The sequence below is a fragment of the Modestobacter sp. VKM Ac-2982 genome (genome assembly GCF_026967935.1).
Lineage (GTDB): Bacteria > Actinomycetota > Actinomycetes > Mycobacteriales > Geodermatophilaceae > Modestobacter.
This window is the reverse complement of sequence record NZ_JAPVBL010000006.1, coordinates 280,071-394,368: the sequence shown is the minus strand read 5'-3', so window position 1 is coordinate 394,368 and position 114,298 is coordinate 280,071. Positions and strand designations below refer to the sequence as shown.

At 74.2% G+C, this 114,298-nt stretch carries 100 protein-coding genes and 1 pseudogene (2 of these 101 only partly in view); 61 read left to right on the top strand and 40 right to left on the bottom strand.

Going from position 1 to position 114,298, the window contains the following annotated elements; all coding sequences use genetic code 11:
* From O2W20_RS21445 to O2W20_RS21385, 13 genes are all read left to right on the top strand, one after another.
* A protein-coding gene (locus O2W20_RS21445) for an FtsK/SpoIIIE family DNA translocase (protein WP_269173656.1) crosses the window boundary here: on the top strand, positions 1-384 show its 3' end. The gene continues 2,136 nt to the left of window position 1, outside the view; only the last 384 of its 2,520 coding nucleotides appear in the window; its start codon lies beyond the left edge, outside the window; it ends in the stop codon at positions 382-384.
* Between the two features lie 80 nt (positions 385-464).
* Positions 465-1,934, top strand: coding sequence for a 30S ribosomal protein S12 methylthiotransferase RimO (rimO, locus tag O2W20_RS21440; protein ID WP_269173655.1), 1,470 nt, complete (start codon positions 465-467; stop codon positions 1,932-1,934).
* Positions 1,935-1,938: 4 nt separating this feature from the next.
* On the top strand, positions 1,939-2,616 hold the full coding sequence (pgsA, locus tag O2W20_RS21435) for a CDP-diacylglycerol--glycerol-3-phosphate 3-phosphatidyltransferase (protein WP_269173654.1): 678 nt from the start codon (positions 1,939-1,941) through the stop codon (positions 2,614-2,616).
* A complete protein-coding gene (locus O2W20_RS21430) occupies positions 2,613-3,143 on the top strand; it encodes a CinA family protein (RefSeq protein ID WP_269173653.1) in 531 nt (176 codons plus the stop codon). Before pgsA ends, O2W20_RS21430 begins: the two co-directional genes overlap by 4 nt.
* 130 nt (positions 3,144-3,273) lie before the next feature.
* A complete protein-coding gene (locus O2W20_RS22840) occupies positions 3,274-3,714 on the top strand; it encodes a helix-turn-helix domain-containing protein (protein WP_269173652.1) in 441 nt (146 codons plus the stop codon).
* 131 nt (positions 3,715-3,845) lie between these two features.
* On the top strand, positions 3,846-4,637 hold the full coding sequence (locus tag O2W20_RS21420; protein WP_269173651.1) for a TetR/AcrR family transcriptional regulator: 792 nt from the start codon (positions 3,846-3,848) through the stop codon (positions 4,635-4,637).
* Between the two features lie 157 nt (positions 4,638-4,794).
* On the top strand, positions 4,795-6,033 hold the full coding sequence (locus O2W20_RS21415) for a DUF4032 domain-containing protein (RefSeq protein ID WP_269173650.1): 1,239 nt from the start codon (positions 4,795-4,797) through the stop codon (positions 6,031-6,033).
* 288 nt (positions 6,034-6,321) lie between these two features.
* Positions 6,322-7,527: an extracellular solute-binding protein gene (locus O2W20_RS21410; protein ID WP_269173649.1), complete on the top strand. Its 1,206-nt coding sequence runs from the start codon at positions 6,322-6,324 to the stop codon at positions 7,525-7,527.
* Between the two features lie 55 nt (positions 7,528-7,582).
* Positions 7,583-8,545, top strand: a complete 963-nt coding sequence (locus O2W20_RS21405) for a carbohydrate ABC transporter permease (RefSeq protein WP_269173648.1) — start codon at positions 7,583-7,585, stop codon at positions 8,543-8,545.
* Positions 8,545-9,378 carry a carbohydrate ABC transporter permease gene (locus O2W20_RS21400; protein WP_269173647.1) on the top strand — a complete coding sequence of 278 codons (834 nt, stop codon included), beginning with the start codon at positions 8,545-8,547 and terminating at the stop codon, positions 9,376-9,378. The genes O2W20_RS21405 and O2W20_RS21400 overlap by 1 nt, the downstream gene beginning before the upstream one ends.
* Positions 9,379-9,421: 43 nt before the next feature.
* Positions 9,422-10,672 (top strand): ABC transporter ATP-binding protein, encoded by a 1,251-nt coding sequence (locus O2W20_RS21395; protein WP_269173646.1) that lies wholly within the window; start codon positions 9,422-9,424, stop codon positions 10,670-10,672.
* Between the two features lie 169 nt (positions 10,673-10,841).
* Complete coding sequence (pgi, locus tag O2W20_RS21390; RefSeq protein WP_269173645.1) at positions 10,842-12,485, top strand: glucose-6-phosphate isomerase; 1,644 nt, start codon at positions 10,842-10,844, stop codon at positions 12,483-12,485.
* A gap of 210 nt (positions 12,486-12,695) precedes the next feature.
* Entirely contained in the window at positions 12,696-13,535 is an 840-nt protein-coding gene (locus O2W20_RS21385) for a PspA/IM30 family protein (protein WP_269173644.1), read from the top strand.
* 74 nt (positions 13,536-13,609) lie between these two features.
* Here O2W20_RS21385 and O2W20_RS21380 read toward each other — a convergent pair whose 3' ends face one another.
* On the bottom strand, positions 13,610-14,461 hold the full coding sequence (locus tag O2W20_RS21380; protein WP_269173643.1) for a DNA-formamidopyrimidine glycosylase family protein: 852 nt from the start codon (positions 14,459-14,461) through the stop codon (positions 13,610-13,612).
* Positions 14,462-14,542: 81 nt separating this feature from the next.
* Positions 14,543-15,394 carry a DNA-formamidopyrimidine glycosylase family protein gene (locus O2W20_RS21375; RefSeq protein WP_269173642.1) on the bottom strand — a complete coding sequence of 284 codons (852 nt, stop codon included), beginning with the start codon at positions 15,392-15,394 and terminating at the stop codon, positions 14,543-14,545.
* 157 nt (positions 15,395-15,551) lie between these two features.
* Between O2W20_RS21375 and O2W20_RS21370 the strand changes: the two genes are divergently transcribed.
* Entirely contained in the window at positions 15,552-16,151 is a 600-nt protein-coding gene (locus O2W20_RS21370) for an antibiotic biosynthesis monooxygenase (protein ID WP_269173641.1), read from the top strand.
* A 77-nt stretch (positions 16,152-16,228) separates the two neighbouring features.
* Here the strand turns inward: O2W20_RS21370 and O2W20_RS21365 are convergent, their stop codons facing one another.
* Positions 16,229-20,836 carry an ATP-dependent helicase gene (locus tag O2W20_RS21365; protein WP_269173640.1) on the bottom strand — a complete coding sequence of 1,536 codons (4,608 nt, stop codon included), beginning with the start codon at positions 20,834-20,836 and terminating at the stop codon, positions 16,229-16,231.
* Positions 20,837-20,904: 68 nt separating this feature from the next.
* The gene (locus O2W20_RS21360; protein ID WP_269173639.1) at positions 20,905-21,669 is read right to left on the bottom strand and encodes a class I SAM-dependent methyltransferase; all 765 of its coding nucleotides are present in this window, start codon (positions 21,667-21,669) and stop codon (positions 20,905-20,907) included.
* Positions 21,670-21,779: 110 nt separating this feature from the next.
* On the opposite strand from O2W20_RS21360, the gene O2W20_RS21355 reads away from it, so the two are divergent.
* From O2W20_RS21355 to O2W20_RS21335, 5 genes are all read left to right on the top strand, one after another.
* On the top strand, positions 21,780-22,004 hold the full coding sequence (locus tag O2W20_RS21355; protein ID WP_269173638.1) for a KTSC domain-containing protein: 225 nt from the start codon (positions 21,780-21,782) through the stop codon (positions 22,002-22,004).
* Positions 22,005-22,019: 15 nt separating this feature from the next.
* The gene (locus O2W20_RS21350; protein ID WP_269173637.1) at positions 22,020-23,165 is read left to right on the top strand and encodes an acyl-CoA dehydrogenase family protein; all 1,146 of its coding nucleotides are present in this window, start codon (positions 22,020-22,022) and stop codon (positions 23,163-23,165) included.
* Positions 23,166-23,278: 113 nt separating this feature from the next.
* The gene (locus O2W20_RS21345) at positions 23,279-25,837 is read left to right on the top strand and encodes a beta-glucosidase family protein (RefSeq protein ID WP_269185530.1); all 2,559 of its coding nucleotides are present in this window, start codon (positions 23,279-23,281) and stop codon (positions 25,835-25,837) included.
* Positions 25,838-25,919: 82 nt separating this feature from the next.
* Positions 25,920-27,200, top strand: a complete 1,281-nt coding sequence (locus tag O2W20_RS21340; protein ID WP_269173635.1) for an MFS transporter — start codon at positions 25,920-25,922, stop codon at positions 27,198-27,200.
* Between the two features lie 166 nt (positions 27,201-27,366).
* Positions 27,367-27,561: a DUF3046 domain-containing protein gene (locus O2W20_RS21335; protein ID WP_269173634.1), complete on the top strand. Its 195-nt coding sequence runs from the start codon at positions 27,367-27,369 to the stop codon at positions 27,559-27,561.
* Positions 27,562-27,585: 24 nt separating this feature from the next.
* Here the strand turns inward: O2W20_RS21335 and O2W20_RS21330 are convergent, their stop codons facing one another.
* Positions 27,586-28,443, bottom strand: a complete 858-nt coding sequence (locus tag O2W20_RS21330) for an NAD(P)H-binding protein (RefSeq protein ID WP_269173633.1) — start codon at positions 28,441-28,443, stop codon at positions 27,586-27,588.
* An 80-nt stretch (positions 28,444-28,523) separates the two neighbouring features.
* Here O2W20_RS21330 and O2W20_RS21325 point away from each other — a divergent pair, with 80 nt between their 5' ends.
* The 3 genes from O2W20_RS21325 to O2W20_RS21315 all read left to right on the top strand — a co-directional run bounded on the left by O2W20_RS21325 (position 28,524) and on the right by O2W20_RS21315 (position 31,240).
* Positions 28,524-28,934, top strand: a complete 411-nt coding sequence (locus O2W20_RS21325; RefSeq protein WP_269173632.1) for a winged helix-turn-helix transcriptional regulator — start codon at positions 28,524-28,526, stop codon at positions 28,932-28,934.
* Between the two features lie 228 nt (positions 28,935-29,162).
* Positions 29,163-30,197, top strand: a complete 1,035-nt coding sequence (gene recA / locus O2W20_RS21320; protein WP_269173631.1) for a recombinase RecA — start codon at positions 29,163-29,165, stop codon at positions 30,195-30,197.
* A gap of 266 nt (positions 30,198-30,463) precedes the next feature.
* Positions 30,464-31,240 (top strand): regulatory protein RecX, encoded by a 777-nt coding sequence (locus tag O2W20_RS21315; protein ID WP_269173630.1) that lies wholly within the window; start codon positions 30,464-30,466, stop codon positions 31,238-31,240.
* Between the two features lie 68 nt (positions 31,241-31,308).
* On the opposite strand, the pseudogene O2W20_RS21310 reads toward O2W20_RS21315, so the two are convergent.
* The 6 genes and pseudogenes from O2W20_RS21310 to O2W20_RS21285 all read right to left on the bottom strand — a co-directional run.
* Positions 31,309-31,797, bottom strand: a pseudogene (locus O2W20_RS21310) (formylglycine-generating enzyme family protein); the annotation flags it as partial.
* Positions 31,798-32,095: 298 nt separating this feature from the next.
* Positions 32,096-32,509, bottom strand: coding sequence for a hypothetical protein (locus O2W20_RS21305; protein ID WP_269173629.1), 414 nt, complete (start codon positions 32,507-32,509; stop codon positions 32,096-32,098).
* 260 nt (positions 32,510-32,769) lie between these two features.
* A complete protein-coding gene (locus O2W20_RS21300; RefSeq protein ID WP_269173628.1) occupies positions 32,770-33,651 on the bottom strand; it encodes an amino acid ABC transporter permease in 882 nt (293 codons plus the stop codon).
* Entirely contained in the window at positions 33,648-34,295 is a 648-nt protein-coding gene (locus O2W20_RS21295) for an amino acid ABC transporter permease (RefSeq protein ID WP_269173627.1), read from the bottom strand. The genes O2W20_RS21300 and O2W20_RS21295 overlap by 4 nt, the downstream gene beginning before the upstream one ends.
* Positions 34,296-34,379: 84 nt before the next feature.
* Complete coding sequence (locus O2W20_RS21290; protein ID WP_269173626.1) at positions 34,380-35,270, bottom strand: glutamate ABC transporter substrate-binding protein; 891 nt, start codon at positions 35,268-35,270, stop codon at positions 34,380-34,382.
* A 29-nt stretch (positions 35,271-35,299) separates the two neighbouring features.
* Entirely contained in the window at positions 35,300-36,019 is a 720-nt protein-coding gene (locus tag O2W20_RS21285; protein WP_269173625.1) for an amino acid ABC transporter ATP-binding protein, read from the bottom strand.
* Between the two features lie 222 nt (positions 36,020-36,241).
* Here O2W20_RS21285 and miaB point away from each other — a divergent pair, with 222 nt between their 5' ends.
* Positions 36,242-37,705, top strand: coding sequence for a tRNA (N6-isopentenyl adenosine(37)-C2)-methylthiotransferase MiaB (miaB, locus tag O2W20_RS21280; protein WP_442928954.1), 1,464 nt, complete (start codon positions 36,242-36,244; stop codon positions 37,703-37,705).
* A gap of 101 nt (positions 37,706-37,806) precedes the next feature.
* Here miaB and O2W20_RS21275 read toward each other — a convergent pair whose 3' ends face one another.
* Positions 37,807-38,949, bottom strand: a complete 1,143-nt coding sequence (locus O2W20_RS21275; protein WP_269173624.1) for a glutathione-independent formaldehyde dehydrogenase — start codon at positions 38,947-38,949, stop codon at positions 37,807-37,809.
* 229 nt (positions 38,950-39,178) lie between these two features.
* Positions 39,179-40,954, bottom strand: coding sequence for a DUF349 domain-containing protein (locus O2W20_RS21270; protein WP_269173623.1), 1,776 nt, complete (start codon positions 40,952-40,954; stop codon positions 39,179-39,181).
* A 40-nt stretch (positions 40,955-40,994) separates the two neighbouring features.
* Here O2W20_RS21270 and O2W20_RS21265 point away from each other — a divergent pair, with 40 nt between their 5' ends.
* Genes O2W20_RS21265 through dapF form a run of 3 tightly spaced genes read left to right on the top strand, consistent with a single transcriptional unit; the run spans position 40,995 to position 43,521 of the window.
* Positions 40,995-41,687 (top strand): hypothetical protein, encoded by a 693-nt coding sequence (locus O2W20_RS21265; RefSeq protein ID WP_269173622.1) that lies wholly within the window; start codon positions 40,995-40,997, stop codon positions 41,685-41,687.
* Positions 41,684-42,637 carry a tRNA (adenosine(37)-N6)-dimethylallyltransferase MiaA gene (gene miaA / locus O2W20_RS21260; protein WP_269173621.1) on the top strand — a complete coding sequence of 318 codons (954 nt, stop codon included), beginning with the start codon at positions 41,684-41,686 and terminating at the stop codon, positions 42,635-42,637. Before O2W20_RS21265 ends, miaA begins: the two co-directional genes overlap by 4 nt.
* Entirely contained in the window at positions 42,634-43,521 is an 888-nt protein-coding gene (dapF, locus tag O2W20_RS21255) for a diaminopimelate epimerase (RefSeq protein WP_269173620.1), read from the top strand. Before miaA ends, dapF begins: the two co-directional genes overlap by 4 nt.
* Positions 43,522-43,545: 24 nt before the next feature.
* Here dapF and O2W20_RS21250 read toward each other — a convergent pair whose 3' ends face one another.
* Both O2W20_RS21250 and O2W20_RS21245 read right to left on the bottom strand, forming a co-directional pair.
* The gene (locus O2W20_RS21250; protein WP_036334088.1) at positions 43,546-43,746 is read right to left on the bottom strand and encodes a hypothetical protein; all 201 of its coding nucleotides are present in this window, start codon (positions 43,744-43,746) and stop codon (positions 43,546-43,548) included.
* A 72-nt stretch (positions 43,747-43,818) separates the two neighbouring features.
* Complete coding sequence (locus tag O2W20_RS21245) at positions 43,819-45,132, bottom strand: MFS transporter (protein WP_269173619.1); 1,314 nt, start codon at positions 45,130-45,132, stop codon at positions 43,819-43,821.
* A gap of 70 nt (positions 45,133-45,202) precedes the next feature.
* On the opposite strand from O2W20_RS21245, the gene O2W20_RS21240 reads away from it, so the two are divergent.
* From O2W20_RS21240 to O2W20_RS21225, 4 genes are all read left to right on the top strand, one after another.
* A complete protein-coding gene (locus O2W20_RS21240; RefSeq protein WP_269173618.1) occupies positions 45,203-45,772 on the top strand; it encodes an ArsR/SmtB family transcription factor in 570 nt (189 codons plus the stop codon).
* Between the two features lie 49 nt (positions 45,773-45,821).
* The gene (gene hflX, locus O2W20_RS21235) at positions 45,822-47,318 is read left to right on the top strand and encodes a GTPase HflX (protein ID WP_269173617.1); all 1,497 of its coding nucleotides are present in this window, start codon (positions 45,822-45,824) and stop codon (positions 47,316-47,318) included.
* A gap of 101 nt (positions 47,319-47,419) precedes the next feature.
* Entirely contained in the window at positions 47,420-48,148 is a 729-nt protein-coding gene (locus O2W20_RS21230) for a phosphatase PAP2 family protein (RefSeq protein WP_269173616.1), read from the top strand.
* A complete protein-coding gene (locus O2W20_RS21225; protein ID WP_269173615.1) occupies positions 48,120-49,187 on the top strand; it encodes a hypothetical protein in 1,068 nt (355 codons plus the stop codon). Before O2W20_RS21230 ends, O2W20_RS21225 begins: the two co-directional genes overlap by 29 nt.
* 110 nt (positions 49,188-49,297) lie before the next feature.
* On the opposite strand, the gene lexA is transcribed toward O2W20_RS21225, so the two are convergent.
* A complete protein-coding gene (gene lexA, locus O2W20_RS21220) occupies positions 49,298-50,119 on the bottom strand; it encodes a transcriptional repressor LexA (RefSeq protein WP_269173614.1) in 822 nt (273 codons plus the stop codon).
* 266 nt (positions 50,120-50,385) lie between these two features.
* Between lexA and O2W20_RS21215 the strand changes: the two genes are divergently transcribed.
* The 8 genes from O2W20_RS21215 to O2W20_RS21180 all read left to right on the top strand — a co-directional run bounded on the left by O2W20_RS21215 (position 50,386) and on the right by O2W20_RS21180 (position 57,945).
* The gene (locus tag O2W20_RS21215; RefSeq protein ID WP_269173613.1) at positions 50,386-50,970 is read left to right on the top strand and encodes a LysM peptidoglycan-binding domain-containing protein; all 585 of its coding nucleotides are present in this window, start codon (positions 50,386-50,388) and stop codon (positions 50,968-50,970) included.
* Between the two features lie 415 nt (positions 50,971-51,385).
* Positions 51,386-51,979, top strand: coding sequence for a transcriptional regulator NrdR (gene nrdR / locus O2W20_RS21210; protein WP_269173612.1), 594 nt, complete (start codon positions 51,386-51,388; stop codon positions 51,977-51,979).
* Positions 51,980-52,109: 130 nt separating this feature from the next.
* Positions 52,110-54,995, top strand: a complete 2,886-nt coding sequence (locus O2W20_RS21205) for a vitamin B12-dependent ribonucleotide reductase (protein WP_269173611.1) — start codon at positions 52,110-52,112, stop codon at positions 54,993-54,995.
* Positions 54,996-55,299: 304 nt separating this feature from the next.
* A complete protein-coding gene (locus O2W20_RS21200; RefSeq protein ID WP_269173610.1) occupies positions 55,300-55,542 on the top strand; it encodes a hypothetical protein in 243 nt (80 codons plus the stop codon).
* Positions 55,543-55,646: 104 nt separating this feature from the next.
* Positions 55,647-55,856, top strand: coding sequence for a hypothetical protein (locus O2W20_RS21195; protein WP_269173609.1), 210 nt, complete (start codon positions 55,647-55,649; stop codon positions 55,854-55,856).
* 131 nt (positions 55,857-55,987) lie between these two features.
* Positions 55,988-56,824 (top strand): TIGR02587 family membrane protein, encoded by an 837-nt coding sequence (locus O2W20_RS21190; protein ID WP_269173608.1) that lies wholly within the window; start codon positions 55,988-55,990, stop codon positions 56,822-56,824.
* A 7-nt stretch (positions 56,825-56,831) separates the two neighbouring features.
* A complete protein-coding gene (locus O2W20_RS21185; protein ID WP_269173607.1) occupies positions 56,832-57,248 on the top strand; it encodes a hypothetical protein in 417 nt (138 codons plus the stop codon).
* Positions 57,249-57,324: 76 nt separating this feature from the next.
* Positions 57,325-57,945, top strand: a complete 621-nt coding sequence (locus O2W20_RS21180) for a hypothetical protein (protein WP_269173606.1) — start codon at positions 57,325-57,327, stop codon at positions 57,943-57,945.
* Positions 57,946-57,964: 19 nt separating this feature from the next.
* Here the strand turns inward: O2W20_RS21180 and O2W20_RS21175 are convergent, their stop codons facing one another.
* The 4 genes from O2W20_RS21175 to O2W20_RS21160 all read right to left on the bottom strand — a co-directional run bounded on the left by O2W20_RS21175 (position 57,965) and on the right by O2W20_RS21160 (position 63,197).
* Positions 57,965-59,089 (bottom strand): AI-2E family transporter, encoded by a 1,125-nt coding sequence (locus O2W20_RS21175; protein ID WP_269173605.1) that lies wholly within the window; start codon positions 59,087-59,089, stop codon positions 57,965-57,967.
* A 490-nt stretch (positions 59,090-59,579) separates the two neighbouring features.
* A complete protein-coding gene (locus tag O2W20_RS21170; RefSeq protein ID WP_269173604.1) occupies positions 59,580-60,203 on the bottom strand; it encodes a CAP domain-containing protein in 624 nt (207 codons plus the stop codon).
* 79 nt (positions 60,204-60,282) lie between these two features.
* Positions 60,283-61,794, bottom strand: coding sequence for an amidohydrolase family protein (locus O2W20_RS21165; protein WP_269173603.1), 1,512 nt, complete (start codon positions 61,792-61,794; stop codon positions 60,283-60,285).
* Complete coding sequence (locus tag O2W20_RS21160; protein ID WP_269173602.1) at positions 61,794-63,197, bottom strand: serine hydrolase domain-containing protein; 1,404 nt, start codon at positions 63,195-63,197, stop codon at positions 61,794-61,796. The genes O2W20_RS21165 and O2W20_RS21160 overlap by 1 nt, the downstream gene beginning before the upstream one ends.
* A 163-nt stretch (positions 63,198-63,360) precedes the next feature.
* Between O2W20_RS21160 and O2W20_RS21155 the strand changes: the two genes are divergently transcribed.
* The 5 genes from O2W20_RS21155 to O2W20_RS21135 all read left to right on the top strand — a co-directional run bounded on the left by O2W20_RS21155 (position 63,361) and on the right by O2W20_RS21135 (position 70,526).
* Positions 63,361-64,749 (top strand): serine hydrolase domain-containing protein, encoded by a 1,389-nt coding sequence (locus O2W20_RS21155; RefSeq protein WP_269173601.1) that lies wholly within the window; start codon positions 63,361-63,363, stop codon positions 64,747-64,749.
* 124 nt (positions 64,750-64,873) lie between these two features.
* On the top strand, positions 64,874-66,457 hold the full coding sequence (locus O2W20_RS21150) for an ABC transporter substrate-binding protein (RefSeq protein WP_269173600.1): 1,584 nt from the start codon (positions 64,874-64,876) through the stop codon (positions 66,455-66,457).
* Between the two features lie 40 nt (positions 66,458-66,497).
* The gene (locus O2W20_RS21145) at positions 66,498-67,526 is read left to right on the top strand and encodes an ABC transporter permease (RefSeq protein ID WP_269173599.1); all 1,029 of its coding nucleotides are present in this window, start codon (positions 66,498-66,500) and stop codon (positions 67,524-67,526) included.
* Positions 67,527-67,530: 4 nt separating this feature from the next.
* Positions 67,531-69,552 (top strand): dipeptide/oligopeptide/nickel ABC transporter permease/ATP-binding protein, encoded by a 2,022-nt coding sequence (locus tag O2W20_RS21140; protein WP_269173598.1) that lies wholly within the window; start codon positions 67,531-67,533, stop codon positions 69,550-69,552.
* Positions 69,549-70,526 carry an ABC transporter ATP-binding protein gene (locus tag O2W20_RS21135; RefSeq protein ID WP_269173597.1) on the top strand — a complete coding sequence of 326 codons (978 nt, stop codon included), beginning with the start codon at positions 69,549-69,551 and terminating at the stop codon, positions 70,524-70,526. Before O2W20_RS21140 ends, O2W20_RS21135 begins: the two co-directional genes overlap by 4 nt.
* Before the next feature lie 20 nt (positions 70,527-70,546).
* On the opposite strand, the gene O2W20_RS21130 is transcribed toward O2W20_RS21135, so the two are convergent.
* The gene (locus tag O2W20_RS21130) at positions 70,547-71,074 is read right to left on the bottom strand and encodes a DinB family protein (RefSeq protein WP_269173596.1); all 528 of its coding nucleotides are present in this window, start codon (positions 71,072-71,074) and stop codon (positions 70,547-70,549) included.
* A 92-nt stretch (positions 71,075-71,166) separates the two neighbouring features.
* Between O2W20_RS21130 and O2W20_RS21125 the strand changes: the two genes are divergently transcribed.
* Complete coding sequence (locus tag O2W20_RS21125; protein ID WP_269173595.1) at positions 71,167-72,129, top strand: helix-turn-helix transcriptional regulator; 963 nt, start codon at positions 71,167-71,169, stop codon at positions 72,127-72,129.
* Between the two features lie 21 nt (positions 72,130-72,150).
* Here O2W20_RS21125 and O2W20_RS21120 read toward each other — a convergent pair whose 3' ends face one another.
* The 7 genes from O2W20_RS21120 to O2W20_RS21090 form a co-directional block, all read right to left on the bottom strand.
* Positions 72,151-73,845, bottom strand: a complete 1,695-nt coding sequence (locus O2W20_RS21120; RefSeq protein ID WP_269173594.1) for a PucR family transcriptional regulator — start codon at positions 73,843-73,845, stop codon at positions 72,151-72,153.
* A 93-nt stretch (positions 73,846-73,938) separates the two neighbouring features.
* Positions 73,939-75,045 (bottom strand): o-succinylbenzoate synthase, encoded by a 1,107-nt coding sequence (gene menC / locus O2W20_RS21115; RefSeq protein ID WP_269173593.1) that lies wholly within the window; start codon positions 75,043-75,045, stop codon positions 73,939-73,941.
* The gene (locus O2W20_RS21110) at positions 75,042-76,007 is read right to left on the bottom strand and encodes a GNAT family N-acetyltransferase (RefSeq protein WP_269173592.1); all 966 of its coding nucleotides are present in this window, start codon (positions 76,005-76,007) and stop codon (positions 75,042-75,044) included. The genes menC and O2W20_RS21110 overlap by 4 nt, the downstream gene beginning before the upstream one ends.
* 40 nt (positions 76,008-76,047) lie before the next feature.
* Positions 76,048-77,247, bottom strand: coding sequence for a M20 family metallopeptidase (locus O2W20_RS21105; protein WP_269173591.1), 1,200 nt, complete (start codon positions 77,245-77,247; stop codon positions 76,048-76,050).
* Between the two features lie 6 nt (positions 77,248-77,253).
* The gene (locus O2W20_RS21100; protein WP_269173590.1) at positions 77,254-80,595 is read right to left on the bottom strand and encodes a serine hydrolase; all 3,342 of its coding nucleotides are present in this window, start codon (positions 80,593-80,595) and stop codon (positions 77,254-77,256) included.
* A gap of 88 nt (positions 80,596-80,683) precedes the next feature.
* Positions 80,684-81,700 (bottom strand): DUF1648 domain-containing protein, encoded by a 1,017-nt coding sequence (locus tag O2W20_RS21095; RefSeq protein ID WP_269173589.1) that lies wholly within the window; start codon positions 81,698-81,700, stop codon positions 80,684-80,686.
* Positions 81,697-82,050 (bottom strand): GntR family transcriptional regulator, encoded by a 354-nt coding sequence (locus O2W20_RS21090; protein ID WP_269173588.1) that lies wholly within the window; start codon positions 82,048-82,050, stop codon positions 81,697-81,699. The genes O2W20_RS21095 and O2W20_RS21090 overlap by 4 nt, the downstream gene beginning before the upstream one ends.
* Before the next feature lie 79 nt (positions 82,051-82,129).
* Between O2W20_RS21090 and O2W20_RS21085 the strand changes: the two genes are divergently transcribed.
* The 3 genes from O2W20_RS21085 to O2W20_RS21075 all read left to right on the top strand — a co-directional run bounded on the left by O2W20_RS21085 (position 82,130) and on the right by O2W20_RS21075 (position 84,595).
* Positions 82,130-82,942: an SDR family oxidoreductase gene (locus O2W20_RS21085; RefSeq protein ID WP_269173587.1), complete on the top strand. Its 813-nt coding sequence runs from the start codon at positions 82,130-82,132 to the stop codon at positions 82,940-82,942.
* A 159-nt stretch (positions 82,943-83,101) separates the two neighbouring features.
* Positions 83,102-83,932, top strand: coding sequence for a hypothetical protein (locus O2W20_RS21080; RefSeq protein ID WP_269173586.1), 831 nt, complete (start codon positions 83,102-83,104; stop codon positions 83,930-83,932).
* A gap of 33 nt (positions 83,933-83,965) precedes the next feature.
* Positions 83,966-84,595 carry a LysE family translocator gene (locus O2W20_RS21075; protein WP_269173585.1) on the top strand — a complete coding sequence of 210 codons (630 nt, stop codon included), beginning with the start codon at positions 83,966-83,968 and terminating at the stop codon, positions 84,593-84,595.
* Between the two features lie 61 nt (positions 84,596-84,656).
* Here O2W20_RS21075 and O2W20_RS21070 read toward each other — a convergent pair whose 3' ends face one another.
* Complete coding sequence (locus O2W20_RS21070; protein WP_269173584.1) at positions 84,657-85,610, bottom strand: GGDEF domain-containing protein; 954 nt, start codon at positions 85,608-85,610, stop codon at positions 84,657-84,659.
* A gap of 152 nt (positions 85,611-85,762) precedes the next feature.
* On the opposite strand from O2W20_RS21070, the gene O2W20_RS21065 reads away from it, so the two are divergent.
* Positions 85,763-86,479 carry a mycothiol-dependent nitroreductase Rv2466c family protein gene (locus O2W20_RS21065; protein WP_269173583.1) on the top strand — a complete coding sequence of 239 codons (717 nt, stop codon included), beginning with the start codon at positions 85,763-85,765 and terminating at the stop codon, positions 86,477-86,479.
* A 149-nt stretch (positions 86,480-86,628) separates the two neighbouring features.
* Positions 86,629-88,089, top strand: coding sequence for a benzaldehyde dehydrogenase (locus tag O2W20_RS21060; RefSeq protein ID WP_269173582.1), 1,461 nt, complete (start codon positions 86,629-86,631; stop codon positions 88,087-88,089).
* A 69-nt stretch (positions 88,090-88,158) separates the two neighbouring features.
* Here the strand turns inward: O2W20_RS21060 and O2W20_RS21055 are convergent, their stop codons facing one another.
* Positions 88,159-89,562: an NAD(P)/FAD-dependent oxidoreductase gene (locus O2W20_RS21055; protein ID WP_269173581.1), complete on the bottom strand. Its 1,404-nt coding sequence runs from the start codon at positions 89,560-89,562 to the stop codon at positions 88,159-88,161.
* Between the two features lie 108 nt (positions 89,563-89,670).
* On the opposite strand from O2W20_RS21055, the gene O2W20_RS21050 reads away from it, so the two are divergent.
* Entirely contained in the window at positions 89,671-90,351 is a 681-nt protein-coding gene (locus O2W20_RS21050; RefSeq protein WP_269173580.1) for an alpha/beta fold hydrolase, read from the top strand.
* A gap of 22 nt (positions 90,352-90,373) precedes the next feature.
* Here the strand turns inward: O2W20_RS21050 and O2W20_RS21045 are convergent, their stop codons facing one another.
* The 3 genes from O2W20_RS21045 to O2W20_RS21035 form a co-directional block, all read right to left on the bottom strand.
* Complete coding sequence (locus O2W20_RS21045; protein ID WP_269173579.1) at positions 90,374-90,823, bottom strand: hypothetical protein; 450 nt, start codon at positions 90,821-90,823, stop codon at positions 90,374-90,376.
* 154 nt (positions 90,824-90,977) lie between these two features.
* Entirely contained in the window at positions 90,978-92,693 is a 1,716-nt protein-coding gene (locus O2W20_RS21040; protein ID WP_269173578.1) for a DEAD/DEAH box helicase, read from the bottom strand.
* A gap of 259 nt (positions 92,694-92,952) precedes the next feature.
* A complete protein-coding gene (locus O2W20_RS21035) occupies positions 92,953-94,473 on the bottom strand; it encodes an aldehyde dehydrogenase family protein (RefSeq protein ID WP_269173577.1) in 1,521 nt (506 codons plus the stop codon).
* 250 nt (positions 94,474-94,723) lie between these two features.
* Here O2W20_RS21035 and O2W20_RS21030 point away from each other — a divergent pair, with 250 nt between their 5' ends.
* On the top strand, positions 94,724-95,026 hold the full coding sequence (locus tag O2W20_RS21030; protein ID WP_269173576.1) for a GlsB/YeaQ/YmgE family stress response membrane protein: 303 nt from the start codon (positions 94,724-94,726) through the stop codon (positions 95,024-95,026).
* A gap of 103 nt (positions 95,027-95,129) precedes the next feature.
* Positions 95,130-98,078 (top strand): sacsin N-terminal ATP-binding-like domain-containing protein, encoded by a 2,949-nt coding sequence (locus O2W20_RS21025; RefSeq protein ID WP_269173575.1) that lies wholly within the window; start codon positions 95,130-95,132, stop codon positions 98,076-98,078.
* An 86-nt stretch (positions 98,079-98,164) separates the two neighbouring features.
* Here the strand turns inward: O2W20_RS21025 and O2W20_RS21020 are convergent, their stop codons facing one another.
* Both O2W20_RS21020 and O2W20_RS21015 read right to left on the bottom strand, forming a co-directional pair.
* Positions 98,165-98,545: a hypothetical protein gene (locus tag O2W20_RS21020; RefSeq protein ID WP_269173574.1), complete on the bottom strand. Its 381-nt coding sequence runs from the start codon at positions 98,543-98,545 to the stop codon at positions 98,165-98,167.
* 243 nt (positions 98,546-98,788) lie between these two features.
* Positions 98,789-99,121 (bottom strand): hypothetical protein, encoded by a 333-nt coding sequence (locus O2W20_RS21015; RefSeq protein WP_269173573.1) that lies wholly within the window; start codon positions 99,119-99,121, stop codon positions 98,789-98,791.
* Positions 99,122-99,244: 123 nt separating this feature from the next.
* On the opposite strand from O2W20_RS21015, the gene O2W20_RS21010 reads away from it, so the two are divergent.
* The gene (locus O2W20_RS21010; protein WP_269173572.1) at positions 99,245-100,366 is read left to right on the top strand and encodes a 5-methyltetrahydropteroyltriglutamate--homocysteine S-methyltransferase; all 1,122 of its coding nucleotides are present in this window, start codon (positions 99,245-99,247) and stop codon (positions 100,364-100,366) included.
* A 192-nt stretch (positions 100,367-100,558) separates the two neighbouring features.
* Positions 100,559-100,906 carry an STAS domain-containing protein gene (locus O2W20_RS21005; RefSeq protein WP_269173571.1) on the top strand — a complete coding sequence of 116 codons (348 nt, stop codon included), beginning with the start codon at positions 100,559-100,561 and terminating at the stop codon, positions 100,904-100,906.
* 114 nt (positions 100,907-101,020) lie between these two features.
* Here the strand turns inward: O2W20_RS21005 and O2W20_RS21000 are convergent, their stop codons facing one another.
* Positions 101,021-101,884, bottom strand: coding sequence for a DUF1206 domain-containing protein (locus O2W20_RS21000; protein WP_269173570.1), 864 nt, complete (start codon positions 101,882-101,884; stop codon positions 101,021-101,023).
* A 37-nt stretch (positions 101,885-101,921) separates the two neighbouring features.
* The gene (locus O2W20_RS20995; RefSeq protein WP_269173569.1) at positions 101,922-102,761 is read right to left on the bottom strand and encodes a DUF1206 domain-containing protein; all 840 of its coding nucleotides are present in this window, start codon (positions 102,759-102,761) and stop codon (positions 101,922-101,924) included.
* Positions 102,762-102,921: 160 nt separating this feature from the next.
* On the opposite strand from O2W20_RS20995, the gene O2W20_RS20990 reads away from it, so the two are divergent.
* The 6 genes from O2W20_RS20990 (at position 102,922) to O2W20_RS20965 (ending at position 110,194) form a co-directional block, all read left to right on the top strand.
* On the top strand, positions 102,922-103,563 hold the full coding sequence (locus O2W20_RS20990; protein WP_269173568.1) for a hypothetical protein: 642 nt from the start codon (positions 102,922-102,924) through the stop codon (positions 103,561-103,563).
* 357 nt (positions 103,564-103,920) lie between these two features.
* Positions 103,921-104,643, top strand: a complete 723-nt coding sequence (locus O2W20_RS20985; protein ID WP_269173567.1) for a phosphodiesterase — start codon at positions 103,921-103,923, stop codon at positions 104,641-104,643.
* 103 nt (positions 104,644-104,746) lie between these two features.
* Entirely contained in the window at positions 104,747-105,997 is a 1,251-nt protein-coding gene (locus tag O2W20_RS20980; RefSeq protein WP_269173566.1) for a cytochrome P450, read from the top strand.
* Between the two features lie 52 nt (positions 105,998-106,049).
* Entirely contained in the window at positions 106,050-106,841 is a 792-nt protein-coding gene (locus O2W20_RS20975; RefSeq protein ID WP_269173565.1) for an alpha/beta fold hydrolase, read from the top strand.
* Positions 106,842-106,852: 11 nt separating this feature from the next.
* Positions 106,853-109,126, top strand: coding sequence for a SpoIIE family protein phosphatase (locus tag O2W20_RS20970; RefSeq protein ID WP_269173564.1), 2,274 nt, complete (start codon positions 106,853-106,855; stop codon positions 109,124-109,126).
* Positions 109,127-109,207: 81 nt separating this feature from the next.
* The gene (locus O2W20_RS20965; RefSeq protein WP_269173563.1) at positions 109,208-110,194 is read left to right on the top strand and encodes an Acg family FMN-binding oxidoreductase; all 987 of its coding nucleotides are present in this window, start codon (positions 109,208-109,210) and stop codon (positions 110,192-110,194) included.
* 67 nt (positions 110,195-110,261) lie between these two features.
* On the opposite strand, the gene O2W20_RS20960 is transcribed toward O2W20_RS20965, so the two are convergent.
* Positions 110,262-112,589 (bottom strand): HelD family protein, encoded by a 2,328-nt coding sequence (locus O2W20_RS20960; protein ID WP_269173562.1) that lies wholly within the window; start codon positions 112,587-112,589, stop codon positions 110,262-110,264.
* 151 nt (positions 112,590-112,740) lie between these two features.
* Between O2W20_RS20960 and O2W20_RS20955 the strand changes: the two genes are divergently transcribed.
* Positions 112,741-113,475 (top strand): alanyl-tRNA editing protein, encoded by a 735-nt coding sequence (locus O2W20_RS20955; RefSeq protein ID WP_269173561.1) that lies wholly within the window; start codon positions 112,741-112,743, stop codon positions 113,473-113,475.
* A 50-nt stretch (positions 113,476-113,525) separates the two neighbouring features.
* On the opposite strand, the gene O2W20_RS20950 is transcribed toward O2W20_RS20955, so the two are convergent.
* Positions 113,526-114,098, bottom strand: coding sequence for a TetR/AcrR family transcriptional regulator (locus O2W20_RS20950; protein ID WP_269173560.1), 573 nt, complete (start codon positions 114,096-114,098; stop codon positions 113,526-113,528).
* Positions 114,091-114,298, bottom strand: the 3' end of a protein-coding gene (locus O2W20_RS20945) for an alpha/beta fold hydrolase (RefSeq protein ID WP_269173559.1). It continues 623 nt past the right edge of the window; only the last 208 of its 831 coding nucleotides appear in the window; its start codon lies off the right edge, out of view; the stop codon is at positions 114,091-114,093. The genes O2W20_RS20950 and O2W20_RS20945 overlap by 8 nt, the downstream gene beginning before the upstream one ends.

The following is a 114,298-nucleotide window of genomic DNA, read 5'->3' as shown; positions in this document are numbered from 1 at the left end:
CCGATCCGCGTGCAGGGCGCCTACGTCTCCGACGCCGAGATCGAGGCGGTCGTCGAGTTCGTCAAGCGCCAGGGCGAGCCGGAGTACCGCGAGGAGGTCTTCACCGCCGCGGCGGGGGAGAAGAAGGAGATCGACGAGGACATCGGCAACGACCTGGAGCTGCTGGTCCAGGCCGTCGAGCTCGTCGTCACCAGCCAGTTCGGCTCCACCTCGATGCTGCAGCGCAAGCTGCGCGTGGGCTTCGCCAAGGCGGGGCGGCTGATGGACCTGATGGAGAGCCGCGGCATCGTCGGGCCGTCGGAGGGCTCCAAGGCCCGGGACGTGCTCATCAAGCCCGACGAGCTGGAATCGGTCATGTTCACCCTGCGCGGGGGAGAGGGCTGAGCGCGGACCCTGCACCGGTGTCGCCGGTCGGGGGTCCGGGCGACGCCTACGATGGTGCGGTGCCAGCCCTGCCCAGACCCATGACATCCCCCGAAGGGCAGCCCGCCGGTCCCGCTCCGCGGCGCGTTGCCGTCGTCACCCTCGGCTGTGCCCGCAACGAGGTGGACTCCGAGGAGCTCGCCGGACGCCTGGCCGGTGACGGGTACGAACTGGTCGCCGACGGCGAGGCCGCCGACGCCGTCCTGGTGAACACCTGCGGGTTCATCGAGAGCGCCAAGAAGGACTCGGTCGACGCGATCCTCGCCGCCACCGACTCCGGCGCCGAGGTGATCGCCGTCGGCTGCATGGCCGAGCGGTACGGCGCCGAGCTGGCCGGGGCGCTGCCCGAGGCCACCGTGCTGGGCTTCGACGACTACGGCGCCATCGGCGACCGGCTGGACGACGTGCTCACCGGCCGGCCGCTGGTCCCGCACACCCCGAAGGACCGGCGCACGCTGCTGCCGATCAGCCCGGTGCAGCGGACGGCGGCGACCCAGGCCCCGGACGCGCCGGCCATCCCCGGCCACGACTGGCTCCGTCGCAAGCGACTGGCCAGCGGCCCGTCCGCGGCGTTGAAGATCGCCTCCGGTTGCGACCGGCGCTGCGCCTTCTGCGCCATCCCCACCTTCCGTGGCTCCTTCGTCTCCCGCCCGGCCGGGGAGGTGCTCGGCGAGGCCCAGTGGCTGGCCTCGCAGGGGGTCACCGAGATCGTCCTGGTGAGCGAGAACTCCACCTCCTACGGCAAGGACACCGGCGACCTCCGCTCGCTGGAGAAGCTGCTGCCCCAGCTGGCCGCCGTCGACGGCATCGCCCGCGTGCGGGTGGCCTACCTGCAGCCGGCCGAGCTGCGGCCCGGACTGCTCGAGGTGATCGCCGCGACCCCGGGCATCGCCCCCTACTTCGACCTGTCCTTCCAGCACTCCTCGCCGACGCTGCTGCGCCGGATGCGGCGCTTCGGCGGCACCGAGGACTTCCTCGGCATCATCGAGCGGGCCCGGGCCCTGGCGCCCGGTGCGGGCTTCCGCACCAACGTCATCCTCGGGTTCCCCGGCGAGACCGAGGACGACGTCGCCGAGCTCGAGCGCTTCCTCACCGAGGGGCGGCTGGACGCCGTCGGGGTGTTCGGCTACTCCGACGAGGACGGCACCGAGGCGCTCGGACTGCCCGGCAAGCACGACCAGGTGGAGATCGACGCCCGCGTGCGGCGGATCACCGACCTGGTCGAGGAGCTGACCGCCCAGCGCGCCGAGGAGCGGATCGGCAGCACCGTGGAGGTGCTCCTCACCGAGGACCTGTCCGACGACGAGGAGCCCGGCACCTGGGCCGGTCACGCCGCGCACCAGGACCCCGACGCCGACGGCACGACGACCGTCTCCGGCGTGCCCGCCGACGCGGTCGCCGGCCAGCTGGTCCAGGCCGAGGTGGTCGACACCGAGGGCGTCGACCTGGTCGCCCGGGCGCTGCTGCCCGCGCACGGGGTGCCGGCGCTCGTCGCACCAGCCGGGGTCTGACCCGATGGGCGCGGTGGCACCAGGGGGGCCGGTCGACCCGGCGGCGACGCCGCCGCAGAGCGCCCGGCTGCTCAACCTGCCCAACGCGCTCACCATGCTCCGGCTGGCGGTCGTCCCGCTGTTCGCGCTCCTCCTGCTGTCCGAGGGTGGAGCGGACGACGCGCGCCGCGGCTGGGCCACCCTCTTCTTCGTCCTCGCGATCGTCACCGACCAGTTGGACGGCATGATCGCCCGCCGCACCAACCAGGTGACCGAGTTCGGCAAGCTCGCCGACCCGATCGCCGACAAGGCGCTCACCGGCACCGCGCTGATCGGCCTGTCCGTGCTGGGCCTGCTCCCGTGGTGGGTGACGGTGACCATCGTGGTCCGCGAGATCGGGGTCACCCTGCTGCGGTTCTGGGTCATCCGGCACGGCGTGATCGCCGCCAGCCGCGGTGGCAAGGCCAAGACCGTGCTCCAGTCGCTGGCCATCGGGATGTACATACTGCCCATCGACGGGCTGTTCGGGACGGCCCGGTGGTGGGTGATGGCCGCGGCGTTCGTGCTGACCGTCGCCACCGGCGTCGACTACGTCTACCGGGCCGTGAAGCTGCGCCGGACCAGCGCACGGGCCATGCGGGCGGCGGCGGCCCGGCGGACAGGCGCGGGTGACGAACCCGGTGCCGGTGGGGGCCGCCGATGAGCTCGCCGGGCACCGCCGAGGCGGCACAGCAGCTGCACGAGGCGCTGCTGGCCCGGGGTGAGACGGTCGCGGCCGCCGAGTCGCTGACCGCCGGCCTGTTCTGCGCCACCCTCGCCGCGGTGCCCGGCGCCAGCGCCACGCTGCGCGGTGGGGTCGTCGCGTACGCCACCGACCTGAAGACGACGCTGGCCGGGGTCGCCCCGGAGCTGCTGGCCACCTCGGGGCCGGTGAGCGAACCCGCCGCGGCTGCGCTCGCCGAGGGGATCCGCAGCCGCTGCGCCGCCACCTGGGGCGTCGGTCTCACCGGGGTGGCCGGCCCCGACCCGGTCGACGGGCACGCCCCCGGCCGGGTGTACCTGGGCCTCAGCGACGGGCTGGTCACCGTCGTCCACGAGCTGGACCACCCCGGCGACCGCGCTGCGGTGCGCGCCGGGGCGGTGCAGGAGGCGATGGTGCGGCTGCTGGGTCGGCTGGCCGAGCACCCGCTCCCCGGGAAGCCGGGGGACGGCGGGGGTGTTACGCCATGAGCGGACGGACCTCCACCGGCACGGTGACCCGGGTCATGGCCGCGTACGGTGAGCACACGGCGTCTCCCGACCGATCTGGTCAGCGGCGCTGCTCGTTCGACCTGCTCGTGAGAGTGGACAGGAGACGGCCATGACGCTGCTGCGCACCCAGCTGGGGAACACCCTGCGGGGCCACCGGCTGCGCCAGCGGCGGACGCTGCGCGACGTCTCCGGCGCAGCCCGGGTGAGCCTGGGGTACCTCTCGGAGGTGGAGCGCGGCCAGAAGGAGGCATCCTCCGAGCTGCTCGCCTCCATCTGCGACGCCCTGGACGTGGAGCTGGCCGACCTGCTGGCGGAGGTGAGCCTGGAGATGCGGCTCACCGAGCCGACCGGTCGCCCGGTCCGTCCGGTCGCCGTCGCCCGCCCGGGAGCCGGGGACGAGGAGGCCGCAGCCGCGGAGGCTGCCGACCAGCCGGCCGAGCAGGCGGCTGTCGAGGCGCCGGTCGCCGAGCCGGCCCTGGCGCTCGTGGGCATCGGCCAGTCGGCCCGCGCGGCCACCCGTGCCCGTGGGGCCGTCTCGCTCGCTGCCTGAGCGGGCTTCCACGCAGCACCCGGGCCCCCATCCAGGCCTTGATCCGTCCAGACGGGCCGGCGAACGCGACACGAAGCCCGCTCAGGGTCCACCTCCTTGACCCAGTGCGACGGAACGGGCACAAAGTGTCCATGTCTTCCCCCGGATCCCGTCCCCCGCTGCCGCAGCACCCCTCGCTCCCGGTGCCGACCGTCACCGGCCGGGGCGGGGTCACCGTGCTGGCGGCCGACGCTGCCGAGTCCGCGGCCGCCGAGGCCGCCGCTGCGGGCGGGCAGCACCTGACGACCCCGGTGCCGGTCGGGGCCGCGCTCCTGCAGCCGCCGCCGGCCGGCCACCACCTGACCGCGCCGGTGCCCTCGCTGGCGGTCGCCGTGCCGGCCCCGCGCCCCACGACCCCACGTCAGGACTCCCGTCGTCCCGCGCGCGCCGGGGTGCCGATGAGCCGCACGCGGCGCGGACTGCTCACCGGGGCCCGGGCGGCCTTCGCCGAGCGCGGGGTCCGCAAGACCACGATGCAGCACGTCGCCGCCGCCGCCGGGGTCGCCAAGGCCACGCTGTACAACCACTTCCGCACCAAGGACGACGTGGCGCACGCGCTCATCGCCTACGAGCTGGACCGGCTGGCCGCGCTCGCCGCCGAGCTCCCGCTGACCGTCGCCGTCCCCGCGCTGGCCGAGGAGGTCGGCGGGCACCCGGTGCTGCGCCGGCTGGCCGAGACCGAGCCGGAGACCCTCGTGCAGATGATGGCGCTGGACGCCGACCGCTGGGGCGACGTCGTCGTCACCCTCGGCTCGGCGCTGCGCATCTCCCGCCCCGAGGCCGAGCTGGTCTGCCGCTGGCTGCTGGGCCTGGTGCTGCAGCCGGGCACGGTGCAGGAGCGGGCCGCGCAGGCCGCCGTCGTGACCGGTCAGCTCGTCGGCTGACGCACGCGCGCATCGCCACGGCCGTCCCGGTCCCTGCCGACCGGGACGGCCGCGTGCCGTCCAGCCGCCACAGAGGGCCGTCGACCCGGACACGTGACATCGTGACGGGCGGCCCGCCCGAGTCGGACCCCGTGCCAGACCACCAGCGGAGCGCGTGATGCGGTACCTGTTCCGGCCCCCGGCCACCGAGGCCGCCGGCCTGCTGTCCCTGCCGTGGCACCAGCCGCTGGAGGAGTGGGACGAGTCCCTGCTGCTCGAGGTGCCGCAGCGCGGCATCTCGCGGCACGTCGTCCGGTTCACCGTGTCGGAGGGCCGCGTCTACGCCCTCAAGGAGATCGCCGAACCGCTGGCCCGGCACGAGTACGCGCTGCTCGCCGAGTTCGAGGGGGAGGGGTTGCCGTCGGTGTCGGTGCTGGGCATCTGCGTCGACCGGCCCGACGACCAGCAGGCCATCCTGGTCACCCGGTACCTCGAGTACTCGATGTCCTACCGGTACCTGTTCTCCGGCCCGCGCGCCGCGGACGACCCGATGAAGCTGCTGGACACCCTGGTGGAGCTGCTGGTGCGGCTGCACCTGGCCGGCGTCTACTGGGGCGACTGCTCGCTGTCCAACACGCTCTTCCGGCTGGACGCGGGGACCTTCACCGCCTACCTGGTCGACGCGGAGACCGCGGAGCGCCACCCCACGCTGTCGGCGCGCAAGCGGGCCTACGACGTCGACCTGGCCCGCGAGCGGGTCGGTGCCGAGCTGATGGACCTGCAGTCCGGGGAGCTGCTCGCGCCGGAGATCGACCCGATCGAGATCGCCGACAGCCTGCCGGTCCGGTACGAGGCACTGTGGGAGGAGGTGACCCGGGAGGAGGTCTTCCGCGCCGACGAGCAGGCGATCCGGGTCGCCGAGCGGCTGCAGCGGATCAACGACCTCGGGTTCGACGTCGGGGAGATCGAGCTGGTCACCTCCGGGGACGGTGCACGGCTGCGGGTGGAGACCCGGGTCGCCGAGCCCGGGCAGCACCGGCGTGAGCTGGTCCGGCTGACCGGCCTGGAGGTGCAGGAGAACCAGGCGCAGCGGCTCCTCAACGACCTGTGGTCCTATCGCGCCTACCTGGAGCAGCGGAGCGGCCGCCCGGTGCCGGAGACCGTCGCCGGCCACCGCTGGCTGACCGAGGTGTACCTGCCCGTGGTGGGCGCGGTCCCCGACGAGCTGGCCGGCCGACTGGAACCCGCCGAGGTGTTCCACGAGGTGCTGGAGCACCGCTGGTTCCTGTCCGAGGGGGCCGGTTTCGACGTCGGGACCTGGGCTGCCGTGCGCTCCTACGTACAGAACGTGCTGCCGCGGATGCCGGTCCAGCTGACCACGCCGTCGGTGATGGCGCACCGGTCCGACCCCCGCTGAGTCTCTTCCGCCGGGGCATCCGGCGGGAGGTCTCGACAGGATCTCGTTCCGGTTGACAGCCGGTGTGACCAAGGCCACTCTCCGAGGTCCGCAGCGACCACACACGTCGCTGGAGGCGATGGAGGTGGTGGCTCGGTGCCGGACGTCAGCAGGGTCGGAGACGACAGCATGCGGACCGGTCGGGCCGGTCCTCCCCACTCCCGCAGGCGGCGGCGGGGGATCGCCGGTGCCGCTGCGGCCGGTCTGCTGAGCTCCGTGCTCGCGGCCTGCGGCAGCGACGAGGGGGGCGTGCCGACGCTCACCTGGTACACCAACCCGGACTCCGGCGGTCAGGCCGAGATCGCTGCCCGGTGCACCGAGGCTGCCGACGGCGAGTACGTGATCGAGTCGGCGGTGCTGCCGCGCGAGGCGTCCCAGCAGCGGGAGCAGCTGATCCGGCGGCTCGCGGCCAACGACGCCTCGATCGACATCATGAGCCTGGACCCACCGTTCATCCCGGAGTTCGCCGAGGCGGGCTTCCTCGCACCCGTGCCCGAGGACGTCGCCGACCGGGTCACCGAGGACGTGGTGGAGAGCGCGATCGAGGGCTCCACCTGGAACGACGAGCTGGTCGCCGTCCCGTTCTGGGCGAACACGCAGCTGCTCTGGTACCGCGAGTCGGTGGCGGAGGCGGCCGGGCTGGACATGAGCCAGCCGGTCACCTGGGACGAGATCGTGCAGGCCGCCCAGGAGCAGGACGTGCAGGTCGGGGTGCAGGGGATCCGCGCCGAGGCCCTCACCGTCTGGTTCAACGCCCTCATCGAGTCAGCCGGTGGGTCGATCATCGAGGAGAACTCGACCGACCCCTCGGAGATCGAACTGGGGCTGACGTCCGAGGCCGGGATCCGCGCCGCCGAGGTGATGCGCATGATCGCCACCAGCGGCACGGCCGGTCCGGCGTTGTCGACGGCGAACGAGGACTCCACGGCGACGGCGTTCGAGGGCCCCAACGGCGGGTTCAACGTGAACTACCCGTTCATCTACCCCCGGGCCCTGGCCGGGGTGGAGGCCGGGACGATGGACGCCTCGGTGCCGGAGGACTACGGCTGGGCGATCTACCCGCGGGTGGACGCCGACACCCCCGCCGCGCCGCCCTACGGCGGGATCAACCTGGGCGTCGGCGCCTTCAGCGAGCACCCGGACCTCGCCTTCGCGGCCACCGAGTGCATCACCTCGACGGAGAACCAGGCCTACTACTTCGTCACCAACGGCAACCCGGCCTCGGACACCGCGGTCTACGACGACCCGGAGGTGCTCGAGCAGTTCCCGATGGCCCCGACCATCCGGGACTCCCTCGAGCTCGCGGCGCCCCGGCCGCAGACGCCGTACTACAGCGAGGTCTCCGGCGGGATCCAGCGCGTCTACCACCCGCCGTCGTCGGTCGAGCCCGAGCAGACGCCGGAGCAGGCCACCGAACTGATCAACGCCGTGTTGCGGAAGGAGCAGTTGCTGTGACCGAGCACGCGACGCGGGTCTCCGCGCATCCGTCCACCGCCGAGGGGGTGATCCGGTGAGCACCACGACGCTCCCCCCGGCGGAGAAGACCCAACCGGTCTCCGCCCCGGACGCCAAGACCAGCGACCGGGCCAAGAGCGAGCGGAAGCTCGGCTGGCTGCTGGCCGGCCCCGCCCTGGCGGTGATGCTGCTGGTGACCGCCTACCCGATCGCCCAGGCGGTCTACGACTCGCTCTTCGACTTCCGGCTGACCGACCCGGACAACCGGTCCTTCACCGGGCTGTCGAACTACGGGGTGATCCTGAGCGACTGGCTGTGGTGGCGGTCCCTGCTGGTCACCGGGTTCATCACCCTGGTGACCGTCGCCGTGGAGCTGGTCCTGGGCTTCGCCCTCGCCATGGTGATGGCCAAGGCGTTGAGCACGATCCGGCCGGTGCTGCGGGCCGCGATCCTCATCCCCTACGCGGTCATCACCGTGGTGTCGGCCTTCGCCTGGCAGTTCGCCTTCGACATCCAGACCGGCTTCGTCAACAGCTGGTTCGGCTGGCTGCCGGGCATCAGCGGGGACACCGACTGGTTCGGTGGCACCTGGACCTCGCTGCTGGTCATCTGTCTCGCCGAGATCTGGAAGACCACGCCGTTCATCTCGCTGCTCCTGCTGGCCGGGCTCGCCCAGGTGCCGGAGGTGCTGCAGGAGGCGGCGAAGGTCGACGGGGCGAGCTGGTGGCAGCGGATGCGCAAGGTCACCCTGCCGAACATGAAGGCCGCGATCATGGTGGCCCTGCTGTTCCGCACCCTGGACGCGTTCCGGGTCTTCGACAGCATCTTCATCATGACCGGCGGGGCGAACGCGACCGAGTCGGTCTCCTTCCTCGCCTACCGGCAGACCATCTCGCGGCTGGAGATCGGGTTGGGGTCGGCGGTCTCGGTGTTGCTCTTCCTGGCGGTCGTGTTCATCGCCATGAGCTTCATCAAGGGCTTCAAGGTCGACCTGTCCCAGTCGAGGGGGGAAGGCTGATGACGAGCAAGGAGAAGACCTGGTGGGGCGTCGCCGGCGTGGCGATCGTCATCTACGCGCTGTTCCCGATCGCCTGGATCGTGTCGCTGTCGTTCAAGGCGCCCAGCGCCCTGAACAACGGCAACTTCCTCCCCGGCGCCCCGACGTGGGAGAACTACTCCCTGATCCTGACCGGTGGGGCCAGCGACCTCTTCCTGCCGGCGTTGCGCAACTCGTTCGGCATCTGCCTGATCGCCACGGCGATCTCCTGCCTGCTGGCCATGTTCGCCGCCTATGCGATCGCCCGGCTGGACTTCCCGGGGAAGAAGTTCATCCTCGGGACGGCGCTGGCGGTGGCGATCTTCCCGGTGATCTCGATCGTCACGCCGCTGTTCAACCTGTGGCGCAACATCGGGCTCTACGACACCTGGCCCGGGCTGATCATCCCGTACCTGTCCCTCACGCTGCCGATCTCGATCTGGACGATGTCGGCGTTCTTCCGGGAGATCCCCTGGGAGATGGAGCAGGCCGCGCAGGTCGACGGCGCCACCACCTGGCAGGCGTTCCGCAAGGTGATCGTCCCGCTGGCGGCACCCGGGGTGTTCACCACGGCGATCATCGCGTTCTTCATCGCCTGGAACGACTTCGTGTACGGGATCTCGCTGACCTCGACCGAGGCCGCGCGACCGGTGCCGGCGGCCCTCGGGTTGTTCTCCGGTGCCTCCCAGTTCGAGGACCCCACCGGTGCGATCTCCGCGGCCGCGGTCATCGTCACCATCCCGGTCATCGTCCTGGTCCTGCTCTTCCAGCGGCGCATCGTCGCCGGCCTCACCAACGGCGCCGTCAAGGGCTGACGCCCTCCCGCCGACCCATGCTGATCGTGAAAGGGACGAACTGATGGCCTCGATCGAGATGAAGAACATCGTCAAGAAGTACGGCGACGGCTTCCCGGCGGTGAACGACGTGAGCCTGGACATCGACGAGGGGGAGTTCATGATCCTCGTCGGCCCGTCCGGCTGCGGGAAGTCCACGTTGCTGCGGATGATCGTCGGGCTGGAGGACATCACCAGCGGCGACATGGTGATCGGCGGCACCCGGGTCAACGACAAGGCACCGCGGGAGCGCAACCTGTCGATGGTCTTCCAGAACTACGCGCTGTACCCGCACCTGAGCGTGTTCGAGAACATCGCCTTCCCGTTGCGGCTGGCCAAGGTGGAGGACGCGGAGGTGCAGCGGCGGGTGAACGAGGCGGCCGACGTCCTGGAGCTGCACGAGCACCTGGAGCGCAAGCCGGCCAACCTCTCCGGTGGTCAGCGCCAGCGGGTGGCGATGGGCCGGGCGATCGTGCGCCAGGCCGAGGCGTTCCTCTTCGACGAGCCGCTGTCGAACCTGGACGCCAAGCTCCGCGGCCAGATGCGCACCGAGATCTCCCGGCTGCAGCGCCGGCTGGGCATCACCACCGTCTACGTCACCCACGACCAGACCGAGGCGATGACGCTCGGCGACCGGGTCTGCGTCCTGCGCAAGGGCAAGATCCAGCAGGTCGCCTCACCGCGCGAGCTGTACGAGCAGCCGGTCAACCTCTTCGTCGCCGGCTTCATCGGCTCGCCGCCGATGAACTTCCTCCCGGCCCAGCTCGAGGGCTCCCGGCTCACCACGCCGTTCGGCGACATCGAGCTCGACGAGCGCCGGGCGGCCGCGGTCGCCGGCCGAGACCTCCTGCTGGTCGGCATCCGACCGGAGTACTTCGAGGACGCATCCCTGGTCGACGAGGCCAAGCGGCCGCTCGGCTCGGTGTTCACCGCCCGGGTGGACGTCACCGAGTGGCTCGGTGACTCGCAGTTCGCCTACATCCCCTACGAGGCGCCCGACGAGATCCGCACCCAGCTGCGCGAGCTGTCCAAGGAGCTGGACTCCGAGGAGCTGCGCACCCAGGCGATCGTGTCCATCGACGCGACCAGCCGGATCCGGGAGGGCCGGGACGCCGAGTTCTGGCTGGACAGCCGCAAGGTGCACGTCTTCGACCCGACGACGGGGGACAACCTGACCCGGGACGCCGAGGCCGGTGCCGAGCTCACCCGGCTGGCGGCCGAGGACCGGGTCGATCAGGTCCAGTCGGCGGAGGGCGAGGGGATCAGCGCCGCCTGACGGCGTCCCGGGGGTCGGCCGCAGGCGGCGGCCGACCCCTGCTGCCGCTGCGGGGAGGGCCGCGCCGGGCAGCGGTCAGACCCCGGGCATGATCATGCCCGGGGTTTGTGCTGCGGCATCGCTGCGCACCTGTCCCGAGAGACCCTGGCCGGACACTGGAGGCAGCAGCATGGACATCACCGCGACCGACGAGTGGGCAGCCCTTGCCGACCACCACCGCGCGGTCGGCGCCCGGACGCTGCGCGAGCTGTTCGCCGAGGACCCCGGCCGCGGTGAGCGGCTGACCGGCACCGCCGGCGACCTGCACGTCGACCTCGCCAAGCACCGGGTCACCGACGAGACGCTCCAGCTGCTGACCGCGCTGGCCGAGCGGGCCGGCGTCCCGGAGCGGATCGCGGCGATGTTCCGCGGTGAGCACATCAACACCACCGAGGACCGCGCCGTCCTGCACGTGGCGCTGCGGGCACCGGAGTCGGTGCCGCTCACCGTCGACGGCCAGGACGTCAGCGCCGACGTGCACGCGGTGCTGGCCACGATGCGCACCTTCGCCGACCGGGTGCGGTCGGGGGAGTGGAAGGGGCACACCGGCGAGCGCATCCGGGCCGTGGTGAACATCGGCATCGGTGGCTCCGACCTCGGCCCGGCGATGGCCTACACCGCCCTCGCCGACTACAGCGACCGCGGGATCACCGCCCGCTTCGTCTCCAACATCGACCCGACCGACTTCGCCGAGAAGACTCGCGACCTGGACCCGGCGACCACCCTCTTCGTCGTCTGCTCCAAGACCTTCACCACCCTGGAGACGCTCACCAACGCCACCGTGGCCCGGGACTGGCTGCTGGCCTCGGGTGCCGACGAGTCGGCGGTGGCGAAGCACTTCGTCGCGGTCTCCACCAACACCGACGCCGTGGCCGAGTTCGGCATCGACACCGCGAACATGTTCGAGTTCTGGGACTGGGTGGGCGGCCGCTACTCCTTCACCTCGGCGATCGGGCTCTCGCTCATGGTCGCGATCGGACCGGACGCCTACGCCGAGATGCTCGCCGGCTTCCACGCCGTCGACGAGCACTTCCGCACCGCGCCCCTCGCGGAGAACATGCCGCTGGTCCAGGGGTTGCTCAACGTCTGGTACACCGACTTCTTCGGTGCCCAGAGCCACGCGGTCCTGCCCTACAGCCAGTACCTGTCCCGGCTGCCGGCCTACCTGCAGCAGCTGACGATGGAGAGCAACGGCAAGTCCGTGCGGGCCGACGGGCAGCCGGTGACGACGGCGACCGGCGAGGTGTACTGGGGCGAGCCCGGCACCAACGGCCAGCACGCCTTCCACCAGCTGCTGCACCAGGGCACCTCGCTCATCCCGGCCGACTTCATCGGGTTCGGCGAGCCGAACCACGACATCGGCGAGATGCACGACCTGCTGATGGCCAACATGTTCGCCCAGAGCGCTGCCTTGGCGTTCGGCAAGACGGCGGAGGAGGTCGCCGCCGACGGGACGCCGGCCCACGTCGTCCCGCACAAGGTGATGCCCGGCAACCGGCCCTCGACGACGATCCTGGCGCCGAAGCTGACCCCGTCGACGCTGGGGCAGCTGATCGCCTTCTACGAGCACACCGTCTTCACCCAGGGCGCGATCTGGCAGATCGACTCCTTCGACCAGTGGGGCGTGGAGCTCGGCAAGGTGATGGCCCGCCAGCTCGCCCCGGCCCTGACCAGCGAGGCGGCGCCGGACATGGGCAGCCCGGAGATCGACGCGGACGCCTCCACGGCCGCCCTGGTCGGGCACTACCGGCGGCTCCGTGGCCGCCCGGTCTGAGCCCGCCCTGTGTCCCCAGCAGTGATCGGGTGACCTGATCACCGACCGTCCCCCCGTGCCAGCGTTGGTGCGGGGGGACGTGCGCGCAGTGCACCGGAGCGTGTGCGGTGGCTGGCCGGAGACGCCGCCTGGGACGATGATCGGGACAGTGTCATCCGTGTCGCACCGCCCGCCGCCCGGCGGGGCTGGAGCACCGGACCAGGAGGAGCCATGCCGAACCCGTTCGTGAAGCTGTGGAAGTACCTGACGGCCTCGGCCAACAACCAGATCGACCAGCGCGCCGATCCGAAGATCCAGATCCAGCAGGCGATCGAGGCGGAGCAGCAGCGGCACCAGGCCCTGGCCAACCAGGCCGCCGCGGTGCTGGGCAACCAGCGGCAGCTGGAAATGCGGCTCAGCCGGCAGCTCGGTGAGATCGAGAAGCTGCAGGGGTCGGCCCGGCAGGCACTGACCCTCGCCGACCAGACCCGCGCCGCCGGGGACGCCGCCAAGGCCGCCGACTACGAGCAGGCTGCGCAGGCCTTCGCCACCCAGCTGGTCGGTGCCGAGCAGTCGGTCGAGGACCTCAAGCGCAGCCACGACGAGGCGCTGCAGGCCGCCGAGCAGGCCAAGGGCGCGGTCGAGACCAGCCGGATGCGGCTGCAGTCGACGCTGGCGGAGCGCACCAAGCTGATGTCGCAGCTGGAGCAGGCCAAGATGCAGGAGCAGGTGTCGGCGTCGCTGCGGTCGGTCAACGAGCTGTCCGCACCGGGCAACACCCCCAACCTCGGTGAGGTCCGCGACAAGATCGAGGCTCGCTACGCCACCGCGCTGGGCCAGGCGGAGCTCGCGCAGGACTCGGTCGAGGGTCGGATGCTCGAGGTCGAGAAGGCGACCATCGACGTCGCCGGCGCCTCCCGGCTGGCCGAACTCCGTGCGTCGATGGGCGGTGGCACCCAGGCCATCAGCGGCAACCAGGCCGCCGGCGCCATCGAGCAGGGCACCCCTCCGGCGACCGGGCTCGGCGCCGAGACCCCGGCTGCCCAGCCGGCGGAGCGGCCCGAGCAGTAGGACCACTCTGCCTCGTACGTCAGAGGCGAGCCCCCGGAGCCCCGTCGTCCTGCCGGACGGCGGGGCTCCGTCGGTCAGGTGGCGGCGATCGACGCCGGATGGCCGGGTTCCCCGGTGCGAGCGAGCGGGTCGATCGGGCTGCGTGCGGCCTGGCACGACGGGCACCAGTAGGTCACCCGTTCCTGGGTGTCCGGCCCCTGGTCGCCGAGCAGGATCGGCGTGCGGCAGCGGCGGCACGGCCGGCCGCGGCGGCCGAACACCCAGTGGTCCTCCCCGCGCCGGGTGGAGCCGGTGGTGCTCTGCTCCGGGTGGTCGCGATTGGCCAGCATCAACGTGCGCGCGCGTTCGACCAGCCCGCGCAGGTCGGGGACGTCGGCGACCCGCGTCCACGGGTGGGTGCGGGTCATGAACAGCGTCTCGACCTTGTAGAGGTTGCCGATGCCGGCGAGGTTGCGCTGGTCGAGGACCGCGACGCCGATCTGCTCGTCCGGGTGCGAGCGGAGCCGGCGCAACGCCTCGTCGAGGTCCCAGCCCGGGCCGAGCACGTCGGGTCCGAGATGTCCGACCAGCTCGCCCTCACCGCTGGTCGGCACGATCCGCAGGTCGTGCAGCCGGTAGCCGACGCAGTCCCACTCGTCGGTGGCCAGGATCGCGCGGATGCTGTGCGCGGGCCCGCCCTTCCACGGGGTGCCCTTCCGGTAGATGTGCCAGCTGCCGTCCATCCGGTAGTGCGTGCGCAGCGTGCGGCCGTCGGCGAGGCGGGTGAGCATGTGCTTGCCGCGGGGGACGACCTCGGTGACGGTGGCGCCGGTGAGGTCCACGGTGGCCAGCTGGGGCACGCGCAGCTCGCCCTTGGTGAGCCTGGCGCCGGCCAGCGCGGTGTTCATCCGCTGGGCGGCCAGCCAGACTGTGTCTCCCTCGGGCATCCCGCCATGATCCCCGCCCGCGCTCTCTCCTGCCGGACCTGGCAGCCGTCGGGCCCGGCACTCCTGGCGGCTCCGGCGTCGTCAGTACCTGGCGCGGCGCGCCTCCGACTCGGGCTCCCCGGTGCGCGCCCGCGGATCGACCGGTGCGGGCGTGGCCTGGCAGCGCGGGCACCACCAGGTGACCCGCTCCTGCAGGTCGGGGCCCTGGTCGCCGAGCAGGATCGGCGTCCGGCAGCGCCGGCAGGGGCGGCCCTTGCGGCCGGCGACCCAGTGGTCCTGCCCGCGGCGGGTCTCGCCGGTGGTGCTCTGCTCGGGGTGGTGCCGGTTGGCCAGCATCAGCGTGCGGGCCCGTTCGACCAGCCCGCGCAGGTCGGGGACGTCGGCGACCCGCGCCCAGGGGTGCACGCCGGTCAGGAACAGCGTCTCGACCTTGTAGAGGTTGCCGATGCCGGCGAGGTTGCGCTGATCCAGGATCGCGACGCCGATCTGCTCGTCCGGCTGCGAGCGGAGCCGGCGCAGGGCCTCGTCGAGGTCCCAGTCCGGGCCGAGCACGTTGGGCCCGAGGTGCCCGACCAGATCGGCCTCCTGGCTGGTGGGGACGATCCGCATGTCGTGCAGCCGGTAGCCGACGCACTCCCACTCGTCGGTGGTCAGCACAGCGCGGATGCTGTGCGTGGGCCCGCCCCGCCACCGGGTGCCTCGCCGGTAGATGTGCCAGCTGCCGTCCATCCGGTAGTGCGTGCGCAGCGTGCGGCCGTCGGCCAGCCGGGTGAGCATGTGCTTGCCGCGGGGGACGACCTCGGTGACGGTGGCGCCGGTGAGGTCGACCGCAGCCAGTTGCGGCACCCGGAGCTCGCCGCGGCGGAGCGTGGCGCCGGCCAGCGCTGAGTTCATCCGCTGGGCGGCCAGCCAGACGGTGTCTCCCTCGGGCACGCCGACCATGGTCCCCGCGCGGGCGGGCCGGCTGCTCGGTGGCGGTGAGCTCCTGTCCCGGCCGACGGTCCGCCTCCCTCGGGCGGGTGGCCTCGTGTGAGGGGGGCGACAGGCGGGAACAGGCGGCTTTCCCTCAGCGCTGAGAGACCCTGTGACCGTGACGACCCGCTTGCGCAGCCTGCCGGTGCGACTGACCGGCAACACCGCGGCCCGGCAGCCCGCCCCGGCGTCCGAACCGGTCACCGTCACCGTCGCCCGAGTGGTGCGCCCGGACCAGCAGAACGCCTTCGAGCGGTGGGCAGCTGACGTGCAGGAGCTGGTCGCGACCTTCCCCGGTCACCTGGGTTCGTCGTTGCTCCGCCCCGGCCCAGGCAGCGACGAGTACCACCTGGTCTACCGCTTCCGGGACGACGAGTCCCTCGCCTCCTGGGAGCGCTCGCCCGAGCGGCGTGCGGCGCTGGACCGGGTGCACCAGCTGGTGGAGGACGAGCGGGTGGCCCGGGCCGTCGGGCTGCAGAGCTTCTTCGCGGTCCCCGCCCGGCCCGGTCCGGCCTGGCGCAGCTGGCTGCTCACCGTGGCCGTCGTCCTGCTGTTCACCTCGACCTTCCAGCTCCTGGCCGTGCCGCTCGTCGGCGACTGGCCCTGGCCGCTGCGGCTGCTGCTGTCGGCGGCCTACGTGGTGACGGCGCTGCGGCTGTCCATGCCCCGGCTCAGCCGCTGGCTCGGTCCCTGGCTGCAGGGCTCCCGCCGCTCCTGACGCACCCCCGCGCCCACCCGCTGTGTGCGCGCCTGCCGCGTCGCGGGATCGCCTTCGCCATCGCGCGTCCCGGCTGATCAGCTCCGCAGCCGCAGCCCCCGTGGGGTGGCGGCGAACCCGGCCGCCTGCAGCGCCGCGGTGAGCGGGCCGGACTCGTGCACCGACGCCCCGTCGGCCTTCTGCACGATCATCCGGCCCAGGGCCCCCGACGCCACCGCGCCGGACAGCGCCGTGGCGGCCTCCTTGAGCACGGTGTCCTCCTCGGTCCAGGACAGCAGCGTCTTCCCGCCGCGCTCGACGTAGAGCACGAGCTCGCCGTCGACCAGCACCACCAGCGCACCGGCCTTGCGCCCGGCCCGGTGCCCCGTCCTGCGGGTGCTGGTGCCCTCGCCGAGGTCGACCGCCGGGCCGTCGGGGGCGCCGTCGGCCGAGCCCACCGCCCGCTCCGGCCAGGGGAGAGCGGCGCCGTAGACGTTCGCCGGGTCGGTGGCGGCGAGCACGACCGGCCCGGCCGGCACGCGGTCCGGACTGGCGAAGCTGCGCAGCCGGTCGACCGAACCCGGGGTGCCGAACTGGGCCGCGCCGAGGGTCTCGACGAAGTACCCCCGGCGGGCCCGGCCGTTCTCCTCGAACGCTCGCAGCACCGGGTAGACCGCGGAGAAGCCACCGGTCACCTGCTCGGCCTGCACCGCCCCGCGGGTGAGCACGCCGTGCCGTTCCAGCAGCGCCTCCGCCCGTGCGGTGGTGCGCTTGGTGGCGTTGCCCTCCAGGTCGGGCAACCGCGACCAGCGCCCGGCCATCGCCGGGGGACCGGTGCGGCTGGGCATCGCGGGCCGGCCCAGCCGGGTGCGGCCGGAGCGGCTGCGGTCGAGCCGGGCGCGGGGTGCGGCGGGCTGCCGCTTGTGGGTGCCACCGCCGGAGAGCCGCACCCGCAGCGGCGCAAGGGTGTCGTTGGTCAGCGCGCCGGCCCAGACCAGGTCCCAGATCTCCTCGGCCAGCGCGGTGTCGTCAGTGGCGCCCACCCGGTCGGACAGCGCTCGGAAGAACAGCGCCTGCCCGCCGGCGAGCTCGTCGAGCACCAGCTGCCCGACGCCGCCCTCGGTGGTGGCGCCACCTGGCGGCTCGGGCAGCAGCAGGGGGGCCAGGTCGGCCGGCACCAGGCTCACCCAGCCGTCACCACCGGAGAGCCCGCCCGCACCAGCCCACAGCACCTCGCCGGCGCTGGTCAGCTCGTCGAGCATCGCGGGCGAGTAGTTCTGCACCCGGGAGGGCAGCACCAGTGACTCCAGCGCCGAGGCGGGCACCAGGGCACCGGCCAGTTGCTCGACCACCGCCAGGACGCCGTCGACCCCGCGCATCCGGCCGCCCACCGACTGCCAGGAGGGCGTGAACCGGGCGAGCGTGTCGGTCGGGACGGGCTCGACCTCCTGGCGCAGCTTGGCCAGCGACCGCCGCCGGATCGAGCGCAGCACCTCGGCGTCGCACCACTCCTGGCCGATGCCGCCGGGCCGGAACTCGCCGGTGACCAGCCGGCCGGTGCCGACCAGCCGCTGCACGGTGGCGGTGACGACGGCGACGCCCAGGCCGAGCCGGGCGGCGACCTCCGGGGGTGCGAACGGGCCGTGGGTGCGGGCGTAGCGACCGATCAGGTCACCGAGCGGGTCGGCCACCGGCTCGGTGAACACCTCCGGCACCCCGACCGGCAGCGCGGTGCCCAGGGCGTCACGGAGCCGGCCGGCGTCCTCGATGGCGACGTACCGCTCCTCACCGGCGACCCGGACGACCAGTGCCCGGCGGGAGACGACCAGCTCCTGGAGCCAGTCGGCCGGGATGCCGCGGGCTCCCGCCTCGGCCACCGTCAGGTCGCCGACGCCGCGGAGCAGGTCGCTGGCGCCGTCGACGTCGCGCGGGTGCCGCTGCTCGGGCAGCCGCTGCAGCTCCGCCTCGACCTCCGCCATGGCGTCGCCGTCGAGCAGTTCGCGCAGCTCGGAGCGGCCCAGCAGCTCGGCGAGCAGCCCGGTGTCCAGGGCGAGCGCCTGGGCGCGTCGCTCGGCCAGCGGGGCGTCGCCCTCGTAGATGAACTGCCCGACGTAGCCGAAGAGCAGCGACTGGGCGAACGGCGAGGCCGTCTGGGTCTGCACGTCGACCAGCCGCACCCGGCGGGCGCGCACGTCGCTCATCAGCTCGACCAGCCCGGGCACGTCGTAGACGTCCTGCAGCACCTCCCGCACCGCCTCCAGGGTGATCGGGAACGAGGAGAACTCGCTGGCCACCGAGAGCAGCTGGGCCGCTCGCTGCCGTTGCTGCCAGAGCGGGGTGCGCCGCCGCGGGTCACGACGGGGGAGCAGCAGCGCCCGGGCGGCGCACTCGCGGAACCGACTGGCGAACAGCGCGGAGTTGCCGACCTCGGCGGTGACCTCCCGCTCGACGTCGTCCGGGTCCAGCAGCGCGAGATCGGCCTCCGGCGCCTCGCCGGTGGTGTCCGGGAGCCGCAGCACGATGCCGTCGTCGGAGTGCATCGACGCGACGTCGACGCCGTACCGCTCGCGCAGCCGGGCGGCGAGCACCAGCGCCCAGGGGGCGTTGACCTGGGCGCCGAAGGGGGAGTGGACGACCAGCCGCCAGTCGCCGAGCTCGTCGCGGAACCGCTCGACCAGCAACGTGCGGTCGTCGGGGAGGTGGCCGGTGGCCGCCTTCTGCTCGGCCAGGTAGGCGAACAGGTTGCTCGCACCCCAGGCGTCCAGTCCGGCGGCGCGGGCCCGGTCCATGCCGGCCTCCGGCGTGGCCGAGCCGACCTCGCGCAGGAAGGCACCCAGCGCCCGGCCCAGCTCCAGCGGGCGGCCCAGGGTGTCGCCGTGCCAGAACGGCATCTTGCCGGGCTGGCCGGGCGCCGGGCTGACCAGCACCCGGTCGTGGGTGATCTCCTCGATCCGCCAGGACGAGGACCCGAGCAGGAAGACGTCCCCCACGCGGGACTCGTAGACCATCTCCTCGTCCAGCTCACCGACCCGGCGACCACCGTTCGCCCCCGCACCGGAGACGAGGAAGACGCCGAACAGCCCGCGGTCGGGGATGGTGCCGCCGCTGGTCACCGCCAGCCGCTGGGCACCGGCGCGGGCGGTGAGGCTGTCGGTGACCCGGTCCCAGGTCAACCGCGGGCGCAGCTCGGCGAAGGCGTCGGAGGGGTAGCGACCGGCGAGCATGTCCAGCACCGCGTGCAGCGCGGAGTCCGGCAGCGAGGCGAACGCGGCCGAGCGGCGCAGCACCGCGGCGACCTCGTCGACGGTGCGCGGCCGCTCGGAGACCATCGCGACGATCTGCTGGGCCAGCACGTCGAGCGGGTTGCGCAGGTAGCGGGTCGACTCGATGGCCCCGGCCCGCATCCGCTCGGCGACGACGGCGCTCTGCACCAGGTCGCCGCGGAACTTCGGGAAGATGACGCCCTCGCTGACCGCGCCCACCTGGTGGCCGGCCCGGCCGACCCGCTGCAGCCCGGCAGCCACGTTCGGCGGCGACTCGACCTGGATCACCAGGTCGACCGCGCCCATGTCGATGCCGAGCTCCAACGAGGAGGTGGCGACCACGGCCGGCAGCTGCCCGGACTTGAGCGCCTCCTCGACCACCGCGCGCTGTTCCCGGGAGACCGAGCCGTGGTGCGCGGAGGCGACCGGCTTCACGTCCGCCGGCAGCCCACCGCCGGAGCCGGCCTGGGCCATCAGCTCGGCGGGGTTGGCGCCGTGCGGCATCGGCTCACCGGTGGCGCGCTCGTAGGCCAGCTCGTTCAGCCGGCTGGTCAGCCGTTCGGCCAGCCGGCGGGAGTTGGCGAACACGATGGTGCTGCGGTGGCTCTCGATCAGGTCGAGCACCCGCTCCTCGACCGCCGGCCAGATCGACGTCCGCGGCTGGTTGCCGGCGGCCGACCCCTCCAGCTCCCCGGTGGGCTGCCCCAGCTGGCTCATGTCCTCGACCGGGACGACGACCGACAGGTCCCACTGCTTGGTCGACGGCGGGGCGACCACCCGCACCGGACGGCCCCCGGCCAGGAAGGTCGACACCTCCTCGATCGGCCGCACCGTCGCCGACAACCCGATCCGCTGGGCCGGCCGCTCCAGCAGCTCGTCGAGCCGGTCGAGCGAGACCGCCAGGTGGGCGCCGCGCTTGCTGCCGCAGACGGCGTGCACCTCGTCGAGGATCACCGTCTGCACCCCGCGCAGCGACTCCCGGGCCTGGCTGGTGAGCAGCAGGAACAGCGACTCCGGGGTGGTGATCAGGATGTCCGGCGGGCGCCTGGCGAACAGCCGTCGCTCGTCGGCCGGGGTGTCACCGGAGCGGATGCCGACGCTGATCTCCGGCCGTTCCTGACCCAGCCGGGCGGCGGCCTGGCCGATCCCGGTGAGCGGTGCGCGCAGGTTGCGCTCGACGTCGACGGCCAGCGCCTTGAGCGGGGAGACGTAGAGGACCCGGCAGCGGGCCAGCGGGTCCTCCGGCGGGGGCGTCGCCGCCAGCCGGTCGAGCGACCAGAGGAAGGCCGCCAGCGTCTTGCCCGACCCGGTGGGGGCGACGACCAGGGCGTGCTCGCCGCTGCTGATCGCCGTCCAGGCGCCCTCCTGGGCCGGGGTCGGCTGCTCGAACGCACCGGTGAACCACGCCTGGGTGGGCGCGGAGAACCGGTCGAGAGCGGACACGCGACCAGTGTCCACGCGGGTACGACAGTTCGCCGGGGTCGGCCCGGTGCCACCGACTTCCACGCGGTTCAGCCCGGTCGGCGAACCTCGATCAGGTAGCGCTGCGACCACGAGACGAAGGTGCCGTCCCGCTCGATCTGCCGGTGCACCTCCGCGAGCTGCGACCTGTACCGCTCGACCGTGAAGCCCGGCACCGTCCAGACGACCTTGCGCAGGAAGTGCACGACCGCACCGATGTCGCCGAACTCCACTCGGCATCGGTGGGACCGCACGTCGACCACCAGCAAGCCTGCGGCCCGGGCGGCCTCGGCGGCCCGTTCGGCGGTGGGTTCGTCTGCATCGGGCCGGGGACCCGACAGCGCCTCGGCGAGGACCCGGTGGGTGCCCGACCCGACGCCCTGGCACAGGTGGGTGCCGCCGGGGGTGAGGACACGGGCGATCTCGTCCCAGCACTGGACCGTGGGATGCCGGCTGCTGACCAGGTCGAAGGTCGCATCCGAGCAGGGGAGTGGGCCGTCGTCCGCCACCTCGGCCACCTCGCCGCCCCAGCCCGCGAGGCGCTGCCTGGCCAGGAGCAGGTTCGGCGGCCACGACTCGGTGGCGGCCACCCGCCCGGGTGCCCGCGTGGCCCGGGTCAGCGCCTCGGCGTACACCTCGCCGCCTCCGGTCTGCAGGTCCAGGGACCTGGTGGCGCGTCCGAGCCGGTCGGCCAGCAACCCGCACCACCCCCAGGGAGGCCGCTCCTCGGTGGCCCGGCCGGCGAACCAGGAGAAGTCCCAGCCCTCGGTGGGCACGGCTGCGCCCTCGGCGATGAGCTCCTCGAATGCGCGCACCGCGGCAGCCTGACGACCCGGCAACGAGTCGACAAGCGGATTCGTCGACATGTGGACCCGGGCGAATCACACTGGTGTCATCTCCGCCGTCGTCCCCCAAGGGGGCAGCCATGCAGCGAGCAGCAGTGCAGTCCTCCAGCATCGCCACCGTCGGCTACGACGAGGGGGAACAGGTCCTGGAGATCGTGTTCAGCGACGGCCGCGTCTACCACTTCCTCGAGGTGCCACCGGAGCGGGTGCTGTCGCTGCTCCGCGCCGAGAGCAAGGGCCGCTTCTTCAACACCGAGATCAAGCCGAACTTCGGTCACCGGACTGTCGGGCGGCGCTGGGGCTGAGCCAGACTGCGTGGCATGCGTCACAGCTTGTACGAGGCCGACCACGACGACTTCCGGAGCAGCGTCCGGGCGTTCTGCGAGAAGGAGGTCGCGCCCTTCCACGACGAGTGGGAGCGCGCCGGCATCGTGCCGCGCGAGCTGTGGACGGCGGCCGGCGCGCAGGGGCTGCTGGGCATGGGGGTGGAGGAGCGGTACGGCGGCGGCGGGGTGCGCGACTTCCGCTGGTCCTGCGTGCTGAGCGAGGAGCTCGTCCGGATCGGCGCCAGCGGCGTGGGCTTCGGGCTGCACAACGACGTCGTCGGCCCCTACCTGCAGGACCTCGCGACCGAGGAGCAGAAGGAGCGCTGGCTGCCCCGCTTCTGCACCGGGGAGCTGATCACCGCGATCGCGATGACCGAGCCGGCCGCCGGCAGCGACCTGCAGGGCGTCCAGACCACCGCCCGCCGGGACGGCGCCGACTGGGTGCTCAACGGCTCGAAGACCTTCATCACCAACGGCATCAACGCCGACCTGGTCATCGTCGTGGCCCGCACCGATCCCGAGGCGCCCGGCTCTCGGGGCCTGAGCCTGCTCGTGGTCGAGCGCGACATGGCCGGCTTCTCCCGCGGCCGCAACCTGGACAAGGTCGGGCTCAAGGCGCAGGACACCGCCGAGCTGTTCTTCGACGACGTCCGGGTGCCCGTCGCCAACCTGCTCGGCACCGAGGGGCACGGCTTCGCGCACCTGATGCAGAACCTGCCGCAGGAGCGGCTGCACATCGCCGTCTCCGCGGTCGCCGCCGCCGAGACCGTCCTCGCGCTGACCGTCGAGTACGTGACCACCCGGACGGCGTTCGGCCGCCCGATCGGCTCCTTCCAGAACTCCCGCTTCGTCCTGGCCGAGCTGCAGACGGAGGTGACGATCGCGCGGACCTTCGTCGACGAGTGCGTGCGCCAGCTCGGCAGCGGTGACCTCACCGCCACCGACGCCGCGATGGCCAAGTGGTGGACGACGGAGCTGCAGAACAAGGTCGCCGACCGGTGCCTGCAGCTGCACGGCGGCTACGGCTACATGAGCGAGTACCGCGTCTCCAAGGCCTGGCGGGACGCCCGGGTGCAGTCGATCTACGGCGGCACCAACGAGATCATGAAGGAGATCGTGGGGCGCTCCATGGGGCTCTGATCGAGGTTGCCGCCCACCGGAAGGTCTGGTTGTGGGGTGGCTGGGCCGGTCCTTAGGTTCGGCCGGTCTCGGGGGACATCGGGGTCACCCCGAGCGCGACACAGGAGTCGTTCATGAGACCGCACCGCACTCGACGCCTGCGTACCGGCGTCGCCCTCGTCGCCGCGGCGGTGGTCGTCACCGGCGGGGCCGCCCCGGCGCTCGCCTCGCCGGGCACCGACCGGCACGCACACGGCAACGGCAACGGCAACGGCAACGGCAACGGGCATGGCCACGGCAACGGTCGTGGCCACCACGATCCGGTCGCCCGGCAGGTCGCCGACCTGGTGGCCCAGCTGACCGTCCCGGAGAAGTTCGGGCTGCTCGGCGGGACGACCGGCAGCAACGGTGCCGCCGGTGCCCTGGCCGGGGTCCCGCGGCTGGGCATCCCGACCCTCGACATGGCCGACGGGCCGTCGGGTGTCCGCGCCGCGGAGCCGGCGACCGCGCTGCCCGCCCCGGTGGCACTCGGGGCGACCTTCTCCCCGGAGCTGGCCGGCGCCTACGGCGGGGTGCTCGGCCAGGAGGCCGATGCCCTGGGCATGGAAGTGCTGCTCGGCCCGATGATGAACCTGGTCCGCACCCCCTTCGCCGGCCGGAACTTCGAGACGCTCAGCGAGGACCCGCTGGTCACCTCCTCCCTGGCGGCCCCGCAGGTCTCCGGGATCCAGGACCACGGCGTCATCGCCACGGCCAAGCACTTCGCGGCGAACAACCAGGAGCTGGGCCGCGCCGGGCTGGACGTCCTGGTCGACGAGAAGACGCTGCACGAGACGGAGCTGGCCGGCTTCGAGGCGGTCGTCGACGCCGGGATCGGCGCGGTGATGTGCGCCTACAACCAGGTGGAGTCCGTCCAGGCGTGTCAGAACTCCGAGCTCCTCACCGAGGTGCTGCGTGAGCAGTGGGGCTTCGACGGCTTCGTCATGACCGACTGGTTCGCCATCCACGGGCCGGAGGCCCTGGTGGCCGGCCTGGACGTCGAGATGCCCCGGCCGATGGCGTTCCCCGAGCTGGCCCAGGACGTCGACGGCGACGGGCAGGTGACCGAGCAGGACCTGTCCGAGCCGGTGGCGGCCGCGCTGGACCGGGCGGTGACCGGCGTGCTGACCGCGATGGCCGAGGTCGGGCTGCTCGACGGGGCCGGCGACGACCCCGAGCGCGCGGTCGAGGAGAACGCCGCGGTGGCCCGTCAGGTGGCTACGGAGGGCGCCGTTCTGCTGCGCAACGAGCAGGGTGCGCTCCCGCTGTCCGACGAGGCGCTGGGCAGTCTCGCGGTGGTCGGGCCCACGGCGGCCACCCCGCTGATCGGCGGCGGTGGCAGCGCCCGGGTCAACCCTGACGCCGGCGCGGTCGACAGCACGCTCGAGGTGCTGGCCGCCACGGGGGCCGACGTCAGCTGGGCGACCGGCGAGGACCTCGAGGGCGAGCTGGTGCCCGGGGCTGTGCTGGGCACCGACGGTCCGCTGGAGCGCACCGGCGAGGCGGCGTCCACCGGGGAGTTCAGCGAGGACGTCACCGTCACCGCCCCCGAGGCCGGCACGTACACCTTCCACCTGCAGACCACCGGGCCCGGCGCCGAGGTGACCCTGGCGGAGGAGCAGGTGGCCTCCACCCAGAACCGGTTCGGTGCGCTGGGCGGCAGCCTCATCCCCACCTCCGACGGCTTCATCAACGACAGCTGGACCGTCGAGCTGGCCGCCGGCGAGCAGGTCGCCTTCACGGTGCGCGGCACGGGGACGGCCGAGGCACCGGTGCAGCTCCGCCTGCACTGGACGACGCCGCAGCTGCGCCAGGAGCGCATCGACGAGGCGGTCGCGGTGGCCGACGCCGCGCACACGGCAGTGGTCTTCGGCTACAACGAGGGCACCGAGGGGGAGGACCGGACCTCGCTGGCGCTGCCCGGTTTCCAGGACGAGGTCATCGCGGCGGTGGCGGCGGCGAACCCGAACACCGTGGTGGTCCTGAACACCGGCGACCCGGTGCTGATGCCCTGGCTGGACGACGTCTCGGCCGTGCTGCAGATGTGGTACCCGGGCCAGGAGGGCGCCGAGGCGACCGTCGACCTGCTCACCGGTACGGCCACCCCGGGCGGCAAGCTGCCGCAGACCTACCCGGCCGACCCGGCCCGGACGCCGGTCAGCGACCCGGCGAACTACCCGGGCGTCGACCTCGACGGTGACGGGGTGCCCGACCAGCAGACGTACACGGAGGGCACGGACGTCGGGTACCGCTGGTACGCGGCCACCGGGACCGACCCGTTGTTCGCCTTCGGGCACGGACTGTCCTACACGTCGTTCGACTACTCCCGGCTGCGCACCCGTACCGGCAAGCACGGCGTGGAGGTGTCCTTCGTGCTCACCAACACCGGGTCCCGGACCGGCACCGAGGTGCCGCAGGTCTACCTGGGCGCCGGCACCGCAGCCGGCACGCCGACGCTCCAGCTGGCCGGCTTCGACCGGGTGACGCTGGAGCCGGGCGAGCGGCAGCGGGTGACGATCGAGGTCGACGAGCGCCAGCTCTCGGGGTGGGACGCCGAGGACGACCGGTGGGAGCGCGCCTGCGGTGTCCGTCCGGTGCTCGTCGGCGCAGCCTCGGACGACGTGCGGCTGACGGACTCGGTGCGCGTCCGCTGAGCCGATCGGCCCGCCGGTGGCACCACACACCGGCGGGCCGTCGACCGGCCGGTCAGCGGCGACGGTCGGGCACACTCACCCGGTGACCCGACCGTCGCTCGCCCCGCCCGACCAGGCCGTCGTCCAGCGTCGCACGCTGGGGGTGCTCTCGGCGGGGGTGGCCCTCGGCGGACTCGGCGTGACGATCGGCATCACGGTCGGTGGGCTGCTCGCCCGGGACGTCGCCGGGAGCGACGCCGCCGCCGGGCTGGGGCAGACGGCGAGCGTGCTGGGCGCTGCCCTGATCGCCGTCCCGCTGGCCCAGGTCAGCGACCGGTACGGCCGGCGAGTCGGCCTGTCCGTCGGATACGGGGTCGCGGGCGTCGGCTCCCTGGTCGTCGTCGGGGCCGCAGCGGTGTCCTCCCTGCTGCTCCTGCTCGTCGGCCTGTTCCTGTTCGGGGCGGCCACCACCAGCGGGCTGCAGGCCCGCTACGCCGCGGCCGACCTGGCCCAGCCCGAACACCGTGGCCGCTCGCTGTCCCTGGTGGTCTGGGCGACCACGATCGGCTCGGTGCTCGGGCCCAACCTGGCCGGCCCGGCCGACGACCTGGGGCGCGCCCTCGGGCTGCCCGCGCTCGGCGGGGCGTTCGCCCTGTCGATCGCGGTGTTCGCGGTCGTCGTCCTCGGGGTGCTCGTGCTGCTCCGCCCCGACCCGCTCCTGCTGGCCCGGCAGCTGACCGCGGCCGACCGCCCCGCCGGACCGGCGCCGCTGCGATCGGGCTCGGCGGCCGCGCTGCGCGCGGTGTGGGCGACCCCCGGTGGGCGGCTGGGGCTGACCGCCGTCGTCGTCTCGCACGCGGTGATGGTCGGGCTGATGGTGATGACCCCGGTGCACATGGGGGCCGGCCACTCCGACGCCGACGGGACGACGTTGCGGGTGATCGGCCTGGTCATCAGCGTCCACGTGGCCGGGATGTACCTGTTCTCCCCGGTCGTCGGCTGGCTCGCAGACCGGGCCGGTCGCAGCGCGACGGTCGCCCTGGGCGGGGTGCTGCTCCTGCTCGCCGCCGTGGTCGCCGGCACGGCGCCGCCGGGGGCGGCCCTCCAGCTGGGCACCGGGCTGTTCCTGCTCGGCCTGGGCTGGTCGTGCGGGCTGGTGGCCGGGTCGACCCTGGTCACCGAGTCCGTCTCCACCGAGGTCCGCCCGGCCGCCCAGGGTGCCACCGACCTGCTCATGGGGCTGGGGGCGGCCGTCGCCGGCGCGGTGGGCGGCCCGCTGCTCGCGCTGGGCGGGTTCGGGCTGGTGGCCGTGATCTCCGCGGTGCTCATCGGCCCGCTCGCGGTGGTCTGGGCGGCGACCCGAGGGCGCCTCAGCGCCGGTTGAGGTAGTCGCGCCCCAGCAGGACCAGGAGCGTGACCAGGGCGAGGACGATCCCGACCTGCAGGATGAGGTCCCAGGTGGGCGAACCGGTGCTGGGGACCATGCGCCGAGCGTAGGACGCTGGTGGTGCCCGGCGCACGGGTCACCGGTCGGTGGGTACCGTCGGGGCGTGCGGTTGCAGGAGTTCCGGTCCCGGATGGAGCGCCAGTTCGGTTCGATCCGCGCGCAGAGCGTGGCCAGCGACCACGTCTTCGGCCCGCTGGGTGGGCGCACGCCCGCCCAGGCGATCGAGGCCGGCGTGCCGGTGCGCACGGTCTGGCTGGAGATCTGCAAGGAGTACGACATCCCGCCGAAGGAGCGCTGAACCCTCCTCCGGCGGGACGCGGGCTCAGCCCCTCAGGACGGAGCGGACGTGCTCGGCGAGCGTCGTGGTCGGCCGGCCGATGAGCCCGGACAGCGCGGTGCTCCCGGTCTCCAGGGCGCCCTGGGCGATCGACTGGTCGAGGGCGACGACGAACTCGGCGGTCTCCTGCGGCAGGCCCTGCCCGAGCAGGAACTGCACGTGCTCCTGGGCGGAGAGGTCGCGGTAGGTGACCTCCCGGCCCGTCTCGGCGGCGACGGCGGCAGCCAGGTCGGCGAGTGTGAACGGCTGGTCGCCACCGAGCTCCACCACGCCCGGCTCGGGCTCCGCTGCGGTCAGCACGGCGACCGCACCCGCCGCGAAGTCGGCCCGCGTCGCCGCCGCGATCCGTCCCGCGCCCGAGCTGCCGACGACCTCGCCGGTGTCGGCGGCCGTGCGGATCGGCTGGTCGTAGTTCTCCAGGTACCAGTTGTTCCGCAGCACCACGGCCGGGAGCCCGACCTCGGCGATCAACCGCTCGGTGGCGGCGTGCTCGGGGGCCAGCGGCAGCGGGGTGTCGTCGACCTTCGGCGCACTGGTGTAGACGACCAGCTCGACGCCGGCGGCCTTCGCGGCCTGCAGCACGTTGCGGTGCTGGGACACCCGCTGGCCGACCTCGTTGCCGGAGACGAGCAGCAGCCGGTCGGTGCCCTGCAGGGCGGCCTCGAGGCTGGCCGGGTCGCCGTACTCCGCCTGCCGGACCTGCACCCCGCGCGCGGCGAGGTCGCCGGCCTTCTCCGGGCTGCGGACGACGGCGACCACCTCGCCGGCAGGCACCCCGGCGTCGAGCAGTCCGGTGACGACGAGCCGGCCGAGCTGGCCGGTGGCTCCGGTGACGGTGATCAAGGGGACTCCTCTGAGTGCTTCCTGAGTGAATGGCACTTACGAACAGTAAGTGCCGGCTGCTCGGACGGTACTCTGGCGGCGTGCGCGACGTGGGGGAGGGTGCGGTGGAGCAGACGGTCGAGGAGCTGGTGGCCGACGTCTTCCGTCGCGCCTGCACCTCCCGCGAGGCGCTGGAGCACGTGACCGGCAAGTGGTCCCTGCTGGCACTGTCCGCCCTGGCCGAGTCCCCGCACCGGTTCGGTGAGCTGCGTCGCCGGATCGAGGGCGTGAGCGAGCGGATGCTGGCGCAGAGCCTGCAGACCCTCGAGCGGGACGGTTGGGTGCACCGCGAGGTGCGGTCGGCGATCCCCCCGCACGTGGAGTACCGGCTGACCGAGGACGGTGCCGCCCTCGTGCCCCACCTGCTGGCGCTCATCTCCTTCGTCGAGGACCGGATGCCGGCCGTCCACGCGTCCCGGGCCGCGGTCGACGAGGTCCGACCACCGCGCTGAGCACGTCGTCCGGGTGGTCGTCGACACTGTTCGAGGACGTCGTGAGGCGGCGCCGGTGGGCGCGACGCGCCGACCCGGCGTGTCACTGGAATCGAACAGGTGTTCGGCATACCGTGGCGTCCACAGGTCCGGTGTCTCTCCACAGATGCGCCCGGTCCGCGGAAAGTGTCAGACCCCGGCCCTAGCGTCGGCAACGACCCGCTACAGCGACATCCGAAGGTGGCCACCATGGCAACGCTCGACCGCGACAAGGCCCTCGACATGGCCCTCGCCCAGATCGACAAGCAGTTCGGCAAGGGCTCCGTCATGCGCCTGGGCGACTCGCCCGAGGTCGCCATGAAGGTCATCCCCACCGGCTCCGTCGCCCTCGACATCGCGCTCGGTGTCGGTGGCCTGCCCCGCGGCCGCGTCGTCGAGGTGTACGGCCCCGAGGCCTCCGGCAAGACGACGGTCGCCCTGCACGCGGTGGCCAACGCCCAGGCGGCCGGCGGCATCGTCGCCTTCATCGACGCCGAGCACGCCCTCGACCCCGACTACGCCCGGGCGATCGGGGTCGACACCGACGCCCTGCTGATCAGCCAGCCCGACACCGGTGAGCAGGCGCTGGAGATCGCCGACATGCTGATCCGCTCCGGCGCCCTCGACCTCATCGTCGTCGACTCGGTGGCGGCCCTGGTGCCCCGCGCCGAGATCGAGGGCGAGATGGGTGACAGCCACGTCGGTCTGCAGGCCCGGCTGATGAGCCAGGCGCTGCGCAAGATCACCGGTGCGCTCAGTAACTCCGGCACGACCTGCATCTTCATCAACCAACTGCGCGAGAAGGTCGGCGTGGTCTACGGCTCGCCGGAGGTCACCACCGGTGGCCGGGCGCTGAAGTTCTACGCCTCGGTGCGGCTCGACATCCGCCGGATCGAGACCCTCAAGCAGGGCACCGACGCGGTCGGCAGCCGGGTGCGGGTGAAGGTCGTCAAGAACAAGGTGGCCGCCCCGTTCAAGCAGGCTGAGCTCGACCTCATCTGGGGTCATGGCTTCAGCCGCGAAGGTGGGCTCATCGACATGGGCGTCGAGCAGGGCTTCGTCCGCAAGTCCGGCGCTTGGTACACCTACGAGGGCGACCAGCTCGGCCAGGGCAAGGAGAACGCCCGCACCTTCCTGCGCGACAACCCCGACCTCGCCGACGAGATCGAGAAGAAGATCAAGGAGAAGCTCGGCATCGGGGTCGTGGCCGCGGCGGCCCCGGCGGCCGCACCGGCTGACTTCTGACCCCGCCGGTGTCCGATGCGCTGATCGACGGCGGGCCGGGCAGCGACGGCTTCGAGGACGACGCCGGGCCGGCCGGTGACGGAGGTCGCCGGCCCGGTCGGCGTCGTCCCGGTCGGGGCAGTGCCGGGGTCGGCGGTGCCCGGACCGGTGGGGATCCATCCGACCGGTCCGAGTCCGGTGGCCGCCGCAAGCGTGGCGGTCGCAGCTCGGGTCCCCAGTGGAGCCGCACGTCGACGGACGCCGATGAGGCGGGCGAGCCGGCGGAGATGGAGGACCCCGAGGCGGTCGCCCGGGGCATCTGTCTGCGGGCGCTGACCGGCACCCCCAAGACCCGCAAGCAACTGGCCGACCTGCTGGCCAAGAAGGACGTGCCCGAGGAGGCCGCGGCCGCAGTGCTCGACCGCTTCACCGAGGTCGGGCTCATCGACGACGCCGCGTTCGCGGCCGCCTGGGTCTCCACCCGGCAGTCCGGTCGCGGCCTGGCCCGCCGAGCGCTGGCATCGGAACTGCGGGCCAAGGGGGTCGACGGCGAGGTCGCCGCGGCGGCCGTGGCCGAGGTCGACCCGCAGGACGAGTGGGACTCCGCCCGGCGGCTGGTCGAGCGCAAGCTGCCCTCGATGCGCCGGCTCGACCGGGTGACGGCGGAGCGGCGGCTGGTCGGCATGCTCGCCCGCAAGGGCTACGGCGGCGGGCTGGCCGGATACGTGGTCCGCGAGGCCCTCGACGGTCGGGACGAGCCCGACGGCGACTCCGCGGTCGGCACCGCGGAGTCGGGCGCGGAGGGCGGTTCGCCGGACGGGCCCGGGAGTGGCGAGGAGTTCGTCGAGCTGGACCCGCCTGGTGCTGCGCCCGTGGCGTGGTCGCGCGAACGGTCCGCGGCGCGAGCTGCGGCACGCGCCGGGCGCGCCGCAGCTGCAGCGGAGACGCCCGGCCTCGACCCCTCGGGCATCGAGGGCAGTGCCGAGGTGGGGGAGGGGCGTGCTCGCCCGATCGGTCGGCGCCAGCCGCCGCTCGGTGCCGTCCCGGTCGACGACCTGCCCTAGTCGGCACACGAGTCGGGACCGCCGGCGCATCGCCGGCGGTCCGGACCCGCCGGGCTCGGTGCCGCGGTTCACCGCCGACGGGCGACCCGGAAGCCGAGGTCGTCGATCCGCAGGGTCGGGTGGCTCTTGCGGCGGCAGGACGCCCGGCAGCCGCGGGGGTGGTCCTGCCACCCGCCCCCGCGGAAGACCCGGTACGGGCCGTAGACCTCGGGGTCGAACAGGTCCCAGCACCACTCCCAGACGTTGCCGATCATGTCGTGGAAGCCCCACGCGTTCGGTGCCCTGGTGGCGACGTCGTGCACCCGGCCACCGGAGTTCCCGCGGTACCAGGCGATCTCGTCGAGCTCGCCGGGGCGCACGTCGGAGTTCCCCGCGCGGCAGGCGTGCTCCCACTCCGCTTCGGTCGGCAGCCGGTAGCCCGACGCCGTGGCGTCCCAGTCGACGTCGAGCCCGTCGGGGTCGGTGCCGAGGAGGTAGCAGGGCTCCAGCTCGTTCCGCTTCGAGAGGGCGTTGCAGAACCGGACTGCCTGCAGCCAGGAGACCTCGGTGACCGGCGTCCGGGGTCCCCGCTGGGCTCAGCGGCACGCCACCGGTGATCGCCCGGTACAGCTCCCGGGTCACCGGCTCGGGGGCCAGCAGGAAGTCGGAGACCTCGACCGGCCAGGTGACCTTCGTGCCCTCGTCCCGCAGCACGATCACCCCGCCCGGTACCGGCAGCAGGTCATGCGGTGCGCCCACGGGGCAGTGGACCACGCGAACGTGCACCCGTGTCGCCCAGGACGTGGCGGTGCAGCGGGTGAGACCGGCCCGGCGCCGGTGGGCCGGCTCACCCGGGTGCGGGTGACGGTCAGGAGGTCAGCGGTCGAGCCAGGCGGTCACGTCGACGGCCACGCCACCCGCGGCCTCCTCGTCCGGCACCAGCCAGCGCCGGCTGCGCTCCTGGCCGGCACCCAGCCACAGCTGGATCGAGGTGTCGAACTGGGACATGGCGATCTCCTTCGGGCTGGCCGAGGAGCTCACCGGGCCGAGGAAGGTCACGTCGGACTCCTGGCCACCGGGGTAGAGCAGCACCACCCGGCAGCGCGAACGCCGGTGCCGGGCCGGCGGCACGGCCTCCCGGACGATGGCCGAGTGAGCACCGGCGGCGGCAGCGAACCCGGCTGCACTGGCCCGCAGCTTGCTCACGAAGATCTGGGTGGTGGTGGCCAGGTCGTCGTCCTCGTCGAGATCCAGGTGCATGTGGCGCGGAGCGGCGGCAGTCGAGGTCACACCCTCACTCTCGGCAGGGAGCGTCGCCTCCGTCACCGGCTGAAAGTGCCAAGTCCCGCCCCGGACTCCGGCAGTCGACCAGGCAGCCGAGGGCCCTGGGTCGGATGTGGCGACGCGGGCGGGTGGGGCCCGCACAGAGCCGGGAACCGAGGCGAGCGCGGGCCCGGTGCCGTGGGTGCCTCACGCGCTCGGCCCCGGCATCCAGGGGTGGATGCCGGGGCCGAGTGCGGACCACGCGGGTCCTCGTCGTGGTGCCTCGCTCAGGGGGCGCCGGCGCCGGCACCCATCTGGTCGGCCGGCTCAGCGGTCACTGCCTTGCGGCCGGCGCGGTTGGTACGGCGCTCGGTGTACCGCGCCAGCATGGAGAGCAGCACGTTGATCAGGATGTAGATCAGCCCGGCCGCCACGTAGAGCTGGAAGGTGTACCGGTCGCCGAAGAGGGAGTTGAAGTACTCGACGAGCCCGCGCGCCTGCCGGAGCAGCTCCAGGTAGCTGATGATGAAGCCCAGCGACGTGTCCTTCAGCAGCACCACGAGCTGGGCGACCAGCACGGGGAGCATCCGCCGGGTCGCCTGCGGCAACAGAATCAAGGTCATGACCTGCGACTTGCGCAGCCCCAGGCCGAAGCCCGCCTCACGCTGACCCTTGTCGATGGACAGGATGCCGGCCCGGAAGATCTCGGCCAGCACGGCCATGTTGTAGAGGACGAGGCCGCCGGTCAGCGCGGTGAACGTGCTCAGCCGCACGCCGTACTTCGGGAGGACGAAGTACAGCGCGAAGATCACGACCAGCAGCGGGATCGCACGGAAGAACTCGATGACCGCGGACACCGGGACGCGGACCCAGCGGTGGTCGGACAACCGCCCCACCGCCAGCAGCAGCCCCAGCAGCGTGGCGAGGACCATGGCGACCGCCGCGACCTGCAGGGTGCGCACCAGGGCGCGGCCCAGCGCCTGCGGGACCCCGCTGGCGGGGTCGAACAGGATCGCCCAGCGCTCTGGCTCCAGCTGGCCGTTCCCACCCAGCCGGAGCAGGACGAAGACGATGATGGCGAGGACGAGCACTGCACCGATCGCGCTGCCGACCCGGGCGCGGGCGCGGGCGCGGGGCCCCTGGACGTCGAAGAGCACTGGTGTGGTCATCGGAGGATCGCGACCCGTCGTTCGATGCGGTGCACGGCCAGCGCCGACGGCAGCGTGATGATCATGTAGCCCACCACGACCCCGACGAGGATGGCTGTCAGGTCACCGGCGCTGGCGTTGACCAACCGTGGGAGCAGGGAGCTCAGTTCGCTCACCGAGAAGCCGGCCGCGATCGAGGTGTTCTTCACCATCGCGATCAGCACGTTGCCCAACGGCGGGACGACGGTGCGGAACGCCTGGGGGAGGACCACCTCGCGCAGTGACTGACCGAAGGTCAGGCCCAGGGCGCGGGCCGCCTCGGCCTGGCCGGGCGAGACGGAGTTGATCCCCGAGCGCAGCGCCTCGCACACGAAAGCAGCGGTGTAGAGCCCGACCGAGAGCACCGCACCCGTGAAGAAGCCGATCACGAAGTCGATCTGCGGCAGCCCGAAGATCATGAAGAAGAAGACCACCGTGAGCGGGGTGTTGCGGAAGGTCTCCACGTAGAACGTGGCCAGCCCGCGCAGCGGAGCGATCGGGCTGACCCGCATCGCGGCCAGCAGGGTGCCGAGGACCAGGGCCACCAGGCAGGCGAGCAAGGACAGGCTCAGCGTCGTGAGGAAGGCGTCCCAGAACAGGTCGAAGTTGTCGATCAGGAACTGCACCACGCCTCCTCTCAGGGCGAGCGGCGGCGAGGTGCCGGCGAGCGGGGTCGACCCGCCGCCGGCGCCTCGCCGGGGTCAGCAGGGTCAGTAACGGTCGACCGAGGGCGGCTCGGGAGCGTCCGTGCCGGTGATGGCGCCGGCGGTGCGGTCCCAGGCCTCGGCCCACGAGCCGTCCTCGAAGGACGCCTCGAGGGTGTCGTTGATGAAGCTGCGGAACTCGTCGTCGCCCTTGGTGATGCCGATGCCGTAGGGCTCCTCGGTGAACGGGTTGCCCACCAGCTCGAACTCGTCGGGCGCGCCGGCGACCAGGCCGGTGAGGATGACGTTGTCGGTCGTGACCGCGTCGACCTGACCGTTGCGCAGCGCATCGGCGCACTTGGAGTAGACGTCGAAGAGCGTCAGCGTCGCCTCGGGGTAGTTCGTGCGGATCTCCTCCGCCGGCGTCGAGCCCTCGACCGAGCAGACGTTGAGCCCGGCGAGGTCGTCCGGGCCTTCGATGCCGAGCGGGTTGCCGGCGGCGACCATGATGTCCTGGCCGGCCTCGTAGTACGGGCCGGCGAAGTCGATGAGCTCCTTGCGCGAGTCGTTGATCGTGTAGGTGGCCACCACCATGTCGACGTCCTCGTTCTGGATGAACGACTCGCGGTTGGCCGAGACCGTCTCCACCCACTCGATGTCGTCGGTGGCGATGCCCAGCTCGGCGGCGATCAGCTCGGCCATCTCGACGTCGAAGCCCTCGGGGACGCCGTCGGGCCCGGCCAGGCCGAACCCGGGCTGGTCGAACTTCGTGCCGACGGTGATCGTCCCGGACTCCGCGAGCTCGGCCATCGTCGTGCCCTCGTCGAAGGAGACGTCGTCGGCGACCTCGGCGCCGCCACCGGCGGCGTCCTCGGTGGTCTCGCCGGCGTCGCTGGAACAGCCGGCCAGGACGACGCCGGTGGCCGCGATGGCGGCGGCGTAGCGGGTGATGCGCATGGAGGGTCCTCTCGTGGATGTGCGGGTGGTCAGTGGTTCAAGATCTTGGAGAGGAAGTCCTTGGCCCGGTCGGAGCTCGGGTTGGTGAAGAACTCCTCGGGGGTGGCGGACTCGACGATGCGGCCGCCGTCCATGAACACGACGCGGTTGGCCGCCTTGCGGGCGAAGCCCATCTCGTGGGTGACCACGACCATCGTCATGCCGTCCCGGGCCAGGCCGACCATCACCTCGAGGACCTCGTTGATCATCTCCGGGTCGAGCGCCGAGGTGGGCTCGTCGAAGAGCATCACCTTCGGGTCCATGGCCAGCGCGCGGGCGATCGCCACGCGCTGCTGCTGGCCACCGGAGAGCTGGGCGGGCACCTTGTCGGCCTGGGCCCCGACGCCGACCCGGTCCAGCAGCTCGCGGGCCCGCTTCTCGGCGTCGGCCTTGGACTGCTTGCGGACCTTGATCGGGCCCATCGTGACGTTCTCCAGCACCGACTTGTGCGCGAAGAGGTTGAAGCTCTGGAACACCATGCCCACGTCGGCGCGCAGCTTGGCCAGCTCCTTGCCCTCGGCGGGCAGCTTCTGCCCGTCGATGGTGATCTCGCCGTTCTCGATCGACTCGAGACGGTTGATCGTGCGGCACAGCGTCGACTTGCCCGAGCCGGACGGCCCGATGACGACGACCACCTCGCCGCGATCGATCGACAGGTCGATGTCCTGCAGGACGTGCAGTTCGCCGAACCACTTGTCGACGCCGGACATGCGGACGAGAGGCTCTCCGGTCGGACGTTCGGTCACAGCGGGTGACCCTAGGTGCCTCCCGCCCCAGTGACGTCGCGAAGGCATCACGAAGCTGTAACGAAGCTGCGAATGGGCCCCGAGTTCACCCGGAGGGGGTCGTACCGGTCACCTTCCGGAGTTGGACGAGCGCAGGACCTGGCTGCGGGCGCCGGGTGCTGCGTGCACCTCCGTACGATGCGGGTGGTGAACGGCAAGACCTACCTCGTGCGCACCTACGGCTGTCAGATGAACGTGCACGACTCCGAGCGGCTCTCCGGGCTGCTCGAGTCGGCCGGGTACTCGGCAGCTCCCGAGGGCACCGACGCCGACGTCGTCGTGCTCAACACCTGCGCCGTCCGGGAGAACGCCGACAACCGGCTCTACGGCAACCTGGGTCACCTGCGCCCGGTCAAGGACGCCCACCCCGGCATGCAGATCGCCGTCGGTGGCTGCCTGGCGCAGAAGGACCGCGGTGAGATCGTCAAGCGCGCGCCCTGGGTCGACGTCGTCTTCGGCACCCACAACGTCGGGTCGCTGCCGGTGCTGCTGGAGCGGGCCCGGCACAACGCCGAGGCCCAGGTGGAGATCGTCGAGTCGCTGGAGGTCTTCCCCTCCACGCTGCCGGCCAAGCGGGACTCCGCGTACTCCGGCTGGGTGTCGATCAGCGTCGGGTGCAACAACACCTGCACGTTCTGCATCGTCCCGGCGCTGCGCGGCAAGGAGAAGGACCGCCGTCCCGGCGAGATCCTGGCCGAGGTGCAGGCGCTGGTCGACCAGGGCGTGCTCGAGGTGACCCTGCTCGGGCAGAACGTGAACGCCTACGGCGTGGAGTTCCGCGAGCGGGGCGCCTTCGCCGACCTGCTGCGCGCCGCCGGGCGGATCGAGGGGCTGGAGCGCATCCGCTTCACCAGCCCGCACCCCCGGGAGTTCACCGACGACGTGATCACGGCGATGGCGGAGACCTCTGCGGTCTGCCACCAGCTGCACATGCCGCTGCAGAGCGGGTCGGACGACGTGCTGCGCCGGATGCGCCGCGGCTACCGGCAGGACCGCTACCTCGGGATCATCGACCGGGTGCGGGCCGCGATGCCCGACGCCGCGATCACCACCGACATCATCGTCGGCTTCCCGGGCGAGACCGAGGCGGACTTCCAGCAGACCCTCGACGTCGTCCGGCAGGCCCGCTTCGCCAGCGCCTTCACCTTCCAGTACTCCAAGCGCCCGGGCACCCCGGCCGCGGAGATGGACGGGCAGCTGCCCAAGGACGTCGTCCAGGAGCGCTACCTGCGGCTGACCGCGCTGCAGGAGGAGATCAGCTGGGCCGAGAACCGGGCGCTCGTCGGCCGGCCGGTCGAGCTGCTGGTCGCCGCGGGGGAGGGCAGCAAGGACGCCGCCCGCGGCCGGCTCTCCGGCCGGGCCCGCGACGGCCGGTTGGTGCACTTCACCGCCGCCGACGGCATCCGGGCCGGGGACGTCGTGGAGACCGTCGTGACCGCCGCGAAGCCGCACTTCCTGGTCGCCGACGGCGCGCTGCTGTCGCACCGACGGACCCGCGCCGGCGATGCGGTCGAGGCGGGCACCCGGCCGACGACGCCGGGCGTGCTGCTCGGCATGCCGCGCATCGGCACGCCGGCTCCCCTCCCGGCCGCGACGCCCGCCTGCGGCTGACCGCGTCGCCGTCCCCACGAGGCAAAGGAAGCTCTGCACCCGGTAACGCGCGGAAAACCGGGTGCAGAGCTTCCTGTGCCTGGGTGAGCGAGGTGGGGCCGTCAGGCGCCGGGCTTGAGCAGCACCTTGGTCCAGCCCTGGTCCCGGTCGTCGAAGCGCTGGTAGCCCTCGACGGCCTGGTCCAGGCCCAGTTCGTGGCTGGTGATCAGGCCCGGGTTGGCCTTGCCGTCGATGATCAGGTCCCGCAGCTGCCGGTTGTAGCGCTTGACCGGCGCCTGCCCGGTGCCCATCGACTGGCCCTTGGTGAAGAAGGTGCCGAACTGCCAGGGGATCCGGCCCTCCTTGGCCAGGTCGCTGGTCGCGCCCGGGTCCTGCGGCATGTAGACACCGACGACACCGATCCCGCCGGTGGACCGGACCACCTGGACGAGGTTGTCCAGCACGAGCTCCGGGTGCTCCTCACCGTCGGAGTCGTGCGCCTGGTAGCCGACGGCCTCGACGCCGCGGTCGACACCGCGCCCGCCGGTGGCCTCCAGCAGCTGCTCCACCGGGTCACCGGCGCTGAAGTCGACCGGGGTGGCGCCGTACTTCTCGGCCAGGGCCAGGCGGTCGGTCTCCTTGTCCACGACGAAGACCTCGGAGGCGCCGCGGATCATCGCGCTGTGCGCGGCCATCAGCCCCACCGGGCCACCGCCGAACACCGCCACCCGGTCGCCGACCTGGAAGCCGGACAGCTCCACCCCGTGCCAGCCGGTCGGGAAGATGTCCGAGAGCATCGTGAAGTCGTTCTCGTGCTCGGTGCCCTCGGGCAGGTGCAGGAGGTTGAAGTCCGCCCACGGCACGCGCAGGTACTCGGCCTGTCCGCCGTCGTAGGGGCCCATGTTGGCGTAGCCGTAGGCCGCGCCGTCCATCCCCTCGGTGGGGTTGGCGCGCAGGCAGAACGACGTCCAGCCGTCGGTGCAGTTGCGGCAGGTGCCGCAGGCGATGTTGAACGGCACCGACACCCGGTCGCCGACCTTGATCCGGTCGACGCCGTCGCCGACGGCCTCGACGACGCCCATGTTCTCGTGCCCGAGGACCTTGCCCTCCTCCACGGAGGTGCGGCCCTCGTACATGTGCAGGTCCGACCCGCAGATGTTGGTGGTGGTGATCCGGATGACCGCGTCGGTGGGCGCCTGGATCGTGGCGTCCGGCACCTCCTCGACGGCGACGTTCTTGGGGCCTCGGTAGACGATGGCCTTCATGGTGGTGCTCCTTCCCTGAGGACGGCGATCAGCGGGAGCTGAACGCCTGGGTGAGGTGTGCGGCGGCGTCGGCGTCTGCGACTCACACATGCAGCGCGGCGCATCCTGTTGTCCACGACCTACCCGTCGTCCCCGGAGCTACACGACCGTTCCGGAATGCACCGAGGGCCCGTCCGGTGAACGGACGGGCCCTCGGTGTTCGTGCCGGGGCGGACCCGGCGGCGGTGCGTCAGCGGCGGGAGGAGGCCTTCTCCGCCTCGGCCAGCCACTCCCGGCGGGTGGCCAGGGCGGCCTCGGCCTCGCTGATTCGCTTCGCGTTGCCCGCGGCCTGCGCCTTGGCCAGCTGGTCCTCGGCCTTGGTCACCGCCGCCCGCATCGAGGTCAGCAGCGGGTTCTCCGGCTGGACCCGGGGGCGGGAGGACTCGCTCGCGCCGCGGAACTTCTCCTCGACGGTGCGCATCCGGTCCTCGAGGTCGCGCATGGCGCCGCGGGGCACGTGCCCGATGGCGTCGTAGCGCTCCTGGATCTTGCGCAGCGCGTTCTGGTTGCCCTTGTTGGCCGGGTCGAGCTTCTCCGCCTCGGCCAGCAGCTCCTCCTTGGCCTTCTGGTTGGCCAGCTCGTCGCTGCTGCGCGCCTGGTCGTTGGCGGTGCGGGCGGCGAAGAACACGTCCTGGGCGGCGCGGAACTTCTTCCACAGGTCATCGTCGGTGTCCCGGCCGACCCGCGGCACGGCCTTCCAGCGGTCCATCAGCCCGCGCATCGCCGCGCTGGTGGGGCCCCACTCGGTGGAGGTGGACAGTCGCTCGGCCTCGGCGATCAGCTCGCTCTTGGCCGCCCGCGACTCACCCCGCTGCTTGTCCAGCTCGGCGAAGTGCGCGCCACGACGGCGGCCGAAGGCGTCCCGCGCGGCCGCGAAGCGCTGCCACAGCGCCTCGTCGGTCTTGCGGTCGATGCCCTTGATCGTCTTCCACTCCTCGACGATCGACTTCAGCCGGTCACCGGCGGCCTTCCACTGCGTGGAGTCCGCGGCGATCTGCTCGGCCTCGGCGGCGAGTGCTTCCTTGCGCTGGACCTGCACGGCGCGCTGCGCCGCCTTCTCGGCCCGGTTCGCCGCGACGGCGGTGTCGGCCATGCTGACCATCGCTCGGGCGCGGGCGGACAGGCTGTCCAGGTCGCCGACCGCCTGGGCCAGGGGGATGGAGTCGGCGAGCTCCTGGGCCTTGGTGCGGATCTCGCCCGGGTTGCCGGTGTGGGCGGCCAGCCGCGCCTCGAGCAGGGTGACCTCGGTGGCCAGGTCGTCGAAGCGGCGGCCGTAGTGGGCCAGCCCCTCCGCCGGGGCGCCGGCCTGCCAGGAGCCGACCGAGCGCTCCCCGGTGGCGGTGCGCACGTAGACCGTGCCCTCCTCGTCGACCCGGCCCCAGGCAGACGGGTCGGAGACGGGCATGGCCGGGACGACGCTGGGCACGTCGGCGGGCGCGTGGCCGCTGGACGGGCCGGCGGGCGCCGGCCGGGGCGCCGCGGCGGGGGTGCCGCTGTCGCTGGTGGGGTCGGCGACCGCTGCGTCGGCGGGGTCGGCGGCGGCGGGGGTGCCTGCCTCGGGGGTGACGGCCACGGAGGCGGTGTCACCACCCGCCGGAGTCGGGGACTCTGCGGCCGGGGGAGTGGCGGCCGGGGGAGTGGCGGACGGGGGCTCGGCGGCCAGGGGCTCGGCGGCCGGGGACACAGCGGACGGGGGCTCGGCGGCCGGGGACACAGCGGACGGGGACTCCGCGGCCAGGGGCTCGGCGGCCGGGGGCTCGGCCGGCGGGGGCACAGCGGCCCCCGGGTCGTCGACGACGGGGCTGCTCTCGGCGGGCTGGGCGACCTCCGGGGCAGCGGCGTCCGGGGTCGCGGTCAGTGCCCCCTCGTCGACCGGCGTCGCCTCGACGACCGCTCCCTCAGGGCGCTCCTCGGGGGTCGCGGTGGCCTGCTGGGTCCGGTCTCCGGTGTTCTCCGTGCTCGACACGTGAGCAGTCTCCCACGATGCATCCGCGACACTCCCTGGCGTGAGACCTCCCCCTCCGGTGACGGTGGCGTTCTGCCCGCAGTCACCCCTCGTGCTGCCCGCGGTCGCCGGTGCGCCGAGCCCCGCCCTGTCCGAGCTGCGCACCGCCGTCTCCGCCGCCGTGCAGACCGTGCTGGCGGACCGGCCGGAGGTGGTGGTGGTCGTGGGCGAGGGTGCCGACGGGCTCCGGTTCGGCCCCGGGGACGGCGGTGACCTGCGCGGGTTCGGCGTCGACCTGGAGGTCCCGTTCGCCGGCCGGGTCCGTCCCGGCGGCCACCGGGTCCCGCTGCCGCACCTGGTGGCCGCCTGGCTGCTGGACCAGGCCGGGGACACCGGCGGCCGGCTCGGGGTGGGGCCGGCCGACCTCGCGGCGACGTTGGCGGACCTCCCCGGACCGGTGGGGGTGCTCGCGATGGGGGACGGGTCGGCTCGGCGCACCGAGAAGGCGCCCGGCGCGCTCGACCCCGCGGCCGGCCCGTTCGACGCCGAGGTCGCCGCTGCCCTCAGGGCCGGCGACCCCGACGCGCTGGCCGCCCTGGACCCCGCCGCGGGCCGGCGACTGCTCGCCGCCGGGGTGCCGGTGTGGCGGGCGGTCGGTGCCGCGCTGGGCGGGCGTGCCGTCGCCGCCGAGCTGCACCACGACGACGCCCCGTTCGGCGTCGGCTACCTCGTCGCCACCTGGTGCTCCCGGTGACCGCTGCCGCGGAGAACCGTCTGCCACCGGTGATCGCCGTCGTCGGGCCGACCGCCACCGGGAAGACGGCGCTGGCGGTCGCGCTGGCGCACCGGCTGGCCCGCTCCGGTGCCGGGGGAGAGGTGGTCAACGCCGACTCCATGCAGCTCTACCGCGGGATGGACATCGGCACCGCCAAGCCCACCGAGGCCGAGCGCGACGGCGTGCCGCACCACCTGCTGGACCTGTGGCACGTGCGCGAGCCGGCCTCGGTGGCCGAGTACCGCCAGCGCGCCCGGGCCGAGGTCGACCGGCTCCGCGCCGCGGGCGTCGTCCCGCTGCTGGTCGGCGGCTCCGGGCTGTACGTGCGTGCGGTGCTGGACGAGCTGGACTTCCCGGGCACCGATCCGGTGGTGCGGGCCCGGCTGACCGGCGAGCTGGCGGACGAGGGCGCCACGGCGATGCACGACCGGCTGGCGGCGCTCGACCCGGCCGCCGCGACGGCGATCGCACCGACCAACAGCCGACGGGTGGTGCGGGCGCTGGAGGTGATCGAGGTGACCGGTCAGCCGTTCACCGCGACGCTGCCCGCCCCGCGCCCGCACTACCCGGCGGTCACGGTCGGGCTGGACCGTCCGGCCGAGGAGCTGGACGACCGGGTGGCCCGCCGGGTCGACGCGATGTGGGCCGCCGGCTTCGTCGACGAGGTCGCCGCGCTCGCCGGCGACGGACTGCGCGAGGGGCCGACGGCCTCCCGCGCCCTGGGGTACGCGCAGGTGCTCCAGCAGTTCGACGGGGTGCTGACGGCGTCGGAGGCCCGGGAGCGGACGGTGACCACCACCCGCCGGTTCGTCCGCCGGCAGCGGTCCTGGTTCCGCCGCGACGCCGGCACGGTGTGGTTCGACGCCGCCCGGCCGGACCTGCTCGACGCCGTCCTCGCCCTGGTCGCCGACCGTACGATCGACCGGTGATCGACAGCTCCGGCCCACGGGTCCTCCTCGGCCACGGCACCGAGAACGACTTCGTCGTCCTGCCCGACCCCGACGGGGACGTGTGGCCGGAGGCGCGGCTGGACCCCGAGCTGGTGCGCCGGCTCTGCGACCGCCGGGCGGGCCTGGGCGGGGACGGCGTGCTGCGGGTGGTCCGCAGCCGGCACGTGCCCGACGCCCCCGGTGTCCTCGGTGCCGCGCTGGCCGACTGCGAGTGGTTCATGGACCACCGCAACGCCGACGGCTCGTACGCGGAGATGTGCGGCAACGGCATCCGGCTGTTCCTGCACGTGCTGCTGGCCGAGGGGCTGCTGGAACGGGCGGTGGCCGAGGACGGTGTCCTGGTCGGCACCCGGGGCGGGCCGCGCCGGGTGGGCGCCCGGCCCGACGGCGGCTACTGGGTCGACATGGGCCCGGCCGTGTCACTGGGCCGCAGTGAGGCGGAGGTCGCGGGGACGCTGTACCCGGGGCTCGGGGTGTCGATGGGCAACCCGCACCTGGTCTGCCTGACCGACGTCGAGGTCGACACCCTGGACCTGTCGGTGCTGCCCGGGGTCGACGACGCGATGTTCCCCGAGGGAGTCAACGTCGAGCTGGTGAACGTGCTCCCGTCCGAGGGCACCTGCGCGCACGTGCGGCTCCGGGTGCACGAGCGCGGCGTGGGGGAGACCCGCTCCTGTGGCACCGGCGCCTGCGCTGCGGCGTTCGCCGCGCTGGCGGCCGGCGGACGCGACACCGGGACGGTCCTCGTCGACGTGCCGGGCGGCCGGCTGTCGGTGCAGTTCGACGGGACGACGACGGTGCTCTCCGGCCCGGCCGTCGTCGTCGCCACCGGGACCCTCAGCCGGGAGTGGCTCGCCGGCTGAGGGTCCTGGCTGCGCTGACGCAGGTCAGGGACGGTCGGGCTCGTCCGCCCGCGTCTCCGGGTCGTCGGTGGGCGCCTCGGGCTTGTCGCCGGGCCCCACGTTCCCGGTGCCGCGTGGTTCGCCGCGGCCGGTGTCCTGGTCCGCGCCACCGAAGACGTTGCGCGGCGGGTCGAGGCCGGCGGGGTCGCGGCCGGGGTCGTCGAGCTCCTCGTCAGGGCTGGTCATCGTCGTCCTCTCGAGCGGTGGACCGTGCCCCGCCGCCCTACCCGGCACCCGGCCGGCCAACCCGTCGGCTGCTCAGCCGGACCGCTCGGGATCGTTGCCGGCGGTCGGCGCCCGCGCCTCGGGGACGGTCGTCACCTCGCCGGCCGGGGTGTCCGGCCTGTCGGGCAGGTCGCGCATCCGCAGCAGGGGGCTCGCCACCACCCAGCCGGCCGCGAGCAGCTGACCGGCCGCGGCGATCCACAGCGTCGGAAGCACGCCGAGCCAGGTGCCCAGGACGCCGCCGAGCAGCCCGCCCAGCGGCATGGTGCCGAAGACCAGGAAGCGCACCGAGGCGTTCATCCGGCCCAGCAGCGCGGGCGGGCACAGCCGCTGCCGGAAGCTGACCTGGGTGATGTTGTAGACCACCACCGCCCAGCTGAAGCCGAACTGGCCGAGGGGCAGGAGCACCAGCGGGGCGCCGGTGGCGGCCAGTGGCGTGAGGGCGGTGAACGGCACCATCACCATGATCGCCAGCGGGATCGCCCGGCCCTCGCCGACGGTGCGGGCGAAGCGTGCGGCCGTCGCCGCGCCGACCAGGCCGCCCACCGCGCCGGCGGAGAAGACCAGGCCCAGCACGCTCTCGGACAGCTCCAGCCGGCGCAGCGCGTAGAGCACCAGCAGGGTCGTGGTGATCGTGGAGAACAGGTTCGACGTGCCGGTGCAGGCGACGATCCGGCGGAGCAGCGGCTGGCGGACGACGAAGGACAGGCCCTCGGCGATCTCGGTGCGCAGCGGCCGCCGGCCGGCCCGGTCGGGAACGGTGTCCGGACGCTGGATGCGGCCGACGAAGAACGCGGAGAGCAGGAAGGACACCGCGTCCAGGGCGATGACCAGAGGCGCGCTGAGCACCCGGAGCAGCACGCCGGCGATGGCCGGTCCGGCCACGTGGGCGACGGCCCGGCTGGCCTCCAGCTTGCCGTTGCCGTCGACCAGTTGGTCCCGGTCGACCAGTTGCGGCAGGTAGCTCTGGTAGGCGACGTCGAAGAAGACGGTCGCCGTGCCGGTCGCCGCCGCGACGACGAACAGCTGCCCGAGGGTGAGGACGTCGAGGAGGTACGCGATCGGCAGGGTCCCCAGCAGCGCAGCTCGCACCAGGTCGGCGGTGACCAGCACCCGACGGCGCCGCCAGCGGTCGACCCAGGCGCCGGCCGGGAGCCCGATGAGCAGGAAGGCTGCGGTCTCCAGGGCCGTCAGCACGCCCATCTCCAGCGGCGTTGCGTCCAGCAGCGAGACCGCCAGCACCGGCAGGGCCAGCAGGGTGACCTGGGTGCCGACCTGGCTGACCGTCTCGGCGGCCCACAGCTGACGGAAGTCGCGGTGCCGCAGCAGGCTCCGGTCGCGGGTCACCGGCGCAGCCTCCCGTCACTGGTTGAGGGATGTCAATCACTGTGTCGGGCCGAGGACCTACGCTGCCGGGATGGACGAGGCGGAGGCCGGCGCCGGAGGGCGCCGGATCGTCGGGGAACGCCGTCCGGCCACCGACGCCGAGGCGCGCGCCTTGGCCTCCGCCGTCCGGCTGCGGATCCTGCGGCTGTGCCTGGACGAGGCGCTGACGAACAAGGAGATCGCCGCCCGGCTGGGCCGCAACCCCGCCACCGTGCTGCACCACGTCCGGACCCTGGTCGACACCGGCTTCCTCGCCGCCGAGGAGGCGCGGCGTGGCGCGCGCGGCGCCCGGGAGGTGCCGTACCGGGCGACCGGGAAGAGCTGGCTGATGGACGGCGCCGGCGCCTCGGGGGCCGCCCGGGATGCCGCGCTCGCCGCGTTCCTGGAAGAGGTCGCCGCCGTGGGGGAGGGCCGGCTGGAGAGCACCCGGCTGGGCCTGCGGCTGGGTGCCGCGGACCTGGCAGAGTTCCGAGACCGGCTGCACCGGCTGCTGGACGAGTACGCCACCCGGCCGGCGGAGCCCGGTGCCGAGCGCTGGTCGCTGTACCTCGGGATGCATCCGGAGGCCCGAGGTGTTGTACCGGGCGATGACAACAGGTGATGTGACAAGTCGGTCGCCCCAGGACCAGGGGCATGCCACGCTGGAGACGATGACGACAGCCCAGAACCGCGCGATCCTCGACGAGGCAGAAGCCCGTGTCGACAAGGCGCGCGCCAGCATGCCCGACACCAAGCCGGCACCGGCCGGTCAGTGGGACGCCGCTGACGACACCACCGGCTCCTACGTCAAGGAGGAGCGCGGCGCACTCCGCCGGGTCGCGGGGCTCGGCACCGAGCTCACCGACGTCACCGAGGTCGAGTACCGCCAGCTCCGCCTGGAGCGGGTCGTCCTGGTCGGCGTCTGGACCGAGGGGACGGCGGCCGACGCGCAGCGTTCGCTGACCGAGCTCGCCGCGCTCGCCGAGACCGCCGGTTCCCAGGTGCTCGACGCGCTGATGCAGCGCCGGGACAAGCCGGACCCGGCCACATACGTCGGCTCCGGCAAGGCCGCCGAGCTGCGCGAGGTCGTCGCCGCCACCGGCGCGGACACTGTGATCTGCGACGGGGAGCTGGCCCCCGGCCAGCTCAACCAGCTGGAGAAGGTGCTCAAGGTCAAGGTGGTCGACCGGACCGCCCTGATCCTGGACATCTTCGCCCAGCACGCCACCAGCCGGGAGGGCAAGGCCCAGGTCGAGCTGGCCCAGATGCAGTACATGCTGCCCCGACTGCGCGGCTGGGGTGAGTCGCTGAGCCGGCAGGCCGGTGGCCGCGTCGCCGGTGGTGGCGGCATCGGCACCCGCGGCCCGGGTGAGACCAAGATCGAGACCGACCGGCGGCGGATCCGGTCCCGGGTGAGCAAGCTGCGCAAGGAGATCGCCGGGATGGCGACCGCCCGGACGACGCAGCGGAACTCCCGAGACCGCAACGCGACGCCGAGCGTGGCGATCGCCGGCTACACCAACGCAGGCAAGTCCAGCCTGCTCAACCAGCTCACCGGGGCCGGCGTGCTCGTGCAGGACGCGCTGTTCGCCACCCTGGACCCGACGGTCCGCCGCGCGCAGACGCCCGAGGGGCGCGAGTACACGATGACCGACACGGTCGGGTTCGTGCGTCACCTGCCGCACCAGCTGGTGGACGCGTTCCGCTCCACGCTGGAGGAGGTGGCCGACGCCGACCTGCTCGTCCACGTCGTCGACGGCTCCGACTCCGACCCGCTGGGCCAGATCGACGCGGTGCACACGGTGCTCAACGAGATCGACGCGTCCGCCGTCCCGGAGCTGATCGTGGTCAACAAGGTCGACGCCATGACCGAGGAGGACATGCTGGCGCTGCGCCAGGCGCTCCCCGGGGCGATGTGGGTGTCGGCCCGGACCGGTGAGGGCATCGAGGCGCTCCGCGACGTGATCGCCCAGCGGCTCCCGCACCCGCACATCGACGTCAAGGTCCTCGTGCCCTACGACCGGGGCGACCTGGTCGCCCGGGTGCACCGGGACGGCGAGGTCGTCGAGGAGGCGCACGAGGCGACCGGGACCCGGTTGACCGCGCGTGTCGACGCCGGCCTGGCCGCCCAGCTCGACGGCTTCACCGCACCTGCCGCCGAGGTCTGACCGAGGCCCCGCCGCTCCCCGACGCGTGGACGTGCGCGTCAGACCCGTGAGCAGGCTCGTCGGATCACGAGCAGGTCACGGCGCCCCGGTACCGTGAGGCGGTGACCAGGGGAGCGGTGGACCGGCCGGCGGCCACCGGTGGCCGACCGGCTGCGCCGGTCATCGGGGTGGGCCGGCCGCCGTGGTGGCTGCTCGTCCTCGCCGCCCTCGTCACCGTCGGGGTGACCGTCAACCTGCTCGGCCGCGGGTGGCTGGAGCGGATGGACCTGCGGGTCTCCGAGGTGACCAGCGTCTGGGCGCTCCGGGACTCCTGGGCCTATTGGCCGATCTGGGTCGTCACCCAGATCGGCGGCCGGGTGACGATCCTCGTCGTCCTGGCCGGCCTGGTCGGCTGGTTGGCCGTGCGGCAGCGGACGCTGGTGCCCCTGGTCCGGGTGGTCGTCGCGCTCGCCCTGCTCACCACCGTGGTCTACGCGTTCAAGTGGGGCACCGGTCGCACGGCCCCGGCGTTCCCCGGGTCGTTCTTCCACCTGGACGGTGCCAGCTACCCCTCGGGGCACGTGGCGAACGCCGTCCTGATGTGGGGGGTGGCCCGGTGGCAGGCCGTGGAGTTCGGCCTGCCACCGGCAGTGCAGCGGGCCACCTGGGTGCTCAGCGTGCTGGGGCCGGTGGCAACAGGTGTGGCCATGGTGGCGCTGGACTTCCACTGGGTCACCGATGCCGTGGTCGGGCTGTCGGTCGGGATCCTGCTGTTGGGCGTGGTTCACGGACTCGACGCTGTCGGGCTGTCACGCTGGGTTCGTGCCAGAGCCGGCCGATCGCAGGCGTAGCCGCGCCACCCGCCGCAGGGCGGCCGGTGCCGTCCTCGGCGCGCCCCTCGGCCTGCTGGTCGCGTTGGTCTCCGCCGGGTCGGCGGCCGCCGACGACGCTGTCGCCCCCTTCGGCGAGCCGGTCACCCGGTGCGAGATCACCGACCCGCGGCTCCCTGAGCTCTCCGGCCTGGCCAGCGCCGGCGAGGCGATGCTCGCGATGAACGACGGCGGCGACCGCGCCGAGGTGCTCGTGCTCGACGGGGCCTGCACGGTGGGTGAGGTGCGCACCGCGGAGGTCGACCCCTACGACCCCGAGGACCTCGCCCTCGCCGCGGACGGCACCATCTGGTTGGCCGACATCGGGGACAACGCGCAGAGCCGCGAGACGGTCGCGCTGATCGGCCTTCGCCCCGACGGGACCACCCTGCTGAGCAGGTTGACCTATCCCGACGGCCCGCGCGACGCGGAGGCGCTGCTGCTCGCGCCCGACGGCACCCCGTACCTGGTGACCAAGGAGGTGCTCGGCGCCAGCTCCGTGTACCGGCCCGATGCGCCCCTCGCCGACGGGGCCACCGTGCCGATGAGCAAGGTGGCGGGGCTCGGGTTCACGTTGACCGGCACGCCGGGCGGTCCCGTGGGCCGGGCCGGCCAGTTGCTGGTCACCGGTGGCGCGGTGTCCGCCGACGGCTCACGGATCGCCCTGCGCACCTACACCGACGCCTACATCTGGCCGTTGAGCGGTTCGGACGTCGCCGGGGCGTTGGCCGGCCCCCCGGTGCGCGTTCCACTCCCGGAAGCCCCCCAGGGGGAGGCCATCGCCTTCGCGGCCAACGACCGGGACCTGCTCGTCGCCGGGGAAGGGCTGCCCGGGGCGGTGACCCTGGTGCCGGCCGCCGGTGACCTGGCGGCGCCGCCACCGGCGGCGGCCACCGAGGCCGCTGCCGGGTCGCTGGCCACCGCCGGTGGGGTCGCCCCGCTCACCGCCGGCGTCATCGCCGCAGTCGTGGCCACCGTGCTGGTGTGGATCGGCGGCAAGATCCGGCGGCACCCGGCCTGATCAGCGTCTGGCTCGCACACCCCACCGGAACGGATGACGACTCGGGCTGATGACGAGCCGGGTGCGATGAGCGCCGGGTCGCACGGCGAACCCGGCGCGCCCGGCAGAGCTCAGACCCGGCGCAGCACCGTGACTACCCGGCCGAGGACCGTGGCGTCATCGCCCGGGATCGGCTCGTAGGCGGCGTTGTGCGGCAGCAGCCACACGTGCCCGTCGCGCCGCTTGTAGGTCTTCACCGTCGCCTCGCCGTCGATCATCGCGGCGACGATCTCGCCGTTCTCCGCGGTCGGCTGCTGCCGGACGACGACCCAGTCGCCGTCGCAGATCGCCGCATCGACCATCGAGTCACCCGCCACCTTCAGCATGAAGAGGGTGCCGTCGCCGACCAGTTCCCGGGGGAGCGGGAAGACGTCCTCGACGGCCTGCTCGGCCAGCACCGGACCACCGGCGGCGATCCGCCCGACGAGGGGCACGTACGTGGGTCGGGGAGCCGAGGCGTCGTCGACACCGCTGCTCGCTCCGGATCCGGCCAGTGCCGCGGCGGCCTCGTTCGTCGCCGTGGCGCTGCCGTCGCCGGGCAGGCGCACGTCGAGGGCTCGGGGCCGGTTGGGGTCACGGCGCAGCCACCCCTTGCGCTGCAGCACCGACAGCTGGTGGGCCACCGACGAGGCGGAGGAGAGGCCGACCGCCTCTCCGATCTCGCGCACCGAGGGCGGGTAGCCACGGCGCTCGATGGAGTCGCGGATGACCTCGAGCACCCGTCGCTGCCGCTGGGTCAGACCGTCGCCGTCCGCAGCTCGGTCGGGGAACTCCCGCACCGCGGCACCCGCCCCCGCGGCGGCCGTCGGTGCTGCGCCGTCGGCGGGTGCCGAGTCGGCGGCTCCACGCGAAGGGCTCTTGCCGCCGCGCACCTTCGGGCCGTCGACCGCCATGTGTCCTCCTCGTCCGGCTGCCTGGGCAGCAGTTCCCGGTGGCGCCCTGCCGTGCCGACAGCCGTGTCACCACGGCGAGCCGGACCGTGGACGCCGTCCTCGATCGCCTCGAACCGTATCGCCTCGGACGCCCGCGTTCAAACAGGTGTTCGAAGAAGTCGTCGTGTCGGCGTGTTCCTGTCGGAGGTGTGCGGTAGACATCGCACACACGTTCGAATCGAACGTGCGTTCGATGAGCCCGGCACCGAGACCCCTGGAGCACCCCGATGGCCATTCCGCAGCTCGAGCGCCCCGTCGCCGCCCCGGCCTCGATGGCGGTCGTGCTCCCGTTCCCGGGGGCGGGTCAGGTGGCGCCCTCGTCCGGCCCCCCGGTGCAGGGTCCGCCCGTGCGGCTGTCGCGGGCGCCTCGCCCGGCACTGCCGGTGGTGCTCCGGCTTGACGTCGGGCGCGACGACGGGTGCCCGGGCCGCCGGGTCGGTGTCGTGGACGGTGGCTCGACGGGTCGCGGCGGTCGTGTGCGGCAGGCAGGCGGCGGGGTGTCGGCGGAGTCGGGTGGGTCGGCGCCACTGCGCCTGACCCGGCGCGGGCGGCGGGTGATCGCCGGGCTGTCCATCGCCTTCGGGGTGTCCGTCGCCGCGGCGACGATCGCGATCGAGTCCGGCGGTGCCGGAGGGGGCCTGGAGCTGGCCGGCTCAGCGACGATCGTCGTCCAGTCCGGGGACACCCTGTGGTCCATCGCAGGGGAGATCGCCCCGGAGGAGGACCGGCGCGCCGTCGTCGACGCGCTCCTCGACGTGAACGGCCTCTCCGACGTCGACCTCGTCCCCGGCCAGGTGCTCGAGCTGCCCTGATCGGGCTGCTTGGTGCAGGTGTGCACGACGGCGGGTGGTGAGGGTGGCGGCCGTCCGTCGTCCCTGAGTGCTCCGGCTCGGCCGTCTCCGGGGCGCCCCGTGCCTTGGTGGGCAGGCTGTTCCGGCGGCGATGGCTGTGGCGAGAGGGGCCCCGAGGGGCGTCCGGGGCAGTTGCGGAAGACGACACGCACCCCGGGGCTTGCACACCTGTGGGGGTGGTCGTACGGTTCCACCACAACATCTAGTAGTTACAGAGCTGTAAGCCCCATCCACAGCCGTTCCACACGTTGTCCCCGGCGCATCCACCGGATGTCCCCGGCGCAGTCCACAGCACGGCCATCGGGTCGGGCCCGGTCACGGTGTCACGACGCCGCGACGAGAGCCCTCGCGACACCTCGGGAAGGAGGAAGTCGGCATGCGATGCCCCTTCTGCCACAACCCCGACAGCCGGGTGATCGACTCGCGGGAGACCGACGAGGGGGCGACCACCCGCCGTCGACGCTCCTGCCCGGGATGTGGGCGCCGCTTCACCACCGTGGAGGAGGCCGTCCTCGCCGTCGTGAAGCGCAGCGGCGTCAGCGAGCCCTTCGCCCGGGGGAAGGTCGTCGCCGGTGTGCGGCGGGCCTGTCAGGGACGTCCCGTGGACGAGGACCAGCTGGCGCTGCTGGCCCAGCAGGTCGAGGACGCGGTGCGGGCCACCGGCTGCGCCGAGATCCCCAGCAACGAGGTCGGTCTCGCCATCCTCGGACCGCTGCGCGACCTCGACGAGGTGGCCTACCTGCGCTTCGCCAGCGTCTACCGCAGCTTCTCCTCGGTCGCCGACTTCGAGAAGGAGATCGCCGAGCTCCGGGCCGCACCGGCCCGCGGCGCCGTCGACGCCGGTGACGGGCGGTCCGCTGAGCCGGGCGGCGTCGGTGACGACCAGGAGATCCCCGCGGGCGGGAGCCCCCGCCGACGGGCTGCCGAGCGTCCGCGGCCGGCCGACACCGGCAACGCCGCCGGCCCGTGAGAACTGTCCGACCCCTCCGCTAGACAGGTCTCGACGAGGAGACCGCACCACCCGGCTCCGGCACCCGCCGGCTTCCCCAGCCGCTCCGCCCGCACCACCGCACCAGTCCGACCCAGGGAGCCCTCGCACGATGACCGAGACAGCCGACCGCCTCACCACCAGCCGGAACCGCCGCACTCCCAAGGCCCCCAGCCGGGGGAAGGGCCTGAAGGTCAAGCGCGTCTTCACCACTGCGGGTGTGCACCCCTACGACGAGGTCGTGTGGGAGCGCCGCGACGTCGTCATGACCAACTGGCGGGACGGCTCGATCAACTTCGAGCAGCGCGGGGTCGAGTTCCCGGCCGAGTGGAGCATCAACGCCACCAACATCGTGACCACCAAGTACTTCCGTGGCGCGGTCGGCAGCCCTCAGCGCGAGACGAGCCTGCGCCAGCTCATCGACCGGGTCGTCCTGACCTACGGTGCGGCCGGCCGCGAGCACGACTACTTCGCCAGCGAGGGCGACGCCGAGGTCTTCGAGCACGAGCTGACCTGGATGCTGCTGCACCAGGTGTTCAGCTTCAACTCGCCGGTCTGGTTCAACGTGGGCACGGCCTCCCCGCAGCAGGTCAGCGCCTGCTTCATCCTCGCCGTCGACGACACGATGGACTCGATCCTGAACTGGTACCGGGAAGAGGGCCTGATCTTCAAGGGCGGCTCCGGCGCCGGCCTGAACCTCTCTCGCATCCGCTCCTCCAAGGAGCTGCTCTCCTCCGGTGGCACCGCGTCCGGGCCGGTCTCCTTCATGCGCGGGGCCGACGCCTCGGCGGGCACCATCAAGTCCGGTGGCGCCACCCGCCGGGCGGCGAAGATGGTCGTCCTCGACATCGACCACCCCGACATCGAGGAGTTCATCGACACCAAGGCGCGCGAGGAGGACAAGATCCGCGCGCTGCGGGACGCCGGGTACGACATGGACCTCGGTGGCAAGGACATCACCAGCGTCCAGTACCAGAACGCCAACAACTCCGTCCGGGTCAACGACGAGTTCATGCGCGCGGTCGAGGAGGGCACCGAGTTCGGGCTGCGGGCCCGTGAGGACAACCGGGTCATCGAGACCGTCGACGCCCGTGAGCTGTTCGGCAAGGTCACCAAGGCGGCCTGGGAGTGCGCCGACCCGGGCATCCAGTACGACGACACCATCAACGACTGGCACACCAACCCCGAGACGGGGCGGATCAACGCCTCGAACCCGTGCTCGGAGTACATGAGCCTGGACAACAGCTCGTGCAACCTGGCGTCGCTGAACCTCATGAAGTTCCTCAAGGACGACGGCACGTTCGACTCCAGGAACTTCGTGAAGTCCGTCGAGCTGATCATCACCGCGATGGACATCTCGATCTGCTTCGCCGACTTCCCGACCGCCCCGATCGGCGAGACCACCCGCGCCTACCGTCAGCTGGGCATCGGCTACGCCAACCTCGGCGCGATGCTCATGGCCACCGGCCACGCTTACGACTCCCGCGGCGGGCAGTCGCTGGCCGCCGCCATCACCTCGCTGATGACCGGTACCGCCTACCGTCGCTCGGCCGAGCTGGCCGGGGTCGTCGGGGCCTATGAGGGCTACGCCCGCAACGCCGACGCCCACGCCCGGGTCATGCGGAAGCACGCTGCCGCCAACGACGCGATCCGCCCGGTCGGGGCCGACGACGCCGACGTGCTCAAGGCCGCGACCGCCGAGTGGCAGGAGTGCCTGACCATCGGCACCGAGAACGGCTGGCGCAACGCTCAGGCCTCGGTGCTGGCCCCCACCGGCACGATCGGCTTCATGATGGACTGCGACACGACCGGCATCGAGCCGGACTTCTCGCTGGTCAAGTTCAAGAAGCTGGTCGGCGGCGGCTCGATGCAGATCGTCAACCAGACGGTCCCGCGGGCGCTGAAGAGCCTGGGTTACCAGGAGGAGCAGGTCGAGGCGATCGTCGAGTACATCGCCGAGCACGGCCACGTCGTCGACGCCCCGAGCCTGCGCCCGGAGCACTACGAGGTGTTCGACTGCGCGATGGGCGAGCGGTCCATCTCCCCGATGGGCCACGTCCGCATGATGGCCGCGGTGCAGCCGTTCATCTCCGGCGCGATCAGCAAGACGGTGAACATGCCCGAGTCGGCGACCGTGGAGGAGGTCGCGGACATCTACTTCCAGGGCTGGAAGATGGGCATCAAGGCGCTGGCCATCTACCGCGACAACTGCAAGGTGGGCCAGCCGCTGTCCGGTGGCAAGGGCAAGAACGACGGCACCAAGGACGAGGCGCCCGTCGTCGAGGCCGCCCCGGCCACCGCGCTGTCGCACCCGGTGCGCAAGCGGCTCCCGAAGAAGCGGACCAGCGTCACCACGTCGTTCAGCGTCGCCGGCGCCGAGGGCTACATGACCGCCGGGATGTACGAGGACGGCAGCCTGGGCGAGGTCTTCCTGAAGCTCGGCAAGCAGGGGTCGACCCTGGCCGGTGTCATGGACGCCTTCTCGATCGGGATCTCCCTGGCCCTGCAGCACGGGGTGCCGCTGGAGACCTACATCCAGAAGTTCACGAACATGCGGTTCGAGCCGGCCGGCATGACCGACGACCCGGACATCCGGATCGCCCAGTCGGTGATGGACTACATCTTCCGTCGGCTGGCGCTGGACCACCTGCCGGTGGAGAAGCGGGCGAACCTGGGCATCTTCACCGCCGAGGAGCGCTCGGCCCAGGTCGCCGGCTCCTACGGCACCTCGGCCTCGACCCCCGCGGTCGAGGAGGACGACGTCGACCTGGAGCAGCTGCGCGGCTCCGCGCCGATCGAGACCGCCAAGGTGGAGGAGAAGGTCACCCCGGCCGGCCCGACGTCGATCAAGGAGGCCCACTCCTCGGCCGAGCTGCTCGAGCTGGTCACCGGCACCGCCACCGACGCGCCGCTGTGCATGACCTGCGGTACGAAGATGCGCCCCGCCGGCAGCTGCTACGTCTGCGAGGGCTGTGGCTCCACCAGCGGCTGCAGCTGACGACAGCTGTCGCAACCGGTGCACGGCTCCATCGGGGCCGGTGCGCGACGTCGTCAGCAGTGGCGCTCGACGCAGTCACGAACAGATGACCGTCCGCACCAGCGCTGACGTGAGATGACCGAGAGGCGAGGTCCCGCGAGGGGGCCTCGCCTCTCGGCGTTCCACCGACCGTCAGGCGCAGGGCGACCCGCGTCGCCACCTCTTCTCGGTTCGCGAGCCGGCCGGGGAGGCGCGCCACCCACGAGTTCCGGCACAGCAACCGTACTGAGGACGCGTCCGGGCAACGACCTCGAGGAGGACCGCCATGCGGGTGGAAGACCTGTCCGGGAACGACGCCACGGTGTACCGGGTGGTGGCCGAGTTGGAGGACGCCAGCTCGGCACCGCATCTCCAGGACATCGCCGGCCGGGCCGGCCTCGACGTGGAGGAGACCCGTGCGGCCCTGCACCGGCTGATGAACAGCGAGCCCAGCCTGGTCCACGAGACCCCCGACCCGAGCCGGACGGAAGTCGGTCCGGTCTACGAGCTGGCACCCCGCGGCACCTGAGCCAGCACCGCGGGCAGCCCCCCGGGACCGCCGGGACCGCCGGTGGGGTGCAAGCGACCCGCGAGCATGGGCCGATCGGTGGACGGGTAGAGCCAGCAGGGTCCGTGACCGGTCGTCCCCCGGAGGCAGCCATGCGCACCCACCGTCCCGGCCCGCACGGCGGCCTCCGCCGTCGGCTCTTCCCGCTCCTGATGGCGGGCGCGTTCGCCCTGGGCGCCACCGGTTGCTCGGGCGACGAGGTCGAGAACGAGGACATCGCCCCGGTCGAGGACACCGTGGCGCCGGTCGACCCGACGGTGGAACCGGACGAGTAGTCGTCGCGGCGGGAGAGCACCGCATCGACGTGGAGGCGCGCCGGCGAGCGCGCGGCGCGACGTGCGTGCCCTCGGCGCCCGAGGGTCGTCCCCCGGACCTCGCCATCGGGGGAGCCGACTACGTTGGCCGGGTGGCGGATCGGGTCGACCAGCAGGCGCCACCCCGGACCGAGAACGGGCACCTGCTGGCCAAGAGCAGCGGCCGTGCGTTCGGTGGTGCCCTGCTGTTCGCGCTGCCGCTGCTGATGACCATGGAGATCTGGGAACTCGGCCTGTCCATCCCGAGGTACCGCCTCGGCCTGCTGCTCGCGGCGACCGTGCTGCTCGTCGTCTTCCTCTCCCAGCACTTCGGTGCCGGGATGCCCGGCGTCGGCTGGCCCGGCTACCTGGCCGACGCGGGCGTGGCCTTCGTGATGGCCGCGGTGGCGACGGCGCTGGTCCTCGGGGTGCTCGCGGTGATCAGGCCCGTCCAGGGCTGGCAGGACTCCTTGTCGATCATCAGCTTGGAGATGCTCCCGGCCGCCGTGGGCGCGTCGTTCGCGCGCAGCCAGCTGGGTGTCGGCGGCCGACGGGTCCCGACCACCACCTACGGCGGCGAGCTGCTCCTGATGGCGGCGGGTGCGGTCGTCTTCGCGGCCAACATCGCGCCCACGGAGGAGGTCGTGTTGCTGGCGGCAAAGATGGGCGCCTGGCACCCGGTGGCCCTCGTCGTCCTGTGCCTGGTCCTGATGCACGGCTTCGTCTACTCGGTGGGGTTCCGGGGACAGGAGCCGGCCGTCGGTGGGGTGCTGCGCTCGTTCCTCACCCTGACCGTCGTCGGCTACGTCATCGCGCTGGTCGTGTCGGCCTACCTGATGTGGACCTTCGGCCGGTTCGACGGGGTGGGTCCGGCCATGGCCGTGACCGAGGCCGTCGTCCTGGCGCTGCCGGCGAGCCTGGGTGCGGCAGCCGCCCGGCTGATCCTGTGAGGACGACGTGAGCGACGCCGACGACCAGGACGAGACCGGCACCCCCGACGGCGACACGAGCCGCGGCGAGTACCTGCTCGGCGCCCTCGGGGCCGTGGTGGTCCTCCTGGTGCTCGCCTTCCTCGCCCACCAGGCCGTCGTCGTGCGCGACGGGGGTCCCCAGCTGTCGGTCACGGTGACGGAGGCGCAGCAGGTCGAGGGCGGCTGGGCGGTGCCCGTCGAGGTGGTCAACGAGGGCGGCCAGACCGCCGAGCAGGTCGAGGTGACCGGGGTGCTCTCCCGTGACGGCAGCGAGGTCCAGCAGGCGACCGCCACGTTCTCCTACCTCGCCCCGGGCAGCCTGCAGTCGGGGGCCCTGCTGTTCTCCGCGGATCCCACGGACGGCAGGCTGGAGATCCGTCCGGCGGCCTACACGCTGCCCTGACCGGGTAGGGCGACGGCGACGGCGACCAGCCCCATGCCCCCGGGCCCGGGCGGCCACCGGCGAGCAGAGGAGTGAGATGACCAGATACCCCCGTCGCCTGCCGAGCGGGCCCGTTCCCGGCTGGCGGCGTCGCGCCCTCCCACTCGGCGTGGTGCTCCTCGCCTCGGCAGCGCTCGTCGGCTGCGGGCAGGACCCCGATCAACCGCAGCCAGAGGTCACGGCCGAGGAGCTCGAGGACGTGCGGGACGAGGTGAGTGCGCTGGAGCGGCGGGTCGAGGCGCTGGAGGCCGACGGCGCGACCGAACCGACCGCCGATCCCGGGGCTCCGGCCCCGGAGACCTCACCGCCCGCGGAGGCGACTCCGCAGTTCACCGAGGGCGAGGACGTGTCCGTCCGGGCCGAGGTCGTCGGCCTGATCGCCACCACCGACATCGGGACCGCGTTCCGCGTCTCGACCGGCTCCGGGCGGGCCGTCGCGGTGGTGTCGGCGACCCCGGTGCAACCGTTGCAGGTCCAGGACGTCGTCCGGGTCTCCGGGACGGCGACGGCGGTGGACCGGGAGACCTTCGAGCGCGAGTTCGGGATCGCCCCGACGGTGATCTTCGACGACCCGGAGGCCTTCTTCGCCGGGGAGGACGGGCAGATCGCCATCGCCGCCGACCAGGTCGAGCCGCTCGACGGGGCGGCCGTCGACTGAGGGCGGCCTCGCGGCAGGGTCAGCCCGGGGGAGTGCTGACCGGCAGCGGGTGGGCGCCCCCCTCGAGGTCCGAGGCGGGTGCCGGATGGGTCCGCAGGTGCTCCACCACGCGGTAGGTCACCGCCAGCATCGGGACCGCCAGCAGGGCGCCGGGGATGCCGGCGATCAGGCCGCCGGCGGTGACCCCCAGCAGGATGACGATCGGGTGCAGCCGGACCGCCCGGCCCATGATCAGCGGCTGCAGGACGTTTCCCTCGACCTGCTGGACCACCAGCACGACGACCAGCACGATCACCGCGTCGGTCACCCCGTTGGTGACGAGCGTGACCAGCACGGCCACCGCACCGCTGACGGTCGCGCCCACGATCGGGACGAACGCGCCGATGAAGGTCAGCAACGTCAGCGACAGCCACAACGGCACACCCAGCAGCAGCAGGGCCAGACCGATCCCGACGGCGTCGATCAGTGCCACGATGATCACCCCGTGGACGTAGCCGGCCAGCGTGTCCCAGGCCGCGAGCCCGGCACCGTCGACCCGAGCCCGCATGCGGTCGGGCACCCGGTCCAGCGCCCAGGCCCACATCCGGGCGCCGTCCTTGAGCAGGAAGAACACCAGGAAGACGATCAGGACCACACCCCCCAGCGCGACCAGGCCGAGCTGTGCGCCGGCGCCGGGGCTCGGCGTGGCCTCGTAGAGCCGGGTGACGATGTCGTTGCGGACCTCGGCGACCTGCTGTGCGTTCAGCTGCAGGGGCCCTTCGATCAACCACACCCGGATCCGGTCGATGCCGGCGGCGAGCGGCCGGGTCAGGTCCTGCAGCGTGGCGACGGCCCGGAAGCCGATCAGGAAGCCGATGCCGGCCAGGACACCGAGCAGCAGCAGCACGGCTGCCAGCGCCGACAGCGCAGCCGGGGCGCCGGCCCGGCGCAGTCGTCCGGCGACCGGCGCGCTCAGCGCGGTCAGCAGCACCGCGACGGCGATGGCGAAGGTGAGCATCGGCAGCCGGAAGAGCAGCCAGAAGCCCAGCCAGACGACGGCCGCCGCCGCCAGCGTGGCCCCGCTCACGGCCATCACCCGCAACGCCCAGCCCGGCACGGCGTTCGCCCACGCCGGGCCCGGTGCCTGGGCAGGCGTGGCGATCACAGCCGGCGCGACCGGTGCGTCGGGACGCGGGGCGGGGGCCGTAGCGGCGGTGGGCGGCGGTTCGGGGACCGGCCGGGTGTCGGTTGCACCGGCGACCGCTGAGACGCCGCCCTCTCGGCCGGCAGCCGGTGGCGGGGTCCGACCGACGACGGTCCTGGTCCGGCGGCTCATCGTGCGCTCCTGCGTCCCGTGCTCAGCACGATCACGTCCCTTCCGTTCGCGGCCGGTGCGGTGCCCGGCGCGGCGCCGACCGGTACCCGACCGGCAGCACGGCGGGACCCGGCAGGGGACACGATCCCAGCCGAGACGCAGGTCCAGCCTGCCCGGTGTCCGGCTGCGCCTGGCACCGGGCAGGTGACCGGTCCACCGTCGCCGGACTCGGACGTCGATCGGACGGCCCTGGGCAGGCGGTGGAGGGCGGGCTGGGTCATCGGGGTGTGACGTACCCGAGCGGGGAGCCTGGTCAATCCCGGCCCGGGCAGCGGCGGGGTCAGCAGGTCGGTCCGTCGTCGTCCGGGCGGGCGATCGGCTCGGCCGGCGGGGTCGTGCTGGCGACCGCAGGCTGGTCCGAACCCGCCGTCCGGCCGAAGATCTGGGTCGCCCACACCGAGCCGTCGGGGGCGCAGACGACGCCGACCCCGAGCCGGTCCCAGCCGGGGTTGAGGACGTTGGCCCGGTGGCCATCCGAGCGCATCCAGCCGGAGTGGATCGTCCCGGCGGGCACCGGGCCGGTCGACTGGAAGATGTTCTCGCCCACCCCGCGGAACCCGACCAGCTCGTCCTCCTGGAGCACCGCCTGGACGTCCTGGTGCTGGAACTCCCCGGTGTCGGCCATCTCGGTGCTCCAGTCGCGGGCGACCGTGGCCAGGGCGTCGTTCCAGGCCACGGGCTCCAGCCCGCGGGTCTCCCGCTCGGCGTTCACCCGGTCGAAGATCGCGCGGGCCACCTGCTCCTCGGCCGGCGCCTCCGGGTCTCCAGCCGGCGCCGACTGCGGTGCCGGGGAGGAGGCGACCGGGGAGTCGGACCCGGACGAGGAGGAGGAGACGACGCAGCCGGTGGTGCCGAACAGCACGGTCAGGACGACGGCGACGAGCGCGCCGCGGATGCGGGTCACCGGGCAGCCCTACCCGTCCACGGGCCCGGTCAGCCGGTGCCGGGCTCCATCGCGGCCGTTCCGTGACCGGCCGGACCGGTCAGGCCGCACCCGAGCGCACCGCGCGGCCGGGCAGCACGTCGGTGCGCAGCTCCCCGTCGCGGACCACCGGCGTCCCGCCGACCAGCACGTGCCGGAAGCCGCTGGACGGCGCGACCCGGGTGTACGTCGCGTGGTCGGTGACCGTGTCGGGGTCGAACACCACCAGGTCGGCGTCGGCGCCGACCTGCACCCGACCCTTGCGCCGCATCGCCGGGACTGCGCCCTCCAGGATCTGCGCCGGCAGCAGCGACGAGCGGCGCAGCGCCTCGGTCATGGTGAGCAGGCCCCGTTCCCGCACCAGCCAGCGCAGCGTGCGCGCGTAGGACCCGGCCGAGCGGGGGTGGGTGACGAGGTCCGACCGGGGCGGCCAGGCGTCCGGGGCCGGGGCGCCCCGCGGCCCGACGAGGGGCATCGCGTCGGTGGCGACCAGGGGCATCGCGTCGGTGGCGATCGCGGTGTCGGCGAGGGTGAACGACCGCTCGAGGACGGCGAGGTCGGCCGGGTCGTCCTCGTCGAGGAAGTGCACCACCACGCCGCCGCCCGGGTCGGTCGCCCGCAGCTGGGCCAGCCGGCGGTCGTCGGCCACCCGCTCCCCGGTCGGCAGGTAGGTCAGCTGCCGGGGGCCGATCCCCATCCGGTGCAGCAGCTCAGGGGCGAGGAACGCGGCGCCGATGACCGTGGCGCCGGCGCCGTAGGGATAGGCCTCGGTGCTGACCCGGACCCCGCGGCCGCGGGCGGTGTCGATCGCGCCGGCGACCTCGTCGATCATCCGGGTCGAGGTGCTGTTCACGTGGCACATGTGCATGTGCGCGCCGGTGCCGGCCGCGGCGGCGATCACCTCCAGGGCGCCCTCCAGCGAGGTGCCGGGCTCGGCGGTGGAGATGAACCGGGTGTGGGTGAAGGTCGGCACGCCCAGCCGGGCGGCGAGGCCGGCCAGCCGGAAGTACTCGGCCCGGCCGCTGTCCGGGGCGTAGCCGACCAGCACCCCGATGCCCAGCGCCCCCGCACCGACGCCGTCGGCCAGCAGCTCCAGGACGCGGCCGACGTCCCGGTCGCTCGCCGGCCCCCGCCAGTTCGGCAGCGACTGGTGGGTGGCGAAGAGGTCCAGCGAGCCGTCGGCGTCCAGCGGCACGCCGTCGAGCACGTGCATCCGGGCGTCGGTCCAGGAGGCGGAGAACCCGAAGTTCACCGGCCGGCCCTCGGACTCCGCCCGGGCGTACGCGCCGGCGACCGGGAGCACCCCGGCCTCCAGCTCCAGCGCGGTGGTCACGCCGTCCAGCGCCTGCAGCCGCAGCCCGGTGATGCTCTGCGCGTGGCTGTGCAGGTCGACGAAGCCCGGCGCCAGCACCGTCCCGGTCACGTCCCAGACCTGCCGGGCCGGCGGCGCGACCTCGGCGACGTGCGTGATCGTGCCCCCGGTGACCCCCACCGCCCGCACCCCGTCCAGGCCGGTCTCCGGGTCGATGACCCGGGCCCCGGTCAGCACCAGGTCGGCCACCGGTGTCGGCATCAGGCCTTCCGCGGGTTCGCCCGTACCCCGTAGTGCAGGTACTCGGCGCCGTTCGGCAGGGCGTAGAACACGACCGCCATCCACGTCTCGGACTCCGGCGCCCGGGTGGCGAACACCCCCTGCTCCACCGGGTGCAGCTCCATCTCCTCCACGGTCGCTCCCGACTCCTCGGCGATGCGGCCGGTGGGGATCACCCGCATGACCAGACCGCCGTCCCGCTCGAACACCTCGGTGGTGATCGAGCTGCGCTCGTAGGTGCCCACGTAGCGGGTCAGCTCCACCTCGGGTGCCTCGGCCGGTGGCTCCAGCTGCTCGGCGACCCGCACGCCGGCCAGCTCGTCGAACACCTCGCTGTACAGGTCCTGGAAGAGGTCGCGGGGCTGGCCGCCGTTGGTCAGCAGGGCCACCGCCAGCCCCGCGCCCGGCAGCACCCGCAGGAACGCGTTCTGGCCGAACGTCGTCCCGTCGTGGCCGTAGAGCCGCTGACCCTGCCAGTCGAACCGGATCCAGCCCAGGCCCCAGGAGTCGCCGAGGGACCACCGGTCGGGCAGGTCGGTGGAGTGCGCCTGCATGGCGGCGGTCGACTCCGGCGACAGCACGGCGGTGCCGTCGGTCGCCCGGCCCTCCGACAGGTGCATCCGGGCGAAGGCGGTGACGTCGCGGGCCGTGGCGTTGACGAGGCCGGCGGGGCCGAGCGAGCGGGGCAGCATCCAGACCGGGGCCACCTGTGGCTCCTGCTCCGGGTCGGGGGTGATGTGCCCGACGGCCACGCGGTGCCGGATCGCCTCCTCCGGCAGCGTGGAGGTGTGGGTGAGCCCGAGCGGCTCGATCACCCGCTCGCGCAGGGCGGCGTCCCAGGTCTGGCCGGTGAGCACCTCGACCACCCGGCCGGCCAGCGTGAACCCGGAGTTGCAGTAGGAGAAGGTGGCGCCCAGCGGGTGGTTCTGCGCCACGTCGGCCAGTGCGGCGACGTAGCGCTCCAGCACGTCGTCGCCGCGGCCGGTGTCGGTGAAGACGTCGCCGTCGATGCCGCTGGTGTGGTTGAGCAGGTGCCGCATGGTGACCTGGCGGGTGACCTCGGGGTCGCCCAGCTGCAGGTCGGGCAGGACCTCGACCAGCGGGGCGTCCAGGTCCAGCTTCCCCTCGTCGACCAGCTGCATGACCAGGGTGACGGTCCACACCTTGGTGATCGAGCCGATCTGGAAGACCGAGTCGGTGGTGACCTCGACGCCGGTCGACCTGTTCAGCACGCCGGTGGCGGCCTCCACGAGCTCGTCGCCGTCGGGTCCCAGCCGCAGGACGGCGAGGCTGGCGCCGGGTACCTGGTGCTTGGCAGCCAGCTCCTCGAGCCGCTGCTGCCAGTGCTCCTGGTCGATCTCAGGTCGTGCGGTCGTCGTCGTCACGTGCTGCTCCGTCCGATCGGGCCCCGGGCCGTCACGTCCGGCCCATGGGCGCAGCCTCCCGCCCCGGCCACCGGGGTCTCTTCGTGTGGCCGCACGAACGCGCTGGTCCAGGCCTGGTCGCGGCCACCAACCACCGGCCGCGGCGCACTCCTACCGTGCCGGCATGACGAAGCTGGACGAGGTCGGGGCCTGGATCCGCGAGCACCTGCCGGCGCTGCTGGCCGCGCACGAGGTGCCGGCAGCCGGGGTGGCAGTGCTCGCCGACGGCGAGGTGGTCGACGCCGCCGCCGGGTCGCTCAGCACCGCGACGGGGGTGGCGGCGACCCCGGACGCGCTGTTCCAGATCGGCTCGATCACCAAGGTCTGGACGGCGACCCTGGTGATGCAGCTGGTCGACGAGGGTCTGGTCTCGCTGACCGATCCGGTCAGCGCTCACCTGCCCGGCTTCACGCTGGCCGACGAGGACGCTGCCCGCACCCTCACCGTCGAGCAGTTGCTCAGCCACACCGCCGGGTTCGAGGGTGACGTCTTCACCGACACCGGCCGCGGCGACGACGCACTGGAGCGCTACGTCGCCGGCCTGGGCGACCTGGCGCAGCTCTTCCCGCCCGGTGAGCAGTTCTCCTACAACAACGCCGGCTACTGCGTCCTCGGCCGGCTGGTGGAGGTGCTGCGCGGCAAGCCCTACGACGAGTGCCTGGCCGAGCGCCTGTTCACCCCGCTGGGCCTCACCCACGCCGCGGCCAGCCCCTACGAGGCGATCGTGCACCGGGTGGCGGTCGGCCACGTGCGCCCCGAGCCGGACGCCCCGGAGGTGCCGGCACCGATGTGGGCGATGGCCCGGTCCAACGCCCCGGCCGGCTCCACGCTGGCGATGCGACCGCGGGACCTGCTCGCCTTCGCCCGGATGCACCTGGAGGCCGGCAAGGCGCCCGACGGGTCGACGGTGCTGGACGCCGGCACGGTGGCGGCGATGCAGGAGCGCCGGGTGCGGCTGCCCGACATCCGGGTGATGGGCGACGCCTGGGGGCTCGGCTGGGAGCTGTTCGACGGCCACGGCACCCCGGTGGTCGGCCACGACGGCAACACCATCGGCCAGGCCTCGTTCCTCCGGGTGCTGCCCGAGCGGGGCATCGCCGTCGTCCTGCTCACCAACGGCGGGGACCCGTACGGGCTGTACCGCGACGTCGTCGGGCACGTGCTGCGCGAGCTCGCCGACGTGCAGCTGCGGGAGCTGCCGGTGCCGCCGGCCGACCCGCCCCGGGTCGACGCGACGCGCTACGTCGGCACGTACAGCAGTCGGGTCGCCGACCTGGTCGTCAGCCAGGACGACGACGGCCGGATCTGGCTGGAGATGCTCCCCAAGGACGAGGCCCTGGACCTGGGCGAGCAGCCCGAGCGCAGCGAGCTGGTCTCCTTCGCCCCGGACACGCTCATCCCGGTGCAGGCCCAGTCCGGCCTGCACGTGCCGTTCGCCTTCCTCGGCGACGACGGCGCAGGTCGCGCCCGGTTCATGCACATCGGCCGCGCCGTCCCGCGGGTCGCCGGATGACACCGCCCGGTCGGCTCGTCACCCCCGACGAGCCTGTGCGGTCGGCCTCGTCCGTCCGGACGAAGAACCTGCGGCTGTCGCGCGGCAGCCTTCTCGCAATCGCCGCATCAGGAGAGGACACACCATGAGGCTCATCCGGACCGGCGTCGGCGTCTCCGCCGCCACGCTCCTCCTCGCCGGGTGCGGCGGTGGAGACGACGGAGGTGGCGGCAGCGGTGAGGTCGTCGACGGCGGCACCTTCACCATGGCGCTGTCCTCCGACCCGGGGAACCTCGACCCGCAGGCCTCGGCGGCCAGCGACCTCTTCCAGCTCAGCCACTTCGCCTACGACTCGCTGGTGTTCATCGACAGCGAGGGGGAGGTCGTCTCGGGGATCGCAGAGGACTGGACGGTCGATGCCGAGACCGTCACCCTGACCATCGGCGACGACGTCACCTGCTCCGACGGCTCACCCTTCACCGCGAGCGACGCGGCGGCGAACCTCAACTGGATCGCCGACCCGGCCAACCAGAGCCCCTTCCTCGGGGTCTTCGTACCGGTCGGCGTCCAGGCCACCGCGGACGACGCCACCAACACCGTGACCATGGACCTGGCCGGGCCCGCGCCCTTCGTGCTGGAGGGTCTGGCCGGCGTCCCGATGGTCTGCGCCGGTGGGCTGGAGGACCGTGACCAGCTGGCCTCGGAGACCCTCGGCACCGGGCCGTACGAGCTGACCGAGGCTGTTCCCAGCGACCACTACACCTACACCCTGCGCGAGGGGTACACCTGGGGCCCCGGCGGCGCCAGCACCGACGCCGAGGGCATGCCCGACGAGATCGTGGCCCAGGTCGTCGGCAACGAGACGACCTCGGCCAACCTGCTGCTGTCCGGGGGGCTCAACGCCGCCCAGGTCCTCGGCCCGGACGCCGAGCGGCTGGCCGAGGAGGGCCTGTTCGACGCGACCGTGACCGCGGTGCTCGGCGAGATGTGGTTCCACCAGGCCGAGGGCCGGCCCACGGCCGACCCGGCGGTGCGGATGGCGCTGACCCAGGCGGTCGACCTGGACCAGCTGGCCGAGGTGCTCACCTCCGGCCGTGGCGGACCCGGCACCACGTTCGCCGCCTCCGCACCGGCCTCCTGCCCCGGCGACTCGGTCTCCGGCGCGCTGCCCGAGCACGACCTCGCGGCGGCGCAGCAACTGCTCGACGAGGCCGGCTGGCAGGTCGGCGCCGACGGCGTGCGCAGCAAGGACGGCCAGCGGCTGGAGCTGACGTTCCTCTACGACAGCGCGCTGGGCGCGCCCGGCTCCGCGGCCGCCGAGCTCGTCGTCGCAGCCTGGACCGAGCTCGGCGCGGAGGTGACGACGACGCCGAAGGACGAGACCGCCGCGGTCGAGACCATCTTCGGCACCGGTGACTGGGAGGTCGCCTGGATCCCGGTCAACGTCAGCAGCCCTGACCAGATGGTGCCCTTCCTGTCCGGCCCGACCGTGCCCGACGGCAACAACTTCGCCGCGATCGACAACCCCGACTACACCCAGCTGGTGGGCGAGGCGATGACCATGATCGGCACGGAGGGCTGCGACACCTGGCTGGAGGCGGAGGCCGCCCTGGTCCGGGACGCCGACGTCGTCCCGTTCGCCAACCAGGACGTGAGCTTCTTCGGCAGCGGCGCGGAGTTCGAGGTCGTCGACGTCCTCCAGCCGACCAGCATCCGGATGGTCGACTGACCCGGCCCCGGACGACGCGGACGGCGGAGAGGGGGCGACGGTGACGAGCACGACGACGGCGACCGGCGCGACGGCAACGACCGGCGCGACGGCGGGGCACCGGGGGGTGGACGCGGCGCTCGACAGCCCGTGGCTGCGGTTCGCCGCCCGGCGCGCCGGCCGGTTCGTCGTCTCGCTGTGGGTGCTGGTCACCGCGTCGTTCCTGATGATCCACCTGATCCCGGGTGACCCGGTCCGGGCCGCGCTGGGGCCGACCGCACCGGCGTCGCTGGTGGCGGCCCGGCGGGCGTCCCTCGGTCTGGACGACCCGCTGTGGCTGCAGTACGTGCACTACCTGCAGGGCGTGTTCACCGGCGACCTCGGCACGTCGCTGACCTCTCGGCTGCCGGTCTCCCAGGTGATCTCCCAGCGGTTGCCGGCGACGGCCCAGCTGGCGGTGCTGGCGTTCCTGGTGGTGGTGGTCCTGGCCGTCCCGATCGGGGTGGCGATGGGCGTGCTGACCCGGGGTGGGCGGGCCCGCCGCCGCGAGCTGGCGTTCTCCTCGGCGAGCGTCGTCGCCGGGGCGGTCCCGGACTTCCTGCTCGGCGTCGGCCTGGTCTACGTCTTCGGCGTCCAGCTGGGCTGGCTGCCGGTGGCGGGCCAGCAGGACGCGAGCTCCTACGTCCTGCCGGTGCTGGCCCTGGCCGTCGGGCCGGCCGCGGCGCTGGCCCGGATCCTGCGGGTGGAGATGCTGTCGGTGCTGCAGGCCGACCACGTGCGCACCGCCCGGGCCAAACGCCTCCCGGCGCCGAAGATCTACCTCCGGCACGCCATGCCCAACGCGCTGACCTCGACCATCACGCTGGGCGGGCTGCTGCTCAGCGCGCTGGTCGCCGGCACGGTGCTGGTGGAGAACGTCTTCGCCTGGCCGGGCCTGGGCAGCACGATCGTCTCCTCGATCCTGCTCAAGGACTACTCCGTGGTGCAGGGCATCGTGCTCGTCTACGGCGCCGGGGTGCTGCTGGTGAACCTGACCGTCGACGTGGTGCTCGCGCTGCTGGACCCGCGCTCGGCCATCAGGGAGAGCTGAGCCGATGACGATCGCACCCGTGCCGCCCACCGACGCCGACCAGCCGGCCGCCCCCTCCCGACGGTCGGCGGCGGGCACCCGCTGGCTCGCGGTGCTCCGCACCCCGGTCGGCGCCGGCGCGGGCCTGCTGCTGACCGTGGTGCTCCTGCTGGCGGTGTTCGGCCCGGTGTTCTGGTCCGATGCGGCCGACACCGTGGACACCACCGCGGCGATGCAGGGCGCCTCCGGCGAGCACTGGGTCGGCACCGATGCCCTGGGCCGCGACCTGTTCGCCCGGGTGCTCGTGGCCACCCGGCTGTCCATCGGCCTGGCGCTGCTGGCGACGCTGATCGCGGTGGTCCTCGGGTTGCTGCTGGGCACCGCGCCCCTGCTCCTGGGCCGGCGCGCCGGGCGGCTGGTGACCGCAGCGGTCGACATCGCCGTCGCCTTCCCCGGGCTGCTGCTGGCGCTCTTCTTCGCCGTCGTCTTCGGGGTGGGGGCGACCGGGGCGGTGCTGGCCATCGGCTTCGCCGGTGCCCCCTCCTTCGCCCGGCTCTCCCACACGCTGGCCGCCGGGATCGCCGACCGTGACTTCGTCTCCGCCGCCCGCATCGCCGGGGTCGGCCGGGTGCGGGTGCTCGTCCGGCACGTGCTGCCCAACATCGGCGAGCCACTGGTGGTGAACGCGACGATCGGTGCCGGCGGCGCGCTGCTGGCCTTCACCGGGCTGTCCTTCCTCGGCCTGGGCGTGCAGGCGCCCAGCTACGACTGGGGACGGCTGCTGCAGGACGGGCTCAGCGGCATCTACATCCACCCGGAGGCGGCGCTGGCCCCCGGCGTCGCGATCGTCGTCGCCGGGCTCGCGTTCAACCTGTTCGGTGAGGCGGTGGCCAAGGGCATCGGGCTGACCGCCGCCGTGAACGGGGCGTACCCGGTGCGCAGCGGCCCCCGGGCCGACACCGTGCCGGCCCCGGTCACCGACGACGGCACGCCGGCCACCGACCCCGGCCCGGCGGCCGGCCGGCCGGTGCTCGACGTCCAGGACCTCTCGGTGACCTTTCCGGGGCCCGGTGGCCTGGTGCGCCCGGTCCGCGGGGTGAGCTTCCGGATCGGCCGGGGCGAGGCGGTCGGGGTCGTCGGGGAGTCCGGTTCGGGCAAGTCGCTCACCGCACTGGCGATCGCCCGGCTGGTCGAGCAGCCCGGCGAGGTCACCGCGGACCGGCTGGAGTTCCAGGGCACCGACCTGCTGACCGGGTCCGAGCGCAGCCACCGTCGGTTGCTGGGCACCGCGTTCGCGATGGTGTTCCAGGACCCGATGACGTCGTTCAACCCGACCCGCCGGATCGGGCGTCAGCTGGCCGAGGTGGCCGAGGAGCACCAGGGGATGAACCGGCGGCAGGCGATGGGCCGTGCCGTCGACCGGCTGCGCGCCGTCCGCGTCCCCGCGGCCGAGCGCCGCGCGCACCAGTACCCGCACGAGTTCTCCGGCGGCATGCGGCAGCGGGCGATGATCGGCATGGGCCTGATGGGGGAACCGACGTTGATCGTCGCCGACGAGCCGACCACCGCGCTGGACGTCACCGTGCAGCGTCAGGTGCTGGACCTGCTGGCCGCCGTGCGCGCCGCCGACGGCGTGGCGCTGCTGCTGATCAGCCACGACGTCGCCGTCGTCGGCCAGGTCTGCGACCGCGTGCTGGTGATGTACGCCGGCCGGGTGGTGGAGGACCTGCCCGCCGCCGAGCTCGGCACCGCCGCCCGCCACCCGTACACCCGGGCACTGGTCGCCGCGGTGCCCGACATGCACGTCGACCTGGACTCACCGCTGCCGGTGATCCCCGGCCGGCCGGTCGACCCGGCGCACCAGCCCCCGGGCTGCGCCTACGCCCCCCGCTGCCCGCTCGCCTCGGCACGGTGCACGGTCGAGGACCCGGCCCTCGCCGACGACGGGACCGGCTGGCGGGTGGCCTGCTGGCACGCCGGTGAGGTCGCCGACCTCGCCGTCCCCGGTGCGGCACCCGTCGCGGTCTCCCTGGGGGAGCGGGCATGAGCGAACTGCGGTTCGACGACGTCAGCGTCCGGTACGGCTCCCGGCGGCGGGCGATGACCGCCGTCGACCGGGTCAGCCTCACCGTGCCGGACGGCGCCGTCGTCGGGCTGGTGGGGGAATCCGGCTCGGGCAAGTCGACACTGGCCCGCGCGGCCGTGGGGCTCACGCCGTTGTCCGGGGGCCGGATCCTGCTCGACGGGGAACCGATCCGGCACGGGTCGGGCCCGCGGCCGGTGCAGATGGTCTTCCAGGACCCGTACTCCTCGCTCGACCCGCGGATGACGATCGGGGAGAGCATCGCCGAGGCGGTGCCGCGGGGGACCGGCTCGGCCGACCGGCGGCGCGAGGTGGCCCGGTTGCTGGAGCTGGTCGAGCTGGACCCGGCCCGGGCCGGCGCCCATCCCGGTCAGCTGTCGGGCGGCCAGCGCCAGCGGGTCGCGCTGGCCCGGGCGCTGGCCGCCCGGCCCGCGGTGGTCGTCGCCGACGAGATCACCTCCGCGCTCGACGTCTCCATCCAGGGCACGGTGTTGAACCTGGTGCGCCGGCTGCAGCGGGAGCTGGGCACCTCGATGCTGTTCATCTCGCACAACCTGGCCGTGGTCCGGTACGTGGCCAGCGAGATCGCCGTCATGTACCTGGGCCGCATCGTCGAGCACGGGCCGGCCGAGCAGGTGCTCGCCGACCCGCAGCACCCCTACACCCGGGACCTGCTCGCGGCCGTGCCCGACTCGGCGCACGCCCGGCCGGCCGCGACCGCCGCCGACCCGGCCCCGACGGCGGTGGCGGCCGCGGAGCCGGCCGACCCGCACGCCCCGCCGCCGGGGTGCCGCTACCACCCGCGTTGCCCGGTCGGGCCGCTCGTCCACCCGGAGCGGGAGGTCTGCCGGACCACCGAGCCGACGGCCGACCACCGGCACGCCACTGCCTGTCACTTCGCGCCGGCGCGCGCCCCGCTGGCCCGCCTCACCGACTGACTGGGCGCGCCGGCCCGGGGTCAGCCCATCGACTTCTGCCCGTCGATCGTCTCGCGCAGGACGTCGGCGTGGCCGGCGTGCTGGGCGGTCTCGGCGATCACGTGCAGCACGACCCGGCGGGCGGACCACCGGGCGCCCGGGGTGAACCACGGCGCCGGCGGCAGTTCGTGCGCGACGTCCAGGCTCGGCAGGGTCCGGACCAGCTCGTCGGTGCGCACCGCCACCGCGGCCTGGTCGGCGAGCAGGCCGGCCAGCGTCTCGTGCGGTCCCATCACGAACTCCGCGGCCCACTCCTCCGCCGTCGACTCGTCGAACGCCGGGAAGGTGGTCGGGCCGGTCACCATGAACTCCGCCCACATCCGTTCCATGGCGGTGACGTGCTTGAGCAGGCCGCCCAGGGTCAGCTCGCTGACGGTGGGCCGCAGGCGGGCCTGCTCGTCGGTCAGGCCGTGCACCGTGTGCGCCAGCCACCAGCGGTGCTTGGTGAGCGACTCGAGCAGGTCGGCCCGCTCGGCGGCGACAGCGGTGGTGGTCTCGGTGCTGGTCATCGGTGTGCCCTCTCGTCGATGGGATCTCGTACCGACGATGCTGCCGGGCATCGGTGCCAGATCCTGTCCGCGATGGATGGCAGTCTCAGCGCATGGTCGACCCCACCTCCCGTGCGCTGCGCCTGCTCTCGCTGATGCAGGGCCGCCGCGACTGGGCCGGCGCCGACCTGGCCGGCCGGCTGGGCGTCTCGCTGCGCACGTTGCGCCGGGACGTGGACCGGCTGCGTGAGCTCGGCTACCCGGTGGAGGCCCGTCCCGGGGTCGACGGCGGCTACCGACTGGCCGCCGGGGCCGCGCTGCCGCCGCTGGTGCTCGACGACGACGAGGCGGTGGCGCTCACCGTGGGGCTGCAGGCCGCGGCGGCCGGGGCGGGCGCCGGGATGGCCGAGGCCTCGGTACGGGCCCTGACCAAGGTGGTGCCGGTGCTGCCCGCCCGGCTGCGCCGCCGGGTGGAGGCGCTGCGGGCGATGACCGTGCCCGCCCCGCCCTGGTCCGACGGCGGCCCCGCGGTCGACCCGGGCGTGCTGGTGGCGGCCGCCCAGGCCTGCCGGGAGACCGAGCGGCTGGAGTTCACCTACACCGCCGCCGGGGGGCGACCGGCGGAGCGGCTGGTGGAGCCGCACCGGCTGGTGCCGCTGGGTCACCGGTGGTACCTGGTCGCCTACGACCCGTCCCGGGGTGACTGGCGCACCTTCCGGCTGGACCGGATGTCCGGGCTGGGTGGCACCGGGGCCCGGTTCGCGCCGCGACCGTTGCCGGCCGAGGACGCCGCCGCGTTCGTCCGGGCCGGCATGGACCAGTTCCGCACGCCGACCGTCGTGGAGGCGGTGGTCGAGGCCCCGGCGGCGGTCGTCCGGGACCGGGTCGGCCGCTGGGTGCGGGTCACCGACGAGGGCCCGGACCGCTGCCGGCTGCACCTGGAGACCGACGACCTGGACTGGCCGGCCCTGGTGCTGGGCGCCGTCCGCGCGGAGTTCACCGTGGTCGCCCCGGAGGAGCTGCGGGTGCGGCTCGCGGAGTGGTCGCAGCGCTTCGCCCGCGCGGTGGCCGGCTGAGCACCCGGCACCAGGCACCGTTCACCAGCGGAGCAGGCGCAGCTCCAGCATCGCGGCGAACCGGGAGTCGGCGTCACCCAGGTCGATCCCGCCCACCTCGGCGATCCGGCGCAGCCGGTAGCGGAAGGTGTTCGGGTGCACGTGCACCCGGGCGGAGGCGGCGATCGCGTCGCCGAAGGCGTCCAGCCAGGCCCGCAGCGTCTCCACCAGCTGGGCGCGGTGCGCGGCGTCGTACTCGGCCAGCCGGGCCACCGGCCCCGAGGCCTCGTGCCCCTCGGCGGCGGCCAGGTCCGCCAGCTGCAGCATCAACGACTCGATGTGCACGTCGGCGGCGCGGGCCACCCGGCGTGAGGTGGTGCCGTTGCGCAGCACCCGCAGGGCCCGGTCGGCGGCGTCCCGGGAGCGGGTCAGCGCCGAGACGTCCAGGGCGACGGTGCCGACACCGACCATCCCGGGCACCCGGCCACCGGTGCGCTGCAGGAACTCGGTGGCGACCGCGGCGGCCCGCACGTCGGCCGAGGGGGCGTCCGCCCCGACCGGCAGGACGGCGTAGCAGACCCCGCCGACCAGGGCGACGACCGAGCCCGGGTGCAGCGCGGTCAGGTGCACGGCCAGCGCGTCGGCGGAGCGCTGCCGCTCGGCTTCGCGCCGGGCCAGGCTCAGCGTGCCGTGCTCGTCGGTGCTCTCGGTCAGGCCCATCGCCAGCACGATCAGCGGCCGGTCGGCCAGCCCCAGCCGGCTCAGCGCGTCGACCGTGCCCGGCCCACCCTCCAGCGCGGTGGCGACCAGCTCGCTGGCCAGCCGGCGCTCGACGTCGGCGCCGGCCCGCATCCGCAGCAGGTGCAGGGCGACCAGCTTCGCCGCATCGACCAGGCTGCCCTCGCGCGCCGGGTCCAGCGGCCGGTCGACGGCAGCCCAGATGGTGCCCAGGATCTCGTCACCGGCCCGCACCGCGACCGCGACCCGGGCGACGGTGATCTCGGGCATCCCGAGCGCCTCGGCGGACATCCACACCGGGCGGTCGGTGGCGTAGAGCTGCCGGAACACGCCGTGGGCCTCGAGCCGGCGGGTGAACCGGTCGGGCACCTGGCGGCCGAGGACGGTCTGGATCCGCGACTCGTCGGCCTCGTCCTGCCGGCCGGAGAAGGCGAGGATGTGCGAGCTGCGGTCCTCGATGGTGACCGGCGCGTCCAGCAACGCGGCGATCGCGTTGGCGAGGGCGAACAGGTCCCCGCCCGGCACCCCGCCCAGCGACTCGGAGCCCGCCGTCCCGACCTCGCCCTGACCGAGCAGCGAGCGGACCAGGGTGGCCAGCTGGTTCCAGCTGGCGCCGCGGGTCAGCGCGAGCAGCACCGTGCCGGTGCGTTCGGCGACCGCGGCGATCCGGGGGTCGGTGGGCGCCGGCGCGCGCACCACCAGCCCGGCCCCGCCGGCGGCGGCGGTCTGCTCCAGCAGGTCGAGGACGTCGTCCGGCTCGTACACCCCCACGCCCAGCACCAGCCCCCGGGACGGCAGTGCCGGGGGGTCGACCGGGTCGTGGATGACCAGCCCGCCGACCCCCTGCTCGGCCAGGTCGGCCGTCGGGTCACCGGCGGCCACCTCGAGCAGGGTGGTGCCGAGGTGGTCCAGGACGTGCCCGAGGCTGGCGCGCGGCGCCGCCGCCGACGCAGCGGTGAGCGTCGACAGACCTGGTACCGAGCTCGTAGGCAGGCTCACCCGGCCGACCCTAGGGCCATCCCGCCGTCGCCGGGGCAGTCCGAGCGCACGACTCGGAGGCCCGGCGTTCGTCCGTCCGGACGAACGACACGGTCACCGCAGGTCGATCTCCTCCACCGAGGTGGTGACCTCGTCGAGCAGCGCCGGGTCGGGCTCCACGCCCAGGCCGGGCCCGGTGGGCACCCGCAGGTGGCCGTCCTCCAGCCGGAACGGTTCGGTGATGTCGGTGGCGTAGTACCGGTCGGAGGCCGAGGTGTCCCCGGGCAGGGTGAAGTTCGGCAGCGCGGCCAGCGCCACGTTCGCCGCCCGACCCAGCCCCGTCTCCAGCATCCCGCCGCACCACACCGGCACGCCGTGCGCGGCGCACAGGTCGTGGATCCGCCGGGCCTCCAGGTACCCGCCGACCCGGGCCGGCTTCACGTTCACGATCGAGCAGGCGCCCAGCGTGATCGCCGCCGCGGCCGAGCGGGCCGAGGTGATCGACTCGTCCAGGCAGATCGGCGTGCGCACGATGCGGGCCAGCTCGGCGTGGCCCAGCACGTCGTCCTCGTCCAGCGGCTGCTCGATCAGCAGCAGGTCGAAGGGGTCCAGCCGGGCCAGGTGCCGGGCGTCGGAGACGGCGTAGGCGGTGTTCGCGTCCACCTGCAGCGCCACGTCGCCGAAGCGCTCCCGGACCGCGCGGACCGGCTCCACGTCCCAGCCCGGCTCGATCTTCAGCTTGATCCGCAGGTACCCCTGGCCCAGGTAGCCGCCGACGGCCGCCAGCAGCTCCGGGACCGAGTCCATGATCCCGACCGAGACCCCACAGGGCACCCGGTCGACGGCAGCGCCCAGGAACGAGCCGAAGGACCGCCCGCCCGCGCGCAGCTCCGCGTCCAGCACCGCCGTCTCGATCGCCGCCTTGGCCATCCAGTGCCCGGAGAAGGGCGCCAACGCCCGGCCGACCGCGTGCGCGTCCAGGTCGGGGACGGCGGCGACGGCGGGGAGGAAGAACCGGCGCAGCACGTCGGCGACGCCGTCGACGTACTCGGCGGAGTAGCGCGGGTCCGGCAGCGCGGCGCACTCGCCCCAGCCCTCGGCGACGTCCGTGCGCGCCCGCACGAGCAGGATGTCGCGCGCGGTCTGGCTCCCGAACGACGTGCGGAACGGCGCCACCAGCGGCATCCGGATCCGGCGCAGTTCCACGGCCTCGAGCTTCACGGGGTGGCCCTCCCGGCCTCAGGGGCGCCGGGGTGACCCGCGCCGTCGACGACGTACCAGCCCTCGCGGGCGAAACCCCGCACCCGGGCCCCCGCGGTGAGCGCACCACCGAGGGCGGCCCGCACGGCCACCCGCCACTCCGCGGCCAGCGCGGGGTCGCGGGCGCGCAGCGCTTCCACGTCCGGTGGGACGGCGATCAGCGCCGTCCCCCCGGGGACCCCGGGTCGGGCCTGCGGGCTCCCGTCGGGTCCCACGGCCAGGACGGCGGCCGCCCCGGCGCCCAGCAGCGCCGGCAGGTCCACGTGCACCGGGTGGCCGGCGACGGCCCGCACCACCGCGGGGGCCTCCAGCGACCAGCAGGTGAGCAGCCGGTCGGACTGGTCGGAGGCGTTGATGGTGTCGCCCATCGGGCCGTAGAAGTCCGGCAGGTACTCCACCGGCGTGGCGGCCAGCCGGCCGAGGTTGAACCAGGCGTTGCGCCGCACGAGTGGGTCGAACGTCCAGCTGATCCGGTCGAGGCCGCGCTGCAGAGCCCAGGCCCGTTGATGCAGCTTCAGCGCCCGACCGACGCTGCGGCGTTGCGCCGACGGCACGACGCCGGTGACGTGGCTGTGCAGGGCGGTGCCCGACGGGGCGGCGAAGAAGCCCACGCACGCACCGACCAGCTCGGGGCCGGCGTAGGCGCCGAACAACGGGTTGCCGGCCTTGGTCAGGGCCCGCATCAGCTCCACGGTCACCGGCGGGTTGTCCGGCGCCGGGTGCCAGATCGACTCGAACAGCGTCTGGACGGCCCGCAGGTCGGCCAGGTCGGTGAGCGCCACGACCTGCACCCCCGAGGCGATGGCGGCCTCGGTGGCTGCGGCCGCGGCGGCCGCGGCGCCGGCGCGGGCGACTCCCTGGTCCGGCCCGGTGGCAGGCAGCGGCAGCAGGGTCGCGTCGATCAGGTCGGTCACGCCGCCCATGGTCGGTGCCGCGGACCCGGCCGGGCTTGGTGCGGCGTGCTCATTCACCGGGGGCCTCTTCGTCCGGGCCACCGAGGCCCTCGCCGTCCAGCACCGCACGCACCAGGCCGGCGAGGAGCGCCGCCCGACCGGGGAGCTGGTCGGCGAGCACGTGCTCCCCGACCGCGTGCGCCCCGCCGCCGACCGCCCCCAGACCGTCCAGCGTGGGCACCCCGATGCCGGCGGTGAGGTTCCCGTCCGAGGCGCCCCCGACGGTGACCCCGGCCGGCGCCGGCAGGCCCAGCCGGGCCGACACCGTCCCGGCCAGCGCGAACAGCCCGGCCGAGGCGGCCTCCTCCAGCGGCGGCCGGTTGATCCCGCCGCGCAGCTGCAGGACCGCCCCCGGCAGCTGCGGGGTCAGCGCCCGCATCCCGGCGTCGACCCGCTGCTGCTCGGCGACGGTCAGCGCCCGGACGTCGACGCTGAGCCGGCCGGTGGCCGGCACGGTGTTCGTGGTGGTGCCCGAGGTGAGCGCCGTCGGCGTGACCGTGGTGCCCTGCGCCGGGTCGGCCAGGTCGGCGATCGCCAGCACCTGGTGGGCGAGCTCGACGGTGCTGCTGATGCCCTTCTCCGGCTCCAGCCCGGCGTGCGCGGCGCGGCCGGTGACCAGCAGGTCGTACATCGAGGCGCCCTTGCGGCCGGTCTTGAGCGCGCCGCCGTCGGCACTGGCCTCCAGCACGAGCACCGCCGCACAGCCGGCGGTCTCGGCGCGGATCAGGTCGGCCGAGGTCGGGGAGCCGATCTCCTCGTCCCCGGTGACCAGCACGGTCACCCCGTCCAGGTCCTCGCCCGCGGCCTGCAGCCGGGCCAGCGCGGTGAACGCCAGCACGATGCCGGCCTTCATGTCGAAGCAGCCCGGCCCGCGCACCACCCCGTCGGCCACCGACCACGGGATCTCCGCGAGGGTGCCCAGCGGCCAGACGGTGTCCTGGTGGCAGAGCAGCAGCACCCGGCGCGGGCCCGCGCCGAGCCGCCAGCGCAGGTGCGTGCAGCCCTCGTGCTGGAGCACCTCCGGCTCGGCGTCCAGCGCCCGGGTGCCCAGCCGGGCCACCCGGGCGGCGCCCGCGGCCACCGCGGCGAGGTCGGCCGACGGCGACTCGACGGTCACCAGCTCCTCGAGGTCGGCGAGCATCTGGGGCAGCAGCCCGTCGAACTCGGTGAGCGTGGTGGGCGGGGCGTCCTGGGGGAGCAGGTGGGTCACCGGGGATCAGCCCTTCCTCGGGTTGGCGCGGCCGCCGGAGTGCAGGTACGCGCTGCCGTCGGCCAGCCGGTGGAAGGTGACCGCCGTCCAGCCCTTCGTACCCGGCGCGCGCATCGCGAACAGCCCGTCGGACACCGGCACGAGCTCTGCCTCCTGCACGGGCTGACCGGTCGCCTCGGCGACGGCGCCGACCGCCGTCTGGCGCAGCACGAGCCCGCCGTCGCGTTCGAACACCTCGGTCTGCACCGAGCTGCCCTCGTAGGCGCCCACGTACCGGGCCGGGTCCACCGCCGGGGGCTCCGCCGGCGGCTGCAGGGCGTCCGCCATGGTCACCCCGGCCAGTTCGGCGAAGACCTCGCGGAACACGTCGGCGTAGACGTCCAGCACGTCCCCGCCGTTGGTCAGCAGCGACACCACCAGGCCCTCGCCCGGGCGCTCGCCGGGCAGCACCCGCAGGAACGCACCTTGGCCCAGGGTGCCGCCGTCGTGGCCGTGCAGCCGTGCCCCGTGCCAGTCGAACCGGATCCAGCCCAGGCCCCAGGAGTCGCCGAGGGTCCAGGTGTCCGGGAGGGCGGTCTGCGCGGTGGTCATCGCCGCCGCCGACTCCGCGGACAGCAGCCGGGTGCCGTCGGCGGCCACGCCCCCGCGCAGGTGGGCCGCGGCGAAGGCGGTGACGTCCCGGGCGGTGGCGTTCACCAGGCCGGCCGGGCCCAGCGAGCGGGGGAGCAGCCAGGTCGGCGACGGCTGCGGCTCGGCGCCGGGCTCGGCGGCGATGTGCCCCACGGCGGCGCGGTGCAGGATCGCCTCCTCCGGCAGCGTGGAGGTGTGGGTCAGGCCGAGGGGCTCGATCACCCGCTCGCGCAGGGCGGCGTCCCAGGTCTGGCCGGTGAGCACCTCGACCACCCGGCCGGCCAGCGTGAACCCGGAGTTGCAGTAGGAGAAGGTGGCGCCCAGCGGGTGGTTCTGCGCCACGTCGGCCAGCCCGGCCACGTACTGCTCGATGCAGTCGTCGCCGCGGCCGGTATCGGTGAAGACGTCGCCGTCGACGCCGCTGGTGTGGGTCAGCAGGTGCCGCATCGTCACCCGCTTGGCGACGTCCGGGTCGCCCAGCTGCAGCTCCGGGAGCACCTCGACCAACGGGGCGTCGAGGTCCAGCTTCCCCTCGTCGACCAGCTGCATCACCAGCGTCGTCGTCCAGACCTTGGTGATGGAGCCGATCTGGAAGACCGAGTCGGTGGTGACCTCGACGCCGGTCGACTTGTTGAGCACGCCGGTGGCGGCCTCCACCAGCTCGTCGTCGGCACCCGGGGTCACCCGTCGGATCGCCAGCACCGCCCCCGGGACGCGGTGCGCGGCGGCGAGTTCGTCCAGCCGTCGCTGCCAGTGGGCGGCGTCCAGGGCGGGGCGGCCGTTCCCGTGCTGCTCGGCCCAGGCGATCAGGCGCCGGCTGTAGCCCACCCGGTGCGAGGGGCGGCCGTCCAGGATGAACAGGTGTGAGCCGCCCGGGAAGAGGACGAGCTCGGTGGGGACGCGCTGGGTGCGCAGCGCGGTGAACCACTGCTCGGCCTGGCCGACCGGGCAGCGCTCGTCCGCACCGCCGTGCAGCACCAGCGTCGGGGTGCGGACCCGGTGCACGTTCGTGATCGGCGAGAGGGCCCGGACGGCGTCGGGGTCGGTCACCGGGTCGCCGTACTCGAGCGCGAGCACCTCCCCGGCGTCGCTGGTGCCGGTCATGCTGGTCAGGTCGGCGACCACGCCGCCGGCGATCGCGGCGGCGAACCGGTCGGTGCGGCCGGTCAGCCAGCAGGTCATGAAGCCGCCGTAGCTGTAGCCGGTGAGCACCAGCCGTGCCGGGTCGGCCACGCCCTCGGCGACGAGCTGGTCGACCGGGTCCAGGAAGTCCCGCTCGTCGGCGGTGCCCCAGCCGCCGACGGCACCGGTGAGGAACTCCCGGCCGTAGCCGTCACTGCCACGCGGGTTGACCAGCAGCACCGCCCAGCCCGCGGCGACCAGCGCCTGGTGGTACGGGTGGGCGGCGTCGGCCGCCGGCGCCCAGGCGTTGTGCGGGCCGCCGTGCACGTCGACCAGCAGCGGCGCCGGGCCCGGGGTCGCCGGGTCGACCAGCAGCCAGCCGTGCACCTGCGTGCCGTCGTGCACGGTGAACGTCCGGGGCTGGGGCACGACCAGCTCGACGTCGGGGAGCGCGGTCGCCGTGTGCGTGGTGAGCCGGGTGACGGCACCCGAGCGCAGGTCCACCACGCCCACGTCCCCGTAGCTGGCCGGGTCGGCCAGGACGACGGCGGCGACGTCGGCCGCACCGGCCACCGACAGCCCGGAGACGACGACGTCGGCACCGGTCAGCACCGGGCGGGGCGTGCCCGAGCCGTCGACGGCGGTGGCGTAGACATGCGAGCAGCCGCGGTCGCGGACGCAGAAGACGACCTCGGTGCCGTCCCGGGTCAGCTGCGCGAGACCGCCGGGGTAGCCCGGGCCGCCGGGCATGACGTTGCGGTCCAGCGGCGCGGCCAGGTCGCGGTCGGCCGGGACGTCGTCCAGCGGCTGGTGCAGCAGGCCGGTGTGGTCGACGGCGACGGTGGCCTGGCCGGTGACCAGCAGCGCCTGGCCGTCGGCGGTCCACACCACCGGGCCGGCCAGGCCGCGGCCGTCACCGACCCGGCGGGGCGGGCCACCGGCGACGTCGACCACGTGCGCCGGCGAGCGGTGGGTGAGGTCGGCGTCGGGCTCGGTGGCGGCGGCGAAGGCCAGCCGGGCGCCGTCGGGGGACCAGGCCGGCCGGCCGGCGTGCCAGTCCCCGGAGGTCAGCTGCCGCACCTCGCCGGTCGCCAGCTCCAGCACGTGCAGGTGCTGCCGGACGCCGCGCAGCAGCCCCGCGCCGTCGGCCTTCCAGCCGATCCGGGTGGTGCTGATCGGTGCGTGGTCGTCCTGCCCGGTGGGGCGGACCGGGGCGGTGAAGGCGATCCGGTCGCCGTCCGGGCTCCAGACGGGTGCGCCGGCGCCGGCGGGCAGGTCGGTCACCTGCTCGGCCTCACCGCCGTCGCCCGGGAGCACGTGCAGCTGCGCCGCTCCGTCCCCGCGGCGGAGGAAGGCGATCCGGTCGCCCCGGGGGGAGAAGGCCGGGCTGGTGTCGGCGGCGCCCCGGGTCAGCGGCGCCGGCACCCCCCAGCCCTCGGCCGAGGCGCGGACCCACCACAGCGCGTGCCGGTCGGCGTCGGCGGCGGGGTCGGTGGTGCGCAGCACGTAGACGACGGCGCACCCGTCGGGGGAGACGGTGGGCTCGCCCGGCAGTTGCAGGGCGTGCACGTCCTCGAGTGCCAGCGGTCGACCCATGGGCCGAGCCTGCTGCCCACGTCCCGGGTGGTCTTCGTACGCGGCGACGAAGCGGCAGCGCCCGCGCTGGTGGGGGCGACCAGTCGGGTCAGCTGTGCTGCCGGGTGGCGAGGGTGTTGAGCAGCGCAGCACCCTGACCGGCCCCCGGCACGGTGACGGCGAAGCGCCGTCCGTCGCCCTGGACCACCTCGAGCGCCTCGCCCCCGCGCAGCACCACGCCCCGGCGCCCGTCCCGGCCCACCCGGTACCCCCAGCCGCCGAACTCCCGCATCGGCCGGACGTCGACGACGGTGGCCTCGGCGACGTCGGCCAGCGGCACCTGCCAGGAGGGCCGCCCCAGCGGGGAGCGCACGGTCAGCCCACGCTCGTCGACCCACACCCGGACGGAGCCGAACAGCAGGCCCACGCCGAGCATCAGGGCCGGGGCCAGCAGCAGCGTGGCGGGGGCGGTGCCGATGAGCACCAGCCCGCCGAGCACCGCGCCGCCGACGCCGAGCGCGGCGAGGGCGGGAGGCCCCATGGTCGCCCGGCGCGACCAGACGGCCCGCTCACCCTCGGCGACGGGCAGTCGGGGCGCGGTCTCCGGCGGGGCGCTGGACGCCCGGGCGGCTCCGCGCGGTGGGGCGGGCAGCAGCCGGGCGGCGGCCACCCCGCCGAGGACGGCGAGCAAGCCGGCCGCGAGCCCGGCCAGCGTGGGGGAGGGGGCCGCCGCGGGGTCGACCAGGCCGCGCTGCCCGGCGATGCTGCCCACGACGAGCCCGACGCAGAAGACCGAGATGCCGGTCGCGGAGCCGGCGACCAGCCGGCGCTCCTGTGCGGCGACGCGCCGGGCGCGCAGCACCAGGCCGGTGACCAGCGAACCGAGCGCGGGGACCACGCCGGTGAGCAGCACCGCGCGCAGCGGTTCGGCGAAGCCGTCGGCGTCGCCGCCGGGGCCCCAGTGGACGGCGACCGGCGTGGGGAGCTCCGGCCGCCAGGCGGCCACCAGGGCCGCCCCGGCGGCCCAGACAGCCAGCGGCAGCGCCACGGCCGCGACCTCCCGGGCCCGGCGGAACGGGCTCCGTCCACGGGGGGTGTTCCTGTCCTCGTTCATGTCCTCGCTCACGCCATCGCCTCTCTGACCATCTCGGTGACCTCGGCGGCGCTGAGCCCGAGGCGCCGCGCCTCCTCGACCAGGGCGTGCACCGCCTGGCGCAGCGCGGCGACCGCCGGCGCGGCGTCCGGGCGCACCTGGGCACCGCGGCCGCGCCGCAGCTCGACCAGGCCCTCGGCCCGCAGCTCCTGGTAGCCCCGCAGCACGGTGTGCAGGTTGACCCCGAGCGCGGCCGCGAGGTCGCGGGCGCCGGGGAGGCGCTCTCCCGGGGCGATGTCGCCCACGGCGATGCCCCGCCGCACGGCCGCGGAGATCTGCGCGTGCAGCGGTGCAGGGGAGTCGGGGTCGATGCGCACCAGCACGCCGGCAATCTAACTGTTCTATGCGGACTAGAACAAGTCCCCGTGCGTCCGGACCGTCGGGAGCGGGTAGCGGCCACCCATGAGCCGGACCGGTCAGCAGTCGCGCGTCGCCGTCGTCACCGGGTCGGAGTCGGGCATGGGCCGGGCGATCGCCGTGGCCCTGGCCGAGTCCGGCTGCGACGTCGGCGTCACCTGGTACCGCGACCGCGCCATGGGCGAGGAGACCGTCGAGCTGGTCCGCCGGGCCGGCCGGCGCGCCGAGCTGCGGCACCTGGACCTCACCCGGCTGCCCGGTGCCGCCGCCGTCGTCGACGACCTGGCGGACGCGCTCGGCGGCCTCGACGTGCTGGTCAACGACGCCGGCACCGGGCACGTGTCGACCGTCCTGGACACCGACTGGGAGACCTGGCGCACCGTGCTCGCCACCGACCTCGACGGCGCGTTCCTCTGCCTGCAGCGCGCCGCCCGCCGGATGGTCGACGCCGGCCGAGGGGGCCGGATCATCAACATCACGAGCGTGCACGAGCACCTGCCCCGGGTGGGCAACGCCGCCTACAGCGCGGCCAAGGGCGGGCTCGGGCTGCTGACCCGGGTCGCCGCCCTCGAGCTGGGCGAGCACGGCATCACCGTCAACGCGGTCGCCCCCGGGGAGATCGCCACGGCGATGACCGGGCAGGAGGACGAGGACCCGACCGCGCCCGGCAAGCGCCGGCCGGGCATCCCGGTGCCCCGCCCCGGCGACGCCCGGGAGGTCGCCGCCGTCGTGGCGTTCCTCGCCTCGGACGCCGCCGGCTACGTCACCGGCGCCTCCTGGGCCGTCGACGGCGGCATGATGCAGATGGGCCCGCAGGCCGGCTCCGACCTGACGTCGGACGACTGGCGCCGCCCCTGACCGCACGAGGGAGGTGCCGAGCTGGACGACGACGGCCTGCACCCCATCGCCGAGGAGCTCTACGCCGTCGCGCCCGAGGAGTTCATCGCCGCCCGCACCGCGGCCCGGGACCGGGCTCGGGCCGCCGGGGACAAGGCGCTGGCGAAGGCGGTCGCCGCGTTGCCCAAACCCACGACGGCGGCCTGGGTGTGCAACCTGCTGGCCCGTCGCCGGCCTGGGGAGGTCGACCAGCTGCTCGAGCTCGGCGACCTGCTCCGGCAGGCACAGGCCGACCTCTCCGCCGACCAGCTGCGCGCGCTGGGCCGCCAGCGCAACCAGGTGGTCGCCGCGCTGGCGCGCGAGGCGCGCGCGGTGGCGCACCGGGAGGGCCACGACGTCAGCAGCGCGGTCGCCGAGCAGGTGGAGAGCACGCTGCGGGCCGCGATCGCCGATCCCGACGCCGGGGTCGCGCTGCAGGCCGGCCGGCTGACCACGGCGCTGTCCTACAGCGGCCTCGGGCCGGTCGACCTGAGCGGCGCGGTGGCGCTCCCGCTCACCTCCGGTCCGGCCGCGGCCGAGAGGGACCCAGCGGGAGCTGCGGGAGCCGAGGCGGATGCGGGCGCCGACGCGGCGGATCAGCGCCGGGAGGAGCAGCGCCGCCGGGAGGCCGAGGAACGCCGGGAGGCCGAGGAGCAGCGCCGCCGGGAGCTGGCCCAGGCCCGGCAGGACGCCGAGGACGCCGCCCAGGTGGCTCGGGACGCCGCCGCGGCAGCCGACTCGGCCGAACAGCAGCTGTCCGGGGCGGTCGGCCGGTGCGACGACCTGCAGGTGCAGGCCACCCGGCTGGCCGAGGAGCTCCGCCGGGTCGAGCGGCGGGCGGCGGATGCCGCCGGTGCGGTCCAGCAGGCCGAACGGCGGCGGGATGCCGCCGTCCGCCGGTCGCGCACCGCTGCCGCGATCAGCGACCGTGCTGCCGAGCGAGCCCGGGGGCTGGCGGACGGGAGGCCCTGAGCGCGGGGGGTGGTCGCTGCCTAGGGTGGCCGGGTGCCTGTCCAGCTCGTGCCCTTCCTGCTCGTGGTCACGCTCCTGACCCTCACGCCAGGTCCGGACATGGCCCTCGTCCTGCGCAACGGTGTGCGCGGCGGCGTCCCGGCGGCCTGGTGGACCGGTCTCGGGTGCTGCACGGGGATCGCGGTACACGCCACCGCCGCCGTGATCGGCCTGTCGGCGGTCCTCGCCGCGTCGGCCACCGCCTTCACCATGGTCAAGCTGGCCGGGGCGGTCTACCTGGTCTACCTGGGCCTGGCCGCGCTGTGGCACACCCGGCGGAGGGAGCCCGGCACGCCGCAGCCGACGCCGGCGCCGGCGGCGGCAACGCGGGGCACGGCCTTCCGGCAGGGCCTGGTGACCAACCTGCTCAACCCGAAGGTCGCCCTGCTCTTCCTCACCCTGATCCCGCAGTTCGTCTCTCCCGGGGAGCCGGTGCCGGCCACCACCGCCGTGCTGGCGGCCGTGGTCCTGGGCCTGGCCGTGCTCTGGTGGCGACTGTTCTCCCTGGCCGTCGCGCCGCTCGGCCGCATGCTGTCCCGGGGCCGGGTGCGCATCGCGTTCGAGCGGGTCACCGGCACGGTCCTGGTGGCACTCGGCGTGCGCGTGGCACTCGCCGATCGCTGAGGAGCACCTGTCGAAGGTCCGGCCGCTGGGGCGGCACCCCTCGGCGCTGGTCGGCTCGGGGTCAGCCGTCCCCGTCGCGGCGGGCCACCAGCCGGCGGAGCCGCTTGCCGGCGTACAGCTCCGCGTCGGCCCGCTGCAGCAGGGTGGCCAACGAGTCACCGGCGCGGGCGGTCGCCGTCCCCACGGACCAGCCGATCGGCCCGCCGTCCAGCCGGGTGATCAGCTCCCGCGCGCCCGGCCCGTCGGTGGCGGGCAGGCACAGCACGAACTCGTCGCCGCCGTACCGGCCGAGCAGGTCGGCGGTGCGCAGCCGTGACTGCCAGTGGTCGGCCACCTGCTGCAGCAACCGGTCGCCGGAGCCGTGCCCGTCGCGGTCGTTGACCGCCTTGAAGTCGTCGAGGTCCAGGACGGCGACCGTCAGCGGTTCGTCGCTGCGCAGTGCCCGCGCCAGGCTCCGGCCGGCCTCGGCCTCCCAGGACCGGCGGTTGGGCAGGCCGGTGAGCGGATCGGTGGCCGCAGCGGTGCGCAGGGCGCTGTTGAGCCGGGCGTGGGCCTCGGTGAGGAGCAGGGCGCTGACCGCGGTCATCAGCCACGGGAGCGCCGCGGCCGAGGGGAGGGCGACAGCAGCGCCCAGGCTCGCCGCCCCGACCGCCAGCCCGGCGTGGGCCCGGGCCGCGGGCAGAGAGCAGAAGTGTGCCGCGTAGAGCCCGATCGCGATGAGCACCGGGCCGAGCCCGACGATGCCGACGGCGGTGACCGACCGGGAGGCGAGCAGGGCGACCAGCAGCGAGACGCCGGCCAGGGCGGTGTGCCCGCCGGCCTGCGACAGCCGGTCGCCGCGCGCGAGGAGCGCGGCTGCGCCACCGATCCCCACGGCGGCCAGCACCCCGGTGAGGGCCACCGGGGTCTCGGGGTGCATCGGTCGCAGCGCGCCGGCCACGCAGAACAGCCCGCCCGTCCCGTACAGCAGGGCCAGCAACCCGACCCGGGCCGGGACCCGTCGGTCCGCCGTCACCTCGTCCACCTGCCGCTCTCCATGTCACCGCGTGCATCAGCGATCCGGGCACGAGCCTGCACCATCGGCCCCCCGGGCCGACCCGTCCGGGTGATCCGGCGGCGGGTCGCCGTCCCCAGGTGCTGCCGCTGCTCCGGGGCTACGGTCGGGTGATGGCCGACCTGCGCTTCTACTTCGACCCGGTGTGTCCCTTCGCCTGGATGACCAGCAAGTGGGTCCGGATGGTCAGCGCCCAGCGCGACCACCGGGTCGAGTGGCGGTTCATCTCGCTGCGGCTGCTCAACGCCCACGTCGACTACGCGGCCCAGTTCCCGCCGGAGTACGAGGCCGGCCACACCGCCGGGTTGCGGCTGCTGCGCGTGGCGGCCAGGGCCCGGGCCGAGCACGGCCCGGACGTGGTGGGCGACCTGTACGAGGCGCTGGGCCGGCAGGTCTTCGAGACAGCCCCCGCCGAGGGCGAGGACCCGGGGCGGCGGGGCACCCGGGAGTTCCTCGCCCCGGTGCTCGCCGAGCTCGGTCTGCCGGCCGAGCTGGCCACCGCACTGGACGACGAGTCCTGGGACGCGGAGCTGCGCGCCGAGACCGACGAGGCGCTCGCGCTGACCGGCAAGGACGTGGGCACCCCGATCCTGCACTTCCAGCCGCCGGAGGGGGTGGCCTTCTTCGGCCCGGTGATCAGCCGGCTGCCCTCGGAGGAGGAGGCCGTCGCGCTGTGGGACCACGTGGTCGGCCTGGCGAGCTTCCCCGGCTTCGCCGAGCTCAAGCGGAGCCTGCGGGAGCGGCCCCAGCTGCCCTCCTTCGGCGTGCCTGCCGACGCCGCCGGCCAGCAGGAGGACTGGCACGGGGGCAGTCGCCGGCAGCACCGCTGAGCCGAGGCGGGGGAGCGGCCGCCGCGGCGTGCGACGCTGACCCGGATGCTCCACAGCTCCTGACTTCCGCCGGACGGAAGCAGGGATGACGCGGGAGCGCGCACATGGCACAACCGGCAACGACGACTCATCGACGAGACGAGGACCACATGGCACTGCTCGAGGACGGCGCGTGGCGCGGCAAGATCTGGACCGGTTCCTGGACCGACGGCAGCGGGGGCACCTACACCGCGGTCGAGCCGGCCACCGGTGCCGAGCTCGGTGAGGTCGGCAAGGCCACCCCCGCCGACGTGGAGAAGGCCGGCGCCCGCGCCGCCCAGGCCCAGCGGGAGTGGGCGGCGCTGCCGTTCGAGCAGCGCGCCGCGGTGCTCCGCCGGGCCGGTGACCTGCTCACCGAGCACGCCGCGGAGATCAAGGAGTGGCTGGCCCGGGAGTCCGGCGCCATCCAGCCCTTCGGCGACTTCCAGGTGCACACCAGCGCCCAGGAGTGCTACGAGGCCTCCGCGCTGCCCAGCCACCCCTACGGCGAGCTGCTGCGCAGCGGCTCGCCCCGGCTGTCCTTCGCCCGGCGGGTGCCGGCCGGCGTGGTCGGGGTGATCGCGCCGTTCAACGTGCCCACCATCCTGGCCATCCGGGCCATCGCCCCGGCGCTGGCGCTGGGCAACGCGGTCGTCCTCAAGCCCGACCCGCGCACCGCCATCTGCGGCGGCGCGGTGTTCGCGCGGGTGTTCGAGGAGGCCGGGGTGCCGGCCGGGGTGTTCCAGGTGCTGCCCGGCGGCGCCGACGTCGGGCAGGCGCTGGTCACCGACCCCGCCGTCCGGGTCATCGCCTTCACCGGCTCCACCAAGGCCGGCCGCTCGGTCGGCGCGCTCGCCGGTCAGCACCTCAAGCGGGCGCACCTGGAGCTGGGCGGCAACTCCGCGCTCATCGTCATGGGCGACGTCGACGTGACCGCCGCCGCCTCGGTCGGCGCATGGGGCACCTTCGCCCACCAGGGGCAGATCTGCATGGCGACCAGCCGGCACCTGGTGCACGAGTCGATCGCCGAGGAGTACACCGCCATCCTGACCAGCAAGGTCGAGAACCTGCCGGTCGGGGACACCTGGCGCGACCAGGTGGCGCTGGGCCCGATCATCGACGCGGGGCAGCGCGACCGGGTGCACGGCCTGGTCACCGCCAGCATCGACAGCGGGGCCACGGTCCGCACCGGCGGCACCTACGAGGGCCTGTTCTACCGGCCGACCGTGCTCGGCGACGTGCCGGTCGACTCCCCGGCCTACCAGGAGGAGATCTTCGGCCCGGTCGCACCGGTGACGCCGTTCTCCTCGCTGGACGAGGTGGCGGCGATGGCGGCCGGCACCGAGTACGGATTGAGCCTGGGCATCCTGACCCGCGACGTCTACGCCGGCCTGCAGCTGGCCGAGCGGATCCCGTCCGGGCTGGTGCACATCAACGACCAGACGGTGAACGACGAGGCGGTCGCACCGTTCGGTGGGGTGGGCGCCTCGGGCACCGGCTCCCGGCACGGTGGCCCGCAGGCCAACATCGAGGCGTTCACCGAGACCCAGTGGGTCACGGTGCGCGGCGACCTGCCGGCCTACCCGTTCTGACCCTCCCCGCACGACGACGGCCCCGGCCCCGCAGCAGCGGGACCGGGGCCGTCGTCGTACAGGGACAGATCAGGCGGAGTCGCGCCCGGTCACGTCGACCGGCTCACCGAGGTGCCGCCGGCCACCGGTCTTGGAGACCTCGAAGTCCGCACCGAGCTCCTCCAGGGCCAGCCGGCCGTACACCTGCTGCTGGGTGGCCGTGCGCTGCGAGCGGCCGCGGCCGAGGAAGCTGACCGCCCAGTGGATCGCCGTGGTGAACCGGTTCTTGAAGCCCACCTGGTACATGATGTGCACGCCCAGCCACAGGACCCAGGCGAGGAAGCCGCCGAACTGGAACTTCCAGGTGTCGGCGACCGCGTGGAACCGCGAGATCGTGGCCATGCTGCCCTTGTCGAAGTACGTGAACTCCGGGGCGGTCGGCCGGCCGGCGACGCGCGCCTTGACGGCGTCTGCCGCGAACTTGCCGCCCTGGATGGCGACCTGGGCGACGCCGGGCAGCCGCTTCAGCGAGATCATGTCGCCGACCACGTGGACCTCGGGGTGACCCGGCAGCGTGAGGTCGTCCTGCACCGAGATCCGGCCGGCGCGGTCGACCGCGGCACCGGACTGCTCGCCCAGGAGCTTGCCCAGCGGGCTGGCCTGCACGCCCGCCGCCCAGATCTTGGTGGCGGCGTGGATGCGGCGCTCGTGCCCGTCGCCGTCCTTGACCACGATGCCGTCGGCGTCGACGTCGGTGACCATCGCGCCCAGCTGGACCTCGACGCCGATCTCGTTGAGCTGCCGGTGCGCCTTCTGGCCGAGCTTGTCGACGAACGGCGGCAGCACCTTCGGCGCGGCGTCGAGCAGGATCACCCGGGCGCTGGTCGGGTCGATCCGCCGGAAGTCCTTGCGCAGCGTGCGGCGGGCCAGCTCGGCGATCTGCCCGGCCATCTCCACCCCGGTCGGGCCGGCGCCGACCACGACGAAGGTCAGCAGCCGGTCGATCTCGCCCGGGTCGGTGGCCAGCTCGGCGAGCTCGAAGGCGCCGAAGATGCGGCCGCGCAGCTCCAGGGCGTCGTCGATGCTCTTCATGCCCGGGGCGAACTCGGCGAACTGGTCGTTGCCGAAGTAGGACTGCCCGGCGCCGGCGGCCACGATCAGCTCGTCGTACTCGTGCACCGTGGTGCGGCCGAGGACGGTCGAGGTGACGGTGCGGGCGGTCAGGTCGATGTCGGTGACCTCACCGAGCACCACCCGGGCGTTGTCCTGGTCGCGCAGGATCTCCCGGGTGGCCGGGGCGATCTCGCCCTCGGAGAGGATGCCGGTCGCCACTTGGTAGAGCAGCGGCTGGAAGAGGTGATGGCTCGTCTTCGCCACGAGCGTGATGTCGACCGGGGCCTTCTTCAGGCCCTGGGCGGCGAAGAGACCGCCGAACCCGGACCCGACGATGACGACACGGGGGCGCCGTCCGGTGTACTCGGTCACGGGGGTCACACTGGCTCCTGATGTCGTCATGATGACTCATCCTCCCACTACTGCTCTGGAACGTTCGGGCGCCCTCCGCCGCGGGGCACCGTCGTCCCGGACACAGTCGGCATCCAGGTGAGCAGCCTGGAGGCGAACGGTGTTCCCGTCGCGGTGTGCGTTCCCGGTCTCGGCCTCGACGAACGGTCCTGGGCACGGGTCCGGCGGCGGGCCCGGGTCGTGGTGGTGCGGCTGCCGGGCATGGGCATCCGGGGGCCCGTCGGCCCCCTGGAGGAGCTGACCGACCAGCTGCTGGCGGCGCTCGGACCGGGCCGGTGCGTGCTGGTCGCCCACTCGCAGAGCTGTCAGGTGGCGGTCGCGGCCGCGGAGCGGGACGCCCGGGTGGTCGGCGTCCTGCTGCTCGGCCCGGCCACGGACCCGGCGACCCGCCGGATGCGGGTGCTGGCCGGCCGGTGGGTGCGCACGGCGCTGAGCGAGCAGTGGTGGCAGGTGCCGGTGATCGTCGCCCAGTGGCTGCGGACCGGGCCCCGGGACATGGCCGCGCTCTGGCGGCGGACCGTGCACGACCGCATCGACGAGCGGCTGCGCCGGGTGGTGGTGCCGGTGGTCGTCGTCCGCGGCACGCGGGACGCCCTGTGCCCTGCGGGGTGGGCAGCCCACCTGGCCGCGAGTGCACCCCTGGGCCGGCTGGTCGAGCTGCCGGGGGCCGCGCACATGACCCCGCAGACCCGCCCGGACGAGGTCGCCGGCCTGCTGGCCGGCCTGCTCGCCCAGGTGACCGAGGAGCAGGCCGGCTGATCGCCCGCGGCGACCCCCGCGCCTACTTGCGGCGGCGGGAGCGGGTGGTGCGGCGGCCGGTGAGCGCCTCGGTGAGCAGGCCGAGCCCGATGCCGAACATCCAGACGTCCTTGGCGATCGCCAGACCGTCCTGGGTGGGGGCCACGCTCTTGCCCGGCTTGGTCATCCCCGGGGTGCGCAGGTAGAGCCCCAGCAGGCCGCCGGAGAAGGCGGTGAGCGCCGCGCCGGCGACGGCGGTGGGCACCAGCGGGGTCAGCAGCAGGGTGCCGATGGTGATCTCGGCCGTGGACAGCCCCTTGGCGAAGGTGGTCGCCGGGACCTTCTTCAGCACGGGGTAGGCGCCGGAGGCGAAGCCGTGCAGGCCGGCTGCGGTGCCCTCGTCGGCACCACGCTTGCCGAGGCCGGAGTTCAGGATGAACGCGCCGGTGACGATGCGCGGGGCGATCTCGCTGGGGGTGATGGGCAGGCGCATGGCGACCTCTACTCGTTCCGGGGATGCTGCAGTGCTCAACATCATGATCCGGGTGGCCCGGCGCTCCCGCGACCGGGGGCCGGGCACGAGAACGGGCTGGGGACGGCCTCAGCAGTGCTGAGACCGCCCCCAGCCCGGGGTGATCAGCTCGAGGTCAGCGGCCGGTGCGGCCGCGGCCGCGGCCGGCGCCGCTGGGTGCCTGACCGGCCCGGGCGGCGAGCTCGGCGCGGGTGCGCGCCGGGCCGGCCGAACGGGTCTGCCCGCCGCGGCCACCGCCGGAGGACGACGCGGGAGCCGCACCGCCGGCGCCACCGGAGCGACGGCGACGACCGCCGTTGCCGCCCCCGCCGGTGCCCTGCGGCTGCGGGGCCGCCACCGGGGCCGGCTCGACGTACGGCGCGGCCGGGCCGGTCAGCGCGGTGATCTCCCGGGCGCCGGGCTTGATCGCCGACACGTCGGGGGTGATCCCGGCCTGCCGGGCCAGGGTGCGGACCTCGCCGGCCTGGTCGGGCGTGGCGATGGTGACCACGATGCCGCCGGCGCCGGCCCGGGCAGTCCGGCCCGAGCGGTGCAGGTAGGCCTTGTGCTCGGCCGGCGGGTCGACGTGCACGACGATCGCCACGTCGTCGACGTGGATGCCGCGGGCGGCGATGTCGGTCGCGCACAGCACCCGGGTCTCACCGTTGCTGAAGGCCTCGAGGTTGCGCTCGCGGGCGTTCTGGCTGAGGTTGCCGTGCAGGTCCACGGCGGGCACGCCGGCGGCGGTCAGCTGCTTGGCGAGCTTCTTGGCCTGGTGCTTGGTGCGGGTGAACATCACCGTCCGGCCCAGCCCGGAGGCGAGCTCCTGGACGATCTGGCCCTTGTCGGCGGCGTCGACCCGGAACACGTGGTGGGTCATCGTCGAGACCGGCGCCACGGCCGGGTCGACCGAGTGCGTGGTGGGGCTGGACAGGTAGCGCTTGATCAGCACGTCGACGCCGTTGTCCAGGGTGGCGGAGAACAGCAGCCGCTGACCGACCTTGGGGGTGCGGTCCAGCAGGCGCTTCACGCCGGGCAGGAAGCCCAGGTCGGCCATGTGGTCGGCCTCGTCCAGGATGGTGATCTCGACCGCGCCGAGGTCGGCGTGGCGCTGGTTGATCAGGTCCTCCAGCCGCCCCGGGCAGGCGATCAGCACGTCGACGCCGGCGGCGAGCGCCTGCACCTGCGGGTTCTGCCCGACACCACCGAAGACGACGGTGGTCTTCATGCCCAGCGCGCGGGCCAGCGGGTCGACGACGGCGGCGACCTGGTTGGCGAGCTCGCGGGTCGGCACCAGGATCAGCGAGCGCGGGCGCTTGGGCTGGCGCTTGCTGGTGGAGCCGGCCAGCCGGGCGACCAGCGGGATGCTGAAGGCCAGCGTCTTGCCCGAGCCGGTGCGCCCGCGGCCGAGCACGTCCCGGCCGGCCAGGGTGTCCGGCAGCGTGGCGACCTGGATCGGGAACGGTGCGGTGATGCCGCTGGCGGTGAGCACCTCGACCAGGGGCGCGGGCACGCCGAGCTCGGCGAAGGTGGTGTCGGTGGGCAGCACGGTGGCGACGTCGCCGGCCGGCACGACCGGGGCGACGGGCACGGCCTCGGCTGCCCGGGTCTCCCGGTCCTGCGGGGTGCGGGTGTCGGCCGGCTGGCCCTCCGGGCGGGGGCCGGCGCCGCGACCGCGGCCGCCGCGACGGCGGCGGCTGCCCTCCGAGCCGCCCTCGGCCGACGGTGCGGCGGGGCCATGACCAGCGGGTGCCTGGCCGGCGGGGGCCGAGGGGGTGGCGGACGGACGGGTGGCGCGACGGCGCGGGCGGTCAGCGCTGTCGTTCTGGGCAGGGGGGAAGGCGTTGGTCATCGGTGGTTCCTCAACAGTCCGGTGGCCACCGTTCGTCCACCGGGCGCAGGGCACCATCGCTGGGCCGCTGAACGTCATCCGGGGCGGACGTCGGGTCGCCGGCGCGCCTCGGTGGCGCAGCCTCGCGCCGACGTCGAGTCCACCTGCTCTCGGATGAGCGGGGGGCGGCGCCGGTGCCCCTCACTCTGCCAGACGTGGCCGGTCACCGGGCGCAGCTGGGGGAGGGACTGGTCACATCGGGGTGGCCGGAGACCGTTCCTCAGCGGTGGCGGCCGTGCACCAGTCGCACCACCCGGGCGAGCGCGCCGGCCGCGCCGGCCGGACGGCCGAAGCTCATCAGGTCCACCGGCAGGCCGACCCGTTGCCGGGTGATCGCCTTGGCCCGGGTGAACTCGCGCAACCCATCCTCGCCGTGGATCCGGCCGAAGCCGCTGTCGCCCACCCCGCCGAACGGGAGCGCCGGCACCGCGGCGAAGGTGAGGACCGAGTTGATCGACGTCATCCCGCTGCGCATCCGGCGGGCCAGGCTCATCGCCGTGTCCGGCGACCCGCTGAACACCGAACCGCCCAGCCCCATCGTGGAGTCGTTGGCCCGCCGCAGGCCCTCCTCCGCGTCGGGCACCTCGGTGATGGTCAGGGTGGGGCCGAAGGTCTCCTCGCGGACGGCGGCGGAGGTCTCCGGCACGCCGAGCAGCACGGTGGGGGCGATGAACCCGCCCTCGACGGTGCCTCCGGTGACCGCGCGCCCACCGGCGGCCGTCGCGTCGTCCAGGTGCCGGCGGACGACGTCGGTCTGGCTCGCCATGGTCATCGGGCCGTAGCTGGCGCCGTCGTCCGAGCCGGGGCGCAGGGTGGCCGTCCGCCGGGCGACCTCGGCGACGAACCGGTCGTGGACGGCGCTGGTGGCGTACACCCGCTCGATGCCGATGCAGGTCTGCCCGGCGTTGCTCATCGCGCCCCACACCGCGGCGTCGGCGGCGGCGCTCACGTCGGCGTCGTCGTCGACGATCATCGCGTCCTTGCCGCCGCACTCCATGAGCACGGGCGTGAGCGTCTCGGCGCAGACGGCCATCACCTTCCGGCCGGTGGCGGCCGACCCGGTGAACGCCAGCTTGTCGACCCCGGCCCGGCAGAGCGCCGCACCGGTCTCGCCGGAGCCGGTCACCAGCTGCAGGACGTCGGCGACGTCGGGGACCGCCGCCCGCCAGGCCACGACCAGCCAGTCGCCGATCGCGGGGGTGAACTCGCTCGGCTTGAAGACGACGGCGTTGCCGGCGGCCAGCGCGTAGGCGATCGAGCCCATCGGGGTGAAGACCGGGTAGTTCCACGGTCCGATCACGCCGACGACGCCCAGCGGCTGGTACTCCAGGTACGCCGCGTGGTTGGCGGCGAGAGCCCCGGCCTTGACCCGGCGGGGGCCGAGGGTCTTCTCCGCGTGGCCGGCGGCCCAGGCCAGGTGGTCGACGGCGAGGGTGATCTCCAGGACCGCGTCGGCGTGCGGCTTGCCGTTCTCCCGGTGCACGAGGTCGGCGAGCTCGTGCACCCGCCGGGCGAGGTGACCGCGGTAGGCCGCCAGCCGGAGCCGCCGTTCGGCGAAGCCGAGCGCGGCCCAGGACGCGGCGGCGGTGTGCGCCCGGGCCACGGCTTCCCGGACGGCGTCGCCGTCGTGGGCCGGGAACACGGCGATGACGGCGCCGGTGGCCGGGTCCGTCGACTCGAACGTGTCCAGGCGGCCGACGGACGCGTCCGAGACCTCGGGGACCTGCTCGCTGAGCGACATGTGACGCAGGTTACTGAGTCGGCGGGGCCGATGCGTCGCAGTGCGTCAGGCCGTGGTGGGGCACGTCACGATGCGTGAGGTGGTCCGCCGGCGACGGAGGGAAGCTGCTGGTCGAGCCATGATCGTGTGCGAACGAATGGCCCGCGATGGGCTACACCGTCACTCAATGTGATGAACGTTGATCATCTCGGCGTTTGGGAACGATGCCAGCTGGGGACATGATCATCTGCTTCTGGAGACGCCAGGACGCATGACGGTCCGCCGTCGGAAGAAGGAGGCACTCGTGCTCTGGAACATCATCGTGCTCATCGTCGTCGGTCTGATCGCCGGGTTCATCGCCCGCGCCGTCGTCCCCGGCAAGCAGGACCTCGGCATCGGCCTGACGATCGTGCTCGGCATCGTCGGCTCGCTGGTCGGCAACCTGCTCGGCAGCCTGTTCACCGGCAACGGCTTCGAGCTCGGCACCGCCGGCATCATCGGCTCGATCATCGGCGCGATCGTCGTGCTCGGGATCTACGTCGCGGTCACGGGGCGCAAGCACATCTCCCGCTGACGGGAGTCCCACTCCCCAGACGTCGAGGGCCCGGCCTGCACAGGCCGGGCCCTCGACGTCTGTCCGGGTCCCTCCCGCGGGCACCCTCGGGCATGCTGCCCCGGTGTCCACCCCCGCCGAGCTCCGCCGCCGGGTGCTGGCCGCCTGGACCGACTCCCCGGCCCGGTTCCGGGAGGACGCCAACGCCGAGGAGGACCTGGTCCGGGGCGGCTACCGCGACCGGCTCCTCGTCGAACTGGCCCAGAACGCCGCCGACGCGGCGAGCCGGGCTCGGGTGCCGGGGCACCTCCGGCTCGACCTGACCGACGGGGTCCTGCGGGCCGCCAACACCGGGGCGCCCCTGGACGACGACGGCGTCCAGGCGCTGGCCACCCTGCGGGCGTCGGCCAAGCGGGACACCGGCGACAGCGTCGGCCGCTTCGGGGTCGGCTTCGCGGCCGTGCTCGCGGTGACCGACGAGCCGGCCGTCCTCTCCACCGGCCGCTCGGTGCGCTTCAGCGCCGGCGACACCCGGGCGGCGGTGGCCGCCGTCCCCGCGCTCGTGGCCGAACTGGCCCGTCGGGACGGCGCGGTCCCGGTGCTGCGGCTGCCGTTCGAGGTCGACGGCCGGCCCGCGGGCGGGTTCGCCACCGAGGTCGTGCTGCCCCTGCGACCGGACGCCGTCGAGGCGGTGCGCGCCTCGTTGCAGTCACTGGAGGCCGAGGTGCTGCTGGCGTTGCCGGCGCTGAGCCGGGTCGACGTGGTGCTCGACGGTCGGCTGCGCAGCCTCACCCGCTCCGACGACGGCCCGCAGGTCCGGCTGGGCGAGGACGACAGGACGACGACCTGGCAGCTGGTGCAGCGCACCGGGGAGCTCCCGTCGGCGCTGTTCGCCGACCGCCCGGTCGAGGAGCGCGAGCGCCGCCGATACGCCGTCACCTGGGCCGTCCCGGTCGACGACGACGGGGTGCCGGTCCCGTTGGCCGGCCGCCAGGTGCTGCACGCACCGACCCCCAGCGACGAGCCGCTGTCGCTGCCCGCCCGGCTGATCGCCCCCTTCCCGCTCGGCCCGGACCGGCGGCACGTCGCCCCCGGTCCGGTCACCGACGCGCTCGTCGAGGTGGCCGCCGCGGGCTACGTCGAGCTGCTCGCCGGGCTGCCCGCCGACCCGGCGCTGCTGCAGCTGGTGCCGGCCGTCGGGCTGGCGGCCGCCGAACTGGACGCCGCGCTGTGCCGGGCGGTGCTCGGCCGGCTCACCGCGGCCGCCTGGCTGCCGGCCGCCGACCCGGAGGAGCCGCCGCTGCGCCCGGACCGCGCCGTGGTCCTGGACGACCCGACCGACGAGCGCGTCGCCGCCCTGGTCGGAGTGCTCCCGGGTCTGCTGCCGGCGGGCTGGTCCCGGCGCACCGACGCCCGGGTGCTGGCCGCACTGGGCGTGCGCCGCGCCGGGTGGGCCGACGTGGTCGAGGCGGTGCGCGGGGTGCGGCGGCCGGGGGAGTGGTGGGCCCGGCTCTACGGCGCGCTGGACGGCGCCGACCGGGACGAGCTGGCCGCTCTGCCGGTGCCGCTGGCCGACGGTCGGACGGCGCAGACCCCGGCCGGCGTGCTGCTCGCCGACGAGTCGCTGCCCGCCGGGCGGCTGGCTCCGCTCGGGCTGCGGATCGTCGACCCGGCCGCGGCGACCGGTCCCGCCCGGCGGGTGCTGGAACGGCTGGGGGCGCGGCCGGCGACCGCGGCCGCCGTGCTCGCCGACCCGGACGTGCGCGCGGCCGTGCAGAGCTCGCTGGACCGGGCGGACGACGGCGAGGACGTCGAGCCGCTGGCCATCGCCGTCCTCGCGCTCGCCGCCGCCGCCGCACCCACCCCCGGTGAGCTGCCGTGGCTGGCGGAGCTGGCGCTGCCCGACGACGACGGCGGCTGGGCGCCCGCCGGTGAGCTGGTGCGCCCCGGGTCACCGCTGGCCGACGTGCTGGCTCCGGGGGCGCTCGGCGCGCTCGACCCGGGGTTCGCGCGAGGGCAGGACGTCGACGCGCTGCGCGCGGTGGGGGTGCTGGACACCTTCGCGCTGGTGACCGCGGAGGACCCCGACGAGCTGGACGTGGACCGGGTCGAGGAGTGGGTGGACGCCGTCCTGGACCGGCTGCCGGCCGATGCGCCGCCACCGGAGTGGCCGGTGCTGACCGCCGTGCGGGACCTCGAGCTGGTGCGGGACTGGGACCGGGCGCTGCCGCTCCTGGCGGCCCTGCCCCCGGCCGCCCGCGCGGACGTCGACCTCGGCGGCACCGTCGTCCCGGGGTACCTGCGCTGGTGGCTGCGGACCTCGCCGGTCCTGGACGGGGCGCTGCCGGCCCGGCTGCGGGCACCCGGCGCCGTCGAGTTGCAGGGACTGTACGAACCGGTCGGCGACCTCCCCGCCGCGGTGCTCGACCTGCTCGCCGTCCCGGCCACCGTGGCCGACGTGCTGGCCGACGTGGACGACGCCATCGACCTGCTCGACCGGCTCGGCGACCCGGCCCGCGCCGTCTCCCCAGCCGTCCTGCGCACGGTGTACGCCCAGCTCGCCGCCGCGCTGGACGGTGTTGACGTCGACCCGCCCCGGCGGGTCCGGACGGCGCCGGACCAGGTCAGCGTCGCGGCGGTGGTGCTGGATGCGCCGTGGTTACAGCCACTGGTGTCATCGGCCGTGGTGCCCGCCGGCGGCCGGCCGGTCGCGGTCGCCGACCTGCTGGACGTGCCGCTGGCCAGCGAGCAGGTCGGCGCCCGGGTCACCAGTCGCCCGGCGCGGACCGTGGGCTGGGCCGAGGTGCCCGGTGCCGGGTTGGCCGCCGCCCGGCTGGGGCTGGCCGAGCTCAGCGGGTCGGTCGCGGTCCACCCGACGCTGACCGTGACCGGCGGGGTCGAGGTGGCCTGGTGGCCCGGTGGCGACGTCGACGCCGTGGACGGGACGCCGGCCGCCTTCGGCCGGGCGCTGGCCTGGCGGTCCGGGGCCTGGCCACTGCGCCAGGCGCTGGCCGAGGCGTTCGCCCATCCGCACCGCGCGGCCGAGCTCGCCGCCGAGGACGCCGTCGGCTGACGGACCCCGTCCTCCGCACCGTGAGCTCGTGGTGCGGAGGACGGGGCGCCGGTGGTGGCCGCACTCGCCCTGTCAGGGCTCCGTGTTCAGTAGTAGCGCGGGATGGCCTGCGCGCCGGGCGCGTGCCCGTGCCGGCTGTCCGGGCGCGGACCGTGCCCGGGCGCCCGGCCCCCGGCACGCGGTGCCCGCTCGTGAGCCAGCCACGCCTCGTGCAGGGAGAGCCAGTGGGCAGCCGTGAGGTCGGCGGCCCGCGAGGTCGGGGACAGGCCCTCGGCGTGCAGCCAGCGCACCCCGGCGGTGCCGGGCAGCAGCCCGCGCAGCACCGCGCCGAGTGCGGCCGGGCGGCCGGCGCCGGGGGCGGCGAGCACCGCGTGCGTCAGCCGGTCGAAGCCGTCGTGGGCGTCGTCGGGGAGTCGGCCGCGGGCTGCGCCGGCCGGGCCGTCGAGGGCAGGGGTGGGTCGTGACACGGGGGCCTCCAGGAGGGGCAGCGGGCAGCCCGCGACATCGGCGCGGGCACGCCGGAACGGGTGAGGAGCGGTCTCGGTCGGTCGTCGGACCGCCGGACGGCGGGGCTGTGCGGCAGCGCCCGCGGATCAGCTCAGGAGGTGTGCGACCGCCACCGCACCGAAGGTGTCGCCCATGGCGAGGACGGTAGGGACGGCGTCCGGGGCCGTCCACCGGTTTGTCGACTCAGGAGCCGGTTCGTCGGCTCAGGAGGTCGTGCGGTCGGTCTCGGCCCCGGTCGTCCGGTCCTGGGCGGCGCGCGCCTTGGCGGCCTGCCGCGCCTGGTGGGCGGCGTAGCGGGCGGCGTCCTTCTCCCGGCGGGGGGCGTTCTTCTCCCACTTGGCCTTGCGCCGCCGGGCGCGGACCACCTCGCGGGCCTCGAAGTCCGGGTGCTGGGACCAGGTGCTGGACAGCTGGACGACGACGACCGCGGCACCGCCGAAGATCAGCACGACCGAGCCCAGGATCACGTCCGTGCCGAAGGCCAGCACGGTGAGGACGACCCAGGCGACCCCGGCGACGACGGTCCGCTTCGACATGCCGGCCAGTATCCGCCTGCCGGCTGGGCACCCGGCTGGGCACCTGGCGTGGCCTCGGCCACCCCGTGCGGCCCCGCGCCGTCCGGACAGGCCGACGCGCGGCGGGTCGAGCATGCTGGGCAGATGCCCGACCGTTCCGGCCCACCGTTCCGCGCCGACCACGTCGGCAGCCTGCTGCGCCCGCCGGCACTGCTCGACGCCCGAGCGCGGTTCGCCGCCGGGGACATCGACGCCGCCGAGCTGCGCGGGGTCGAGGACGAGGCGATCGCCGACGTCGTCCGGATGCAGGCCGACGTGGGCCTGTCGACGGCCACCGACGGGGAGTTCCGCCGCGCGTCCTGGCACATGGACTTCATCTACGCGATCAACGGCATCACCAAGGTGCAGGAGAACATCGAGGTCCACTTCAAGAACGCGGACGGCACCATCGACTTCACCCCGGCGGGCCTGCGGGTCGAGGGGCCGCTGTCGATCGACGAGCCGATCTTCGGCCCCGACCTGGCCTTCCTGCAGTCACAGGTGCAGCCCGGGCAGACCGCGAAGCTGACCATCCCCTCGCCCTCGATGGTCCACTACCGGGGCGGGGCCGCGGCGATCGACCCGGCCGTCTACCCGGACGAGGACACCTTCTGGGACGCCCTGTCGGCCGCCTACCGCCAGCAGGTGCAGGCGGTCGCCGCCCAGGGGTGCACCTACCTCCAGCTCGACGACACCAGCCTCGCCTACCTCAACGACCCGGCACAGCGCGCGGAGCTGGCGGGGCAGGGGCGCGACGCGGAGCACCAGCACGAGCGGTACATCCGGCAGATCAACGCGGCCCTCGCCGGCCGCCCCGACGGGCTGACCGTGACCACCCACATGTGCCGCGGCAACTTCCGGTCCTCCTGGGTCGCCGAGGGTGGGTACGACTTCGTCGCCGAGGCGCTGTTCGGCGGGCTGGAGGTCGACGGCTTCTTCCTGGAGTACGACGACGCACGCTCCGGCGGCTTCGAGCCGCTGCGGTTCGTGCCGCCGGGCAAGCGCGTCGTCCTGGGGTTGGTCACCAGCAAGCGGCCGGAGCTGGAGGACAAGGACCACCTCAAGCGCCGGATCGAGGAGGCCGCGCGGCACGTGCCGCTGGAGCAGCTGGCCCTCTCGCCGCAGTGCGGCTTCTCCTCCACCGTGGAGGGCAACGCCCTGACCCGCGACGAGCAGGTCGCCAAGCTGGCCCTGGTGGTGGAGACCGCGCAGGAGGTCTGGGGCTGACACGCCGAGCTCGTGGGATCGCTCCCTCGGCGTGGCACGCGCCGCCACGCCGAGGGCCCCTTGTGCCCAACCGATCGCTTCCCTAGCGTCAGCGTTGCGGTTCAACCACCAGCCGCGACCGAGTGAACCCTGCTCGGCGCACGAGACCGGTGGTCGTCGCCATCGGTCACGCGAGCTATGCCGGAGGTCCGTATGACCGCACTCAACGTCGACATCGACCCCACCCGCATCGACGTACGCGCCGCCACTTCATCGGCCGGCTGCACCGTCTCCGTGAGCGGCGAGGTCGACTCCGCCACTGCCCCCGGGCTGCGCGGCTGCCTGCTGGAGGTCGTCCAGCGCCCGGACACCACGACCGTGGAGGTGGACCTGCGCGGGGTCACCTTCCTCGACTCCGCCGGGCTCTCGGCCCTGGCCACCGCCCATCGGGCAGCCGTGGCCGCCGGCCGCGAGCTGCGGGTGCGGTGCGGCACCACGCGCGCCGTCGTCCGCCCGCTGCAGATCACCGGCCTGTGGGACGTCTTCAACGTCGTCGACTGATCGAGCGGTCACGTCCCCGGTGACCGAGCACGCCTGGCGAAGTCGGTCCACCGACGCCGGCCTGATCCCCCTCCGCTGGACCACCAGAATGGCCATTTCGGTGGTCGGGTCGGGTCAGGTGGCGGGGTCGCGGTCGGGGTAGCGGGCCCGGACCAGCGCGTAGAGGCCGAACGCGGCGAACCCGACGGCGACCGCGGTGAGCAGCCAGCGTCCGGTCGGCACCCCGCCGATCGCGTTCATGGCACCGTCCAGCCCGGTCGCCGTGGACACGTCGCGGGTGGCCGCCGCGAACACCAGCAGGCCGCCGGAGACGGTGAAGGCGATCCCCTTGGCCACGTAGCCGAACGCGCCCAGCCGCCGGATCCGCACTGCCCACTCGTCGGGGACGGAGTCCAGGTCGACGTCCCGCATGAACTTCCCCGTGGCCCCGCGGACGAGGAAGTACAGGCCGACGGCGGCGACGCCGAGTCCCACGGCGACGACCAGCGCCGATCCGCCGGGGATCTCCAGCGCGTCGTCGGTCATCGCCTGGAACCGCTCGTCGGCCTGGTAGCCGGCACCGACGGCGAAGAACAGGGCCGTCACCCCCAACACCGCGTAGACGACCGCCTTCGCCGCGCACTTGGTGCACACGACGGCGGCGCGGAACCGGCGCGAGGGGTGCAGCAGCCCGGTCCACCAGCGCAGCACCTCACCGGCCTGCCAGAGGGAGAGCGCGAACAACCCCAGCCCGATGACCCACAGCAGCACCCGGCCGCCGGGGGAGCCGGAGATCGCCTGCAGGGCGCCGGTCTGGTCGGCGTCCTCGGTGCTCGGCTGCACGAACCAGGCGATCCGGAACGCCAGCCAGCCGATGAGCACGTGCAGCACGCCGTACGCGATGAGCCCCACCCGGGCGAGGTGCTCGAGGACCGGGTGGTCGGTGACCTCCCGAGCCCGGGCGACCGCCTCGTGCACCCGCTGCGGGACGACGTTCACCACGGGGATGCTGCCCGAGCAGCCCGCTCCGCGCCGGTCAGGTGCGCTCGGGGAACCGGGCGCGGAACAGGCAGAAGACGCCGAACGCGGCGATGCCGAGGGCGACCAGCGTCAGCAGGGCCTGACCGAACGGCGCCGACAGGATGGTCTGCATCGCGTCGTCGAGGCCGCCGGCCTTGTCGGAGTCGAAGGTGATCGCCGACCAGCCGAGGAGGCCACCGACGACCGCCAGGGCGACCCCCTTCGCCGGGTAGCCCACCTGACCCAGCCGCTGGATCAGCCGGCGCTGGGTCGCCGAGGCGTCTGCGGTGTCGATCTCCTTGAGGAACTTCTTGGTGAGGCCCTTGTGCACCAGGTAGGCGCCCACCCCGATCAGCGCGAGCGCCGCCGCCCCGACCAGGTAGCGGCCGCCGGGCCAGCCGAGGACGCCGGCGACCGCCTGCTCCTCCTGCCCCGAGCTGGACTGCCCACCTCCGGTGGCGAACCGGATCGCGGTGTAGGCCAGGACCAGGTAGATGACGGTCTTGGCGAGCGCCTTGGCGATGGTGGCGAGCGCGTCCTTCCGCGCATCGCCCGAGGCCTGCAGGCCGTGCCGGTGGCGCAGCACCTCGGCCAGCTGCCAGACGGCCAACGCGAGCAGGCCCAGGGCCAGGACCCACAGCAGCGCCTTCCCGAACGGCTGCGCAGCCAGGGTGGACATCGCGCCCGACTGGTCGGCCGAGCCGCCGCCACCACCACCCCAGGCCAGCTGCAGCGACAGCCAGGCCAGCAGCAGGTGGACGACGCCGTAGGCGATCAGCCCGACCCGCGCCAGGTGCTCCAGGGCGTCGCTGTTGCCTGCCTGGTCGGCTCTCGCCGCGGTTCCCGAGGTGCCCATGACCGTTCCTCCTGTGTCGCCGTGTGCTCGGCGATCGCCTGCCGCAAGCGGCGATCAGCGTGGCACAGCAGGAGGCCCGCCGCCGGGGGAGCGCGCGCGGGCACGGTGGCGGTGCCGGTCCGTACGGGACGGATCCCGGTCGGTGAGGGACACTGACGACGTGACGAACGCCGTGACCGCCGGCCGGCAGGCCGGGAGCTCCCCGATCACCCCGCCCACCCCGGAGCAGGCCCGGTCCACCTGGCCGCGGATGGCGGTGCTGGGCGCCGCACTGCTCGCCCTGGGGGTCCTGGCACTGACCTGGTCCGGCGTCGGCCCGCGGGTGCTGCTCGGCGCGATCGGCCTGTTCGGCGTCGTCCGGGGGGTGGCGCTGCTGCGCGGTGCCCGCGCCGGCACCGTGCAGCGCACGGCTGCCCTGGTCGGCGCCGGAGGCGTCTGGCTCGGCGCCCTGGCCATCGGCCTGGCCCTGCTGTCGGCGACGGCGACCGGGTGGCTTTTCGTCGCCGCCGGCGTGGTCGCGCTGCCGGCCCTGGCCGTCGCCGCCACCGACCGCCGTCCGCTGGCCCTGGCCGGTGCCGTGCTGGTCGTGGCCGCTGCGGTGGCGGTCGCCGTGCTCGGCGGCGTCGACGCCCTGCTGGCCACGGCGCGTGTCCTCGCCGCCGCCGCGGTCGTGACCCTCGGCCTGGCCAACCTGGCCGGTGCCGTCGGCATGGCCCGGATCGCCCGCCGGCCCGCGCCGGCTCCGGCAGCCGGTTGCGGTGGTTGCGCATGCGGTGCCGGCGGCTGCGGTTCCGGCGGCTGAGCACCCCCGTCCCGCCGCCCGACCGCCCGCCGCCCAGTCGTCTCGCGCCGGACATCTGCCCGTCACCAGGGCGACCTAGCGTCGAATCTGTGGTGGCGGGAGACCCCTGGTCCACCACAGGGGGAGGCCGGGGACACCGGCCGGTCGAGAGGAACGGGACATGCGCACGATCGAACGCACGGTCTGGACGTGCGAGAACTGCCGGCGCAAGAACGCCAGCGCCCGCAAGCGCTGCACGGACTGCGGCACCACCCGGCACTGATCAGCACCACCCACGGCCGCGCGCAACGGGGCGCCGGTCCGGAGGGGCCCCGAATCCAGGCGTGAGGCCACCGGCCTGGTGGTAACCCGCTCGGCATGGTCCACGTCGCCGAGGTCGCCGAGGTCGCCGGCCGGGCGGTCGCCGTCCCGTTCGCGGCACTGGCCCGCGTCCGCGGGGCGAAGCCGCTGCACCCGCGGGGGGTGGCCTTCTCCGCGCGGCTGGAGCGCTGGGGGCTGCTCCGGGAGACCGGTGTCCCGTGGTTGCACGCACGCGGGGCCGACGACGTCCTGGTCCGGCTCTCCCGCGGTGCGGGCCTGCCCCCACCGCTGCCCGACCTGCTCGGCTGTGCGGTGCGCCTGCCGGGGGCGCAGCCGGTGGACCTGCTGTTGTCCTCCACCGGGAGCGGTCCGTGGGGCCGCCAGGTGCCGCTCCTGCGCCGGGACGCCGGTTGCCGGTACGGCTCGATCATGGCCTTCCGCAGCATCGCCGGCCCGGTGCGGCTGACCGCCGTCCCGGAGTGGTCGGGGCTCTCGTCCGACCGTGCAGGGCTGGTCGCCCGCGGCCCCGGGCTGCCGATCGCCCTCTGTGCGGCGATCGGCCGTGGTCCGGCTGAGCCCTTCGCCCGCATCACCCTGCTGACCCCCACCGATCCACCGGACCCGACCGTGCACTTCGACCCCGTCCTGCACGCGCCGCCGGGGTTGGCCGCCGACGGGCCGATGGCCCGGTTCCGGCGCCCGGCCTACGCCGCCGCCCGGGCCGCCCGGGGTGAGCCCCTGCCGGACGACGTCCCGGCGAGGGAGGCGGGGCCCTGGTGACCGCTCGCCGACTCCGGGGCCACGACCAGGGTGGCCCCGGAGGAGGACCCTGACCTCTGGTTTCCGAGCCGGCGTGGTGGGCACGTCATCGGCCGTGATCCGCATGCCCCGGTTGGACCAGTCGATCCCGATGTTGGCCAGGGGTTACGCCTGGCTGCCCGACCTGCGCCGCGCCGTCGGCCGGGACAGCGTGCGCACCCGGTTGATGGCGCGCCCGGCCCTGGGCGTCGAGGGGACCGGTGGGGCCCGCTTCCTCTACGACGAGCGCAACGTGCGGCGCAGCGGCGCGCTGCCCGAACCGGTGGTCAGCACGCTGTTCGGTCACGGGGCCGTGCACACCCTCGACGGCGAGGCGCACCGGGTGCGCAAGGCGATGTTCGTGCACCTGCTCATGGGCGAGGGGATCGGCGACCTGGTCGACCGGGTCACGTCGGCCTGGGACGACGCCGTGCCGCGCTGGGCAGGGCAGCCGCAGGTCGTGCTGATGGACGCCGTCGCCGAGGTGCTCACCCGCGGCGTCTGCGACTGGGCGGCGGTGCCGGTGAGCGATGACGAGCTGCCGGCGCTGGCCCGCGACCTCACCACCCTGGTCGACGGCTTCGCCACCGGCGCTCCCCGGCACTGGCGGGCCCGCCGAGTCCGCCAGCGGCGCGAGGCCTGGCTGGCCGGGATCGTCGAGGAGGTGCGCAGCGGCCGGCGGAGCGTGCCCGCGGGCTCGGTGGTCGACGTCGTCGCCGGCCACCGCGACTCCGACGGGGAGCTGCTGGAGCCGCGGGTGGCCGCGGTGGAGGTGCTCAACGTCATCCGTCCGACGGTCGCGGTCTGCTGGTTCGTCGGTTTCACGGCGCACGCCCTGCACCACTGGCCGGACGTGCGGGAGGGGCTGCGCACCGGTGAACCGGCGTTCGCCACCGCGGTGGCCCACGAGGTCCGGCGGTACTACCCGTTCGCCCCGTTCATCGGCGGCCGGTCGCCGCGTGAGGTCGAGTGGGAGGGGGAGACGGTGCCCGCCGGGGCGATGGTCCTGCTGGACCTGTTCGGGCAGAACCACGACCCCGAGCTCTTCCCGGAGCCGTACGCCTTCCGACCCGAGCGGTTCCTTGACGGGGAGGGCGCCGGAGCCGCCGTCCGCCGGATCGGCCCGTGGGAGCTGGTGCCACAAGGGGCCGGTGACCCGCGGACCGGGCACCGTTGCCCCGGGGAGGACATCACCGTCGCGCTGCTGTCGGCGCTCGCCGTCCGGCTGGCCCGGCTGCAGTACACCCTGCCGCCGCAGGACCTGGAGATCTCGTTGCGCCGCATCCCGGCGCGACCGGCCAGCGGGGTCGTGCTCACCGCCGTCCGGCCCGGCTGACCGGGGTGCGCAGGCTGGTACCGGAACGCCCCGGTCGCGTAGGTTCGTGGGCATGAGCGTCCGCACGCGGCACGACGTCCGTGTGAGCGGCCGGCCCGGTGGGCGGCCGATGGTGTTCGCGCACGGCTACGGGTGCGACCAGAACATGTGGCGGTTCATCACCCCCGACTTCGAGGTGGACCACCAGGTGGTGACCTTCGACCACGTGGGCTTCGGCCGCTCCGACCTCTCGGCCTACGACCCGGTGAAGTACAACTCCCTGCGTGGCTACGCCGCGGACGTCGTCGACGTCATGCGCGACCTGGAGCTGACTGACGCCGTCTTCGTCGGGCACTCGGTCAGCGCCATGATCGGGGTGCTCGCGCACGCCCAGGCCCCCGAGCTGTTCGGGGCGATGGTCATGGTCGGCCCCAGCGCCCGGTACGTCGACGACGGGGACTACGTCGGGGGCTTCTCCCGCGCCCAGGTCAAGGACCTGCTGGACAACCTGGACGCCAACCACCTGGGCTGGTCGACCGCGATGGCGCCGGTGATCATGGGCAACCCGGACCGGCCCGAGCTGGCTGCCGAGCTGACCAACAGCTTCTGCCGCACCGACCCCGACGTGGCTCGGCAGTTCGCCCGGGTCTCCTTCCTCTCCGACAACCGGGCCGACCTGCCCGGCGTCGACGTGCCCACCCTGGTGCTGCAGTGTGCGGAGGACGTGATCGCGCCGGAGACGGCCGGTCGGTACGTGCACGAGCACATCGCCGGCTCGACCTTCACCCAGCTGACCGCCACCGGGCACTGCCCGCACCTGAGCGAACCCGAGGAGACCACGGCCGCCATCCGGGCGTGGTCGTGACGGCGCCCCGCATGGCCGACTTCGACCGGCGCCGCGGGGAGGACAACCGGGCCCGGCTGGACCAGTTGCTCGAGGACGACCCGGCCGACCTGTACGAGAACGCGCCCTGCGGCTACCTGTCGACGCTCCCGGACGGGACGATCGTCAAGGTCAACCGCACCCTCTGCACCTGGCTGGGCCGCCCCGCCGAGCGGGTGCTGCGCACCCGGCTGCGCGACCTGCTCAGCGTCGGCGGGCAGGTCTTCCACGACACCCACCTGGCACCGCTGCTGCGGATGCAGGGCGCGGTCCGCGAGGTCGCGCTGGACGTCGTCCGGGAGGACGGCTCGGTGCTGCCCTGCCTGGTCAACGCGGTCGAGCTGCGGGACCCCGAGGGCCGGCCGCTGATGGTCCGCGCGACCCTGTTCGAGGCCACCGCCCGGCGGCGCTACGAGCGGGAGATCCTCACTGCGCACCGGGCCGCGGAGCTCTCCGAGGCCCGGTCCCGGACGCTGCAGCAGGTCGTCGTCGAGCTGGCCGGCGCGACGTCGGTGGCCGACGTGGCCTCGGTCGTCGTGCAGCAGGCGCGGACGGCGCTGCGCAGCCGCGGGGCCGCGCTGCTGCTGGTCACCGGCGGCCCGGTCGTCACGGACGGCAGCGCCGCCGACGCCGGGACCCGGTCGGAGCTCGTCGTGGCCCGGTGCGACGGGCTGCCGGCCGCGTTGCTGGACCAGCTGGCCACGGCGGCCGACGGGCGGATCGCCCTGGAGCTGGCCGAGGGGCTGCGGGTGGTCGTCCCCGACGAGCGGCTGCACGGCCGGCGGCCCGAGCTCGCCACCGCGCTGGAGGAGGCGGGCCTCAACGCGCTCGCCGTCGTCCCGGTGTCCGCCGACACCCGGCGCCTGGGCGTGCTGCTGCTCGGTCTGGGCAGCTCGACCGACGACCTGATCGACCTGGACGAGCCCCGGGCCGGTGCGCTGTCCGACGGCGACGTCGACCTGCTCTGGACGCTGGGCCGGCAGGCCGGGCAGGCGCTGGAACGCGCTCGGCTGCACGAGGAGACCACCCGCCAGGCCGCGCGCTCCGCCTTCCTCCTCGACGCGGCCCGGCTGATGGCCGGCGCGGCCGGGGTGGGCGAGACGGTGGACCGGCTGGCAGAGCTGGCCGTCCCGCGGCTGGCCGACGTGTGCATGCTGGACCTGGTCACCGAGCACGGGGCCCGTCGGGTGGTCGCCCGGCACGGCGACCCGGACCGCCAGCACCTGGTCGACACCCTGCTCGAGTGGGCGCCGCCGGCGCGGGAGCTGCCCCATCCCGCCCGCCGGGCGCTGGCCGAGGGCCGCACCCAGTGGTTCACCGCACCCGACGACGCCTGGCTCGCCTCGGTGGTCCGCGACCCCCGGGAACTGGCGGCGGTGCGTGCGCTCGAGCTGGCCAGCATCGTCAGCGTCCCGCTGATCGCCGACGGGCGGTCGCTGGGCGCGCTCACGCTGAGCGCCGACCGGCACCGCGGCCCGTTCACCGCCGCCGACGTCGAGGTGGTCGAGCAGTTGGCGCACCAGGTCGCCCTGGTGCTCAGCAAGGCGCAGCGGTACGAGCTGGAGTCGCGCACCTCGCACACGCTGCAGGCCACCCTGCTGCCGCCGCACCCGCCCGCGGTGCCGGGGATGACCGTCGCCGTGCGCTACCTGGCCGCCACCTCCGGTGTGGAGATCGGTGGCGACTTCTACGACGTCGCGACGCTGCCCGGCGAGCACGTGGCGATCGCCGTCGGCGACGTGGTCGGCCACGACATCACCGCGGCGGCGACGATGGGCCAGCTGCGCAGCGTGTACCGGGCGCTGCTGGTGGAGGCGCCCGCGCCGTCCGCCGTCATCGACCGGTTGCAGGCCAGCTGGCCGTTGCTCGGCCTGCAGCGGATGGCCACGGCCCTCTTCGCCACCCTCGACCTGCCCTCCGGCCTGCTGCACGTCGCCTCGGCCGGCCACCCGCCGCCGCTGCTCATCGTCGACGGGCGAGCGGAGTACCTGCCGGTGGTGCCCAGCCGGATGCTCGGGGCGCCGCCGGCACCGGCCGTCGAGTGGAGCGGGGAGGTGCCGGCGGGCGCCACGCTGCTGCTGTTCACCGACGGTCTGGTGGAGAGCCGCACCAGTGACCTGGACAGCGGTCTGGCCCGGCTGCGGGCGGCGGCCGAGCGCTGGGCGGCCGCGGGCGCCGACGAGCTCTGCGACCGGTTGCTGGCGGAGCTGACCGGCCCGCACCGCGCCGACGACATCGCGCTGCTGGCGCTCACCCGGGACTCCTGACCCGGGACCTTCGGCCCCTGCCCTGCGGCTCGTTCCCGGGGAGGCTGGGGGAGACGCACCCGAGGGCGACAGGAGACCGACATGCCGGACCAGGCGCAGTGGACCCAGGTCGTGGAGCAGGCGGTGCGGGCACCGTCGATCCACAACACCCAGCCCTGGACGTTCACCGCCTCCGGCGACCGGCTGGAGGTGCGGCGCGACACCTCGCGGGCCCTGCCGGCGGTCGACCCCACCGGCCGCCAGCAGGTGCTCAGCTGCGGGGTGGCCGTGCAGTTCGCGGTGGTGGCGCTGCGTGCCTCCGGCTTCACCACCGAGCTCGACCTGCTGCCTGATCCGGCCGATCCCGAGCACCTCGCCACCGTGCGGGTGGTGGGGCAGGCCGAGCCCAGCGCCTCCGACGTCCGGCTGGCTGCGGCGATCCAGTCCCGGCACACCGACCGCGCGCCGTTCCTCGCCGAGCCGCTGCCGGCCGGGTTGGTCGACCAGCTGCAGGCCGAGGCCGGCCAGGACGGCGTGTGGCTCAAGCCGATCACCCGGGTGGAGGAGGAGACGGCGGTCGCCGTCCTGCTCGACCAGGGCGAGCAGCAGGAACTGCGCGACCCGGCCTACCTGGCCGAGCTGCAGGCGTGGACCCGCGCCGACCCGGACGCACCGGACGGCGTGCCGGTCGCAGCGCTGCCCAGGGAGGGCCGCGCGACGAACGCCCCGGTCCGCGACTTCGCCGGTGGCGGCGGACCGCACGACGCCCCGGCGACGCCGGCCGACGACGACCCGCCACCCCCGGTCGAGCACCCCTCCGTCGTGCTGCTGGGCACCGCGGCCGACGACCGTGCCGCCTGGCTGCTGGCCGGAACGGCACTGGGCCGGCTGCTGCTGTCGATCACCGACGCCGGGCTGGCGGCCTCACCGTTGACCCAGGCGCTGGACCAGGGCTGGGTACGCAACCGGCTGACCGCCCGGCTCGACCTGGTCGGCCACCCGCAGATGATGCTGCGACTGGGCCGCCCGTCGGGCGAGCAGGTGACCACCGGCCGGCGCCCCGTGGCCGACGTCCTCCGGGTCAGCTGACCCGGGCTGGGCCCGGCACAGGAAGCTGTCCACCCGGTTCCGGGCTCGAAACCGGGTGGAGAGCTTCCTATGCCTCGGACGGCGGGGGCTCGGTGAGGCGGTCCAGTTCGCGGGGGAGCTCGCCGGGGTGCAGCACGGCAAGCCGCTGGGTGGGCCGGGTCAGCGCCACGTACAGGTCGCTGTGGCCGCGCACGCCCTCGGCCAGCACCGCGGCCGGGTCGACCAGCAGCACCGAGTCGAACTCCAGGCCCTTGGCGTCGGCGGGCACCAGGACGACCGGCCCGGCGGAGGAGTCCGCGGCCGGGCCGCTGGAGACCGCCGGCCAGCCGGTGCGCAGGCAGTCGACGACGTCGTCGACCCGGCTCGGCGGCACGATCACCGCGACGGTGCCCCCGGCGGCGGCCAGCTCGGCGGTCACGTCGGCGACCCGGGGGAGCAGCGTCTCCTCGGTCACCCGCTCGGCGGTCGGCGGCACCCCGGTGCTGCGCACGGACCGGGGCGCGGTGGTGCCGGCCCCGCCGGCGGCCAGCACGTCGGCGGCGACGGCCATGACCTCGGCCGGGGTCCGGTAGTTCACCGTCAACTGGGCGAGCCGCCACTGCGCAGCGGCGTGCGGCGCGAGGACCGCGCCCCAGTCGGTGGCGCCGGCCAGGCTGCCGGTCTGGGCCAGGTCGCCGACGACGGTCATCGACCGGGTGGGGCACTTGCGGGCCAGCAGCCGCCAGGTCATCGCCGACAGCTCCTGCGCCTCGTCGACGACCACGTGCCCGAAGGTCCAGGTGCGGTCGGTCGCGGCCCGCTCGGCCGCGGACCGGACGTCCACCTCGGCCTCGCGGTCGGCGAGCATCTCGGCGTCCAGCAGGTCGCCGGCGGTCAGCTCCTCGCCGTCCTCGTCGTCATCGAGGTCGGTGGACCGGGAGCCGTACAGCAGGTCGAGGGTGTCCTGGGCCTCGTCCCGGGCCTGCCGGCGACGGCGTGCCTCACGGGCCCGGTCGGCGCTGTCGTCGTACCCCAGGAGCTCGTCGGCCTCCTCCAGCAGCGGCACGTCGGCCGGGGTCCACGGTGTCCCCGCCGGGCGGGCGAGCAGTGCGCGGTCCTCGTCGGTCCAGCCCTTGGTCGCCCGCGCGATGCGCTCGGGGGAGGAGAGCAGGTCGCCGAGCAGCTGCTCGGCGGTGAGCACCGGCCACATCTCGTCGACCAGCGCCCGGACGGCGGCCTCGTCGGCGATCTCCGAGCGCAGCGCGTCCAGGTCCCGGGAGTCCAGCAGGCTGCCACCGCCGCGCACGTCGGCGCCGATCCGGTCGGCGTAGCGCTGCGCCACCAGGTCGACCACTGCCCGGCGGAACGCCGGCCGGCCCAGGTTGTGCAGCCGGGACGCCCGGCGGCCGGCGGTGCGGCAGCGGGTGAGGTCGACCGACCGCAGCTTGATCGACACCCCGTCGATGCGCAGCTCCCGGACGCCGCGGGGCACCGTCTCCCGGTCGCGGACGGCGGCCTTGAGCACGTCGACCATCGCCAGCCGGCCCTTCACCTCCGCCACCTGCTGGCTCTCCTGGCCGCGCGCGTCCAGCCCGGGGCGCAGCTGGCCGAGCCCGGCGAGCAGCACCCCGGTCTCCCCGAGCGCGGGCAGCACGTCGGCGATGTAGCGGAGGAAGGTCGGCGTGGGCCCGACGACGAGCAGGCCGCTGCGGGCCAGCCGGTCGCGGTGGGTGTAGAGCAGGTAGGCCGCCCGGTGCAGGGCCACCGCGGTCTTCCCGGTGCCCGGGCCGCCCTGCACGACCAGCACCCCGCGGGCGTCGCTGCGGATGATCGCGTCCTGCTCGGCCTGGATGGTGGCCACGATGTCGGCCATCCGGCCGGTGCGCTCGGCGGTGAGCGCGGCCATCAGCGCCGCCTCGCCGGTCAGCGGCGGCCCGTCGGTCTCCTCGGGGCGCACGGTGAGCACCTCGTCGTTGACCGCGGTGACCGCGCGGCTGCGGGTGCGGATGTGCCGGCGGCGCACCACGCCCTCGGGCCGGAACGGCGTCGCGGTGTAGAACGGCCGGGACGCCGGGGCCCGCCAGTCGACCAGCGCCGGGTCGCCCGCGGGGTCGTCGGCGGGCAGACCGACCCGGCCGATGTAGAGCGGGGCCGGCTGCTCCTCCCGGTCCAGCCGGCCGATCACCAGCCCGTGGTCGGCAGCGTCCAGCGCGGTGATCCGCTGCGAGTGGAACCGGGCGGCGGCCTCCCGCTCACCGAGGGACTGCGGGTTGATCACCGGGCTGGCCAGCGCCTGCCGGAACCGGGTCACGGCGAGCTCGCGGGCGGCGTCCAGCCGCCGGTAGAGGTCGGTGACGGCAGCCTGCTCGGCGGAGACGGCCGGCTCGGGGGCGGCGTCCTGGGACGGGCTCGACAACTTCGGCTGCTCCTCGGACGGGGTGGCACGCGGACGGGGCGCTGCGGCGACTGGCAACCGTACGTGCCGCGCTGGTCTTCCCGGATCGACCGGCCGACTGGACTGCGGGTGGACTGGCCCGCGCCCGGCCGGGGGCGGGCAGGATGCCGGCATGGCCCCTGCGCACGCCGGACACACCCACCGCCTCGACCTCGCCGACGCCACCGTGCGGGAGTGGGACGCCACCGTGGTCGCCGCCGACCCCGAGCAGGGGATCGTGCTGGACCGCTCCGCTTTCTACCCCGGCGGCGGCGGGCAGCCCCCGGACCAGGGCGTGTTGCTGTGGGGCGGGGTGCGCACCCGGATCGCCGGCACCCGCCGTGGCGACGAGCTCTACCTGCTCCCGGTCGAGGGCGACCCGCTGCCACCGGCGGGGACGGCGGTGCGCGGCGCGCTGGACGACGAGCGCCGGACCGCGCTGATGCGCACCCACTCCGGGCTGCACGTGCTCACCGGCGTCGTCTTCCGCGACTTCGGCGCGCTCGTCACCGGCGGCACCATGGAGCCGCTGACCGCCCGGATGGACTTCGACCTCGCCGAGGTGCCGGCCGACTTCAAGGACCGGGTCGCCGAGTCGGTCAACGCCGAGCTGGCCGCCGACCGCCGGATCGAGGTCCGGGAGCTGCCGCGGGAGGAGGCGTTCGCGATCCCGGACATCATCCGCACCGCGACCAACCTGCTGCCGCCGGACATCGAGGTGGTGCGGATCGTGGACATCGTCGGGCTGGACACCCAGGCCGACGGCGGCACCCACGTGGCGTCGACGGCGATGGTCGGCCGGGTCGAGGTGGTGAAGGTGGAGAACAAGGGTCGCGGCTTCCGCCGCCTCCGCGTCCGGATCGTGTGACCACCGGAATGGCCATTGTGGTGGGTGGGGGGGGTCGGGCGGCGTCCGGGCTACTGCGGAGAGGCGCTCCGCAGGCCGCGGTCGAGGAGAGCGATGAGCCACTCGAGGCTCTCGTCGACGTCGGCGGACCACTGGAAGCCGTTCGCCGACTGCAGGGTGGCAAAACCGTGGAGGGAGCTGCGCACCGTGCGCAGCGCGTGGTCCATCTCGGCAGGCGGGACGGCGTAGGACCGGAGCACCGCGGAGAACGAGTCGAGCACGCCCAGCCCGGCGACCGTGATCGGGTCGTCCGGACCGGTCGGCTCGACGCCGATGGTGGCGGCGTACCGGCCCGGGTGGGCGAGCACGAAGTCCCGGAACGCATGGGCGGCTGCGGTGAGCGCGTCCCGGCCCGCGCGCCCCTGCGTGGCGGTGCCGACGGCGTCGGCTGCCTCGGCGAGGGCGAGTGCGGCGATCCCGCGGTTCAGGTCCTCCTGGCCGGCGACGTGCTTGTACAGCGACGGGGTGCGCACGCCGACCCGCTCGGCCAGCCGGCCCATGGTGAGGCCGGCGAAGCCGACCTCGTCGGCGAGCGCCGCACCGGCCGCGATGACGGCAGCCCGGTCGAGACCGGCCCTAGGCACGGACGGAGTCCAGGAACGACAGCACCAGGGCGCTCACCTGGTCGGGGAACTGGACGTGCGGGTAGTGCCCGGCGCCGTCGATCATCGCCAGCCGCCCCAGCCCGGTCGGCAGTGCGGCCACGATCGCCTCGCCCTCGGCCTGCGGGGACGCCCAGTCGGGGTCCAGCGTGCCCTGCACCACCAGCACCGGACAGCGGACG

What these genes read in the sequence shown, in the direction of transcription:
- O2W20_RS21385 (WP_269173644.1), top strand. Translation starts at nt 12,696, where the DNA reads ATGCCGAACCCGTTCGTGAAGCTGTGGAAGTACCTGACGGCCTCGGCC.
- O2W20_RS21010 (WP_269173572.1), top strand. Translation starts at nt 99,245, where the DNA reads ATGCCCGACCGTTCCGGCCCACCGTTCCGCGCCGACCACGTCGGCAGC.
- O2W20_RS21060 (WP_269173582.1), top strand. Translation starts at nt 86,629, where the DNA reads ATGGCACTGCTCGAGGACGGCGCGTGGCGCGGCAAGATCTGGACCGGT.
- nrdR (WP_269173612.1), top strand. Translation starts at nt 51,386, where the DNA reads ATGCGATGCCCCTTCTGCCACAACCCCGACAGCCGGGTGATCGACTCG.
- O2W20_RS20980 (WP_269173566.1), top strand. Translation starts at nt 104,747, where the DNA reads ATGCCCCGGTTGGACCAGTCGATCCCGATGTTGGCCAGGGGTTACGCC.
- O2W20_RS21180 (WP_269173606.1), top strand. Translation starts at nt 57,325, where the DNA reads ATGACCAGATACCCCCGTCGCCTGCCGAGCGGGCCCGTTCCCGGCTGG.
- O2W20_RS21350 (WP_269173637.1), top strand. Translation starts at nt 22,020, where the DNA reads ATGCGTCACAGCTTGTACGAGGCCGACCACGACGACTTCCGGAGCAGC.
- O2W20_RS21110 (WP_269173592.1), bottom strand. Translation starts at nt 76,007, where the DNA reads ATGGGCGGCGTGACCGACCTGATCGACGCGACCCTGCTGCCGCTGCCT.
- O2W20_RS21285 (WP_269173625.1), bottom strand. Translation starts at nt 36,019, where the DNA reads ATGTCCGGCGTCGACAAGTGGTTCGGCGAACTGCACGTCCTGCAGGAC.
- O2W20_RS21040 (WP_269173578.1), bottom strand. Translation starts at nt 92,693, where the DNA reads ATGACCAACGCCTTCCCCCCTGCCCAGAACGACAGCGCTGACCGCCCG.
- O2W20_RS20970 (WP_269173564.1), top strand. Translation starts at nt 106,853, where the DNA reads ATGGCCGACTTCGACCGGCGCCGCGGGGAGGACAACCGGGCCCGGCTG.
- O2W20_RS21215 (WP_269173613.1), top strand. Translation starts at nt 50,386, where the DNA reads ATGGCCATTCCGCAGCTCGAGCGCCCCGTCGCCGCCCCGGCCTCGATG.
- O2W20_RS21035 (WP_269173577.1), bottom strand. Translation starts at nt 94,473, where the DNA reads ATGTCGCTCAGCGAGCAGGTCCCCGAGGTCTCGGACGCGTCCGTCGGC.
- O2W20_RS21240 (WP_269173618.1), top strand. Translation starts at nt 45,203, where the DNA reads ATGGACGAGGCGGAGGCCGGCGCCGGAGGGCGCCGGATCGTCGGGGAA.
- O2W20_RS21045 (WP_269173579.1), bottom strand. Translation starts at nt 90,823, where the DNA reads ATGCGCCTGCCCATCACCCCCAGCGAGATCGCCCCGCGCATCGTCACC.
- O2W20_RS20955 (WP_269173561.1), top strand. Translation starts at nt 112,741, where the DNA reads ATGGCCCCTGCGCACGCCGGACACACCCACCGCCTCGACCTCGCCGAC.
- pgsA (WP_269173654.1), top strand. Translation starts at nt 1,939, where the DNA reads ATGGGCGCGGTGGCACCAGGGGGGCCGGTCGACCCGGCGGCGACGCCG.
- O2W20_RS21315 (WP_269173630.1), top strand. Translation starts at nt 30,464, where the DNA reads ATGGAGGACCCCGAGGCGGTCGCCCGGGGCATCTGTCTGCGGGCGCTG.
- O2W20_RS21395 (WP_269173646.1), top strand. Translation starts at nt 9,422, where the DNA reads ATGGCCTCGATCGAGATGAAGAACATCGTCAAGAAGTACGGCGACGGC.
- O2W20_RS21065 (WP_269173583.1), top strand. Translation starts at nt 85,763, where the DNA reads ATGGCCGACCTGCGCTTCTACTTCGACCCGGTGTGTCCCTTCGCCTGG.
- O2W20_RS21415 (WP_269173650.1), top strand. Translation starts at nt 4,795, where the DNA reads ATGCGGTACCTGTTCCGGCCCCCGGCCACCGAGGCCGCCGGCCTGCTG.
- O2W20_RS21085 (WP_269173587.1), top strand. Translation starts at nt 82,130, where the DNA reads ATGAGCCGGACCGGTCAGCAGTCGCGCGTCGCCGTCGTCACCGGGTCG.
- O2W20_RS21005 (WP_269173571.1), top strand. Translation starts at nt 100,559, where the DNA reads ATGACCGCACTCAACGTCGACATCGACCCCACCCGCATCGACGTACGC.
- O2W20_RS21430 (WP_269173653.1), top strand. Translation starts at nt 2,613, where the DNA reads ATGAGCTCGCCGGGCACCGCCGAGGCGGCACAGCAGCTGCACGAGGCG.
- lexA (WP_269173614.1), bottom strand. Translation starts at nt 50,119, where the DNA reads ATGGCGGTCGACGGCCCGAAGGTGCGCGGCGGCAAGAGCCCTTCGCGT.
- rimO (WP_269173655.1), top strand. Translation starts at nt 465, where the DNA reads ATGACATCCCCCGAAGGGCAGCCCGCCGGTCCCGCTCCGCGGCGCGTT.
- O2W20_RS21015 (WP_269173573.1), bottom strand. Translation starts at nt 99,121, where the DNA reads ATGTCGAAGCGGACCGTCGTCGCCGGGGTCGCCTGGGTCGTCCTCACC.
- O2W20_RS21400 (WP_269173647.1), top strand. Translation starts at nt 8,545, where the DNA reads ATGACGAGCAAGGAGAAGACCTGGTGGGGCGTCGCCGGCGTGGCGATC.
- recA (WP_269173631.1), top strand. Translation starts at nt 29,163, where the DNA reads ATGGCAACGCTCGACCGCGACAAGGCCCTCGACATGGCCCTCGCCCAG.
- O2W20_RS21420 (WP_269173651.1), top strand. Translation starts at nt 3,846, where the DNA reads ATGTCTTCCCCCGGATCCCGTCCCCCGCTGCCGCAGCACCCCTCGCTC.
- O2W20_RS21250 (WP_036334088.1), bottom strand. Translation starts at nt 43,746, where the DNA reads ATGACCAGCCCTGACGAGGAGCTCGACGACCCCGGCCGCGACCCCGCC.
- O2W20_RS21030 (WP_269173576.1), top strand. Translation starts at nt 94,724, where the DNA reads ATGACGGTCCGCCGTCGGAAGAAGGAGGCACTCGTGCTCTGGAACATC.
- O2W20_RS21380 (WP_269173643.1), bottom strand. Translation starts at nt 14,461, where the DNA reads ATGCCCGAGGGAGACACAGTCTGGCTGGCCGCCCAGCGGATGAACACC.
- O2W20_RS22840 (WP_269173652.1), top strand. Translation starts at nt 3,274, where the DNA reads ATGACGCTGCTGCGCACCCAGCTGGGGAACACCCTGCGGGGCCACCGG.
- O2W20_RS20985 (WP_269173567.1), top strand. Translation starts at nt 103,921, where the DNA reads ATGGTCCACGTCGCCGAGGTCGCCGAGGTCGCCGGCCGGGCGGTCGCC.
- O2W20_RS21300 (WP_269173628.1), bottom strand. Translation starts at nt 33,651, where the DNA reads ATGACCACACCAGTGCTCTTCGACGTCCAGGGGCCCCGCGCCCGCGCC.
- O2W20_RS21290 (WP_269173626.1), bottom strand. Translation starts at nt 35,270, where the DNA reads ATGCGCATCACCCGCTACGCCGCCGCCATCGCGGCCACCGGCGTCGTC.
- O2W20_RS20975 (WP_269173565.1), top strand. Translation starts at nt 106,050, where the DNA reads ATGAGCGTCCGCACGCGGCACGACGTCCGTGTGAGCGGCCGGCCCGGT.
- O2W20_RS21200 (WP_269173610.1), top strand. Translation starts at nt 55,300, where the DNA reads ATGCGGGTGGAAGACCTGTCCGGGAACGACGCCACGGTGTACCGGGTG.
- O2W20_RS21155 (WP_269173601.1), top strand. Translation starts at nt 63,361, where the DNA reads ATGACGAAGCTGGACGAGGTCGGGGCCTGGATCCGCGAGCACCTGCCG.
- pgi (WP_269173645.1), top strand. Translation starts at nt 10,842, where the DNA reads ATGGACATCACCGCGACCGACGAGTGGGCAGCCCTTGCCGACCACCAC.
- O2W20_RS21150 (WP_269173600.1), top strand. Translation starts at nt 64,874, where the DNA reads ATGAGGCTCATCCGGACCGGCGTCGGCGTCTCCGCCGCCACGCTCCTC.
- hflX (WP_269173617.1), top strand. Translation starts at nt 45,822, where the DNA reads ATGACGACAGCCCAGAACCGCGCGATCCTCGACGAGGCAGAAGCCCGT.
- O2W20_RS21125 (WP_269173595.1), top strand. Translation starts at nt 71,167, where the DNA reads ATGGTCGACCCCACCTCCCGTGCGCTGCGCCTGCTCTCGCTGATGCAG.
- O2W20_RS20965 (WP_269173563.1), top strand. Translation starts at nt 109,208, where the DNA reads ATGCCGGACCAGGCGCAGTGGACCCAGGTCGTGGAGCAGGCGGTGCGG.
- O2W20_RS21100 (WP_269173590.1), bottom strand. Translation starts at nt 80,595, where the DNA reads ATGGGTCGACCGCTGGCACTCGAGGACGTGCACGCCCTGCAACTGCCG.
- O2W20_RS21345 (WP_269185530.1), top strand. Translation starts at nt 23,279, where the DNA reads ATGAGACCGCACCGCACTCGACGCCTGCGTACCGGCGTCGCCCTCGTC.
- O2W20_RS21275 (WP_269173624.1), bottom strand. Translation starts at nt 38,949, where the DNA reads ATGAAGGCCATCGTCTACCGAGGCCCCAAGAACGTCGCCGTCGAGGAG.
- O2W20_RS21205 (WP_269173611.1), top strand. Translation starts at nt 52,110, where the DNA reads ATGACCGAGACAGCCGACCGCCTCACCACCAGCCGGAACCGCCGCACT.
- O2W20_RS21135 (WP_269173597.1), top strand. Translation starts at nt 69,549, where the DNA reads ATGAGCGAACTGCGGTTCGACGACGTCAGCGTCCGGTACGGCTCCCGG.
- O2W20_RS21355 (WP_269173638.1), top strand. Translation starts at nt 21,780, where the DNA reads ATGCAGCGAGCAGCAGTGCAGTCCTCCAGCATCGCCACCGTCGGCTAC.
- O2W20_RS21140 (WP_269173598.1), top strand. Translation starts at nt 67,531, where the DNA reads ATGACGATCGCACCCGTGCCGCCCACCGACGCCGACCAGCCGGCCGCC.
- O2W20_RS20995 (WP_269173569.1), bottom strand. Translation starts at nt 102,761, where the DNA reads ATGGGCACCTCGGGAACCGCGGCGAGAGCCGACCAGGCAGGCAACAGC.
- O2W20_RS21165 (WP_269173603.1), bottom strand. Translation starts at nt 61,794, where the DNA reads ATGCCGACACCGGTGGCCGACCTGGTGCTGACCGGGGCCCGGGTCATC.
- O2W20_RS21130 (WP_269173596.1), bottom strand. Translation starts at nt 71,074, where the DNA reads ATGACCAGCACCGAGACCACCACCGCTGTCGCCGCCGAGCGGGCCGAC.